Annotated in this window: 94 protein-coding genes, 13 tRNA genes, 1 rRNA gene, 1 other RNA gene, 2 pseudogenes and 1 riboswitch (2 of these 112 cut by a window edge); of the genes and pseudogenes, 58 read left to right on the forward strand and 53 right to left on the reverse strand. The window is 72.5% G+C overall.

Annotated features, from left to right (window positions below; genetic code table 11):
• Both DDJ31_RS18540 and DDJ31_RS18545 read right to left on the reverse strand, forming a co-directional pair.
• A 16S ribosomal RNA gene (locus DDJ31_RS18540) occupies positions 1-164 on the reverse strand; it reaches 1,361 nt to the left of the window's first position.
• Between the two features lie 653 nt (positions 165-817).
• On the reverse strand, positions 818-1,372 hold the full coding sequence (locus DDJ31_RS18545; protein WP_127179174.1) for a MarR family winged helix-turn-helix transcriptional regulator: 555 nt from the start codon (positions 1,370-1,372) through the stop codon (positions 818-820).
• A 152-nt stretch (positions 1,373-1,524) separates the two neighbouring features.
• Here DDJ31_RS18545 and DDJ31_RS18550 point away from each other — a divergent pair, with 152 nt between their 5' ends.
• The gene (locus DDJ31_RS18550; RefSeq protein ID WP_171480844.1) at positions 1,525-2,787 is read left to right on the forward strand and encodes an MFS transporter; all 1,263 of its coding nucleotides are present in this window, start codon (positions 1,525-1,527) and stop codon (positions 2,785-2,787) included.
• Position 2,788: 1 nt separating this feature from the next.
• On the opposite strand, the gene DDJ31_RS18555 is transcribed toward DDJ31_RS18550, so the two are convergent.
• Positions 2,789-4,441: an ATP-binding SpoIIE family protein phosphatase gene (locus DDJ31_RS18555; protein ID WP_127179173.1), complete on the reverse strand. Its 1,653-nt coding sequence runs from the start codon at positions 4,439-4,441 to the stop codon at positions 2,789-2,791.
• Positions 4,442-4,655: 214 nt separating this feature from the next.
• Positions 4,656-6,020, reverse strand: a complete 1,365-nt coding sequence (locus DDJ31_RS18560) for an NAD(P)/FAD-dependent oxidoreductase (RefSeq protein ID WP_127179172.1) — start codon at positions 6,018-6,020, stop codon at positions 4,656-4,658.
• 371 nt (positions 6,021-6,391) lie between these two features.
• Here DDJ31_RS18560 and DDJ31_RS18565 point away from each other — a divergent pair, with 371 nt between their 5' ends.
• The gene (locus DDJ31_RS18565) at positions 6,392-7,165 is read left to right on the forward strand and encodes a TetR/AcrR family transcriptional regulator (RefSeq protein ID WP_127179171.1); all 774 of its coding nucleotides are present in this window, start codon (positions 6,392-6,394) and stop codon (positions 7,163-7,165) included.
• Between the two features lie 422 nt (positions 7,166-7,587).
• A complete protein-coding gene (locus DDJ31_RS18570) occupies positions 7,588-9,780 on the forward strand; it encodes a sigma-70 family RNA polymerase sigma factor (RefSeq protein WP_431027759.1) in 2,193 nt (730 codons plus the stop codon).
• A gap of 285 nt (positions 9,781-10,065) precedes the next feature.
• Here DDJ31_RS18570 and DDJ31_RS18575 read toward each other — a convergent pair whose 3' ends face one another.
• The gene (locus tag DDJ31_RS18575; RefSeq protein WP_127179168.1) at positions 10,066-12,165 is read right to left on the reverse strand and encodes an asparagine synthase-related protein; all 2,100 of its coding nucleotides are present in this window, start codon (positions 12,163-12,165) and stop codon (positions 10,066-10,068) included.
• Positions 12,166-12,869: 704 nt separating this feature from the next.
• Between DDJ31_RS18575 and DDJ31_RS18580 the strand changes: the two genes are divergently transcribed.
• The 4 genes from DDJ31_RS18580 to DDJ31_RS18595 all read left to right on the forward strand — a co-directional run bounded on the left by DDJ31_RS18580 (position 12,870) and on the right by DDJ31_RS18595 (position 18,250).
• The gene (locus DDJ31_RS18580) at positions 12,870-14,294 is read left to right on the forward strand and encodes an MFS transporter (protein WP_127179167.1); all 1,425 of its coding nucleotides are present in this window, start codon (positions 12,870-12,872) and stop codon (positions 14,292-14,294) included.
• Positions 14,295-14,381: 87 nt separating this feature from the next.
• Positions 14,382-15,602, forward strand: a complete 1,221-nt coding sequence (gene lhgO / locus DDJ31_RS18585) for an L-2-hydroxyglutarate oxidase (RefSeq protein ID WP_127179166.1) — start codon at positions 14,382-14,384, stop codon at positions 15,600-15,602.
• A gap of 389 nt (positions 15,603-15,991) precedes the next feature.
• Complete coding sequence (gene trmB, locus DDJ31_RS18590) at positions 15,992-16,837, forward strand: tRNA (guanosine(46)-N7)-methyltransferase TrmB (RefSeq protein WP_171480996.1); 846 nt, start codon at positions 15,992-15,994, stop codon at positions 16,835-16,837.
• Positions 16,838-16,858: 21 nt separating this feature from the next.
• The gene (locus tag DDJ31_RS18595; protein ID WP_127179164.1) at positions 16,859-18,250 is read left to right on the forward strand and encodes a PrsW family intramembrane metalloprotease; all 1,392 of its coding nucleotides are present in this window, start codon (positions 16,859-16,861) and stop codon (positions 18,248-18,250) included.
• 28 nt (positions 18,251-18,278) lie between these two features.
• On the opposite strand, the gene DDJ31_RS18600 is transcribed toward DDJ31_RS18595, so the two are convergent.
• The 6 genes from DDJ31_RS18600 to DDJ31_RS18625 form a co-directional block, all read right to left on the reverse strand.
• Complete coding sequence (locus DDJ31_RS18600) at positions 18,279-19,226, reverse strand: aldo/keto reductase (protein ID WP_127179163.1); 948 nt, start codon at positions 19,224-19,226, stop codon at positions 18,279-18,281.
• A 90-nt stretch (positions 19,227-19,316) separates the two neighbouring features.
• Entirely contained in the window at positions 19,317-20,378 is a 1,062-nt protein-coding gene (locus tag DDJ31_RS18605; RefSeq protein WP_127179162.1) for a M23 family metallopeptidase, read from the reverse strand.
• Positions 20,379-20,385: 7 nt separating this feature from the next.
• Positions 20,386-20,543, reverse strand: a riboswitch (cyclic di-AMP (ydaO/yuaA leader).
• Positions 20,544-20,773: 230 nt separating this feature from the next.
• Entirely contained in the window at positions 20,774-21,832 is a 1,059-nt protein-coding gene (locus DDJ31_RS18610) for a PP2C family protein-serine/threonine phosphatase (protein WP_240678155.1), read from the reverse strand.
• Between the two features lie 316 nt (positions 21,833-22,148).
• Positions 22,149-22,222: transfer RNA gene (locus DDJ31_RS18615), tRNA-Met, on the reverse strand.
• 74 nt (positions 22,223-22,296) lie between these two features.
• Entirely contained in the window at positions 22,297-23,532 is a 1,236-nt protein-coding gene (locus DDJ31_RS18620) for an alginate lyase family protein (protein ID WP_431027755.1), read from the reverse strand.
• A 119-nt stretch (positions 23,533-23,651) separates the two neighbouring features.
• Positions 23,652-24,782 (reverse strand): dihydrofolate reductase family protein, encoded by a 1,131-nt coding sequence (locus tag DDJ31_RS18625; protein WP_127179160.1) that lies wholly within the window; start codon positions 24,780-24,782, stop codon positions 23,652-23,654.
• A gap of 100 nt (positions 24,783-24,882) precedes the next feature.
• On the opposite strand from DDJ31_RS18625, the gene DDJ31_RS18630 reads away from it, so the two are divergent.
• Together DDJ31_RS18630 and DDJ31_RS18635 are read left to right on the forward strand one after the other, a co-directional pair.
• Complete coding sequence (locus tag DDJ31_RS18630) at positions 24,883-25,401, forward strand: MarR family winged helix-turn-helix transcriptional regulator (protein WP_127179159.1); 519 nt, start codon at positions 24,883-24,885, stop codon at positions 25,399-25,401.
• A 314-nt stretch (positions 25,402-25,715) separates the two neighbouring features.
• Complete coding sequence (locus DDJ31_RS18635) at positions 25,716-26,474, forward strand: GTP cyclohydrolase II (protein ID WP_127179158.1); 759 nt, start codon at positions 25,716-25,718, stop codon at positions 26,472-26,474.
• Positions 26,475-26,551: 77 nt separating this feature from the next.
• Here the strand turns inward: DDJ31_RS18635 and DDJ31_RS18640 are convergent, their stop codons facing one another.
• On the reverse strand, positions 26,552-27,706 hold the full coding sequence (locus DDJ31_RS18640; protein ID WP_127179157.1) for a sensor histidine kinase: 1,155 nt from the start codon (positions 27,704-27,706) through the stop codon (positions 26,552-26,554).
• A 323-nt stretch (positions 27,707-28,029) separates the two neighbouring features.
• On the opposite strand from DDJ31_RS18640, the gene DDJ31_RS18645 reads away from it, so the two are divergent.
• Positions 28,030-28,755, forward strand: a complete 726-nt coding sequence (locus DDJ31_RS18645) for a hypothetical protein (RefSeq protein WP_127179156.1) — start codon at positions 28,030-28,032, stop codon at positions 28,753-28,755.
• 151 nt (positions 28,756-28,906) lie between these two features.
• Here DDJ31_RS18645 and gcvH read toward each other — a convergent pair whose 3' ends face one another.
• Positions 28,907-29,302: a glycine cleavage system protein GcvH gene (gene gcvH / locus DDJ31_RS18650; protein ID WP_127179155.1), complete on the reverse strand. Its 396-nt coding sequence runs from the start codon at positions 29,300-29,302 to the stop codon at positions 28,907-28,909.
• Between the two features lie 236 nt (positions 29,303-29,538).
• Complete coding sequence (locus DDJ31_RS18655) at positions 29,539-30,789, reverse strand: helix-turn-helix domain-containing protein (RefSeq protein WP_127179154.1); 1,251 nt, start codon at positions 30,787-30,789, stop codon at positions 29,539-29,541.
• A 145-nt stretch (positions 30,790-30,934) separates the two neighbouring features.
• On the opposite strand from DDJ31_RS18655, the gene DDJ31_RS18660 reads away from it, so the two are divergent.
• Positions 30,935-31,144 carry a hypothetical protein gene (locus tag DDJ31_RS18660; RefSeq protein ID WP_240678154.1) on the forward strand — a complete coding sequence of 70 codons (210 nt, stop codon included), beginning with the start codon at positions 30,935-30,937 and terminating at the stop codon, positions 31,142-31,144.
• Positions 31,141-31,542, forward strand: a complete 402-nt coding sequence (locus DDJ31_RS18665) for a DUF6415 family natural product biosynthesis protein (RefSeq protein ID WP_127179153.1) — start codon at positions 31,141-31,143, stop codon at positions 31,540-31,542. The genes DDJ31_RS18660 and DDJ31_RS18665 overlap by 4 nt, the downstream gene beginning before the upstream one ends.
• Before the next feature lie 12 nt (positions 31,543-31,554).
• Here DDJ31_RS18665 and DDJ31_RS18670 read toward each other — a convergent pair.
• From DDJ31_RS18670 to DDJ31_RS18690, 5 genes are all read right to left on the reverse strand, one after another.
• Positions 31,555-31,630: transfer RNA gene (locus tag DDJ31_RS18670), tRNA-Lys, on the reverse strand.
• Positions 31,631-31,732: 102 nt separating this feature from the next.
• Entirely contained in the window at positions 31,733-33,268 is a 1,536-nt protein-coding gene (locus DDJ31_RS18675; RefSeq protein WP_127179152.1) for an amino acid permease, read from the reverse strand.
• A gap of 185 nt (positions 33,269-33,453) precedes the next feature.
• Positions 33,454-35,676, reverse strand: a complete 2,223-nt coding sequence (locus tag DDJ31_RS18680; protein ID WP_127179151.1) for a DEAD/DEAH box helicase — start codon at positions 35,674-35,676, stop codon at positions 33,454-33,456.
• A gap of 342 nt (positions 35,677-36,018) precedes the next feature.
• On the reverse strand, positions 36,019-36,468 hold the full coding sequence (locus DDJ31_RS18685) for a hypothetical protein (protein ID WP_346656282.1): 450 nt from the start codon (positions 36,466-36,468) through the stop codon (positions 36,019-36,021).
• 153 nt (positions 36,469-36,621) lie between these two features.
• Positions 36,622-36,972 carry a metallopeptidase family protein gene (locus DDJ31_RS18690; RefSeq protein ID WP_206280682.1) on the reverse strand — a complete coding sequence of 117 codons (351 nt, stop codon included), beginning with the start codon at positions 36,970-36,972 and terminating at the stop codon, positions 36,622-36,624.
• 216 nt (positions 36,973-37,188) lie between these two features.
• Between DDJ31_RS18690 and DDJ31_RS18695 the strand changes: the two genes are divergently transcribed.
• From DDJ31_RS18695 to DDJ31_RS18710, 4 genes are all read left to right on the forward strand, one after another.
• Complete coding sequence (locus DDJ31_RS18695) at positions 37,189-38,886, forward strand: metallophosphoesterase family protein (RefSeq protein ID WP_127179149.1); 1,698 nt, start codon at positions 37,189-37,191, stop codon at positions 38,884-38,886.
• A gap of 103 nt (positions 38,887-38,989) precedes the next feature.
• Positions 38,990-39,062, forward strand: a tRNA-Glu gene (locus tag DDJ31_RS18700).
• Positions 39,063-39,098: 36 nt separating this feature from the next.
• Positions 39,099-39,173 (forward strand) — tRNA-Asp (locus DDJ31_RS18705).
• A gap of 23 nt (positions 39,174-39,196) precedes the next feature.
• Positions 39,197-39,273 (forward strand) — tRNA-Phe (locus DDJ31_RS18710).
• A 40-nt stretch (positions 39,274-39,313) separates the two neighbouring features.
• Here the strand turns inward: DDJ31_RS18710 and DDJ31_RS18715 are convergent.
• Positions 39,314-40,399, reverse strand: coding sequence for an ABC transporter permease (locus tag DDJ31_RS18715; RefSeq protein ID WP_127179148.1), 1,086 nt, complete (start codon positions 40,397-40,399; stop codon positions 39,314-39,316).
• Positions 40,400-40,536: 137 nt separating this feature from the next.
• On the opposite strand from DDJ31_RS18715, the gene hrpA reads away from it, so the two are divergent.
• From hrpA to DDJ31_RS18730, 3 genes are all read left to right on the forward strand, one after another.
• A complete protein-coding gene (hrpA, locus tag DDJ31_RS18720; protein WP_127179147.1) occupies positions 40,537-44,523 on the forward strand; it encodes an ATP-dependent RNA helicase HrpA in 3,987 nt (1,328 codons plus the stop codon).
• A gap of 94 nt (positions 44,524-44,617) precedes the next feature.
• A tRNA-Asp gene (locus DDJ31_RS18725) sits at positions 44,618-44,692 on the forward strand.
• A 185-nt stretch (positions 44,693-44,877) separates the two neighbouring features.
• Complete coding sequence (locus tag DDJ31_RS18730; RefSeq protein ID WP_127179146.1) at positions 44,878-45,087, forward strand: DUF6274 family protein; 210 nt, start codon at positions 44,878-44,880, stop codon at positions 45,085-45,087.
• Positions 45,088-45,539: 452 nt separating this feature from the next.
• Here DDJ31_RS18730 and bldC read toward each other — a convergent pair whose 3' ends face one another.
• Together bldC and DDJ31_RS18740 are read right to left on the reverse strand one after the other, a co-directional pair.
• Entirely contained in the window at positions 45,540-45,746 is a 207-nt protein-coding gene (gene bldC / locus DDJ31_RS18735) for a developmental transcriptional regulator BldC (protein WP_033321412.1), read from the reverse strand.
• A 531-nt stretch (positions 45,747-46,277) separates the two neighbouring features.
• Positions 46,278-47,120 carry a hypothetical protein gene (locus DDJ31_RS18740; protein WP_127179145.1) on the reverse strand — a complete coding sequence of 281 codons (843 nt, stop codon included), beginning with the start codon at positions 47,118-47,120 and terminating at the stop codon, positions 46,278-46,280.
• A 220-nt stretch (positions 47,121-47,340) separates the two neighbouring features.
• On the opposite strand from DDJ31_RS18740, the gene DDJ31_RS18745 reads away from it, so the two are divergent.
• Both DDJ31_RS18745 and DDJ31_RS18750 read left to right on the forward strand, forming a co-directional pair.
• A complete protein-coding gene (locus DDJ31_RS18745) occupies positions 47,341-48,438 on the forward strand; it encodes a Leu/Phe/Val dehydrogenase (protein ID WP_127179144.1) in 1,098 nt (365 codons plus the stop codon).
• Between the two features lie 306 nt (positions 48,439-48,744).
• Entirely contained in the window at positions 48,745-49,008 is a 264-nt protein-coding gene (locus DDJ31_RS18750; RefSeq protein ID WP_127179143.1) for a DUF3073 domain-containing protein, read from the forward strand.
• Between the two features lie 100 nt (positions 49,009-49,108).
• Here DDJ31_RS18750 and purM read toward each other — a convergent pair whose 3' ends face one another.
• The 5 genes from purM to DDJ31_RS18775 are packed head-to-tail and all read right to left on the reverse strand — an operon-like array spanning position 49,109 to position 54,158.
• The gene (purM, locus tag DDJ31_RS18755; protein WP_127179142.1) at positions 49,109-50,200 is read right to left on the reverse strand and encodes a phosphoribosylformylglycinamidine cyclo-ligase; all 1,092 of its coding nucleotides are present in this window, start codon (positions 50,198-50,200) and stop codon (positions 49,109-49,111) included.
• Positions 50,201-50,233: 33 nt separating this feature from the next.
• Positions 50,234-51,763 (reverse strand): amidophosphoribosyltransferase, encoded by a 1,530-nt coding sequence (gene purF, locus DDJ31_RS18760; protein ID WP_127179141.1) that lies wholly within the window; start codon positions 51,761-51,763, stop codon positions 50,234-50,236.
• A gap of 53 nt (positions 51,764-51,816) precedes the next feature.
• Positions 51,817-52,614, reverse strand: coding sequence for an META domain-containing protein (locus DDJ31_RS18765; protein ID WP_127179140.1), 798 nt, complete (start codon positions 52,612-52,614; stop codon positions 51,817-51,819).
• A gap of 45 nt (positions 52,615-52,659) precedes the next feature.
• Positions 52,660-53,466 (reverse strand): maleylpyruvate isomerase family mycothiol-dependent enzyme, encoded by an 807-nt coding sequence (locus DDJ31_RS18770; RefSeq protein ID WP_127179139.1) that lies wholly within the window; start codon positions 53,464-53,466, stop codon positions 52,660-52,662.
• A 47-nt stretch (positions 53,467-53,513) separates the two neighbouring features.
• A complete protein-coding gene (locus DDJ31_RS18775; protein ID WP_127179138.1) occupies positions 53,514-54,158 on the reverse strand; it encodes a TetR/AcrR family transcriptional regulator in 645 nt (214 codons plus the stop codon).
• A 97-nt stretch (positions 54,159-54,255) separates the two neighbouring features.
• On the opposite strand from DDJ31_RS18775, the gene DDJ31_RS18780 reads away from it, so the two are divergent.
• Complete coding sequence (locus DDJ31_RS18780; protein ID WP_127179137.1) at positions 54,256-55,734, forward strand: MFS transporter; 1,479 nt, start codon at positions 54,256-54,258, stop codon at positions 55,732-55,734.
• A 47-nt stretch (positions 55,735-55,781) separates the two neighbouring features.
• Here DDJ31_RS18780 and purL read toward each other — a convergent pair whose 3' ends face one another.
• The 3 genes from purL to purS are packed head-to-tail and all read right to left on the reverse strand — an operon-like array spanning position 55,782 to position 58,986.
• Positions 55,782-58,040: a phosphoribosylformylglycinamidine synthase subunit PurL gene (purL, locus tag DDJ31_RS18785; protein ID WP_127179136.1), complete on the reverse strand. Its 2,259-nt coding sequence runs from the start codon at positions 58,038-58,040 to the stop codon at positions 55,782-55,784.
• Positions 58,037-58,717: a phosphoribosylformylglycinamidine synthase subunit PurQ gene (gene purQ / locus DDJ31_RS18790; RefSeq protein WP_127179135.1), complete on the reverse strand. Its 681-nt coding sequence runs from the start codon at positions 58,715-58,717 to the stop codon at positions 58,037-58,039. Before purQ ends, purL begins: the two co-directional genes overlap by 4 nt.
• Positions 58,714-58,986, reverse strand: coding sequence for a phosphoribosylformylglycinamidine synthase subunit PurS (gene purS / locus DDJ31_RS18795; protein WP_067056252.1), 273 nt, complete (start codon positions 58,984-58,986; stop codon positions 58,714-58,716). Before purS ends, purQ begins: the two co-directional genes overlap by 4 nt.
• Before the next feature lie 280 nt (positions 58,987-59,266).
• Between purS and DDJ31_RS18800 the strand changes: the two genes are divergently transcribed.
• The 8 genes from DDJ31_RS18800 to DDJ31_RS18835 all read left to right on the forward strand — a co-directional run bounded on the left by DDJ31_RS18800 (position 59,267) and on the right by DDJ31_RS18835 (position 64,138).
• On the forward strand, positions 59,267-59,584 hold the full coding sequence (locus DDJ31_RS18800) for a histone-like nucleoid-structuring protein Lsr2 (protein WP_127179134.1): 318 nt from the start codon (positions 59,267-59,269) through the stop codon (positions 59,582-59,584).
• Positions 59,585-59,720: 136 nt separating this feature from the next.
• Positions 59,721-59,792 (forward strand) — tRNA-Gly (locus tag DDJ31_RS18805).
• 81 nt (positions 59,793-59,873) lie between these two features.
• Positions 59,874-59,946: transfer RNA gene (locus DDJ31_RS18810), tRNA-Gly, on the forward strand.
• A gap of 202 nt (positions 59,947-60,148) precedes the next feature.
• Positions 60,149-61,138 carry an ABC transporter ATP-binding protein gene (locus DDJ31_RS18815; protein ID WP_127179133.1) on the forward strand — a complete coding sequence of 330 codons (990 nt, stop codon included), beginning with the start codon at positions 60,149-60,151 and terminating at the stop codon, positions 61,136-61,138.
• Complete coding sequence (locus tag DDJ31_RS18820) at positions 61,135-62,010, forward strand: ABC transporter permease (protein WP_127179132.1); 876 nt, start codon at positions 61,135-61,137, stop codon at positions 62,008-62,010. The genes DDJ31_RS18815 and DDJ31_RS18820 overlap by 4 nt, the downstream gene beginning before the upstream one ends.
• A gap of 212 nt (positions 62,011-62,222) precedes the next feature.
• Complete coding sequence (locus DDJ31_RS18825; protein ID WP_127182714.1) at positions 62,223-63,437, forward strand: sensor histidine kinase; 1,215 nt, start codon at positions 62,223-62,225, stop codon at positions 63,435-63,437.
• A gap of 2 nt (positions 63,438-63,439) precedes the next feature.
• The gene (locus tag DDJ31_RS18830; RefSeq protein ID WP_127182713.1) at positions 63,440-64,042 is read left to right on the forward strand and encodes a response regulator transcription factor; all 603 of its coding nucleotides are present in this window, start codon (positions 63,440-63,442) and stop codon (positions 64,040-64,042) included.
• 23 nt (positions 64,043-64,065) lie between these two features.
• Positions 64,066-64,138: transfer RNA gene (locus DDJ31_RS18835), tRNA-Gly, on the forward strand.
• A gap of 184 nt (positions 64,139-64,322) precedes the next feature.
• Here DDJ31_RS18835 and DDJ31_RS18840 read toward each other — a convergent pair.
• From DDJ31_RS18840 to ffs, 6 genes are all read right to left on the reverse strand, one after another.
• Positions 64,323-65,222: a phosphoribosylaminoimidazolesuccinocarboxamide synthase gene (locus tag DDJ31_RS18840; RefSeq protein ID WP_127179131.1), complete on the reverse strand. Its 900-nt coding sequence runs from the start codon at positions 65,220-65,222 to the stop codon at positions 64,323-64,325.
• Positions 65,223-65,357: 135 nt separating this feature from the next.
• Positions 65,358-66,998: a N,N-dimethylformamidase beta subunit family domain-containing protein gene (locus DDJ31_RS18845; RefSeq protein ID WP_240678153.1), complete on the reverse strand. Its 1,641-nt coding sequence runs from the start codon at positions 66,996-66,998 to the stop codon at positions 65,358-65,360.
• A gap of 162 nt (positions 66,999-67,160) precedes the next feature.
• Positions 67,161-69,428 carry a hypothetical protein gene (locus DDJ31_RS18850; RefSeq protein WP_127179128.1) on the reverse strand — a complete coding sequence of 756 codons (2,268 nt, stop codon included), beginning with the start codon at positions 69,426-69,428 and terminating at the stop codon, positions 67,161-67,163.
• Positions 69,429-69,813: 385 nt separating this feature from the next.
• Entirely contained in the window at positions 69,814-71,067 is a 1,254-nt protein-coding gene (gene purD, locus DDJ31_RS18855) for a phosphoribosylamine--glycine ligase (protein WP_127179127.1), read from the reverse strand.
• 149 nt (positions 71,068-71,216) lie between these two features.
• Entirely contained in the window at positions 71,217-73,634 is a 2,418-nt protein-coding gene (locus tag DDJ31_RS18860) for a DNA polymerase III subunit gamma and tau (RefSeq protein WP_171480845.1), read from the reverse strand.
• 59 nt (positions 73,635-73,693) lie between these two features.
• Positions 73,694-73,788, reverse strand: an RNA gene (gene ffs / locus DDJ31_RS18865) — signal recognition particle sRNA small type.
• Positions 73,789-73,861: 73 nt separating this feature from the next.
• Here ffs and DDJ31_RS18870 point away from each other — a divergent pair.
• Together DDJ31_RS18870 and DDJ31_RS18875 are read left to right on the forward strand one after the other, a co-directional pair.
• A tRNA-Ser gene (locus tag DDJ31_RS18870) sits at positions 73,862-73,949 on the forward strand.
• A gap of 87 nt (positions 73,950-74,036) precedes the next feature.
• Positions 74,037-74,987 carry a phosphorothioated DNA-binding restriction endonuclease gene (locus DDJ31_RS18875; protein ID WP_127179126.1) on the forward strand — a complete coding sequence of 317 codons (951 nt, stop codon included), beginning with the start codon at positions 74,037-74,039 and terminating at the stop codon, positions 74,985-74,987.
• Position 74,988: 1 nt separating this feature from the next.
• Here DDJ31_RS18875 and DDJ31_RS18880 read toward each other — a convergent pair whose 3' ends face one another.
• From DDJ31_RS18880 to DDJ31_RS18895, 4 genes are all read right to left on the reverse strand, one after another.
• Positions 74,989-76,713: a copper resistance CopC/CopD family protein gene (locus DDJ31_RS18880; RefSeq protein WP_127179125.1), complete on the reverse strand. Its 1,725-nt coding sequence runs from the start codon at positions 76,711-76,713 to the stop codon at positions 74,989-74,991.
• On the reverse strand, positions 76,710-76,943 hold the full coding sequence (locus DDJ31_RS18885; protein ID WP_171480846.1) for a hypothetical protein: 234 nt from the start codon (positions 76,941-76,943) through the stop codon (positions 76,710-76,712). The genes DDJ31_RS18880 and DDJ31_RS18885 overlap by 4 nt, the downstream gene beginning before the upstream one ends.
• Before the next feature lie 104 nt (positions 76,944-77,047).
• Positions 77,048-77,656, reverse strand: a complete 609-nt coding sequence (locus DDJ31_RS18890) for a GNAT family N-acetyltransferase (protein ID WP_127179124.1) — start codon at positions 77,654-77,656, stop codon at positions 77,048-77,050.
• Positions 77,649-79,724: a penicillin acylase family protein gene (locus tag DDJ31_RS18895; RefSeq protein WP_127179123.1), complete on the reverse strand. Its 2,076-nt coding sequence runs from the start codon at positions 79,722-79,724 to the stop codon at positions 77,649-77,651. The genes DDJ31_RS18890 and DDJ31_RS18895 overlap by 8 nt, the downstream gene beginning before the upstream one ends.
• Before the next feature lie 78 nt (positions 79,725-79,802).
• Between DDJ31_RS18895 and DDJ31_RS18900 the strand changes: the two genes are divergently transcribed.
• The 5 genes from DDJ31_RS18900 to DDJ31_RS18920 all read left to right on the forward strand — a co-directional run bounded on the left by DDJ31_RS18900 (position 79,803) and on the right by DDJ31_RS18920 (position 82,820).
• Positions 79,803-80,513, forward strand: a complete 711-nt coding sequence (locus DDJ31_RS18900; protein WP_127179122.1) for a siderophore-interacting protein — start codon at positions 79,803-79,805, stop codon at positions 80,511-80,513.
• A 24-nt stretch (positions 80,514-80,537) separates the two neighbouring features.
• Positions 80,538-81,200 carry an HhH-GPD-type base excision DNA repair protein gene (locus DDJ31_RS18905; RefSeq protein WP_127179121.1) on the forward strand — a complete coding sequence of 221 codons (663 nt, stop codon included), beginning with the start codon at positions 80,538-80,540 and terminating at the stop codon, positions 81,198-81,200.
• A gap of 189 nt (positions 81,201-81,389) precedes the next feature.
• Positions 81,390-82,046, forward strand: a complete 657-nt coding sequence (locus tag DDJ31_RS18910) for an HdeD family acid-resistance protein (RefSeq protein ID WP_127179120.1) — start codon at positions 81,390-81,392, stop codon at positions 82,044-82,046.
• Between the two features lie 63 nt (positions 82,047-82,109).
• On the forward strand, positions 82,110-82,427 hold the full coding sequence (locus DDJ31_RS18915; RefSeq protein ID WP_127179119.1) for a hypothetical protein: 318 nt from the start codon (positions 82,110-82,112) through the stop codon (positions 82,425-82,427).
• A gap of 57 nt (positions 82,428-82,484) precedes the next feature.
• Positions 82,485-82,820: a hypothetical protein gene (locus DDJ31_RS18920; protein ID WP_127179118.1), complete on the forward strand. Its 336-nt coding sequence runs from the start codon at positions 82,485-82,487 to the stop codon at positions 82,818-82,820.
• A gap of 128 nt (positions 82,821-82,948) precedes the next feature.
• Here DDJ31_RS18920 and DDJ31_RS18925 read toward each other — a convergent pair whose 3' ends face one another.
• Entirely contained in the window at positions 82,949-84,523 is a 1,575-nt protein-coding gene (locus tag DDJ31_RS18925) for a helicase HerA-like domain-containing protein (RefSeq protein ID WP_127179117.1), read from the reverse strand.
• 105 nt (positions 84,524-84,628) lie between these two features.
• Here DDJ31_RS18925 and DDJ31_RS18930 point away from each other — a divergent pair, with 105 nt between their 5' ends.
• Entirely contained in the window at positions 84,629-84,925 is a 297-nt protein-coding gene (locus DDJ31_RS18930; protein ID WP_003999914.1) for a type II toxin-antitoxin system VapB family antitoxin, read from the forward strand.
• Between the two features lie 97 nt (positions 84,926-85,022).
• Complete coding sequence (locus DDJ31_RS18935; RefSeq protein ID WP_240678152.1) at positions 85,023-85,679, forward strand: LytR C-terminal domain-containing protein; 657 nt, start codon at positions 85,023-85,025, stop codon at positions 85,677-85,679.
• A 40-nt stretch (positions 85,680-85,719) separates the two neighbouring features.
• Here DDJ31_RS18935 and upp read toward each other — a convergent pair whose 3' ends face one another.
• On the reverse strand, positions 85,720-86,355 hold the full coding sequence (gene upp, locus DDJ31_RS18940) for a uracil phosphoribosyltransferase (RefSeq protein ID WP_127179116.1): 636 nt from the start codon (positions 86,353-86,355) through the stop codon (positions 85,720-85,722).
• Positions 86,356-86,450: 95 nt separating this feature from the next.
• Here upp and DDJ31_RS18945 point away from each other — a divergent pair, with 95 nt between their 5' ends.
• From DDJ31_RS18945 to DDJ31_RS39875, 9 genes are all read left to right on the forward strand, one after another.
• Complete coding sequence (locus DDJ31_RS18945; protein ID WP_240678151.1) at positions 86,451-86,711, forward strand: hypothetical protein; 261 nt, start codon at positions 86,451-86,453, stop codon at positions 86,709-86,711.
• A 291-nt stretch (positions 86,712-87,002) separates the two neighbouring features.
• Positions 87,003-87,518 (forward strand): tRNA adenosine deaminase-associated protein, encoded by a 516-nt coding sequence (locus DDJ31_RS18950; protein ID WP_127179115.1) that lies wholly within the window; start codon positions 87,003-87,005, stop codon positions 87,516-87,518.
• A 65-nt stretch (positions 87,519-87,583) separates the two neighbouring features.
• Positions 87,584-88,009: a tRNA adenosine(34) deaminase TadA gene (gene tadA, locus DDJ31_RS18955; RefSeq protein WP_171480847.1), complete on the forward strand. Its 426-nt coding sequence runs from the start codon at positions 87,584-87,586 to the stop codon at positions 88,007-88,009.
• A gap of 45 nt (positions 88,010-88,054) precedes the next feature.
• Positions 88,055-88,142: transfer RNA gene (locus tag DDJ31_RS18960), tRNA-Ser, on the forward strand.
• A 194-nt stretch (positions 88,143-88,336) separates the two neighbouring features.
• Positions 88,337-88,516 (forward strand): hypothetical protein, encoded by a 180-nt coding sequence (locus DDJ31_RS18965; RefSeq protein WP_127179113.1) that lies wholly within the window; start codon positions 88,337-88,339, stop codon positions 88,514-88,516.
• On the forward strand, positions 88,513-88,815 hold the full coding sequence (locus tag DDJ31_RS18970) for a Dabb family protein (RefSeq protein ID WP_127179112.1): 303 nt from the start codon (positions 88,513-88,515) through the stop codon (positions 88,813-88,815). The genes DDJ31_RS18965 and DDJ31_RS18970 overlap by 4 nt, the downstream gene beginning before the upstream one ends.
• Before the next feature lie 141 nt (positions 88,816-88,956).
• A complete protein-coding gene (locus tag DDJ31_RS18975) occupies positions 88,957-89,826 on the forward strand; it encodes an RNA polymerase sigma factor SigF (RefSeq protein WP_127179111.1) in 870 nt (289 codons plus the stop codon).
• A gap of 245 nt (positions 89,827-90,071) precedes the next feature.
• The gene (locus tag DDJ31_RS18980; RefSeq protein ID WP_127179110.1) at positions 90,072-90,962 is read left to right on the forward strand and encodes an RNA polymerase sigma factor SigF; all 891 of its coding nucleotides are present in this window, start codon (positions 90,072-90,074) and stop codon (positions 90,960-90,962) included.
• A 472-nt stretch (positions 90,963-91,434) separates the two neighbouring features.
• Positions 91,435-91,803, forward strand: a complete 369-nt coding sequence (locus DDJ31_RS39875) for a hypothetical protein (RefSeq protein WP_346656281.1) — start codon at positions 91,435-91,437, stop codon at positions 91,801-91,803.
• Positions 91,804-91,816: 13 nt separating this feature from the next.
• Here DDJ31_RS39875 and DDJ31_RS18990 read toward each other — a convergent pair whose 3' ends face one another.
• Positions 91,817-92,017: a hypothetical protein gene (locus tag DDJ31_RS18990; RefSeq protein ID WP_127179108.1), complete on the reverse strand. Its 201-nt coding sequence runs from the start codon at positions 92,015-92,017 to the stop codon at positions 91,817-91,819.
• A 196-nt stretch (positions 92,018-92,213) separates the two neighbouring features.
• On the opposite strand from DDJ31_RS18990, the gene DDJ31_RS18995 reads away from it, so the two are divergent.
• The 4 genes from DDJ31_RS18995 (at position 92,214) to DDJ31_RS19010 (ending at position 96,939) form a co-directional block, all read left to right on the forward strand.
• The gene (locus DDJ31_RS18995) at positions 92,214-92,705 is read left to right on the forward strand and encodes a MarR family winged helix-turn-helix transcriptional regulator (RefSeq protein ID WP_127179107.1); all 492 of its coding nucleotides are present in this window, start codon (positions 92,214-92,216) and stop codon (positions 92,703-92,705) included.
• Positions 92,706-92,718: 13 nt separating this feature from the next.
• The gene (locus tag DDJ31_RS19000; protein ID WP_127179106.1) at positions 92,719-95,256 is read left to right on the forward strand and encodes an MFS transporter; all 2,538 of its coding nucleotides are present in this window, start codon (positions 92,719-92,721) and stop codon (positions 95,254-95,256) included.
• Between the two features lie 176 nt (positions 95,257-95,432).
• Entirely contained in the window at positions 95,433-96,254 is an 822-nt protein-coding gene (locus tag DDJ31_RS19005; protein WP_127179105.1) for a YceI family protein, read from the forward strand.
• Positions 96,255-96,465: 211 nt separating this feature from the next.
• A complete protein-coding gene (locus DDJ31_RS19010; RefSeq protein WP_127179104.1) occupies positions 96,466-96,939 on the forward strand; it encodes a PPOX class F420-dependent oxidoreductase in 474 nt (157 codons plus the stop codon).
• A gap of 37 nt (positions 96,940-96,976) precedes the next feature.
• Here the strand turns inward: DDJ31_RS19010 and DDJ31_RS19015 are convergent, their stop codons facing one another.
• From DDJ31_RS19015 to DDJ31_RS19050, 8 genes and pseudogenes are all read right to left on the reverse strand, one after another.
• Positions 96,977-97,726, reverse strand: coding sequence for a TetR/AcrR family transcriptional regulator (locus DDJ31_RS19015; protein WP_171480848.1), 750 nt, complete (start codon positions 97,724-97,726; stop codon positions 96,977-96,979).
• A gap of 110 nt (positions 97,727-97,836) precedes the next feature.
• Positions 97,837-99,297, reverse strand: coding sequence for an MFS transporter (locus DDJ31_RS19020; RefSeq protein ID WP_171480849.1), 1,461 nt, complete (start codon positions 99,295-99,297; stop codon positions 97,837-97,839).
• A gap of 242 nt (positions 99,298-99,539) precedes the next feature.
• Entirely contained in the window at positions 99,540-101,825 is a 2,286-nt protein-coding gene (locus DDJ31_RS19025; protein ID WP_127179102.1) for an ArnT family glycosyltransferase, read from the reverse strand.
• Complete coding sequence (locus DDJ31_RS19030) at positions 101,822-103,342, reverse strand: bifunctional glycosyltransferase family 2/GtrA family protein (protein WP_127179101.1); 1,521 nt, start codon at positions 103,340-103,342, stop codon at positions 101,822-101,824. Before DDJ31_RS19030 ends, DDJ31_RS19025 begins: the two co-directional genes overlap by 4 nt.
• A 14-nt stretch (positions 103,343-103,356) precedes the next feature.
• Positions 103,357-104,991 (reverse strand): sensor histidine kinase, encoded by a 1,635-nt coding sequence (locus DDJ31_RS19035; protein ID WP_127179100.1) that lies wholly within the window; start codon positions 104,989-104,991, stop codon positions 103,357-103,359.
• Positions 104,988-105,728: a response regulator transcription factor gene (locus DDJ31_RS19040; RefSeq protein ID WP_171480850.1), complete on the reverse strand. Its 741-nt coding sequence runs from the start codon at positions 105,726-105,728 to the stop codon at positions 104,988-104,990. The genes DDJ31_RS19035 and DDJ31_RS19040 overlap by 4 nt, the downstream gene beginning before the upstream one ends.
• A gap of 132 nt (positions 105,729-105,860) precedes the next feature.
• On the reverse strand, positions 105,861-106,841 hold the full coding sequence (locus DDJ31_RS19045; protein ID WP_127179098.1) for an amidohydrolase family protein: 981 nt from the start codon (positions 106,839-106,841) through the stop codon (positions 105,861-105,863).
• A gap of 432 nt (positions 106,842-107,273) precedes the next feature.
• Positions 107,274-108,083, reverse strand: a pseudogene (locus DDJ31_RS19050) (DUF2797 domain-containing protein); the annotation flags it as partial.
• 214 nt (positions 108,084-108,297) lie between these two features.
• Between DDJ31_RS19050 and DDJ31_RS19055 the strand changes: the two are divergent.
• The 5 genes and pseudogenes from DDJ31_RS19055 to DDJ31_RS19070 all read left to right on the forward strand — a co-directional run bounded on the left by DDJ31_RS19055 (position 108,298) and on the right by DDJ31_RS19070 (position 112,244).
• Positions 108,298-108,813: a hypothetical protein gene (locus tag DDJ31_RS19055; RefSeq protein WP_127179097.1), complete on the forward strand. Its 516-nt coding sequence runs from the start codon at positions 108,298-108,300 to the stop codon at positions 108,811-108,813.
• Positions 108,814-108,983: 170 nt separating this feature from the next.
• On the forward strand, positions 108,984-109,292 hold the full coding sequence (locus tag DDJ31_RS19060; RefSeq protein WP_171480851.1) for a hypothetical protein: 309 nt from the start codon (positions 108,984-108,986) through the stop codon (positions 109,290-109,292).
• 284 nt (positions 109,293-109,576) lie between these two features.
• A pseudogene (locus DDJ31_RS40050) lies at positions 109,577-110,053 on the forward strand (amidohydrolase family protein); the annotation flags it as partial.
• Between the two features lie 86 nt (positions 110,054-110,139).
• The gene (locus tag DDJ31_RS40055; RefSeq protein ID WP_253302968.1) at positions 110,140-110,901 is read left to right on the forward strand and encodes a guanine deaminase; all 762 of its coding nucleotides are present in this window, start codon (positions 110,140-110,142) and stop codon (positions 110,899-110,901) included.
• A 17-nt stretch (positions 110,902-110,918) separates the two neighbouring features.
• Positions 110,919-112,244, forward strand: coding sequence for an MFS transporter (locus tag DDJ31_RS19070; RefSeq protein ID WP_127179096.1), 1,326 nt, complete (start codon positions 110,919-110,921; stop codon positions 112,242-112,244).
• A 128-nt stretch (positions 112,245-112,372) separates the two neighbouring features.
• On the opposite strand, the gene DDJ31_RS19075 is transcribed toward DDJ31_RS19070, so the two are convergent.
• Positions 112,373-112,445: transfer RNA gene (locus DDJ31_RS19075), tRNA-Arg, on the reverse strand.
• A 169-nt stretch (positions 112,446-112,614) separates the two neighbouring features.
• Positions 112,615-112,705: transfer RNA gene (locus DDJ31_RS19080), tRNA-Ser, on the reverse strand.
• Between the two features lie 184 nt (positions 112,706-112,889).
• Here DDJ31_RS19080 and DDJ31_RS19085 point away from each other — a divergent pair.
• Positions 112,890-113,011, forward strand: partial view of an SSI family serine proteinase inhibitor gene (locus tag DDJ31_RS19085; protein ID WP_127179095.1) — the start only. It continues 379 nt past the right edge of the window; only the first 122 of its 501 coding nucleotides appear in the window; it begins with the start codon at positions 112,890-112,892; its stop codon lies off the right edge, out of view.

The raw sequence follows: 113,011 nt of genomic DNA on the forward strand, positions 1-113,011 counted from the left end.
ATTAGACCCCGTTTCCAGGGCTTGTCCCAGAGTGCAGGGCAGATTGCCCACGTGTTACTCACCCGTTCGCCACTAATCCACCCCGAAGGGCTTCATCGTTCGACTTGCATGTGTTAAGCACGCCGCCAGCGTTCGTCCTGAGCCAGGATCAAACTCTCCGTGAATGTTTTCCCGTAATCGGGATGACACCACGAGAGCGGTGCGAGGAGAGGAATAATCCCCTCGCACACAGCGTCCTCGCTGTGTTTTCTTCAAAGGAACCTCGCCCCGGTCATGATGACCGGAGACGGGGTATCAACATATCTGGCGTTGACTTTTGGCACGCTGTTGAGTTCTCAAGGAACGGTCGCTTCCTTTGTACTCACCCTCTCGGGCTTTCCTCCGGGCTTCCCTTCGGTGTTGCGTTTCCGACTCTATCAGATCTTTCTGATCCGATTTCCTCGGTGCTTTCCGGGGTTTTCGCTTTCGCGCTTTCCCTTTCCGGCGGTTCCGACTCTATCAGATCCTTTCGGGCCTGATTCCCAGTCAGCGGGTTTCGCCTTCCGGGCTGTTGGGCCCTTCCGACGTCCCAAACCTTAGCGGATCCGTCCGGCGATTCCCAATCGGGCCGCCGAGCCCCTATTCGAATTGAATTCGGGCACGCCGAAATCAACCCGGTCGGGAGATCGTGCTGAAGGTGTGGAGTTGCCGCTGTGAGCGACTGAGGTGCTGCCGAGAACCGGTACGGCTCTGTGGCAACCCGAAGAACTTTACGGATCGGGGAGGGGCGTGTCAAGCAGCCCCTGTCAAGATCTTTTCGTGGGTCGGACGGGTGACGTCAGTCCAGATCGGTGAGGCGGCCGCCGGCGTCCGGCTGGGCGTGCTCCACCCGGCGGAGCAGGCGGGTGAGCACCTCGTCGAGGACCACGCGCTCCTCGGGGGCGAGGTCCTGGAGCAGTTCCTCCTCGAAGACCGAGGCGAGGCGCATGGCCTCCAGCCACTTCTCGCGGCCGTCCGTGGTCAGCTCCACGATCACCCGCACCCGGTTGGACTCGTCGCGCTCCCGGGTCACCAGGCCCTCCGCGACCATGCGGTCGATGCGGTGGGTCATCGCGGCCGGCGTCAGGCCGAGCCGCTTGGCCAGGTCGCTCGGGCCCAGCTGGTACGGCACCCCGGAGAGGACGAGGGCCTTGAGGACCTCCCACTCGGCGTTGCTTATGCCGAGGGCCGAGGTCTGGCGGCCGTAGGCGACGTTCATCCGGCGGTTCAGCCGGGACAGCGCCGAGACGATCTTCTCGACCTGGGGGTCCAGGTCCTGGAACTCGCGCTGGTACGCCGCGATCTGCTCGTCGAGGGTCGGTTCGCTGCCGAGGTTGCCGGGTGTGTCGCCCATCTCCGCAGTATGGCACGCAGCTGCTTGGCGTTGAAGTTCTTCTAGGTGTACCGTTTACCTTCGAACTTTAGCTTCGAAGTCTTCCGCGCTAAGTGCTGAAGGCCTTCAACTACCTGAGAGAGGTGACCGTGACCAGGGCGAGGGGCGCAGTGATGCGCCGGATCCATGTGGGTAACGCACTCAGCGCGTTCGGGCTCGGCTTCACCGTCCCCTACCTGTACGTCTATGTGGCGCAGGTGCGGGGCCTTGGAGCCATGACGGCGGGGCTCGTCCTCGCCGTCTTCGCCGTGGCCGCGCTGGTCGTGCTGCCGTTCGCCGGGCGGGCCATCGTCCGGCACGGGCCCCTGCCGGTCCTGCTCGCCGCCCTGGTCACCGCCGCTCTGGGCGCGCTGGGCCTCGGGCTCGCGGGGAACGCGACGGCGGTGCTGCTCGCGGCGACGGCGCTCGGCGCCGGGCAGGCCGTGACGCAGCCGGCGCTCGCCACGATGATCGTCGACTCGTCGACGACGGAGACCCGCTCGCGCGCCTTCGCCACCCAGTTCTTCCTGCAGAACCTCGGTCTCGGCGTCGGCGGGCTGATCGGCGGGCACCTGGTGGACACCACGCGGGTGTCGTCGTTCACGCTGCTGTTCGCGATCGAGGCGGCGATGTTCCTGGTGCTGGTCGCGGTGATGGCGACCGTGCGGCTGCCGCGCGCGCCGCGGGTCGAGAACGCGCCGTCCGGGTCGGGCGCCGGGAGCTGGAAGCGGCTGCTGGGGAACCGGGCGATGGTGCAGCTGTGCGTGCTGGGCTTCGTGCTGTTCTTCGCCTGCTACGGGCAGTTCGAGTCGGGGCTGAGCGCCTACGGGGTGGAGGCCGCCGGGATCTCGACGTCCACGCTCGGGACCGCGCTGGCCGCCAACACGCTGATGATCGTCGTCGCGCAGTTCGCGGTGCTCAAGTTCGTCGAGCGGCGCAGGCGGTCGCGGGTGATCGCGGCGGTGGGGCTGATCTGGGCCGTGGCGTGGGTCGCGGCCGGGTTCGCCGGGCTCGGGCACGGCAGCCAGGAGATGGCGACGGCCGCCTTCGTGTCGACGTACGCGCTGTTCGGGCTCGGGGAGGCGATGCTGTCGCCGACCGTGGCGCCGCTGGTCGCCGATCTGGCGCCGAGCGGTCTCGCCGGGCAGTACAACTCGGCGTTCGCCCTGGTGAAGCAGCTCGCGCTGGCCGTGGGTCCCGCGGTGGGCGGCCCGATGGGGGCCTCCCTGCACGCGCCCTACATCGTGACGTTCCTGCTGTTCTCCCTCGGGATCAGCGTGCTCGCCGTGCGGCTCGGGCGGCAGCTGACCGACGTCCAGGACCAGCCGTGGGCGGCGCGCAGCCGGGTCGTGGTGCGGGGCGGGGCGGCCGCAGAGCCCGTGGCCGCCGACGCCTGAGTCACGGCTTGGGGAGCACGAACTCGCACCACACCGCCTTGCCGCCGCCCGGGGTCCTGCGCGAGCCCCAGTTGGTGGCGATCGTCGCGACGATGGCGATGCCGCGGCCCGACTCGTCGGCGGGTTCCGCGCGGCGGCGGCGCGGCAGGTGGTCGTCGCCGTCCGTCACCTCGATGATCAGGCGGCGGTCGGTGCGGCGCAGCCGCAGCCGCATCGGCGGGATGCCGTGCTGGAGGGAGTTGGCGACGAGTTCGCTGGCCGCGAGGACGCCGAGGTCGTGCAGTTCGGCCGGGAAGCGCCAGCTGGTCAGGACGCCGGAGGCGAAGGCACGCGCGCGGGGTGCCGCCTCGATGCCGCCGAGGAGTTCCAGGGCGGCGTTGCGGAACAGGTCGCCCGTGGGGCCGGTGCGGGCCGGGTGCTGGAGGACGAGGACGGCGACGTCGTCGTCGTGGTCGGCGGTCACGCCCGCCGAGCGGACCAGGCGGTCGCAGACGACCTGCGGGGTGCCGGTGGCGCCCGCGAGGGCGCGTTCCAGGGCGGCGATGCCCTCGTCGAGGTCCTGGTCGCGGCGTTCGACCAGGCCGTCCGTGTAGAGGACGGCGGTGGAGCCGGGGCCGAGCGCGATCGAGCCCGAGGCGTGCATCCAGCCGCCGGTGCCCAGCGGCGGGCCGGTGGGTTCGTCGGCGCGCTGGACGACCCCGCTCTCGTCGCGCACGAGGATCGGCAGATGGCCGGCCGAGGCGTACACCAGCCGGCCCTCGTTCGGGTCGTGGATCGCGTACACGCAGGTGGCGATCTGGTTGGGGTCGATCTCGGCGGCGAGGCCGTCGAGGAGCTGGAGCACCTCGTGCGGGGGCAGGTCGAGGCGGGCGTAGGCGCGGACGGCGGTGCGCAGCTGGCCCATGACGGCCGCCGCGCGCACGCCTCTGCCCATGACGTCGCCGATGACCAGGGCGGTGCGGCCGCCGCCGAGGGTGATGACGTCGTACCAGTCGCCGCCGACGGCGGTCTCGGTGCCGCCGGGGTGGTAGGTGGCGGCGATGCGCAGGTCGTCGGGTTCCTCCAGTTCCTGCGGGAGCAGGGAGCGCTGGAGGGTGACGGCGGTCTCGCGCTGGCTGCGTTCGCTGGCGCGCAGGCGTTCGGCGGCCTCGGCGTGGTCGGTGACGTCGGTGGCGAAGAGGAGGATCGCGCCGCCGTCGTCGGCGTCCTCGGTGACCGGGGTGCAGGTGAACGTGTAGGAGCGGCCGTCGGGTGCCTTGCGGGACTTGAGGGTGCGGTCTCTGCCGCTGCGCCGGACCTGGTCGAGGAGCGGGAGCAGGCCCAGTTCGTCGAGTTCGGGCAGGGACTCGCGGACGGGTTCGCCGAGGGGGCGGACGCCGAAGGCGGCGACGTAGGCGTCGTTGACGTACGCGACCCGGTGGTCGGGGCCGTGGACGAGGGCGACGAGTGCGGGGACGCGGTCGAGGACGTCACGGACGGGGAGTTCGTCGACGGCGGGGATGTGCGGGTGCTCGTCGGTGAGGTGTTCGGCGCGGGCCGCGGGGACGGCGCCCGCGCTCTCCCCCCGCCGGTCGGGGGTGCCCGGGTGGTCGGTCCGCGCTGCCGCGCGGCGCTGCGTTCCGGGAAGCCGGGCGCTCCAGCGCGTGAAGTTCACGAATCCTTGCCTCGTGTCGTCGTCTTCGGCCGGCTCGGGACCCGGCCGTGGGTCCGGTGCTCGGCACCCCGGGGTGCGGCTCTGATGGGGACAGCCTGGTGGTGCGAGGGGCGAGCGTGCGCTCGTTGCTGGGGCGGGGGTCAGTCTGGCAGTGCGAGCGGCCGGGGCGACATCCGTCAGACGCCCCACATGCCGTGGGAGTTCCCCGGTCCGGTCAGGACGACCCCTTCGGGTCGGTGGAAGGCTCTCCACCGGCCGCGCGTTCGAACTCCGCTCGGGGATGTTCGAGGGAGCCGAGGGAGACGATCTCCCGCTTGAAGAGGCCGGAGAGCGTCCATTCGGCCAGGACCCGGGCCTTGCGGTTGAAGGTGGGGACCCGGCTGAGGTGGTAGGCGCGGTGCATGAACCAGGCAGGGTAGCCCGTCAGGGTGCGGCCGCGGAGCTGGGCGACGCCCTTGTGGAGGCCGAGGGAGGCGACCGCGCCGGTGTACGCGTGCGCGTACGTCTCGAGTTCCTCGCCGCGCAGGGCGTGGGCGATGTTGTCGCCGAGGACCTTGGCCTGGCGCAGCGCGTGCTGGGCGTTGGGCGCGGTGTGCGCGCCGGGTTCCGCGGTGACGTCGGGCACGGCGGCCGCGTCGCCGGCGGCCCACGCGTGCGGGACGCCGTCGACGGTGAGGTGGGCGGTGCATTTCAGCCGCCCCCGGTCGGTGCGCGGGAGGCCGGTCAGGGCGATCAGGGGGTGCGGTCGGACGCCCGCGGTCCACACGACGGTGCGGGTCGGGAAGCGGGAGCCGTCGCTGAGGACGGCCACCCGGTCGGCGCAGGACTCCAGGCGGGTGGTGAGGCGTACGTCGATGTTGCGGCGGCGCAGTGCGGTGACCGTGTAGCGGCCGAGTTCCTCGCCGACCTCGGGCAGGACGCGGTCGGACGCCTCGACGAGGATCCATTTCATGTCGTCGGGCTGGACGTTGTGGTAGGAGCGGGAGGCGTAGCGGGCCATGTCCTCCAGTTCGCCGAGCGCCTCCACGCCCGCGTAGCCGCCGCCGACGAAGACGAAGGTGAGGGCCGCGTCGCGGAGGGCGGGGTCGCGGGTGGAGGAGGCGATGTCCATCTGTTCGATGACGTGGTTGCGCAGTCCGATGGCCTCCTCGACGGTCTTGAAACCGATGCCGTGGTCGGCGAGGCCGGGAACGGGCAGGGTGCGGGCGACGGAGCCGGGGGCGAGGACGAGTTCGTCGTACTCCAGCTGGTCGGGGCCCGTGCCCTCCTCCTCGGTGGCGAGAGTGGTGAGGTGCGCGGTGCGTTTGGCGTGGTCGAGCGCGGTGACCTCGCCGACGACGACCCGGCAGTGGTCGAGGACCCGGCGCAGCGGCACGACGACGTGCCGGGGTGAGATGGATCCGGCCGCCGCCTCGGGAAGGAATGGCTGATACGTCATGTAGGGGTCGGGGGTGACGACGGTGATCTCCACCTGGCCCCCGCGCAGTTCGCTTCTCAGCTTCCGCTGGAGGCGCAGCGCCGTGTACATCCCGACGTAGCCGCCGCCGACAACGAGAATGCGCGCACGTTCCTTCACCATCCCATGACGCACCCGACGCTGGAGTTTGTCCACAGCCTCGACCATCTGTATGACTGCCGGCCGGGGACCTCCACAGTTGGCCGGATTGCCGGAGTACCCGTCAGATGCGCAGGTCAGCGGGGTGGGTGGGGGCGCGTTCCGGGGTGCAATCCGGGCGTATGCGACCCGTACTCCGATCGGGGGGCGCTCCGTGCGGAACCTGCCCCTTCTGAATTGACCCTCACTCAACTATGTTCGTCTGTCGACGGGGTGTAGGGGGTGCGCTCATCGGGTCCGCGACGGGCGGGCGCGAGAAACGGGCTTGTTCCTGAGCCTCGGCTTGCAATGGCGGGGAGTCTCCGGGGGGAGACGTCATTACCGGGGGATCATTCATGAGCATTCAGGAATCTCATTGGTCGACCGCAGCCGCTCTCGCAGCGAGCGGCATGGTGGGCGCGGCGGGCGGTGGACGCGGGGACGCCTCGCGGACGGCGCCGCTGCGTGTGGACGCACAGCGCAATCTGGAGCACGTACTGCGCGCGGCGCGCGAGGTCTTCGGCGAGCTGGGGTACGGCGCGCCGATGGAGGACGTGGCGCGGCGGGCGCGGGTGGGCGTGGGGACGGTGTACCGGCGCTTCCCGAGCAAGGACGTGCTGGTGCGTCGGATAGCCGAGGAGGAGACCTCCCGGCTGACCGACCAGGCCCGTACGGCGCTCGGCCAGGAGGACGAGCCGTGGTCGGCGCTCTCGCGCTTCCTGCGGACGTCGGTCGCCTCGGGTGCCGGGCGGCTGCTGCCGCCGCAGGTGCTGCGGGTGGGGGTCGCGGACGAGCGGGGCGGCGAGCACGGCGGCGCCGGTCCTGACGAGGCGCGGGTGCCGCAGCAGCGCAGTCAGCCAGGCGCGGGTGAGCTGCGGCTGGTGTCGGACAGCACGCCGGTGCCGGCGGCCGACGACGACACGGGCGCCGCGGCGCTCCTGGAGGTCGTGGGCAAGCTGGTCGACCGGGCGCGGGCCTCGGGTGCGCTGCGGCCCGACGTGTCGGTGTCGGACGTCCTGCTGGTGATCGCCACGGCGGCGCCCGCGCTGCCCGACGCGGCGCAGCAGGCGGCTGCCTCGGCGCGGCTGCTGGACATCCTGCTGGAGGGGCTGCGTTCGCGCCCGATGTGAGGCGTCAGGCGTCAGTCTCCGTTGACGGCGGGTGACTCGAAGGGGTGATGGTGGGGGCGTGGGCGGCGGTCCGCCCGCGCGCCCGGCGTGAGCCGGGAACACACCGGACAATTCGGGCCACTCGCCGAACGGGGCTGGCCGGGAAGCCGCTGGTTCCTTCCCCGAACGGGTGGCTCCTAGTACCACCGCACGGCAAGTCCCCACGGACGAGTGGACAGAGCACCCCGCGACCGTCCTGAACAAAAGCCAATATGGCACTCTGACCCGATGTTCGGGACTGGCAGGGCAGGCGGCGGGGGCTTTCCGCGATGAGCGTTGACGGGCGGGACGAGCCGCACGGCGCGTCGCGGGGCGATGACGACGGTGGGGTCCACGAAGTCGACGGCGTCCGCGAAGTCGACGGCGTCCACGGCGTCCGTGGCATGCATGACGCTGACGGTCGCGGTGACCGCGAGGATCTCGACGGCGGTGGCGGCCAGGGCGACCGTGACCCTGCCAGCGCCGGTCACGGCGACGGCCCTGCCGGACACGGCGGCCACCGCGGTCGGGACGGCGACGCCTTCGACGGGGCCCCGCAGGTGCCGAGCCAGGGGGGCCGCGGGGGCCAGCCGCGTGGAGATGGACCGCACGGCGATGTGCCGGACAGTGGTGCACCTGGCGGGGACGAGCCTGTCGGGGATGAGCCTGTCGGGTCGGCTTCCTTCGTCGAGGAGACCGTTCCCGCCCAGCGCGACCGGCGCGAGGACGGCAGTGTCCTGCCACCGCCCCGCGAACTGCCGCCCGCCGACGCCGAACTGATCGGACGGATGCGCGCGGGCGACGACAGCGCCTACGAGGAGCTGTACCGCCGGCACGCCGACGCCGTCCGCCGCTACGCCCGCACCTGCTGCCGGGACGCTGACACCGCCGACGACCTCACCGCCGAGGTCTTCGCCGCGATGCTCCAGGCGGTGCGCGGCGGCTCCGGACCCGAACAGGCCGTCCGCGCCTACCTGTTGACCTCCGTGCGCCGAGTGGCCGCGCGGTGGACCAAGTCCGCGCGACGCGAGCAACTCGTCGACGACTTCGCGGTCTTCGCCGACCAGGCCGCCGGTTCCGAGGCCGCCGACGACGACACTCTCGGCCTCGGCGCCGACGTGCGCGCGCTGCACGAGGCCGAACGGTCCATGGCCATGCGGGCGTTCAGGTCGCTGCCCGAGCGCTGGCAGGCGGTGCTCTGGCACACCGAGGTCGAGGACGAGTCGCCCAGCGAGGTCGCCCCCCTCTTCGGGCTCGACGCCAACGGCACCCGGGTGCTCGCCAGCCGCGCCCGCGAGGGCCTCAAACAGGCCTACCTCCAGGCGCACGTCAGCGCCACCCTGGCCGGCGACGCCGAGTGCGCCCGCTACGCCGACCGGCTCGGCGCCTACGCCCGCGGCGGACTGCGCACCCGGGCCGAACTCGGGCTGCGCAAGCACCTCGACGAGTGCGCCCGGTGCCAGCTGGCGGCCGGGGAGATCAAGGAAGTCGCGAGCGGCATCCCGGCGGTCGTGCCGGTCGCCGTCATCGGCTGGTTCGGCGCGGCCGGGTACGCCAAGGCCGCCGTGTTCCTCGCCGGCGGCGCGGGCGCCGGAGCGGCCGGGGCCGCGGGGGCCGCCGCTGCGGCGACGGGCAAAGCCTCGGGCGGAGCGGCGGCGGCGGGCAAGGCGGCGAGTGGAGCGGCTGCGACGGGCAAAGCGGCGAAGGGCGCGGCTACGGCGGGCAAAGCGGCGAAGGGCGCGGCCTCGGCAGGCAAAGCCGCGAAGGGCGCGGCTACTGCGGGCAAAGCCGCCGAGGGGCTCGGGACGCCCGCGAAGGTCGGGATCGCGGTCGGTGTGCTCGCCGTGACGGCCGCGGTGGCGTTCGCGCTGACCGGCGACGAGACCCCGGTCAGGAAGGCCGACGCCAAACCGCCGGCCTCCGCGCCGGTGGTGCGCGACACCCCTTCTCCGTCGGCGCCGAGGCCCACGCCGGCGCCTCCGACGAAGGGACCCGCTTCCGCGCCGCCGGTGATCGCGCCCTCGCCCGCGCCGAAGCCGAAGCCGAGGCCGACGCCTACCCCCACGCCCACCCCGTCGCCCTCACCCTCGCCGTCGCCCTCGTCGAGGCCCACCCCCACGCCCACGCCTTCCCCGACCCCGCCGCCTCTCCCGGCGCCCGCACCGGCCGTCTACCAGTGGAACGAGCTGTCCTACAACCTGACCGGGGACGGCAGCGCGCCCGAGATGCGGCGCGGGGAGAGCAGTTGGGTGTGGCAGCGGTACGGGGTGTCGATCGGGGGGCGGCGGTACGACCACGGGGTGACCGTGCGCGGCCTGTCGTCCGTCACCATCGACCTCAACCGGCCCTGTTCCGCCTATGACGCGCTGGTCGGGGTCGACGACCTCGCCCTGGGCGTCGGCCGGGTCACCTTCTCCGTCTACGCGGACGGTGAGCGGCTGTGGCGGTCGGGGGAGATCCGGGCGGGCGAGGCGGGGGTGGCGGTGCGGGTGGGGCTCTCGGGGCGGAAGACGGTACGGCTGGTGGTCGAACCCGGCGTTCCCTTCTCCGCGTTGACGCCGGTGGACTGGGCCGAGTCGAAGTTCACCTGTTCGTAGGGTGAGTGGGTGGGTGCATGGGTGAGTGGGTGAGTGGGTGGGGGTGGCGGGGCGCTTCCGGGCGGGCCGGGGAGTTCTTCGCCCCCGCCGCCCCTACCCGTCCCGTCCTCGGGGGCTGCCGCCCCCGAACCCCCGCTTCGGCCTGAACGGCCTCGTCCTCAAACGCCGGACGGGCTGACAGGGCGGGTGGGTAAACGGCCATCCCCCGTACTCCTCCCTTAACGCCGGACGGGCCGACAGGGGCGGGCAAGTGGCCAGGTAGGTCGGAAATGGCCAGCGTGATTCTCACGCCACCCCCGCGCCCCCTCCTGACGCCAGTGCTCCCCTGCGGGGGGCGATGCCCTCGGGGACCGCTCGTTGGCGGGCCGGGGTGCCGGTCCAGCAGGTGCCTCTGCGGGAGAGGAGGCGGCGGAGCCAGAGTTCCAGGGCGACGAGGTCGGCGAGGCCGTCGATCGGGAGGGGTTCGCCCTCCGCCGCCGCGCGCAGTGCCTTGCGGACCACCCGGGCCTCCACCAGGCCCGCCTCCGCCAGGAGAGGGGTGCCGAAGAGGGTGGTCAGGGAGGCCGCCGCGGCGCGCAGGCCGGCGTGGGCCGCCTGGGACGCCGGGCCGTGGGAGGGGGCGCCCCAGCCGGGCGGCAGTTCGCTGACGCCGGCGCCCTCCAGGACCGTCCTGAGGATGTCGGCGCGGGCGCCCGGCTGGACGCGCAGGGCTTCCGGCAGGGCGCGGCAGGCGCGGACGACCTGGTTGTCGAGGAACGGGGTGTGCAGGCGCTGGGAGCGGATCTCCGCCGCCTGTTCCAGGACGCGCAGTTCCGCGGCCTGGCGGGCCAGGGCGGCCCGCGCGCGGTAGTCGCCGGGACGCTGGTTGGGGGCGAGCGAGGCACGGCGCGCCGACGCCTGGAGGCGAACCGATACTTCGGCGAGCGCCTCCCCGGTCAGCCAGCGCGCGGCGGGACCGGGTCTGGCCCAGGTGAGCGCGGCGAGCGAGGCGCCGACCGCGCCGCCGGGCTCGTCGAAACGGCGTTGGAGGAGCCGTTCCGCGAGGAGTTCGAGGCCGTCGAGGTAGGGGGTGCGGGCCAGTCGGCGGGCCGCGCCGTACACGCGGGCGGGGACGAGGACCGAGCCGTCGGCCTTGGCGAGCGCGGCGACCGGGCGGACCAGGTGGCGGCGTTTGCGGTCCATCAGGAGGTCGGCGAGGCGGGCCGGGTGGGCGTCGAGGACCTGGCGGGCGCCGTAGCCGGTGAAGTGGTCGGCGCTGCCCGCAGCCAGCCGGGCCCGGTGCCTGGCGGCGCTCACCAGGCAGCGGCCCGGCTCGTCGGTGAGGGGCCCTTCGAGGTCGGCGTAGGGCAGGGTGTCCTCGTCGCCGGTCACCACCACGTGGTGCAGGCGCGGGTTGGCCGCGAGGGTGCCCGCCCGCTGCACCTCGGCCTCCCGGCCGCCGGTCACCAGGTCGTTGAAGGTGACCGCGAGGAGCCGTTCCCCGGCGCCGGTGCCGTGTCCGAGGACGGTGCCCGGCATGCCGGGCAGGCCGGCCGCGAGGAGCGCGAGGGTGCCCGAGGCGGGGCCGCCCGAGAGGTCGGCGCCGATGCCCGCGACCGGCATCCCGCGCGCGGCGCGCCGCTCGGCGGGGCCCATGCCGGGGACCGGTCCCTGGTCCATCTCTATGCCGGGGACGTGCCGGGGCGCCGACAGCCGCGCGCGGACCGCGTCGACGAGCGCGTCGCGCACGGCGTCGACGGCGCTGTCCGGGTCGGCGGAGGGTGCCGCGACGGCCAGGGAGGCGACGGGCTCGTAACCGGCGACCTCGCGCGCCCCCGCGCGCAGGATCAGCGCGTGCCCCGGCGGAACGCGCCTGACGCCCTCGTAGGGCGTGGAGTCCTGGAGGGCGGCCGGTACGTCGGGGGCGGCCAGCAGGGCGGCGAGGTGGCCGAAGTCGAGGTTGGCCTCGACGAGGTCGGCGAGCGGCAGCGCGGCCGTCGCGTACGCGGTGCCCTGTGCCCAGGGGGTGTGGAACACCGGTCGCGCGCCCGCCAGATCGCCGCAGACGGTGATCCGGCGGCCGGCCTGGACGACCGCCGTGTAGCTGCCCGCCCAGGCCGTCAGATGGCGCAGCGCGCCGCCGCGGGCGGCGAACAGGCCGACCCGCAGCTCCTCGTCGGAGGCGGCGCAGGTGCCGAGGACGGCGATCCGGTTCTCCGGGTCGGCCTTGACGACGCGGACCTCGTCGGGGCGCCAGTCGCCGACCGCCCAGAGCGGATCGGGGTCGCCCCACAGGAGTTGGGAGCCCACCGGGTGCACGGTCTCCCCGTCGGTCCCGGTCGCTCCCGCGGAGCCGATCCCGGCGCTCCGCGCGGCGGTGCTGCTCCATCCCACCAACCACCGCATGGACGCCTCCACAGCCTGTGGACAACCAGTGCACCGTACGAACGATTCACCATGCTGCCATGAAGAACGCGCCACAGAGAGGCGGTGACACCGCCGACGACCCGGGGGACGCGCCCCTGCGCCCACCCTGTCAGGAGACCGGACGCCGGTGGCGGGCGGGTGCGTTGCGACGCGAATGCGCCCCCGTCGCGCGCCCCGAGAACGCCCTTCGCGCCCTCAACTCCCGTGGTAGGAAGGGTGATCGGGCACCGAAGACAGGATCGATTTTCGGCCAATTCGGCTCAGCGGAAACGGAGTTGGGGATCCCGCGCACACGCTCCGTGTCCGGAGCCGGCCGTCCGAGCGGCCCTCGTACCGCGTCAGCCCGGGGGGCGGGACTCGCCCCCCGGGCCGGTTCCGCCGCCCGCGGGGATGAAGGCGGCGGCGTCCCCCAGCCCACTGGATCCAGTACAGCGGGCCGACCCACGCAAGGTCCATGGAAGCGCTCCCCCGGTGGCCGGAGTAGAGCGCACGGACAGGCGCACGGCCACACAGCGGGAGCACGCCGCGACTGCGCGTGTCGGCGCCGCACTCGCGTGCGGACCACAATCCCGCCATCCGGAACAATGCCTCTTAACGCTTGGGATGCGGCGAACTACGCTGGGTTTACGAATGCCGCGTGCTTATGCCAAGCGTCGGCAGCCGTCTGTGTCGAGGGGTGGCGCATGTCCAGGGAGCAACGCGGGCCGAACGAAAAGCTCGGCACCGTTCTCGCCCTCGCGGGAATCAGCAACGCAGGACTCGCGCGTCGCGTCAACGACCTTGGCGCCCAACGCGGGTTGACACTTCGCTACGACAAGACGTCGGTGGCGCGCTGGGTGTCGAAGGGCATGGTGCCGCAGGGTGCCGCCCCTCATCTCATCGCCGCCGCGATCGGCCAGAAGCTGGGCCGCCCTGTGCCGCTCCACGAGATCGGCCTGGCGGACGCCGACCCGGCACCGGAGGTGGGCCTCGCCTTCCCCCGGGACGTCGGGCAGGCGGTGCGCTCCGCGACGGAGCTGTACCGACTCGACCTCGCGGGCCGCAAAGCGGGTTCCGGTGGCATATGGCAGTCGCTGGCCGGCTCCTTCGCGGTCAGCGCGTACGCCACGCCCGCCTCACGCTGGCTGATAACCCCGGCCGACTCCTCGGTCGCGCGCGAGGTGGGGCCCGCCGAGGGCTCCGGCGCACCGCAGAAAGTCGGCCACAGTGATGTGCAGAAACTGCGCGAGGCCGCCGAGGACGCCCGCCGCTGGGACTCCAAGTACGGGGGCGGGGACTGGCGTTCGTCGATGGTCCCCGAGTGCTTACGGGTGGAGGCGGCACCGCTGCTGCTCGGCGCGTACTCGGACGAGGTCGGCCGGGCCCTGTTCGGGGCCAGCGCCGAACTCACCCGCCTCGCGGGCTGGATGGCGTTCGACACCGGCCAACAAGAGGCGGCGCAGCGCTACTACATCCAGTCCCTGCGGCTGGCCCGCGCCGCGGCCGACGTCCCCCTCGGGGGATACGTGCTGGCGTCCATGTCCCTCCAGGCGACCTACCGGGGCTTCGGCGACGAGGGCGTCGACCTCGCGCAGGCCGCGCTGGAACGCAACCGGGGCCTGGCCACCGCCCGCACCATGAGCTTCTTCCGTCTCGTCGAGGCACGCGCCCACGCCCGCGCGGGTGACGCGCAGGCCGCGGGCACCGCGCTGAAGGCCGCCGAGGGGTGGCTCGAGCGGGCCAGGGACGGCGACAACGACCCCTCGTGGCTGGGTTTCTACTCCTACGACCGGTTCGCCGCCGACGCGGCCGAGTGCTACCGCGACCTGAAGGCACCACGCCAGGTACGCCGGTTCACGGAGCACGCGCTGTCGAAGCCGACGGAGGAGTTCGTGCGCTCGCACGGGCTGCGGCTCGTGGTGTCCGCCGTGGCGGAACTGGAGTCCGGGAACCTGGACGCGGCGTGCGAGCAGGGGGTGCGGGCCGTGGAGGTGGCCGGGCGGATCTCGTCCGCGCGCACCACCGAGTACGTCAAGGACCTCCTGCACCGGCTGGAGCCCTACGGCGACGAACCCCAGGTCGTGGAGTTGCGGGAGCGGGCCAGGCCGCTGCTGATGGCGCCGGCGTGAGAACGGCCTGGTGATCTCCGTCTCGACGGTGCGCTGCCTCGCGTTTGAAGTGAGTGTCAGTGGCGCAGTGCACTATCGAGGTGGGAGGTGGTGCAGGTGCGGTCGGCGGTCGCCCATGACTGTGACGTGCTCGTGATCGGTGGGGGGATCGTCGGGCTCTCCACCGCCTACGCGATCACCCGTGCCGCGCCGGGCACCAGGGTGATCGTCCTGGAGAAGGAGCCGGGCCCGGCCAGACACCAGACCGGGCGCAACAGCGGGGTGATCCACAGCGGGATCTACTACCGCCCCGGCTCGCTCAAGGCCGCCTACGCGGTCCGGGGCGCGGCCGAGATGGTCAAGTTCTGCGCCGAGTACGGCATCGCGCACGCGGTCACCGGCAAGCTGATCGTGGCGACCGAGCGGGCCGAGCTGCCCCGGCTGCACGCGCTCGTGCAGCGCGGCCGGGAGAACGGCATCCCGGTCCGTGAGCTGGGCGGCGCGCAGATCGCCGAGTACGAGCCCGAGGTGCGGGGGCTCGCCGCCATACACGTCGGCACGACCGGCGTCTGCGACTTCGTCGGGGTCGCCCGCCGGCTCGCCGACGCCTCGGGCGCGGAGATTCGCTACGGGTCCCGGGTGGTCCAGGTCGACCGCCGTCCGGAGCGGGGCGTCGCGGTGCGGACGGCCCGCGGTGACGTGGTGCGCGGCCGCGCCCTGGTCAACTGCGCCGGGCTGCACTGCGACGAGGTGGCCCGCCTCACCGGGGACGACCCGGAGATGCGGATCGTGCCCTTCAGGGGCGAGTACTACACCCTGGACCGGCCGGAGCTGGTGCGGGGCCTGGTCTACCCGGTGCCCGACCCGGCGTTCCCCTTCCTCGGCGTCCACCTCACCCGCGGGATCGACGGCGGCGTCCACATCGGCCCGAACGCGGTGCCCGCGCTCGCCCGCGAGGGCTACGGCTGGGGCGTCGTGCGCCCCCGCGAGCTGGCCGGGACGCTCGCCTGGCCGGGCACCTGGCGCATGGCGGCCAGGCACTGGCGCTACGGCGCGGGCGAGCTGCGCCGCTCCCTGTCCAGACGGGCGTTCACGGAGGCGGTACGGCGGCTGCTGCCTGCGGTGCGCGAGGACGACCTGATCCGCACGGCGGCCGGGGTGCGCGCCCAGGCGGTCCTGCGCGACGGCACCCTCGCGGACGACTTCCTGATCAAGGAGTCCCCCCGCGCGATCCACATCCTGAACGCCCCGTCCCCGGCGGCGACGGCCTCCCTCCCGATCGGCCGCGAGATGGCCCGCCGGGTCCTGGCCCTGCTGGAGGAGGGGTGAGGCCGAAGCCCGACCTCGCCGACCCCGCCGACCTCGCCGAACCCACCCCCGCACCCTCTGCCGAACCCGCCGACCTCGCCGAACCCACCCCCGCACACCCCACCGAACCCATTCACCCCGCACACCCCGCACACCCCGCGCCGGAAGCCCGGTACCAGGAGCCCCGCGCCCCAGCCCCGCACAGAAGCCCCGTACCGCACACCCCGCGCCGAAGCCCCGTGCCGAAAGCTCCCCGCGGGGCCGCCGTGCCCGGCCGCGGCCGAAGCCGCCGTTCCCGGCCACGTAAAATCGGCCCCACTGTGTCTGACTCCCCTCGCACCCCCGAACCCCCCGCGGAGCACCCCGGCTCCCCGCGGCCCCGCCACGCCGTCCAGCCCACGGGTGAGGCCCTGGGCGGGCCCGAGCGGCCCGCCCGGCCGGAGCGCGAGCCGCACCACCCCGCCAGGCCCAAGGGCGAGCCGCGCTTCCCCGACGGGCCCCAGCCCGATCCCGCCGGTTCGCACTTCGAGCGGCGGATCCGCAGTTTCCAGCCCCGGCGCAGCCGGGTCACCTCGGGGCAGGCCGACGCCCTCCAGCGGCTGTGGCCCGCGTGGGGCCTGGACATCGACGGGCAGCGGGTCGTCGACCTCGCCGAGCTGTTCGGGAACGAGAATCCCGTCGTCCTGGAGATCGGCTTCGGCATGGGCGAGGCCACCGCGCGGATGGCGGCGGCCGACCCGGCGACCGACATCCTCGCCGTGGACGTGCACACGCCGGGCCAGGGCCACCTCCTGCACCTGGCCGAGCAGCACGGCCTGACCAACGTCCGGGTCGGCAACGGCGACGCGATCATCCTGCTCCGCGAGATGCTCGCCCCGGACAGCCTCGACGGCCTGCGCGTCTACTTCCCCGACCCGTGGCCCAAGAAGCGGCACCACAAGCGGCGGCTGATCCAGCCGGAGTTCCTCGACCTGGTCGCGACCCGCGTCCGCCCCGGTGGCACCGTGCACTGCGCCACCGACTGGGAGCCGTACGCGGAGCAGATGCTCGACGTGCTGAGCGCGCACCCGGCGTTCGAGAACACCCGGCCCGAGGGCGGTTTCACGCCGCGTCCCGGGTTCCGGCCGCTGACCCGTTTCGAGGGACAGGGACTGGAGAAGGGTCATGTCGTGAACGACCTGCTCTTTCGCCGCGTTCCGCATCACGACCCGTCGTGCCGCGAACCGCGTCACGACCAGTCGCCCACCGGCGGCTGACCGCTCGTTAGGGTCGATGCCGTGGCCGCCTTCCCCCCGTACCCGACGCATCCGCCGCACCCGGGTGGTGCGCCCGGCGGAGTGCTCGGGCACGCGCACTGGTGGCAGCGCCGATGGGTGCGCTACGGCGCGCTCGTCACCCTGCTCGCGCTCTCGGGGCTGGTCATCCTGGGCCTGGTGCGCAGGCAGACCGGCAGCGAGGGGTTCCTGGTCGGGCTGGGGCTCGCGGTGCTGCCCGTCCCGCTGCTGATCGCCGCGTTCCGCTGGCTCGACCGGGTCGCCCCGGGCCCCTGGCGCAATCTGCTGTTCGCGTTCGCGTGGGGCGCCTGCGCGGCGGCGCTGATAGCGATCGTCGCCAACAGTTTCGCGACCCGCTGGATCGCGACGGCCACCGCGGACCCGTCGGGCGCCGACACCCTCGGGGCGACGGTGATAGCTCCCGTCGTCGAGGAGTCCGCGAAGGCCGCGGCGGTCCTGCTGGTCTTCCTGTTCAGGCGCCGGGACTTCACCGGGATCGTCGACGGCGTGGTGATAGCGGGCGTCACGGCGACCGGGTTCGCCTTCACCGAGAACATCCTCTACCTCGGCAACGCGTTCGGCACCGACCAGCTCACCGGCGGCAGCGGCTTCGTGTCGGTGACGGCGGCGACGTTCTTCGTGCGGGTCGTGATGTCGCCGTTCGCGCACCCCCTCTTCACCGTCCTGACCGGCATCGGCTTCGGTGTCGCCGCGATGAGCGCCGACCATCAGCGGGTGCGGCGGACGCTGCTGCCGCCGGCCGGGCTGCTGCTCGCGATGGGCATGCACGCGCTGTGGAACGGCTCCTCGACGTTCGGCACGTACGGGTTCTTCGCCGTGTACGCCGCGTTCATGGTGCCCGCGTTCGGGCTGCTGACCTGGCTGGTGATCTGGACCAGGCAGCGGGAGCTGCGCACGGTGCGCGAGGAGCTGCCCGCGTACGCGGCGGCCGGCTGGCTCAGCGCGCCCGAGCCGTACGCGCTCGGCTCGATGCGGGCCCGCCGGACGGCCCGTGACGCCGCCGCCCGCCACCTGGGCAAGGAGGCGGGCCGCACGGTCGCCGAGTACGAGGCGTACGCGACGTCCCTGGCGTTCCTGCGGCACCGGGGCCGCATGGGCAGGGCGGGCGCCGACTTCGTCGTCAGGGAGCGGGAGTTGCTGCACGAGCTGTGGCACCGCCGCGACACCGCGCGCCCCGCCCTGGAGCACGCGGCCCGTGTGACGGCCCCCGCGGGCCCGGCCCAGCCGCCCGCCTACGGACACGGCTACGGGTACGGGTACGGGTACGGGTATCAGCCATATGCGGGGCCGCCGTACCCGGGCCAGCCGTACGCGCCCCCGTCCCCCGCCCACCCGACGGCGGCGTACGACCCGTACCGGCCGTACCGGCCCTGAGCCGGGGGCGGGCGGGCTCAGGCCGGGGTCAGAGCGACGACGCCTGGGTCAGACGGTCCAGCTCCGGCCGCGTCAGGGTCAGATCGGCCACCGCGAGGAGCGCGGGAAGCTGCTCCGGTGTGCGGGCCGAGGCGATCGGGGCCGCCACCGTGGGCTGGGCGGCGAGCCAGGCCAGGGCCACCGTGGGGATCTCGGCGTCATGGGCGGCGGCGATCTCGTCGAGCGCGGTCAGGACGCTGCGGCCCCGCTCGGTCTCCAGGTGGGCCGCGGCCTTGCCGGCGCGGGCGCTGTCCACCGTCGCGCCGGGCCTGTACTTGCCGGTGAGGAAGCCGGACGCGAGCGCGAAGTAGGGGACGGCGGCGAGGCCGGCGCGCGCGGCGACGTCCTGGAGGCCGCCCTCGTAGGTGTCGCGGGAGACGAGGTTGTAGTGCGGTTGGAGCGCCACGTACCGGGCGAGTCCCTCGCGGTCGGAGTGGTCGAGGGACTCCTGGAGCCGCTCGGCGCTGATGTTGGAGGCCCCGATCTGCCGGACCTTGCCCGCCCGCACCAGTTCGTCGAGCGCGCCGATGATCTCCGCGACCGGCACCTCGGGCTTGTCGAAGTGGGGGTAGTAGAGGTCGATGCGGTCGGTGCCCAGACGGCGCAGCGACGCGTCGGCCGCGGCCTTGATGTTGGCGGCCGACAGGCCCGGGTAGTCGGGGTGCTCGCTGACCTTCGTGGCGATGACGACGTCGTCGCGGTTGCCGCGGGCGGCGATCCACTTGCCGATGATGGTCTCGGACTCGCCGCCTGAGTTGCCGTCGATCCAGGCCGTGTACGAGTCGGCGGTGTCGAGGAAGTTGCCGCCGGCCGCCGTGTAGGCGTCGAGGACGGCGAACGAGGTCGCCTCGTCGGCCGTCCAGCCGAAGACGTTGCCGCCGAGGGCGAGCGGGAAGACCGCGAGGTCGGATGAGCCGAGCGTGCGCAGAGAAGTCATGTCTGGTTCAACGGTCACGGCGGTGCCCGCCATTCCGCCGCAATCCGGACACGCCCGCAAAGATCACGCAAAGCCCTCGGCCGGGCGGGGTCAGGGGGTGAGGCCCTTGCCGCGCAGCCACGCCGCCGGGTCGATGCCCTCGGCCTGGCCGCCGGGGTGGACCTCCAGGTGGAGGTGGGGTCCGGTGACGTTGCCCGTCGCGCCGACGCGTCCGATGACGTCACCGGTGGCGACCTTCTGGCCGACGCTGACGTTGATCGAGGACTGGTGGCAGAACCACAGCTCGGTGCCGTCGTCGAGGGTCAGGATCGTGCGGTAGCCGTAGGAGCCGGCCCAGCCCGCCTCGGTGACCGTGCCGCTGTGGACGGCCTTGATGAGGGTGCCGGTGGGCGCGGCGAAGTCGAGTCCCGTGTGGTAGCCGGACGACCACATGGAGCCGGCCTGCCCGAAGGTGCCGGTGATCGTGTAGGAGGAGGTCGGCAGCGTGTACTGCTTGGCCAGTGCGGCGAGCCGCTCGGCCTCGGCCTTCTTCGCGGCCTGGGCCTCGGCCTTCTCCTTCGCGGCGGCGGCCTTGGCGGCGGCTTCCTTCTCCGCCTTGGCGGAGGCGTCGGCGATCTGCCGCGCGGCGGCCTCCTGGGCGGTGACCTGGGCCTTGGTGTCGATCTGGACCTGCTGGCTCTCGGCCTGCGCCATGATCCGGTCGCGCAGCAGGTCGCCCGCGTCCCTGGCGCCCTCGGTGGTCTCCTGGGTGGCCACGCCGAGGGAGCTGAGCGCGGTGGCCGAGCCCTCGGACACGGGTTCCGCGTCGGAGTCGTCGCCGAAGACGGCGCCCACGGAGGGCAGGTCGGGTATCGAGATGGAGACCGGCGGCTTGCCGGTGTTGGCGCTGGCCATGCCGCCCGCGCCCATCGCGGCGATGACCCCGACGCCGAGGACCGTGGAGCTGCGGGCGAGTCCGCCGCCGCGCTGCTTGGCGACCCGGTGCCTGCCGCGTACCGGCGGGAGGGCCTCGGCGGTGGGGTTCCACTCCTGCCAGGGGCCCTCGTCGGTGCGGTAGTCGCCGTAGCCGAAGGTGTCGGCGGCGGGCCGGCCGGGAACGGCCTGGTTCACCGGGACCGTCGGCACAGTCGGAGCAGGCCTGTTGGACGCCACGTAGGCGCACTCCTTCCTTCTCGCCTACCGGGTTAGCTGACGGGTTCGGAGCAGGAAGGTCTCCTACGCGCGTATACCTGTCGTGCGGGCACGACGGACAGACGCGTGATTCACCCCAAGGTGGTGGTTCCCCGGTTCCCTCGCGGGATTCGGCGCGTGCGCGCGGAGCCGCCTTGTGACGGCTGGGACGACCGCGCTGCGTTATCGAACGTTAATAGACACGGGGTGGGGATTCCAAGCCGTTCCCCTTGATCATTAACGAATTCGGCCTGGACGTACGGGCCATGAGCACCGAAAGACGGGCGAGTCGACCTCGCCGCCGAAACCCCCTGGATTTTGACCGTGTGTCAGTTGTTATCGGAGGGAGGTCGCCCGCTCACCCCCGGTGACAACGATCAAGGGCGGCGGACGGCGAGCAGCGCCATGTCGTCCGTGGTGCCGCCGCCGGTGTACTGGCGCACCTCCTGGGCGAGGGTGGCGAGCAGGGTGCCCGGGTCGGCGAAGACCCGCCCCGCGAGCCTGGCCTCCGGGTCGAAGAACTCCCCGCGCTCGTCCCGCGCCTCGGACAGCCCGTCGGTGTACAGCAGCAGGATCGCGCCGCTCGGGAACTCGCTCTCCTCGACCCGGTCGGGCCAGGTGCCGAGATCGCCCATGCCGAACGGCAGGGCGTGGTCGTGGGGGGAGAGCGGACGGATTGTGCCGTCCTGGCCGAGCAGCAGCGGCGGCGGATGGCCCCGGGTGACGATCCGGACGACGCCGTCGCCGTGCGGGAGTTCGGCGAGGACGGCGGTGGTGAACCCCTCGGAGGCCTCCAGCCCCTCGCGTCTGATGCCCTCCCGGGCGAACGCCCGCTCCAGCCGCTGCGCCACCGCCTCCAGGGTGGTCTCCTGCTCCGCCGCCTCCCGGAACGCCCCGATCAGGACGGCGACGGCGCCCACCGCGCCCATCCCCTTGCCGCGCACGTCCCCGACGACCAGGCGGACGCCGTGCGGGGTGTCCTGGACGGCGTAGAGGTCGCCGCCGATGGAGGCGTCGGCCTGCGCGGCCTCGTAGCGGGCGGCGATGTCGAATCCGCCGATCCGCTGGGCCGGCTCGGGCAGCACGGCCCGCTGGGCGGCCTCGGCGATCTCGCGCTGGGAGGCGAGCCTGGCGTTGCTGCGGCGCACCAGGACGTTGATGAAGACGGCCAGCACGACGACGGTCGCGACGGTCGCCAGCTCGGTCAGGGAGTCGGCGTGCAGGGCGCCGCCGATCCGCAGGTGGATGACGAACACCGCGAGCACGGAGGCGGTGCCGGTCAGGATCGTGCCGCGCAGCGAGTAGAGGGGGGCGGCGACCAGGGGCGCGGCGGCGAACAGCGGGGAGGCGGTGAACTGCTGCGGGGTGAAGTAGTCGTAGACGAACCCGACGACGATCAGCAGGATCGGGAGCAGCCGGGCCGAGCCGCCCACCACGGAGGCCCGCGTCCCTTGATCCGCCGGTCCCTTCTTGTCAGCAGGCCCCACTGCTCGTCTCCCAGGTCTCCGGTGTGAGTACCAGGTTTCCCGCCCGGGGCGCGGACGGCGAGCGGGGTGGGCCGAGCGGATGAGGGGCCGGCGCGGGGAGAGGGAGAGAGAGAAGAAAAAAGCGCTGCCGAGGGGAGAGGGGAGAAGAGACGAGGACGAGACGGGAGAGAGAGGGGAGAGCAGGAGGGAGAAGAGAGGGGATGCCACGGTGCCCGAACGCACCGATGGCCGGAACCCTTGAAGGATTCCGGCCATCGGCCTTGAGTAGCGGGGACAGGATTTGAACCTGCGACCTCTGGGTTATGAGCCCAGCGAGCTACCGAGCTGCTCCACCCCGCGTCGGTGTTCCTTAACCATACGCCATCCGCGGGGCCGAACGCACACGCGTCCTCCGCTGCCGCTCCCGGCGGCGGTCAGTCGGCGGGGTTGCGGGCGTGGGTGAGGGTCTCCCAGGAGACGAAGAGGTCGTCGGTGCCGGAGGGGCGGTCGCGCTCGGCGAGCTTGCGGGCCTCCGGCACGGGCAGGTCGAGCCGGTCCTCCAGGTGGTTGAGGGCGACCTCCAGGTCCGCGCCCATGCTGCGGTCGATCCTCCCGCCGCAGAGCCAGCCGGGGGCGGGCTCGCCGAGCTGGTAGCGGGCGTGCAGGGCAAGCGCGGCCCGCAGCCGGTCCTTGACGTCGTCGTAGAGGTCGACGCCCTGGTGCCAGGCGGTCTCGGCGATGTGGCCGGTGGCGGCGAGCGAGTAGCCGACGTGCTTGAAGTTGCGGCAGGTCTCCTGCGCCAGGCCGTCCTTGAACGTCGTCTGCTTGAACCAGTACGACGTGAGTCGCTGCGGGGTGGTCATCGTGGAGCCGGGCGGGGTGAGCGGGACCTTGCCGTCCTTCTCCAGGTAGAAGTAGGCGGGCACCCGGTCGCGGAACCGGCTCACGGCGGTGTCGAAGCCCTTGTGGTCGTCGGTGAAGACGGCGATGCCGATGGCCGCGTCCGTCATCGCGAGGTCCCAGTTGCCGTTGTAGTCGGGCACCCGGCGGGTGACGTTCGGGAGGTAGGCGGTGCGCAGCATCGTCTCGAACCGTCTGACCCGGTCGGCGGGCCAGCCGGCGCCGGGCGCGTACCGGACGATCTCGGCGGCCCGCGCCCAGGTGGAGCCGGCCCACGCGGTCTGGAGGCCGGCGTCCTCCTCGGTGTGCCGCTTGATCTTCGCCGACCAGGCGTCCATGATCTCCCGCGCCTTGGCCGCGTGCTGCTGCTTGCCCGTGACGGTGTAGAGCAGGGCCTGGGTGTAGGCGGCGATGGCGTCCTGGCGTTCCTCGAGGCAGCCGTGCGCGGGCTCGGCCGCCTTGTCGCCGCCGGGGCAGTCGACGCTCTCGTAGGGCTGCGGCCGGTACTTGTACGACCCGTACTTGCTGTCCCGCATGTCGAGGAACGCCCCGAGCCACGGCTGCTTGCCCGCGTTGACGTGCTCGCGGACGGCGTCGAGCTGGCCCTTGCTGACCAGCACGCCGGGGTGGGTGAACGCGGCGTCCGGCGGAAGGGCGCGGGCCATGGTGCGGTTGCCGCCGCCCGTGACGCCGCAGGAGGCGACGGCAGCCGTGAGCAGCGCCACCGCCCCGAGCGCCGCCGCTCGCCTTCGTACTGACCTCACTGCCACCTCCACGTCGTCAGGACCGGGTCACTCGCAGAGTGACCCGGCGGGCGGCGGCGCGCAGGATCTGTTGGGCCGATCGGCCGCCGCCGGTCCGCGGCGGCGGGCGTCCCGGCAGGCGCGGGTCAGGGCCGCAGATGGGCGTTGGGCTCCTGGGCGTGGCGGGCGTGCTCGGGCAGGACCAGGACCTCGACGCCCCGGGCGGTGAGGAGGCCGGTGCCGTCGGCGTCCGTCACGAAGGTGTCCGGCTCCCGCCACGCCGTGACGACCCGCCGCACCCCGGCGTCGAGGATCAGGCGGGCGCACGGCCGGGGGCGGGAGGCGCGGTGGGCGCAGGGTTCGAGGCTGGAGTAGACGGTCGCGCCCGCCAGCCGCGGGTCGGCCGGGTCGAGTTTGCCGAGGGCGGCCTCCTCGGCGTGCACGACCGGGTCGCCGCCCTCCCGGGAGTGGCCGCGCGCCAGCTCCGTCCCGTCGGCCGCGACGACCACCGCGCCGACGCTGAACGCGGTGCCGGACGGCGGGCAGAGCGCGGCCAGCTCGCAGGCGAGCCGCAGCCAGTGGTGGTCGGCGGCGGCCGGCAGCGGTCCGGTGCCGGGGGCGGTGGGCTCGTAGCGGGTCAGGACGACGTCCTCGATGCGCCGGGTCTCCAGCAGGCGCAGCCGCCCTGCCTGGTAGCCGCCCGGCCCGAAGAGGCGGGGGGCGTGCGGCTGCCCGACGAAGAGGGGCGCGACGACGAGCTGGAGCTCGTCGGCGAGGCCCTGCTGGAGGAGCTGGGTGTGGACGCGGCCGCCGCCCTCGACCATCAGCCGTTCGACGCCGTAGCCGGCGCGCAGGTGGGTGAGCAGGGCGCGCCAGTCGAGATCGGGGCCGAGCGGGACGACGTCGGCGGCGAGGCCGAGTCCGCGGGCGCGGTCGGCGCCCTTGTCGGTGGTGTAGACGACCTTCGCGCCGCCGGTGTGCCAGAAGTTCGCGGCCGGGTCGAGGTCGCCCGAGCCGCTGACGGTCACCTTGAGGGGGTAGGCGGGCCGGCCCTCGGCGACCCGGGCGGCCCGCCGGTCGGGCGAGTTGACCAGCAGGCGCGGGTTGTCGGCGCGGAGGGTGCCGGCGCCGACCAGGATCGCGTCGGAGGCGGCGCGGACCTCGTCGACCCGGTCGAAGTCCGCGGGGCTGGAGAGCAGCAGGCGTTCCGGTCCTGTGTCGTCGAGGTAGCCGTCGAGGGAGACGGCGGCGGACAGCAGGACGTAGGGGTGGGGCATCGACGTACTCCCCGGTCGGGTCGGTGGTGGAATGGGGCGGCTGTGCGGGAGGGCTCGCGGCATGCTTGGTTCAAGTTTGAAACAAACCTACACTGGTGGCATGACGACTCGCTGGCTCACCCCGAAGGAGCAGCGCGCCTGGCGCGCGTACATCGCCGCGACGCACCTCGTCGAGGACGCGCTCGACCGGCAGCTCCAGCAGGACGCCGGCATGCCGCACCTCTACTACTCCATCCTGGCCAACCTCTCCGAGTCCCCCGGCCGGCAGCTGCGGATGACCGACCTGGCCGAGCGCACGAAGATCACCCGCAGCCGGCTGACGTACGCGGTGACCCGGCTGGCGAAGGACGGCCTGGTCCGGCGGGAGGACTGCAGGTGGGACAAGCGGGGCAGCGTCGCCGCCCTCACCGACGAGGGCATGGCGGTGCTGGAGCGGACGGCACCCGGGCACGTCGGCCGGGTGCGGGCGGCCCTGTTCGACCATCTCACCGAGGAGCAGGTCGGGCAGTTGGAGGAGATCTGCGCGGGGATCACCCGGGCGATGGAGACGGAAGGCTCCCGGCCCGCGACGGACGACGTGCCGTGGCGCCGACGGTCGGCACCGCCGCCCTGCGGGTGAATGGCGGGGGTGGAGTCGCGGGGGGCCGCGGGGGGGTGTGGGGGCCGCGGGGTGGGCGCCCGTCGCCATGCGCGTGGCCGGGCCGCGAGGCGCCGGTGCCCCGTGCCGCCCCGCGAATGACCCCTGTGCACGGCTCGTGGCCTGCGTCGCGAAGTGATTGCTTCAACTTTAAAGCATGGGGTAGGGTCGGCGCATCGCGACGCTTGCTTCAAATCTGAAGCAAGCGCCACGGTCGACATCCGCCGCACGAGCGCCCGCCGCCGAGACCCACGGGCGCCGTCCCACACCCACCCCACCGGACCGGGAGAACCCGCATGCCCGACACCCCCGCCGCCACCTCGCGCGCCCGCGTCCGGGTACCGCTGCGCTTCCAGGACGGCTACGGCGTCGACGCCGAACTCGTCACCTTCCACGGCCTGGCCGACGGCGCCGAACACGTGGCCGTCGTCCTCGGCGACCCGGCCCCCGGCACCGTCCCGCTGGTCAGGCTGCACTCCGAGTGCCTGACCGGCGACGTCTTCGGCTCCGCCCGCTGCGACTGCGGCCCGCAACTGCGCGAGGCCGTCGAGCGCATCGCCGAGCGCGGCGGCGTCCTGCTCTACCTGCGCCAGGAGGGCCGGGGCATAGGTCTGTACAACAAGCTGGACGCCTACGCCCTCCAGGACCAGGGCCTCGACACCTACGAGGCGAACGCCGCGCTCGGCCTGCCGGAGGACGACCGCGACTACACGGCCGCCGCCCAGATGCTGCGGGCCCTCGGCATCACCGCACTCGACCTGCTCTCCAACAACCCCGACAAGGCCGCCCAACTCCGCTACCTGGGCATCTCGGTGCGGGACCGGGTCCCGACCGGCGTCTTCACCACCGCGCACAACGTCCGCTACCTGCACGCGAAGGTGGTCAAGACCCAGCACACGCTGCCGCTGGCGAACCTCCCCGACATCACGGCCGTCACGGACGTCACGGCCCTCACGGACGTCACCGACCTCACGGACGTCACCGGCCTCACGGCGCACCCGGAACGGGCCGGGCGCGCGGGCGTCACGGGGCTGGCGGAGCGCGACGCGGGCTGATCACGGCCCGGTGGCGGCGCCGGTGTGGTCCGCGCACCAGCCCCGCACCGCGACGGGACCGGCCGCCCGCCCGCAGCTCACCACACGCAGGGCAGCCGGGCCTCGACCACGGTGGGGCCGCCCGGCGGGCTGGAGATCTCCACGGTCCCGTCGAGCGCGGCCACCCGGCGCCTGATGCCGACCAGACCCGAACCCGCCGTCTCGTCGGCGCCCCCGCCGCCCTCGTCGGCGACCCGCACCAGCAGCCCGCGCCTGACCCGCTCCAGCCGGACCGCCGCCCCGGGCGCACCGCTGTACTTGGCCGCGTTGGTCAGCGCCTCCGCGATCACGAAGTAGGCGGCGGCCTCCACCGCGGCCGGCGCCCGCACCCCGTCGTCCTCAAGGCCCGCCACCTCGACGCCGACCCGCAGTCCGCTCACGGCGGCCAGCGCGCGCACCGCGCCCACCAGGCCCCGGTCGGTGAGGATCGGCGGGTGGATGCCGCGCACCACGTGCCGCAGCTCGGTGAGCGCCTGCTCGGCCTGCGCCTGCGCCTCGTCGAGCAGCCTGCGCGCGGTGTCCGGGTCGCGGTCGTAGGCGCGTTTGGCGAGGCCGATCCGCATCGAGAGGGCGACCAGGTTGGCCTGCGCGCCGTCGTGCAGGTCCCGTTCGATCCGGCGCAGCTCGGCGCCGTGCGCGGCGATGGCGTCGGCCCGGGTGGCCGCCAACTCCTCTACCCGGGCCGAGAGTTGAGCCGCGGGGGACGGTTTGAGGAGGGCGGTCGACCAGTCGGCCTCCAGGTCGGCGAGCCTGACGATCAGCGGCAGCACGAGGGGCCTCGCGCGCGGCAGCCCGGCCCGGACGCCGTCCACGACCAGGGCGACCGGCCACAGCGGGACGGCGACGACGACGAGGACGCCGTAGACGTAGGCGGCGAACATCCAGCGCAGGTCGGTGCGGGTACCGGGGTCGCGCACGGCCGTGCGGACGCGTTCCCTGACGGTTCCGGTGAGCGGCAGATACGCCTCCGGGATGCGCTGCCCGGTCCAGCGGGCGGTCAGCTGCCGCTTGGCCCCGGCGATCCGCCGCACCAGCAGCACGGCCTCCGGCAGCAGCCACGCCCCGACCACCAGGAGCGTGCCGAAGACGGCGATGAGCAGCACGGTCGTGAAGAGCCACAGACCGAACGTCATCGCCGCGGCCACCGCGAGATGCCTGGTGGCCCGCCCGGCGTCCCGCACGCTCTTCCCCATACGGCAACGCTAGACGGGACGGGGGCGCGGGGCGGTGTAGCGGGCTCCACCTTCGCGGGGTCGGCGCAGCGGGACCCGGCCGAGCGCACCAGGTGATGGGGCGCGGGGGGCGATCCAGGTTCTCTCTTTCCCTCCCCCGCTGACGGCCGGGCGGCGTGTCACGGGCCCGTGACCGCTTGTTACCAAGCGCGGACAGAACCGGATGAACAACGGCGGCCGGAGTGCCGTCTCACGGGGTGCAACTGACCACAGGGCCGGACGGGCGCACCGCGAGAGCGGGCGGACCCGCCGGGCCCGCTCCAGATCGCCACGGGGACAACGCCATGACCAAGCGCCACGTTCGCCACACCGCCCGCACCCTCCGCGCCACCCGGACCGCCCGCTCCGCCGGCCTGCTGGCCGTCGCCGCCGTCGCCGCGCTGTCGCTGACGGCCTGCCAGACGGGCGGCGACGACGGGGCCGCGGGCGCGAGGACGAAGGTGTCCGCGTCGGCGCCCGCGTCCGAGGCCGGCGGCAACGGGGCGAGCGCGCAGACCGTCGCCCGGAGCGAGGCGCCGACCGGCGACCGGACGACGGCACCGGCCGCCGCGGGCGGCACGACCACCACGAGCGGCACGACGAGCAAGGCGGTCGCGGCCCCGATCCGGACGGTCACACTCGTCGACGGCAGCAAGGCCGAGGTCTACCGGGTCGGCACGCAGCGCTACCAGGCGAAGATCGTCAACAACGGCGATCTCCTGGCGACGCTCGACACGAAGAAGGGCGACGACGGGCTCGACGCCAACGGCATGTACGTCGTGCTCACGATGGGCGGCGAGGTCCGCTCCTGGATGGGCGGCGAGCACCAGGGTCCCGGCACGTTCACCCTCGCGGGCGGCTGGAAGGCCAAGGTCACGAAGGTCGGTGAACTCCACTACCGGGCGCAGATCATCGGCCGCGAGGGCGCGGTGGAGGCCACGATGGACGCGAACCAGCACGACACCGGCCTCGACGCCAACGCGGTGTACATCGTGCTGAGCGCGGGCGGCGTGATCAGCTCGCACGCGTAGGGGGTGGGGACGGCCCTCGCGGGCGCTCGGTCGGTGGGGCGGGCTGGTGACGACCCGCGCGGACCGTCCGCCGGTGGGGCGGGCTGGTGTCGGCCCGCGCGGCCCCTCGGCCCCGGGGACGGCGCGAGTACGGGACCCGGCCCGGCGCCGGTCAGTCGCCCTGGCTCCGCAGGTACTCCTCGTAGCCGGCGGCGTCGAGCAGTTCGTCGGTCTCGGCGCCGGGGGTCGGCCGCCCCCGGAACAGCCACCCGTCGCCGTACGGCTCGGTGTTGACGGCTTCGGGCTCGCTGGAGAGCAGAGCGTTCCCGTCGACGACCTCGCAGGCCACCGGCGTGTACATCTCGCTGGCCGCCTTCACCGACTCCACCGTCGCGACGGCCTCACCGAGCCCGCACTGCCGCCCCGCCTCCGGGATCTCGACGAAGACGATGTCACCCAGGGCGCGCTGGGCGTGATCGGTGATACCCACTTCCACGTTCCCGTCGGGCAGGTGACGCACCCACTCATGGGTCCGGGTGTACTTCAGATCGGAGGGGACGTTCGACATGCCGGGGCTCCTGGAAAAGGGCGGGACGGTAAGCGGGGCCTTCCGACCACGGACCCGAGTCCGCCGCCACGAGCCCCCGAGATCCCAACGACCGACGGGGGCGGGGGCAACGGAGGGGCGCAGCCGGAGACCTCGTGTCGACGAGGCCTGGCCCTCCCGCCTCCCCTGCGGCCTAGCCAAGCACGGTGCTGAAGCGGCCCGCTCCCCTTCGGGAGGCTGGGGCCACATTTGTACGGTCAAACGAGCAGCAAGTGCCCGTGCCCGGCCAGAACGTCGCGCACCTCGGGAACGTCGTCGTACTCCGTCAGCCGCTCGAGCACGGCCCGGACTCTGGCCGCCGTCCGGGTCGACGACAGTTCCCGGGACAGCTCGACGACCCGCAGCGCCTCGGCCGCAGCCTGCTCAGGCTCGTTCGCGTCCGCGAGGGCGACCGCCAGCCACGACCGGTACAGCGCCAACTCCCGGGCGCGCGTCGCGTCGTACCGGGTCAGCACATCCGTCAGCAGAGGGACCGCGCGCAGCGGCCGGTGGAGCTCCGTGAAGACGCGGGCGTCCATCACCTCCAGCTCCTCCCGCGACACCCAGTACGCCCACAGCGGCGCCTCGTCGTCGGCCCCGTCGTCGAGGGCGTCGTGCGCCTCGCCCAGGGCGCGGACGGCCTGTTGCGCGTGCGGGCGTCCGAGCCGGGTGTGCGCCCACGCGACCCGGTCGTGGAACAGCGCGCGCGTCTGCCCAGGGGCGTCGACACCGGCCTCGGCGAGCGCGGCCGTCGCGAGATCCACACCGTCCCGCTCTCGCCCCGTGTTCGACCACTGGTAGGCCAGCGACCCGGCGAGATGTGCGACGAGCGGCCCGTCACCAGCCTGTTTCGCTGCGGAGATCCCGAGCCGGTACGCGCGCTCCGCATCATCCACACGGCCGGCATCCGAGGCGACCCATCCGGTGATCTGCGCCAACTCGCCGATCTGCACGAGGAGTCCGCGGCCGGTGTCGCTGCTGTACGAAGCACCCCGGTACAGGGTGATCGCCTTCGTCAGCTCACGGAACGCGGGCGCGATCAGGTCACCGCCGGACAGGACATCGTCGGCAAGGCGCAACGCGTGTACGCGGCCGGCGAGGCCGGTCACCGCGTCGGCGCCCACCCGCTGCCCCGTGCGGGCTCGTAACGGCTCCAGCGGATCGCCCGGGGGCAGAAGATGCGCGAGCATGGCAGTGGCCCCCGGGAGCTGCGCGAGGCTGTCGCCGCGGGCGTAGGCGACGGCCTGACGCAGTTGCGTCTCGGGCGTCGCGAGGGCGGCCGCGAGGTAGGGCAGCCATACGTCCGGGATCCGGCCGCCTCTCTCCCAGCGCGACACCTCGGTGCGGGTGACGGACTGAGTGCCCGACAGCGAGCACAGCACCGCGGCCAGCTGTCGCTGCGACTTGCCCGTGGCTCGACGCAGCCCGGCTAGGTACTGGCCGAACTGTTGTCGCCGGTCATCACCCATGCGGCCCCCTTCCGTCGCCAGTGTGGCCCCTCCCTGGCCCCCTGTGCGGCTCCTTCCCTCCGTTGTCACCCGCGATTCGATGGCAGACAGCACCCCGGCGAGGCGGCAAGACCTCCCGGGGCTTGGCCGACTGACTGGAGTCGACATGCAGGAGATTACGCAGCCCGCGTCCGTTCCCGACACCCCCGTTCCGGTCCCCGCCGGGCACGGCTGGTGCAGCTGGCACCACGGCCCCGGCGAGGGCCTGCTCCTTGTCACCGCCGTGGAGCAGGGCAGCGGACCCGGGGCCAACCACCGGGCATGCGCCCACTGCCGACGGACGTACCGGCTCGTCCCCTTCGGGGAGCAGCGGTGACCGACCGGCCGGCCGTGACCGTCGAGCCGCCGCCGGACCTGGTCGTGATGCGGGAGACCGCCGCCATCGCCCTCGCCGAGGACACCCACCCCGAGGACCATGCCGCGCTCGCCGCGATGCTCCGCGGACATCTGCACGAACTGGTCCCGCGGGTCGAGGAACTGATCCCCGGACGGCCGACCGTCGTCGACCAGTACTGCGCGCTCGCCTGCCTGGGCGAGGCCCGCCGCAAGCTGTCCCAGGAGGCGGCCCGGGTCGCGGGCGGCCAGACGGCGCACGCACGCCGCCTCGCCCGCGTCCTGGACGCCCTCGTCACTCACTGGGAGCAGCTGGCCGGGGCGATTCCGGCCGCCCGCGCCCCTGGAAACGACTACGGCCCCCAGCCAGACCAGGTCTGACCAGGGGCCGAGTGGTAGGCCCTGTGGGACTCGAACCCACAACCAATGGATTAAAAGTCCACTGCTCTGCCAATTGAGCTAAGGGCCCAGGCGATGTTGCCCCCACGAGCATAGCCGGACCCGGCCGGGTCTCCGATCGGGTATCGGGTGGTCGGCCGGGTCGGGGGCGAAACCCGGGGGGCGAGGGTGGTCAGGGAGTTGTCCGCTCCGAGTGTGTGGCGGGCGTCTGGTCCTGGGGCGTGTTGCGGGCGTGGTCCGGGTTCAGGAACCAGTGGCGGGCCGACGCCAGCCACCAGGTCGCCGCGAAGCCGAGGACGACCAGGACCGCGACCGGCGCGTAGTTGAAGGTGTCCGTGGTGACCGGCGAGACCTGCGGCAGCATGAACAGGACCGTGATGACGCCGACCCAGACCACCGCCACCACGCCGATCGCCCGTGACCAGCGGCCCAGGTGCCAGGGGCCGCGGGCGAAGTCGTCGCCCTTGCGCAGCCGCAGCAGGGTCGGGATGACGTAGGCGATGTAGAGGCCGATCACCGCGATGGACGTCACGGCCGCGTACGCGGTCACGTTGATGAGGTAGGGCAGGCCGAGGACGAGGGCTCCGACGGCCGCGAGCCACACCGCGGCGACCGGGGTGCGGGTGCGCGGGCTGACCGTGTGCCAGACGCGGGAGAAGGGCAGCGCGCCGTCCCGCGAGAACGCGTAGATCATGCGGCTGTTGGCCGTGACGGACGCCATCCCGCAGAACAGCTGCGCCCCGATGACGACGAGCAGCAGCAGCTTGCCCGCGGTGGCGCCGAGCGCGTCGAGGAGGATCTGCGCGGGCGGCGCCCCGGTCGGGGAGGCCAGTTCCCTGTCGTAGTTCTGGATGGCGTACGTGAAGCCGAGCAGCAGGACGAAGCCGGCGATCCAGGAGGTCCAGATGGAGCGGACGATGCCCTTGGGGCCCGCCGTGGAGGCGTCGTGGGTCTCCTCGGTCATGTGCGCGGAGGCGTCGTACCCGGTGAAGGTGTACTGGGCCATCAGGAGCCCCAGCAGCACCACGTACACCCCGCTGCCCCAGCCGGTGTTGTTGACGAAGTGGGTGAAGACGAAGGACGTCGACTGATGCCGGTCAGGCACGAGGGCGAGCGCGCCGACGATGACGGCGACCCCGACCACGTGCCACCAGACGCTCACGCTGTTGAGGAGGGCGACGATCCGTACGCCGAACGTGTTCAGCAGGCCGTGCAGCAGCAGGATCGCGGCGAACAGCAGGACCGTGCGGCCCGGTGTCACCTCGAAGTCGAACTGGAGGTTCAGGTAGGCGCCGAGGAAGGACGCGGCCCCGAAGTCGATGCCGGCGGTCACCGCGACCTGGCCGAGCACGTTGAACCAGCCGGTGAACCAGGCCCAGGCGGCGGCCGTGCGGGGCGGCGCGAGCCGGTGGGCCCAGAAGTAGAGGCCCGCGGAGGTCGGGTAGGCCGAACAGATCTCGGCCATCGCCAGGCCGACGAAGAGGGTCATCAGGCCGACGCCTATCCAGCCCCAGGTGATCACGGCGGGACCGCCGGTGTTCATCCCGAACAGGTACAGCGTCAGACAGCCGGAGAGGACCGAGATGATCGTGAAGGAGACCGCGTAGTTGGAGAACGCCGACATCCGGCGCGCGAGTACCTGGGTGTAGCCGAGCTGGGCCAGCCGTTCTTCGTCCGACGGCCCCTGCGCCCTGGCGTCATCTGTCATGTCCCCAGCGATTCCCCAGGGACGCTCGTGACATGCGTCACAGGATGGCTCGAAATCAACCCGTGCCCCACCCGCACTCGCACTCGCACCCGCGCCCCGGATGCCTGGGCCGCACACCGGGGCCGGACGCACCGGGGCCCGTACGACATCGTCGTACGGGCCCCGGAAGGTCACTTCACCCGGCGTCAGCCGTTGCGCTTCCAGCGCGGCTTGTCGTCCCGGCGCCCGAAGGAGCCGGTGCCCGTGCCGGTGCCGGTGCCGCGGTGGTCGTCGCGGCGGCCGGTGGGACGGTCGTGGCCGCCGGAGCGGAAGCCCGGACGGTCGCCCTGCCGGTCACGGTTGAACGGACGGTCGCCGCCGGTCTGCCGGTCGCGGTTGAAGGGGCGGTCGCTGCCCCGGTGGCCGGACGGGCGGTCGTCGCGGCGGAAGCCGCCACGGTCGCCGCCGCCGTCACGGCGGTCGTCACGGCGGAAGCCGCCGGACGGACGGTCGTCACGACGCTCGAAGGAACGGCCACCACGGTCACCGTCACGACGGTCGTCGCGGCGGTCGTCGCGACGGAAGCCGCCCGAGGGACGGTCGTCACGGCGGTCGAAGGAACGGCCACCACGGTCGTCACGGCGGTCGTCCCGGCGGAAACCGCCCGACGGACGGTCGTCACGACGCTCGAAGGAACGGCCACCACGGTCATCGCGGCGGTCGTCCCGGCGGAAACCGCCCGACGGACGGTCGTCACGACGCTCGAAGGAACGGCCACCACGGTCATCGCGGCGGTCGTCCCGGCGGAAACCGCCCGACGGACGGTCGTCACGACGGTCACGGCGCTCGTAGTTGCCGCGCTCGTCACGCTGCTGGCGCGGACGCTCGTACGCGGGGGCCGACGGAGCCGAAGCCGTCGCGGACTCCTCGCGGGCCGGGGCGTCGGCGGCCGGCTGCTGCTCCGTCGCCTGGGCGGCGTCGGTGGCACCCTCGGCCGCGACCGCCGTCTCGGCGACCGCCGTCTCCGGGTCCTCGCCGCGCTCGCGGGCGGCGCGGGCGGACAGCCGGTCGGCCTCCTCGCGCAGCTCGGACGCGCGCCGCGTGGCCCGCTCCAGCTCCTTGGTGAGCTGGGAGACCTCGCGCTCGGCCTGGTGCGCCGCGTTGCCGGCCGACTCGGCCTGCACCTCGGTCATCGAACGGGCGCCGGTGATCTCGGCGACCTCGGGCTCGAAGGCGGTGCCGGAGTTGATGATGTGACGCCCGGCGTCGACGCCCGCGTCCTCCATCAGCCGGAAGATCTGCCGGCGCTGGTGCGGCAGCGACAGCGAGACGACGGTGCCGGTGCGGCCCGCGCGAGCGGTACGGCCGGCCCGGTGCAGGTAGTCCTTGTGGTCGCCGGCCGGGTCCACGTTCAGGACCAGGTCGATGCCGTCCACGTGGATGCCGCGCGCGGCGACGTCGGTGGCGACCAGGACGTTGACGTAGCCGTCCTTGAAGTCGGCCAGCGTCCGGGTGCGGGCGCCCTGCGTCATGCCGCCGTGCAGCGCGTCGGCCTTGGCGCCGGCGTCGCGCAGCTGCTCGGCGACCCGGTCCGCGCCCAGCTGGGTGCGGACGAAGATGATGGTGCGGCCCTTGCGGGAGGCGATGGCCGCGGTGACCGGCGCCTTGTCCTTGGGCTTCACGATCAGGATGTGGTGCGACATGGTCGTCACCGCGCCCTGGGCGGCGTCGACCTCGTGCGAGACCGGGTCCTTCAGGTAGCGGTCGACGAGCGTCTTGATCTCGTTCTCCATGGTGGCGGAGAAGAGCATGCGCTGGCCGCCGGCCGGCACCTGGTCGAGCAGCTCCGTCACCTCGGGCATGAAGCCCAGGTCGGACATCTGGTCGGCCTCGTCGAGGACGGCGATCTGCACGTCCGCGAGGGAGCAGGCGCCGCGGTTGATGATGTCGCGCAGCCGGCCCGGGGTGGCGACCAGGACGTCGACGCCGCGCTCCAGGGCGTAGATCTGGTTGCCCATCGACGTACCGCCGCAGACGACCTTCATCTTCAGGCCGAGGACGTCGCCGTAGGGCTGGAGGGCGTCGGCGACCTGCATCGCCAGCTCACGGGTCGGCGTGAGGATGACGGCGCGGGGCTTGTGCTTCTCGGTGCGGCCGCCGGCCAGCGTGGCCAGGGCGGGCAGACCGAAGGAGAGGGTCTTGCCCGAGCCGGTGCGGCCCCGGCCGAGGATGTCCTTGCCGGCCAGGGCGTCCGGGATGGTCGCGGCCTGGATCGGGAAGGGGACCGTCACGCCGTTCTGTGCGAGCTTGCGCACCACGCCCTCGGGGAGGCCGAGGTCGGCGAAGGAGAGCGTCTGCGTCTCCTCCACGGCCTCGACAGCCTCGCCGTTCTCGGGCACGACGGCGTGATCAGTACTGGAAATGGACATGCGTATGCGAAACCTTCCGGAGTCTCGTCGGCACGCGCCCGTCAACTCCGTGATTCGCTCTACGACCGCCTCTATGCGGTCCGCCACGGCAAAGGAGAGTACGCGCCACACGGCGCGCTCTGCGTTGGCGCCGGGCAAATGGGATCAAACGATCTACCACCATACGCACCCACCCACCCCGAAGGCAAACCGACGGCATCACCACAGGCCAGAGGGGGTACGCAAGGGCCCGTCCCGCCTCCCGGGCGACCCCTCGGACGGACCCCGGCCCCACCCCACCGGCGGCCCGTCGGGCGGACCCCGGTTCCCACCCCACCGCGACCCCGCCCGGACGCAGGCCCCCTACACCGGTGACCCCGCCTCGGGCGCCGGCTCCCGCTGCACCAGCTGCGGTCCCGGCTCCTCGTGCGCCGACGACGACGGCTCCGCGACCGTCGGCGACGGATCGCCCGACGGCGGCTGGACCGGCGGGGTCGGCGGCTGTTCGACGGTCCTGGTCGGCGTCGGCTCCGCGGTCCGCGTCGGGGTGGGGCGCGCCGTCTGCCCCGGCTTCCCCGGCTCGGGCGCCGACTCGCTCGCGCCGTCCGACGGCGAGGTCGACGGGGACGCCGACCCCGTGCCGTCCGCGCCCTCGCCCGCGTGCTCCCCGTGCCCGCGCTTGCCGTCCCCCGCCCCGCCGTGCCCCGAGCCCCAGGCGGAGCCCGCCGCACCGCCGTCCGACGCCGCGCCGCCCGGCAGACCGGCGGAGTGCGACGGCTTCGCGCCGCCTCCGCCGCCGTCACTCACGCTCATGCATCCTGCGGCTGCGGCGACGACCACGACCGTGGCGGCCAGACGGAGAGAAACGTTCTTGGGGCGCACGGGAGCAACCTCCGAGGCGGGGAGAGGAGTTGCCCTGCCCAACTCCCGCCGCCCCGAAGAGGACACGCGCCCCGCACGCGAGGCTCAGCCGTAGCCGAGGGCGTGCAGCCTGGCGTCGTCGATCCCGAAGTGGTGCGCGATCTCGTGGACGACGGTGATCTCGGTCTCCGCGACGACCTCCTCGCGCGTCGCGCACATGCGCAGCGTCGGCCCCCTGAACACCGTGATCCGGTCAGGCAGCACCCCCGCGTACCACTCGCCCCGGTCGGTCAGCGGCGTCCCCTCGTAGAGCCCGAGCAGCTCGGGGTCGTCGGCGGGCGGTTCGTCCTCGACGAACACCGCGACGTTGTCCATCAGCCGCGTCAGCTCGGCCGGAATCCGGTCGAGCGACTCGGCCACCAGTTCCTCGAACTCCTCACGCGTCATCTCCAGCACGCACCCATTGTCGGCCACGGGGGCGCGCGACGGGCGGGGGACGACGAGCCCGACGGCCCGGCGGATCGCCGGGGCGGCGGATCGACCCGGAGTTCCGGCGGGCCCCGCGCCCGGTCGGGGCGGTGGACGGGACCGCCGGTGTCCGTGCCGATCCCGGGGCGAGGTCCGGTGGGTGCTGGTCGCATAGGGGGGCGGGGGCATGGGCAGGCGGCACCAATGGCTCGTGTCCCCGCCCGCATGTCCCGGATTCCCGGCGTCCGCAAGGTTTCCCGTCCCGGCCGCACCGCGCGGTCCGGCGGGGGCCGCAGGCCGCCGGGCGGTCTTCCGCGTCTCGAACTCGCCTCCCGGCCGCGGCCCTGGTCGCGCGCCCTGGGGCTGACCGTCGTCGTGCTGTCCGGTGCCTGGCTGGGGCTGCTGGCCGTCGGTGACGTCCGGGTCCCGGTCGGGCCGATGGACACGACGATGACCCTGCGCCCGTCCCTCACCGGCGGCACGAAGATCAACGTGTCGCCGCTCGGCGCGCTCAGCCTCGACAGCCACCACGGCCCGGTCCGCCTCGACGTCAACGTCGACCAGCTCGACCCGGCCCGCTCCGCCGCGCTCGTCGACCACCCCGAGCGGCTCTCCGGGCTCCAGGACGAGGTGGCGCGGGACGTCGAGCACGGCACCCTCGACCTCGCCGTCCGCTCCGGAGTGGCGGTCGTCGCGGGCGCGACCGCGCTCGGGCTCGCCGTCTACCGCCGTCCGCGGACCGCGCTCACCGCGGGCGGCCTCGCGCTCACCCTGCTCACGGCGTCCGGGGCGTCGGCGTACGCGACCTGGAACCCGGAGTCGGTCCTCGAGCCGAAGTACTCGGGGCTGCTCTCCTCGGCGCCCTCACTGGTCGGCAACGCGCGCAGCATCGTCACCGAATTCGACGTGTACCAGAAGGAGTTGGCCCGTCTGGTGACGAACGTGACGAAGCTCTACGACGTCACCTCGACGCTCCCCGCCTACCGGCCCGACCCGACCACCCTGCGCGTCCTGCACGTCTCCGACATCCACCTCAACCCGGCGAGCTGGAAGATCATCGCGTCGCTGGTCGACCAGTACAAGGTGAACGTGATCGTCGACTCGGGCGACACCATGGACCACGGGACGGCGGCCGAGAACGGCTTCCTCGACCCGATCGCCGACCTCGGCGCCCCCTACGTGTGGGTCAGGGGCAACCACGACTCGCGGGCCACCCAGCGCTATCTGGAGCGCATGAGGAACGTGCGGGTCCTGGACGACGGCCGGGCCGTCTCCGTCGCCGGGCTGCGCTTCGCGGGCATCGGCGACCCGCAGTTCACGCCCGACCGCTCCGAGGGCGCGGGCGCGGACGCCTCCGAGGAGATCGCGGGCGCCCGGCTGGCGTCGGCCCTGCGCGACCAGAGGGCGGCGGGCACCCCCGTCGACGTGGCGGTCGCGCACGAGCCGTCGGCCGCGCGGCTGGTGGACGGCGAGGTGCCGCTGGTGCTGGCCGGGCACATCCACCACGAGAAGACGGAGGTCATGCGGTACGGCACCCGGCTGCGCGTGGAGGGCTCCACCGGCGGCAGCGGACTGCGCGCGGTGGAGGGCACCCACCCCGACCCGATCGAGGCGTCGATCCTCTACTTCGACCGGGACAGCAAGCGGCTGCAGGCGTGGGACGAGATCAAGCTGGGGGGCCTCGGCCTGACGACGGCGGAGGTCAGCCGCCACCTCCCGAAGGAGAACCAGCCGGGCGCCGCCCCCGCCACGGGCACCCCGACCGCGTCGGCGTCGGCGTCGTCGTCATCGTCGCCGTCATCGGCGTCGGCGTCGTCATCGTCGCCGTCCGCGTCGGTCTCGGGCAGCCCCTCCGGGCCGGCCGGCGGCACCCGGTCGGCCCCGCGTCCGCCGTCCCCGTGAACCGTTTCTCCCCGTCCCCGGAAACCGTTTTGGCGATACCTCCCGGCATCCCATATGCTTCTCACGTCCCCGAGGCGCCGCAAGGCGCCCAGGCGGGCCGATAGCCCTCATCGTCTAGCGGCCTAGGACGCCGCCCTTTCAAGGCGGTAGCACGGGTTCGAATCCCGTTGGGGGCACGTAAGACCGTGTGCAACACTGTTGCGCGCACGCTTGGTCCTGTGGAGCAGTTTGGAGTGCTCGCCACCCTGTCAAGGTGGAGGCCGCGGGTTCAAATCCCGTCAGGACCGCTGAGGTTTCTTCGGAACCTCGTGGCTGGGTAGCTCAGTTGGTACGAGCGATCGCCTGAAAAGCGATAGGTCGCCGGTTCGACCCCGGCCCCAGCCACCACCCTCTCAGGGCCCCGTTCTCGGACGGGGCCCTGAGTCGTTCACACGGGTGCCGCGTGCAGCGGCCGGGTGCCGCGACCGCCCGGATGCCGGTGGCGCCAGAACCAGAACAGACCGCACGACAGCAGCGCCCAGGCGGCCAGCACCAGGAACGGGAACGCGTGCTGCGCCCCCTGGAAGTAGACCGCCGAGTGCTGCGCGTTGACCGAGGCGCCCGGCGGCAGCCACTGACCGATCCGGCCGATCACCGTCGGCAGCAGCGGGGGCGCCACCGCGCCGCCCGACGCCGGGTTGCCGAGCAGCACCAGCAGGCCCCAGGTCGGGATCATCGCCCAGCGGTGGAAGAACGTGTTGAACATCGTGAAGACCATGCCGCAGGTGAACATGGTCAGCGCGAGGATCAGCCAGGACTCGACGAACGGCAGATCGACCGCGCCGAGCCACCAGTCCGCGACCGCCGCCACCGCGAACCCGCCGAGCAGCGCGTAGGCGAGCGTGAAGGCGATCCGTTCGGCCGGGTTCAGGGCGCGCGCGTGCACGCTCAGCTGGATCGCCCCGACGAACCCGATGATCACGGCCGCGAGCGAGATGTAGAAGATCGTCAGGCCCCGCGGGTCCCCGCTCTGCAACGGGTTGAGGTCCCTGACGGTGACCGGGATGCCGGTCGCCCTGCTGACCGCGGGCCCCGCCTCCGTGAACACCTGGGCGACGGTGAACCCGGACGCCCCCGAGACGTCGAGGCCGACCCGCGCGCCGCCGTCGCGCACGTCGAGGACCGCGTAGATCCGCTGCTGCTCGACGGCCTCATGGGCGGCCGCCGCCGAGTCGTAGGGCTTCAGGTCCAACTGGGCGTCGAGCGCCTTCTCCATCCCGGCGAGGAACTCCTTGCCGCGCGCGCTCTGGTACTGCCCGGTCACCCCGGTGGGGATGTGGTGCGGGGTCGGGTTGGCCATGGAGTACGTGTACGCCGCCGCGAACAGCGCGGCAGCCGCCGCCAGGATGAACACGAGCACGGTCGCCGGCAGGAAGGGCGACCCGGTGAAGGAGGCCCAGCGCTCGGACGCGCTCGGCGGCCGGCCGTGCTCTCCGTGCCGGGACTGAGGGGTTCCCTCGGGCAAATGCGACATAGCTGAACGCTAGGCCAGGAGGACCGCCCACACATCAGGACGAACGCCGCGCACCCCTCCCCCGCACCCGGGCCGCGCGGTCCGCCGGGCAAAAGCGTTCGCCATGGATTTCCCCGGGATGAGATCCTGGGACGCGTATGTCTACGCACCCAGCCCCCGCCCTCGGCGCCCTCGCCCCCCGCCTGACCGAGCTGTCCCTGCGCGACGCGCACCGGCTCGGGCGCAGGCTCGAAGGCGCGCGCAAGATCCGCAAGCCCGAGGCGCGCGCCGCCGTGCTCGCCGAGATCGGGGCGGAGGTCGAGAAAGCCGAGGAGCGGATGGGCCGCAGGCGCGGCCGGGTGCCCGCCGTCAGCTATCCCGAGCAGCTGCCGGTCAGCCAGAAGAAGGACGTGATCGCCGAGGCGATCCGCGACCACCAGGTCGTGATCGTGGCCGGTGAGACCGGCTCGGGCAAGACCACCCAGATCCCGAAGATCTGCATGGAGCTGGGGCGCGGGGTCCGGGGCATGATCGGGCACACCCAGCCGCGCAGGATCGCCGCCCGCACCGTCGCCGAGCGGGTGGCCGAGGAGCTGGACACCCCGCTCGGGCAGGCCGTCGGCTGGAAGGTGCGGTTCACCGACCAGGTCGACCCGGACGCCACCTTCGTCAAGCTGATGACGGACGGCATCCTGCTCGCCGAGATCCAGACCGACCGCGAGCTGCGCGCCTACGACACGATCATCATCGACGAGGCCCACGAGCGGTCCCTGAACATCGACTTCCTGCTCGGCTACCTCGCCCAGCTGCTGCCCAGACGCCCCGACCTGAAGGTCGTCATCACCTCGGCGACGATCGACCCCGAGCGGTTCTCCCGGCACTTCGGCGAGGCCCCGATCATCGAGGTCAGCGGGCGGACGTACCCGGTGGAGGTGCGCTACCGGCCGCTCCTGGAGGACGTCACCGAGGAGTCCGCGGACTCCGACCGGGACCAGATCACCGCGATCTGCGACGCCGTCGAGGAGCTCCAGGGCGAGGGGAAGGGCGACATCCTGGTCTTCCTCTCCGGGGAGCGGGAGATCCGCGACACCGCCGACGCGCTGGAGAAGAAGAAGTACCGGTTCACCGAGGTGCTGCCGCTGTACGCCCGGCTCTCGCACGCCGAGCAGCACCGGGTCTTCCAGCCGCACACCGGCCGCCGGATCGTGCTCGCGACGAACGTCGCCGAGACCTCCCTGACCGTCCCCGGCATCAAGTACGTCATCGACCCGGGCTTCGCCAGGATCAGCCGCTACAGCCACCGCACCAAGGTGCAGCGGCTGCCCATCGAGCCGGTCTCGCAGGCCAGCGCCAACCAGCGCAAGGGCCGCTGCGGCCGGACCAGCGACGGCATCTGCGTCCGGCTCTACAGCGAGGACGACTTCAACGCGCGCCCGGAGTTCACCGACGCCGAGATCCTGCGCACCAACCTCGCCTCCGTCATCCTCCAGATGACCGCGGCCGGCCTCGGCGACATCGAGAAGTTCCCCTTCATCGACCCGCCCGACCACCGCAACATCCGCGACGGCGTGCAGCTCCTCCAGGAGCTGGGGGCGCTCGACCCGGCGCAGCAGGACGTCCGCAAGCGGCTCACCGACACCGGCCGCAAGCTGGCCCAGCTGCCGGTCGACCCGCGCCTGGCCCGGATGGTCCTGGAGGCCGACCGCAACGGCTGCGCCCGTGAGGTCATGGTCATAGCCGCCGCGCTCTCCATCCAGGACCCGCGCGAGCGCCCCGCCGACAAGCAGGCCCAGGCCGACCAGCAGCACGCCCGCTTCAAGGACGAGACGAGCGACTTCCTCGCCTACCTCAACCTGTGGCGGTACGTGCGCGAGCAGCAGCGCGAGCGGGGTTCGTCGTCGTTCCGGCGGATGTGCAAGCAGGAGTACCTGAACTTCCTGCGGATCCGCGAGTGGCAGGACATCTACACCCAGCTGCGCACGGTCGCCAAGCAGATGGACATCCGGGTCGAGGAGGCCGCCGAGAGCGACGCGCCCGCCGACCGCATCCATGTCTCGCTGCTCGCCGGTCTCCTCTCGCACATCGGCATGAAGGACGTGAAGGACGCCGGGGCGGAGAGCGGCAGGGGCTCGGGCAAGAACGAGTACCTGGGCGCCAGGAGCGCCAAGTTCGCGATCTTCCCCGGCTCCGCGCTGTTCAAGAAGCCGCCGCGGTTCGTGATGTCGGCGGAGCTGGTGGAGACCTCGCGGCTGTGGGCGCGGGTCAACGCGCGCATCGAGCCGGAGTGGGTGGAGCCGCTCGCCGGGCACCTGGTGAAGCGGACGTACAGCGAACCGCACTGGGAGAAGGACCAGGCGGCCGTGGTGGCGTACGAGAAGGTCACGCTGTACGGCGTCCCGATCGTCGCCCAGCGGAAGGTGAACTACGGCCGGATCGACCCCGAGGTCTCCCGCGAGCTGTTCATCCGCAACGCCCTGGTGGAGGGCGACTGGCGCACCCACCACAAGTTCTTCGCCGACAACCGCAGGCTGCTGAGCGAGGTCGAGGAGCTGGAGCACCGGGCCAGGCGCCGGGACATCGTCGTGGACGACGAGACCCTCTACGACTTCTACGAGCAGCGGGTGCCCGAACACGTGGTGTCCGGCGCCCACTTCGACTCCTGGTGGAAGCACAAGCGGCAGGAGCAGCCGGAGTTCCTCGACTTCGAGCGGGCGATGCTGATCCGTGAGTCGGCCGAGGCGGTCACCAAGGCCGACTATCCGGACTCCTGGCGGCAGGGGCAGCTGAAGTTCCGGGTGACGTACCAGTTCGAGCCGGGCGCGGACGCCGACGGTGTGACCGTGCACGTGCCGCTCCAGGTCCTCAACCAGATCACCGACGAGGGCTTCGACTGGCAGATCCCGGGGCTGCGGGAGGAGGTCGTCACCGAGCTGATCCGCTCCCTGCCCAAGCCGATCCGCCGCAACTACGTGCCCGCGCCGAACTTCGCGAAGCGCTTCCTGGACAGCGCCGTGCCGCTCCAGGAGCCGCTGACGACGACCATGGCGCGGGAGCTGAAGCGGATGGTCGGGGTGCCTTTCGAGGCGGACGACTTCGACTGGGCGAAGGTCCCCGACCACCTGAAGATCACGTTCCGGATCGTCGACGAGCGGCGCCGGAAGCTGGCCGAGGACAAGGACCTGGAGGCGCTGCGGCTGCGGCTGCGGCCGAAGGCGCGGCAGGCGCTGTCCCAGGCGGCGGCCGCGACCGCCGAGCGCGAGGGCGGCGAGTCCCTGGAGCGCACAGGGCTCACGGACTGGACGATCGGCGCCCTCACCCGCGTCTTCGAGACCCGCAGGGCGGGACAGCCGGTGAAGGCGTACCCGGCGCTGGTCGACGACGGCGACACGGTCTCGGTGCGGCTGTTCGACACCGAGGCGGAGCAGGCCGAGGCGATGTGGCGGGGCACCCGCCGGCTGATCCTGCGCAACATCCCGGTCAATCCGGCGAAGTTCGCGTCCGAGAAGCTGACCAACGCGCAGAAGCTGGCGCTGTCGTCGAATCCGCACGGTTCGATCCAGGCGCTGTTCGACGACTGCGCGACGGCGGCGGCGGACCGGCTGATCGCGGACTTCGGGGGTCCCGCGTGGGACGAGGAGTCGTACCGGAAGCTGTTCGACAAGGTGCGCGCGGAGATCGTCGACGCGACCGTACGGACGGTCGGGCAGGTGCAGCAGGTGCTGGCCGCCTGGCAGGCCTGTGAGCGCCGTCTGAAGGGCGTACGGAGCCCCGCGCTGCTGGCCAACCTCCAGGACGTGCGCGGGCAGTTGGACGGCCTGGTGCGGCCGGGCTTCGTGACGGCTGCCGGGCTGCGGCGGCTGCCCGACCTGATGCGCTACCTGGTGGCGGTGGACCGGCGGCTGCAGCAGATGCCGACCAACGTCCAGCGGGACACCACCCGCATGGAGAAGGTGCGGGAGATGCGCGACGAGTACGCGTGGCTGCTCGAACAGCTGCCGCGGGGCCGTCCGGTGCCGTCCGCGGTGACGGACGTCCGCTGGATGATCGAGGAGCTGCGGGTCAGCTACTTCGCGCACGCGCTGGGCACCGCGTACCCGGTCTCGGACAAGCGGATCGTGAAGGCGATCGACGCCCTCGCCCCGTGACCGGCCGCCCACCCTGGGTGAGTTTTACCAGGAGGCGCAGGCTCCTGTAGAGTCCTGTCTCGCAGCGCAACGCACGAATCGCACTGCGAAACCTGGTCCTGTGGAGCAGTTTGGAGTGCTCGCCACCCTGTCAAGGTGGAGGCCGCGGGTTCAAATCCCGTCAGGACCGCAGTAAAGAGAGAGCCCGGACATCGTCCGGGCTCTCTCGCGTTGTCCGCGCGCGCCTCGGCCGCCGGATTCCCGTCCGTCGGGGGCCCGTTCACCGGAGTGCCGCCCTCCGTCCTTGACGGTGCCCGGGTCCGCCGGTAACCAGATGTCAGGACCCGTCGCGGGCGCGGGTGCTGGAGGTGGCGCATGGCGGCTCCGGTGAGGCACGAGACGCGGGCGCTGCTGCGCGCGCATCTGTCGGCCGCGCTGCCCTACCGCCACCGGACCCGGCACTGCCCGATCTGCCATCGCCTGCTGCGACTCGCGATGGACTCGGGGCCGCCGCCGGCCCCAACTCCCGCCCCGCGCAAGGACGCTGGAATCGAGGGCTCCTCTAGCGCAGCCGCGTCCGGGTGACAAGGACTCCGGCATGTGACGGGTGTCACCGCATAAAAACCGCACGTGCCGGTTCTTACTCACCTCCTACAACCGGTCAATTTAATATGTGCAATTGCACTCCCCCCGGGACTCCCCGTACGGGCCTCTCAGGAGCCCCCGCGGAGACGGTGTGACAGCACCCCCACAGGAGATCCGACAGGCCTCCCCAGAGTCCGACAAGGCCGCTCACAGAGCCTCCGCCGGCGCCCCCGGGGCGAACAAAGTCGCCCGGAAGGCACCGGACACAAAAAAGATCGCGCTGGACCCGGCGGAGTCCAGCGCGATCGACGACGCACCCATGTCACGTTCTTGGGAGGCTCCGAGGAGCCGGGGCGTGGGGTCCGTTGGGGCGGACTCCGCGTCGTATGGAGCTAGTTTTCGGGCGTTTCGGCACGTTGGGGGACGTGTCGCACCACCCTGCTATGAAGTTGTCAGGCCTCGGTGCGCTGCTGCGGAATACCCGCGAGCAGTGCGCGCACCTCGGCCTCGCGGTAACGGCGGTGTCCGCCGAGCGTGCGGATGGACGTGAGCTTTCCGGCCTTCGCCCACCGCGTGACCGTCTTGGGGTCGACACGGAACATGGTGGCGACCTCAGCCGGGGTCAGCAGCGGCTCGGCATCAGGGGTGCGAGCGGTCATGAGCGGCCTCCTCGGGAGAACCGAACCTTCTCGGTTCTTTCCTCTAAATTCTGCACCTTGACCCGCGTTGCCCGAAATGGCGGACGCGGGTCGAGTCGGTTATAGGACGAACGGCTTGTCCTCGGCACTACAACTACACCATCCGTCCAGCCGCGTCGGCCAAACCGATGGAATTGCCCTCCCAGGTAGTCATCAGCCGCGGAAGCCGATGGACCATGCCATAGCGGACAGTCACGCCTCTGTGACGATCAGTCACATGGCGATCAGGAGTCACCAGACCCCCCAAAGCAAGCAAAGCTGAGATTCCGCCCACAGTGGTACGTACTGGAACGGATAGAGCCCTCCCCGGACTCCTTGTCCTATTTTGGCATGAGGAGGGGCAAGCGGCGCAAGGGCCGCGTACGTGCGGTCCGTCACGCTTGACACAAAAGCCCGGATCGGGACGTAGGTCCCGACGTGCCGGGATCCCCTGGTGGAACCCCGAGACCCCAGGGGCAGGACGAAACCCCAAAACGGGCGTCCCGTCAAACGTCAGTTCGCCGAGCGCCGGTCCCTGACCGCCCGCCAGCGCTCCGCGAGCCGGGCGTACGCCAGCCCCGCCGCCGCCCCGTCGCCCTGCCGCAGCGCCTCGATGCCGGCCGCCACGTCGGCCGCCGACCGGTCGTCCTCCAGCTCGCCCGCCGACAGGATGTGCACGAGACCGCCGTAGTCCAGCTCCACCAGCGAGCGCGGGTGGAACTCCTCCAGCCAGCGCCCCACGTCCAGCAGGCCCTCGACCATCGGCCCCTCGCCGATGGAGTCCTTGAGGGTCCGCAGACCGCGCGCCACCCGACGCCTGGCCTGGACCATCGGCGTGCGGTAGCGCAGCATCGGCGGCACCTCGCCGCACCCCGCGTCGTAGCGCCGCTCCTCGTCGCCCACCAGCACGAACCAGTGCAGCGGCACCTGCCAGGTCCCGGTGCGGATCCACGGCCTGGCGTCCGGGTTGCGGGTCAGCCAGCGCTCGTAGTCCTGCGCGGCCTGCATCCGCACCAGCGGCGGCAGCACCGCGTCGAGCACCGGCGCGGGCAGCTCCTCGGGCAGCTCGGCCAGCGCCTGCCAGCCGCGCAGCCGGGTCCGCCACGGGCAGACGCACACCACGCCGTCGCTCTCCAGCACGAACGCGTCGGCGCTCTCGTGCACCGGCACCGGGATCGGCGGGGTGGGCAGCAGATCGGCCAGCGAGCGGCGCAGCTCGTCCTGGTAGGAGGGGCGTTCGGAGCGGCGCGCGTACCGCGCCCAGTGGTCGCGCTCCGGCTCGGGGAAGGCGGCCAGCGGCTCGTAGACACGCAGGTACGCCGCGTACGGGACGGTCACCGAGGACACCTTGGGCACGCCTGCTCCCTCCCCCGCCCACCACCGGGGAAAACTGCCGGACCCGCCGACAAACGCGCGGGAAATCTATGCAAATCGTCGCACGGCCGTAACCCGGTGGTGGGTGATCCTGAGCACTGCGCGGTGGCGGGGCCCCGCAGGCCCTAATCTCGTCCTCACAGCCCCGCCACCCGCACGGGAGCTGGTCTCCACCCGCCGCTATTTACTAGGAGTCACTACCGTGACCGACGTAACCGGCGCACCTGCTGACGTACTGCACACCCTGTTCCACTCGGACCAGGGCGGCCACGAGCAGGTCGTGCTCTGCCAGGACCGCGCCACCGGACTGAAGGCCGTGATCGCCCTTCACTCCACCGCCCTGGGCCCCGCCCTCGGCGGTACGCGCTTCTACCCGTACCCGAGCGAGGCGGCGGCCGTCGCCGACGCGCTGAACCTCGCCCGTGGGATGTCGTACAAGAACGCCATGGCCGGGCTCGACCACGGCGGCGGCAAGGCCGTCATCATCGGCGACCCCGACCAGCACAAGACCGAGGAACTGCTGCTCGCCTACGGGCGGTTCGTGGCCTCCCTGGGCGGCCGCTACGTGACCGCGTGCGATGTCGGCACCTACGTCGCCGACATGGACGTCGTCGCCCGCGAGTGCCGCTGGACGACCGGGCGTTCACCGGAGAACGGCGGCGCGGGCGACTCCTCGGTGCTCACCGCGTTCGGCGTCTACCAGGGCATGCGGGCCAGCGCCCAGCACCTCTGGGGCGACCCCTCGCTGCGCGGCCGGCGGATCGGGGTCGCGGGCGTCGGCAAGGTCGGCCACCACCTCGTCACCCACCTCCTGGCGGAGGGCGCCGAGGTCGTCGTCACGGATGTCCGCGAGGACGCCGTCCAGCGGATCCTGGAGCAGCACCCGGCGGGCGTGACGGCCGTCGCCGACACCGAGGCGCTGATCCGCGTCGAGGGCCTGGACGTGTACGCGCCGTGCGCGCTCGGCGGGGCGCTCGACGACGCCTCCGTGCCGGTGCTGACCGCCAAGGTGGTCTGCGGCGCCGCCAACAACCAGCTCGCCCACCCGGGCGTCGAGAAGGACCTCGCCGACCGCGGGATCCTCTACGCGCCGGACTACGTGGTGAACGCGGGCGGGGTCATCCAGGTCGCCGACGAGCTGCACGGGTTCGATTTCGAGCGGTGCAGGGCGAAGGCCGCGAAGATCTTCGACACCACGCTGGCCATCTTCGCACGTGCGAAGGAAGACGGGATTCCGCCGGCCGCGGCGGCCGACAGGATCGCCGAGCAGCGGATCGCCGAGGCGCGCGCCGCACGCTGAACCAGGTCACGCCCCCTGTTCTCGGGCGTCGGGCGGTACCCGCCGGCGGGCAGTTGGAGAGAACTCTCACGTTCGTCGGCGGGTCGCTCGCCAAGAAGTGGTTAAAATCGCGGTTGACCAGCGGGGACGACGCGCCCCGCGGGTCCTGGGGTCGGGCCCGAAGTGCGGGCGACGTACCGTATGGGCGCGGGCTCAGGTACCGTGGATGCCCTACGGACCGGTCTTTCTGCGGAGAGCCCGTTCCAGATCATGAACGCGTGTCAAGACTCTGGGGCCGTCGAGCCCCGTCACCGAGGGGGTCGAGCCATGGGGCGCGGCCGGGCCAAGGCCAAGCAGACGAAGGTCGCCCGCCAGCTGAAGTACAACAGCGGCGGGACTGACCTGTCGCGTCTGGCCAACGAGCTGGGCGCTTCGACTTCGAGCCAACCGCCGAACGGCGAGCCGTTCGAGGACGACGACGAAGACGATGACGACCCGTACGCCCAGTACGCGGATCTCTATAACGACGACGATGACGACGACGACGGAGACCAGTCCGGTCCCGCGTCGCGACATCGTCGCGGTGCTTGACCCGACGGTCTCAGCAGTTCACCGGTCCGTCCGGCTGTTCTTGCGACTGCACCTCACCCGGTCCGGGGCCTCAGCGCCGGACCGGGTTTCGTGCTGACCGTCAGGAGTAGTCGCCAACCAGCTCGGCGCCGGTCGCCCTGGTGCCGCGCTCGGTGATCTCACCGGCGACCCAGGCTTCGACGCCCCGGTCGGCGAGGGTCGCGAGGGCGACGTCCGCGGACTCCTCGGGGACGATCGCGATCATGCCGACGCCCATGTTGAGGGTCTTCTCCAGCTCCAGGCGCTCGACCTGGCCGGTCCTGCCGACGAGGTCGAAGACCGGGGCAGGCGTCCAGGTGGAGCGGTCCACGACGGCGTGCAGCTCGTCGGGGACGACCCGGGCCAGGTTGGCGGCGAGGCCGCCGCCCGTGATGTGCGAGAAGGCGTGCACCTCGGCGGTCCTGGTGAGCGCCAGGCAGTCAAGGGAGTAGATCTTGGTGGGCTCCAGCAGCTCCTCGCCGAGCGTGCGGCCGAACTCCTCGATCCGCGTGTCGAGGGCGAGCCCGGCCTGCTCCAGCAGGACGTGCCGGACCAGCGAGTACCCGTTCGAGTGAAGCCCGGAGGCGGCCATGGCGATGACCGCGTCCCCCGTACGGATGCGGTCGGGGCCGAGCAGCCGGTCGGCCTCCACGACGCCCGTACCGGCGCCGGCGACGTCGAAGTCGTCCGCGCCGAGCAGCCCCGGGTGTTCGGCCGTCTCGCCGCCCACCAGGGCGCAGCCGGCCAGCACACAGCCTTCGGCGATGCCCTTGACGATGGCGGCGACCCGCTCGGGGTGGACCTTGCCGACGCAGATGTAGTCGGTCATGAAGAGCGGCTCGGCGCCGCAGACGACGATGTCGTCCATGACCATGGCGACCAGGTCGTGGCCGATGGTGTCGTACACGCCGAGCCGGCGGGCGATGTCGACCTTGGTGCCGACGCCGTCCGTGGCGGAGGCCAGCAGGGGCCGCTCGTAGCGCTTGAGGGCGGAGGCGTCGAAGAGGCCGGCGAAGCCGCCGAGGCCGCCGAGGACCTCGGGGCGCTGCGTCTTCTTCACCCACTCCTTCATCAGCTCGACGGCGCGGTCGCCCGCCTCGATGTCGACGCCCGCGCTCGCGTAGCTGGCACCGGCGCCCGGAAGCGGAGCGCGCTGATCAAACTCAGCAGACATGGGGTGAGAACTTTCGTGTCGTCCTGCGGGGGCTTACGGGCGACGGATCGCGTCGGCCGCTGCCGTGCCGGCCGGACCGGCCGCCAGCTCGGTCTCCAGGAGCTGCTTGCCGAGCAGCTCGGGGTCCGGGAGCTCCATCGGGTACTCGCCGTCGAAGCAGGCGCGGCAGAGGTTCGGCTTGGCGATCGTGGTCGCCTCGATCATGCCGTCGATGGAGATGTACGAGAGGGAGTCGGCGCCCAGCGAGGTGCCGATCTCCTCGATCGTCATGCCGTTGGCGATCAGCTCGGCGCGGGTGGCGAAGTCGATGCCGAAGAAGCACGGCCACTTGACCGGCGGCGAGGAGATCCGGATGTGGACCTCGGCGGCGCCCGCCTCGCGGAGCATGCGGACCAGGGCGCGCTGGGTGTTGCCGCGCACGATCGAGTCGTCGACGACGACCAGGCGCTTGCCCTTGATGACTTCCTTGAGCGGGTTCAGCTTCAGGCGGATGCCGAGCTGCCTGATGGTCTGCGAGGGCTGGATGAAGGTCCGGCCGACGTAGGCGTTCTTGACGAGGCCGTTGCCGAACGGGATGCCGGAGGCCTCCGCGTAGCCGACCGCGGCCGGCGTGCCGGACTCCGGGGTCGCTATCACCAGGTCGGCCTCGACCGGGGCCTCCTTGGCGAGGCGGCGGCCCATCTCGACGCGGGAGAGATAGACGTTGCGTCCGGCGATGTCGGTGTCGGGGCGGGCCAGGTAGACGTACTCGAAGACACAGCCCTTGGGCTTCGCGTCCGCGAATCGTGAGCTGCGCAGGCCGTTCTCGTCGATCGCGATGAACTCGCCCGGCTCGATCTCGCGGACGTAGCTTGCGCCGCAGATGTCGAGGGCGGCGGACTCGGAGGCGACGACCCAGCCGCGCTCCAGGCGGCCGAGGACCAGCGGGCGGATGCCCTGCGGGTCGCGGGCCGCGTAGAGGGTGTGCTCGTCCATGAAGACGAGGCTGAAGGCGCCGCGCACCTTCGGGAGCACCGCGTGCGCGGCCTCCTCGATGGTCAGGGGCTTGCCGTCCTCGTCGGCCTGGGCGGCGAGGAGCGCGGTCAGCAGGTCGGTGTCGTTGGTCGCCGCGACGCGCGGGGTCCGGCCGCCCTCCTGCTTGGGCAGGTCGGCGACCATCTCGGCGAGCTGCGCCGTGTTGACGAGGTTGCCGTTGTGGCCGAGCGCGATGGAGCCGTGCGCTGTGGCACGGAACGTCGGCTGGGCGTTCTCCCACACGGAGGCGCCGGTGGTCGAGTAGCGGGCGTGTCCGACCGCGATGTGACCCTGGAGCGATCCGAGCGAGGTCTCGTCGAAGACCTGGGAGACCAGGCCCATGTCCTTGAAGACGAGGATCTGGGAGCCGTTGCTGACCGCGATTCCCGCGGATTCCTGGCCCCGATGCTGGAGGGCGTAGAGCCCGAAGTACGTGAGCTTGGCGACCTCTTCGCCCGGAGCCCAGACACCGAAGACGCCGCAAGCGTCCTGGGGGCCCTTCTCGCCGGGGAGCAGGTCGTGGTTGAGTCGTCCGTCACCACGTGGCACGGCACCGAGTGTAGGCGAGATCGACCACTGGTCCGAATTGGGGATACTCGCGCCTAGTGGATCTCCGATGCCGCGACGGCGTCGACGGTTTCGCCGTTCTTGCTGGTCAGCGTGAGGGTGCGGTGGTCGATCCGGTAGTCGACCCGGCCGTCGAAGAGGCGCAGGAGGGCCTTCTCGGTCTTCATGAGTGAGGTGTCGCACATCATGCGGGTGGTGGACGGCCTGCCGAGGGTGATATGCCCGTCGCGGACCGTGGCGCCGGCGGTGACCTTGTTGCAGCCGAGACTGCCGCTGACCTTGGCGGCCTTGGTGTCGAAGGTCAGCCGGGCGCCGGTTTTCGCGGGGACGGCGGTGGCGGTGCCGTCGGCACCCAGTGCCGTGACCGTCCAGGCGGTGCCGCGCAGCGGGGCGTCCGGCTCCTTGGTGAGGTGGACGCGGTCGCCGTCGTCGGTGGTGAGGGTCAGCCGGTCGCCGGTGCCCTTCAGGGCGAGCGGGCCCGCGCCGAGGGTCGCGGAGAGCCGGCGCTCGAAGTCCGTCGGGGTGTCGTCGCAGGCCATGCCGGTCGACTCCAGCCGGCCGAAGGAGACGCGGTCGCCGGTGACGGACGCCTCGCCGCCGAAGGTGTTGCAGCCGAGGTCGCCGCTGGTCCTGCCGTTGTCGTCGATGCGGAGGTAGGCGCCCGCCGGTGCCTCGCTGGTCCGGCCGTCGGCGGTGAGGCTGTCGACGCTCCAGTGCACGCCCTTGACGGAGGGGCCCGCGCCGACCGAGGAACTGTCCGCTTTCTGCGCACCGCACGCGACGACGAGCGGGAGCACGGTGAGGGCCGCCAGGGTCAGTCGGTGTGTGTTCATGACGATGGGACGGGAGAGACCCGGTACCGGTTCCGCCGGGCGGGTTCAGCCCAGCAGCGGCAGCAGCCCGCCCAGGTCGGCCCGTTCGCCGCTCGCGCTGACCTTCGCGTCGTCGAGCGCGTCCCGCCAGGAGAGCCGTCCGGTGGCGAGCCTGATCCAGGTGAGCGGGTCGGTCTCGACGACGTTGGGCGGGGTGCCGCGGGTGTGCCGGGGCCCCTCGACGCACTGCACGACGGCGAACGGCGGGACGCGCACCTCGGTGGAGCCTCCGGGCGCCTTCGCGGCGAGGGCGTCGGCGAGCAGCCGGGTGCAGGCGGCCAGGGCCTGCCGGTCGTAGGGCACGTCGAGCCCCGGCACGGCGGCGTTCAGGTCGTCGGTGTGGACGACGAGTTCGACGGTGCGGGTGACCAGGAGGTCCGCGAGGGAGAGGGCGCCGGTGCGGGTGGCGACCAGGCGGTGGTCGGGGGCGGCGGCGAGCGCGTCGGTCAGGCGCTGGGCCGCGCCGTCGTAGAGGGCGTCGAGGCCGCCGGGTCCCGCGTGGGCCGCGGCCAGTCGACGGGTGTCGTCCGCGATGGCGTCGGCGCGCCCGGCGGTGGCGGACGGCCACTCCAGGAGCGTCAGTCCTGCCTTCGGCGGCTCGGGGCTCGCGAGGCCGCGGCCGACGGCGTCCACGGCCATCGTCAGATGCGCGGCCACCTCGCCGACGGTCCAGTCGCCGAGCCGGGTCGGCGCGGCCGACTGCGCGGGCGTCAGGGTGCGGACGGCGTCCCGCACGTGCCCGAACTGGGCGAGGACGGCGGCACGGGTCCTGGCGGGGTCGTAGCTGCGGGGGCGCTTCTTGGCCGGGGGCATGGGGTGAGCCTATTGCGGGCCCGGGGCGGCCCTGGCGGGGGACCGGGTCAGGCCGGGCGGCGGGCGTAGTCGCCGAGGCCGTGCTCCACCAGGGCGAAGGCGTGCGCGGCGCGGGCGGCGGCGTCGGCGGCGACCGTGTCGACGCTCTCGCCCGCGTCGATCCGCCGGTGGTGCTCCTCGACGAGGGCGTTGCGGGCCGCGGTGAGGGTGGCGGCGGCGATCAGGGCCTGGACGGCGTCGCCGGTCTCCCCGGTGAGCAGGTCGGCGAGTTCCCGCGCGCCCTTCTCGGAGGACGCGTAGGCGCGTTCCCTGAGCGCGGGGGTGGTCATCATGACGCGGCGGATGCGGCGGCCGAACGGTTCGGCGTGCAGGCCGATCGAGGGGTCGCGGGCCGTGACCATCTCCAGGAAGTCGCGGCGCACCGCCTCCAGCGCGGACTCGCCGGGGAGCCGGTCGCGGACGGCGCGGACGGCGTCCTGGAAGTGCTCCTCCATCGGCCGGAAGATCAGATCCTCCTTGGAGCCGTAGTAGTTGAAGACGGTCATCTTGGAGACCTCGGCGGCGTCCGCGATCTCCTGCACGGAGACCTCGTCGAAGCCGCGCTCGTCGAACAGGGCGAGGGCGGTGCGGTGGATCCGCAGTGCCGTCTCGGCCTTCTTGCGTTCGCGCAGCCCCGGCGCCCCGTCAGCCATGACGGCACCGTACCAAGACCGGTCCGGCCCCCCGGAGCATTCATGTACCGAGAATAAATATTGACTCGGTACACAAATATCGGGCACAGTGCCGCTCATGACCGAGACTCAGCGGAAAATCGGCCTCCTCGTCTGCCTCGTGACGATCGTCCTGGCCATCCTCGACCTCCAGATCGTGTCCGCGGCCACCGTCCCGATCGCCCGCGACCTCGACCCGGGCCACGGCATCGACTCGATCCCCTGGCTGGTCAGCGCCTACGCGCTGGCCTCGGCGGCGATGCTGCCGCTCTACGGCAAGCTCTGCGACGTCGTCGGCCCGAAACGCGTCTTCACCGGCGCCATCGCCGTCTTCCTGGCCGGCTCCGCGCTCTGCGGCGCCGCCCAGTCCATGGGCCAGCTCATCGCCGCCCGCGCGGTGCAGGGACTCGGCGGCGGCGGACTGATGAGCGTGACCATGGTGGTCATCGCCCACCTCCGCGGCCCCGGCGACCAGGACAGCGGCAAGGGCGCCACCGCGGGCGGGCTCGTCTCCGGCGCCGCGATGGCCGTCGGACCCTGGGTCGGCGGCCTGCTCGCCGACCACGCGAGCTGGCGGTGGATCTTCTACGTCAACCTGCCGGTCGGCCTCGCCGTCCTGGTCGGCTCCGCCGTCGCCCTGAGACTCCCCGAGCGGCACGTCAGGCGCCCGCTCGACTGGGCGGGCGCCGCGCTCGCCGCCGTCTTCTCCAGCTCGCTGCTGCTGGTGACCGACTGGGGCGGCGGCCGGTACGCCTGGTCGTCACCCGTCGTCCTCGCCCTGATCGCCACCACCGCGCTCGCCCTCGCCCTGTTCGTGCGCCGGCAGCTCTCGGCGCCCGACCCGGTGCTCCCGCTCTCCCTGTTCCGCGTCCGCGAACTGCGCCTCGGCTTCGGCGTGCAGGCCGTCCTCGGCGCCTCGATGACCGGCGCCATCTACTACGTGCTCGTCTACCTCCAGGTGGTGCGCGGCATCGCCAGCTCCGCCGCCGCCCTCTACCTGGTCCCGATGGCGTTCGGCCTCGCCGCCGGCGGACTGCTGACCGGGCCGCTCGCCGCCCGCGGCTGGACCGCCAGGACCTCCGCGATCGCCGGCACCGCCACCTCGTCCGTCGCCTTCGCGCTGCTCGCCGCCACCACAGGGCCCGACACCTCGCTCTGGCTGATCCGCGCCGAACTCCTGCTGATCGGGGCCGGGTTCGGGCAACTGCTCGGCCAACTGGTGGTGCTCGTCCAGAACGCGGCCCCGGCCGGGCGGCTCGGCGTCGCCACCACCTCCGTGCGCTACTTCCAGACCCTCGGCAACGCCCTGGGCACCGCCCTGTTCGGCACCGTCCTGACCCGGCTGTACGCCGACCGGGGGCCGGGCGGCGACGTGACGGCGCTGGCCGGGCTGACCGGCGCCGCCCGCGCGAGCGGCCTGCGGGCCTTCGTCGACGCGACGGGCGTGGTGTTCTGGAGCGGCGCCGCGCTGATGGCGCTGGCCACCGTGCTGGCGCTGCGGCTGCCCAGGACACCGGAGCGCGCTCCCGCACAGGACGGCGACCGGGTCGCCGCGTGACGAGGGCCCCGCCGGTCGACCGGCGGGGCCCTCGTCAGCGGTGCGGGTCAGGCGAGCAGCGCCGGGATGGTGCCCTCGTGCGCCGCGCGCAGCTCGTCGAGCGGCAGCTCGAACTCGCCCTGCAGCTCGACCGACGTGCCGTCCACGACACCGACGCGGGTCGCGGGCAGACCCCGCGCGCCGCACATGTCGGTGAACCGCAGCTCCTCCGAGCGCGGTACGGCGACGAGCGCGCGGCCCGCCGACTCCGAGAACAGCAGCGTGAACGCGTCGAGACCGTCCGGGACGATCAGCCGGGCGCCCTTGCCGCCGAGCAGCGCCGACTCCACGACCGCCTGGATCAGACCGCCGTCGGAGAGGTCGTGCGCCGCGTCGACCATGCCGTCGCGGGAGGCCGAGATCAGGATCTCGCCGAGCAGCCGCTCCCGCTCCAGGTCGACCTTCGGGGGCAGTCCGCCGAGGTGCTCGTGGACCACCTGCGACCAGGCGGAGCCGTCGAACTCCTCGCGGGTGTCGCCGAGGAGGTAGAGCAGCTGCCCGTCCTCCTGGAAGGCGACCGGGGTGCGCCGGGCCACGTCGTCGATGACGCCGAGCACCGCGACGACCGGCGTCGGGTGGATGGCGACCTCGCCGGTCTGGTTGTAGAGGGAGACGTTGCCGCCGGTCACCGGGGTGCCCAACTGGAGGCAGCCGTCGGCGAGTCCGCGCACGGCCTCCGCGAACTGCCACATCACCGCGGGGTCCTCGGGGGAGCCGAAGTTGAGGCAGTCGGAGACGGCGAGCGGCTTGGCGCCGGTCGTCGCCACGTTGCGGTAGGCCTCCGCCAGCGCCAACTGGGCGCCGGTGTACGGGTCGAGCTTCGCGAACCGCCCGTTGCCGTCGGTGGCGATGGCGACGCCGAGGCCGCTCTCCTCGTCGATCCGGATCATCCCGGAGTCCTCGGGCTGGGCGAGCACCGTGTTGCCCTGCACGAAGTGGTCGTACTGCGAGGTGATCCAGGACTTGGACGCCTGGTTCGGCGAACCGACCAACTGGAGGACCTGCGCCCGCAGTTCGGCGCCGTCGGCGGGCCTGGCCAGCGTGGCGGCGGTGTCGGCCTGGAGCGCGTCCTGCCAGTCGGGGCGGGCGTAGGGGCGCTCGTATACCGGGCCGTCGTGGGCGACCGTGCGCGGGTCGACGTCGACGATCTTGCCGCCGTACCAGAAGATCTCCAGCCGGTCGCCGTCGGTGACCTCGCCGATGACCGTGGCGATGACGTCCCACTTCTCGCAGATCGCGAGGAACCGGTCGACCTTCTCCGGCTCGACGACCGCGCACATCCTCTCCTGCGACTCGCTCATGAGGATCTCCTCGGGCGAGAGCGTGGAGTCGCGCAGCGGGACGTCGTCCAGGACGACCCGCATGCCGCCGGAGCCGTTGGACGCCAACTCGCTGGTGGCGCAGGAGAGTCCGGCCGCGCCGAGGTCCTGGATGCCGACGACCAGCTTCTCGGCGAACGCCTCCAGGGTGCACTCGATGAGGAGCTTCTCCTGGAACGGGTCGCCGACCTGCACGGCCGGGCGCTTGGACGGCTTGGCGTCGTCGAAGGTCTCGGAGGCGAGGATGGAGGCGCCGCCGATGCCGTCGCCGCCGGTCCTCGCCCCGTACAGGATGACCTTGTTGCCTGCGCCCGACGCCTTCGCGAGGTGGATGTCCTCGTGCCGCATCACACCGATGGCGCCGGCGTTGACCAGCGGGTTGCCCTGGTAGCAGGCGTCGAAGACGACCTCGCCGCCGATGTTGGGCAGGCCCAGGCAGTTGCCGTAGCCGCCGATGCCCGCGACCACGCCGGGCAGCACCCGCTTGGTGTCGGGGTGGTCGGCGGCGCCGAACCGCAGCGGGTCGACGACCGCGACCGGGCGGGCGCCCATCGCGATGATGTCCCGCACGATGCCGCCGACGCCGGTGGCCGCGCCCTGGTAGGGCTCGACGTAGGACGGGTGGTTGTGCGACTCGACCTTGAAGGTGACCGCGTAGCCCTGGCCGACGTCCACCACACCGGCGTTCTCGCCGATGCCGACGAGGAGCGCGTCGGAGTGCGGGGCCTTCTCGCCGAACTGGCGCAGATGGACCTTGGAGGACTTGTACGAGCAGTGCTCGGACCACATCACCGAGTACATGGCCAGCTCGGCGCCGGTCGGGCGGCGGCCGAGGATCTCCACGACCCGCTCGTACTCGTCCTTCTTCAGGCCGAGTTCGGCCCAGGGCAGCGCGACGTCAGGGGTTTCGGCCGCGTGCTCGACCGTGTCCAGAGGCGTCCGGCTCATGCGTTGACCAGCTTCTTGAGGATCGAGGTGAAGAACGGCAGGCCGTCGGTACGACCGGTACCGATCAGCGACTCGACGGCGTGCTCGGGGTGCGGCATGAGACCGACGACGTTGCCGGCCGCGTTGGTGATGCCCGCGATGTCGCGCAGCGAGCCGTTGGGGTTCATCCCGAGGTAGCGGAAGACGACCCGCCCCTCGGCCTCCAGCTCGTCGAGCGTGCGCTCGTCGGCGACGTACCGGCCGTCCATGTTCTTCAGCGGGATGTGGATCTCCTGGCCGGCCTCGTAGTCGCCGGTCCAGGCGGTGTCCGCGTTCTCCACCCGCAGCTTCTGGTCGCGGCAGATGAAGTGCAGGTGGTTGTTGCCGAGCATGGCGCCCGGCAGCAGGTGGGCCTCGGTGAGGACCTGGAAGCCGTTGCAGATGCCGAGCACCGGCAGCCCGGCCCTCGCCTGCTCGATGACGGTCTCCATCACCGGTGAGAAACGCGAGATGGCGCCGGCCCGCAGATAGTCGCCGTAGGAGAACCCGCCGGGCAGCACCACGGCGTCGACCTGGTGGAGGTCCTTGTCCTTGTGCCACAGGGCGACCGGTTCGGCGCCCGCGAGACGGATCGCCCGCTGGGTGTCCCGGTCGTCGAGACTGCCGGGGAAAGTGACGACGCCAATACGAGCGGTCACTTGGCGGCCTCCGCGACTTCCGCCGCCTCTTCGACCTTGACGGTGAAGTCCTCGATCACCGTGTTGGCGAGGAAGGATTCCGCAAGATCGTGGATGCGGGCGAGCGCGGCCTCGTCGACCGGCCCGTCAACTTCCAGTTCGAATCGCTTTCCCTGACGTACATCGGAGATGCCTTCGAAACCCAGCCGCGGCAGTGCGCGCTGCACCGCCTGGCCCTGGGGGTCGAGGATCTCCGGCTTGAGCATGACGTCGACTACGACGCGTGCCACTGGCACTCCCGGTGTTGTGGTGCTGAGCAGGTTCCTACAAGTGACTTCAGACTACCCGCACAAAATTTCTACGCGGGTAGCGTTGGAGGAAGCTACGTGACGGCCGTCACGGACGCGTGGAAGGGTGTCCGTGGTCGAAAAGTTCCGGGAAAGATCCGAGATCGACACCCGATACCTATTGCGCTCGGACACGCGGGAGGATTTAGTCGAGCTTCACATTGCAATGCAAGGCACTGTACAAATGAATTTGGCAACGTGCCGTACGGAGGGACCGATATTCGTGGCGCAGAAGGTCGTGGTCACGCTCTCTGACGACATCGACGGCTCGGAAGCGGCGGAAACGATCGCCTTCGGACTCGACGGCAAGTCGTACGAGATCGACCTGAATCAAACCAATGCCAGGAAACTGCGTAAGGCGCTGGCGCCGTACGTGGAAGCCGGCCGCAAGCGGTCGCGCTCCGGCAAGACCTACCGGCAGACGGAGGTCGCCCCCGACCCCGCCGCCGTCCGCGCCTGGGCCCAGGCCAACAAGATGGACGTACCGGCCCGCGGGCGCATCCCCAAGAAGGTGTACGAGGCTTTCAGCGCGGCCCAGTGAACGGCGGGCCGCCGAGGGGCCGACGACCGGTCATCGGCCCCTCGGGAGAACCGACTTGCGTTGCACCCCTCTGGGTCGGCTAGAGTCTGGAGCACGCCGAGGGGCGAGGCCGAAAGGCCCGGTCCGAGGAGTACATGCGGGTGTAGTTCAGTAGTAGAACATCCCCCTTCCAGGGGGAAGGCGCAGTGTGCAATTCCTGTCACCCGCTCTGCACCGCCGGTCCTGACCAGTCCTCTGGCTCAGGTACGCTGGTGCCCGCGCCGATCGGTGGGAGCCGGTCGGAAGCAATGCGGACGTAGCTCAGTTGGTAGAGCGCAACCTTGCCAAGGTTGAGGTCGCGAGTTCGAGCCTCGTCGTCCGCTCGTGACGAAGACCCCGGTCCATCGGACCGGGGTCTTCGCGTTGTCCCGACGACACCGTTCGGCTTCCGCCTTCCGTGTTCAGCTTGCCGTCTTCCGGCTTCCGGCTTCCTTCCGGCCTCCCCGCTGTTCTTCTGACATTTGTCATGGCGGGCGATGACACCGCGCACTGCCGACGGGACCCGTCCGGCGGAACGCTGAGGACATGGCAACCCACGACATCCACGAACACGAACACGTGATTGAGGTCACCGACCTCCACCGCGTCTACGGGGGCGGGTTCGAGGCCGTACGCGGAATCGGCTTCCAGGTCGGCCGCGGTGAGGTCTTCGCGCTGCTCGGCACCAACGGCGCGGGCAAGACCTCCACCGTCGAAGTACTCGAAGGACTCGCCCCGGCCAGCTCGGGCCGGGTGCGGGTGCTCGGCCACGACCCGTACACCGAACGCGGTGCCGTCCGCCCGCGCACCGGCGTCATGCTCCAGGAGGGCGGCTTCCCCTCCGAACTGACCGTCACCGAGACCGCCAGGATGTGGGCGGGCTGCGTGAGCGGGGCGCGGCCCGAGGCCGAGGTCCTCGACCAGGTCGGGCTCGGCGGGCGCGGCGACGTCCGGGTCAAGCAGCTCTCCGGCGGCGAACGGCGCCGCCTCGACCTCGCGCTCGCCCTGCTCGGCGACCCCGAGGTGCTGTTCCTCGACGAGCCGACGACCGGACTCGACGCCGAAGGGCGCCGCGCCACCTGGGAGTTGGTGCGCCAACTGCGCGCCACCGGCACCACGGTGCTGCTGACCACGCACTACCTGGAGGAGGCCGAGAACCTCGCCGACCGGCTCGCGATCATGCGGGAGGGACGGATCGCCGTCACCGGAACCCCCGCCGAGGTCACCGCCGCCCAGCCCGCCCGCATCTCCTTCCGACTGCCCGACGGCTACCACCTCGGCGACCTGCCGCCGCTCGGCGCGCTCGGCGTCTCGGGGCACGAGCTCGACGGGAACGTCGTCCGGCTGCGCACCCGGGAACTGCAACGGGCCGCCACCGGACTGCTGACCTGGGCCGAAGGCGCCCGGGTCGAACTGCGCGGACTCGACGTGCGGTCCGCGTCCCTCGAGGAAGCGTTCCTCGGGATCGCCCAGCAGCAGGCCGGAGCGCGGCAGAACCCGGCCGCCCAGGACGCGAAGCCGGAGGCCCTCGCATGAACGACGTCATGGACGACGCCGCGAACAGCGGCACGGACAGCACCGCGACCACCGGCGCGGGCCGCACCGCTCGCGGCGCCGCGCACGCCACCGTGCCGCCCGCAGGACGGGCCACCCCGGGCCGCAGGCTGCGCGCCCTGGCCCGCGCCGAACTGACCCTGCTCGGGCGCAACCGCACCGCCGTCTTCACCGCGCTGCTGGTGCCGCTGGCGCTGCCGTTCAGCGTCCGGCCCGCCCTCGACCAGCTCGACCTCAAGGGCCAGGGGCTCAGCGTCGGCACGGTCCTGCTGACCGCCGCGATCGGCTTCGCCTTCCTCTTCGCCGTCTACACCTCCCTGGTCAGCGCCTATGTCTCGCGCCGCGAGGAACTCGTCCTCAAGCGGCTGCGCACCGGGGAGATCGGCGACACCGAGATCCTGATCGGCACCGCGCTGCCCTCCCTGTGCGTCGGCCTCGCGCAGTGCGTGATCGTCGCCGTCGGCTGCGGGCTGCTCCTGGGGACCGGGGCGCCCGAGGAGCCGTTGCTCGCGGTGCTGGGGGTGGTGCTCGGGCTCGTGCTGAGCGCGGCGCTCGCGGCGGTCACCGCCGGCATCACCAGGACCGTGGAGAGCGCCCAGGTCACCGCGTTGCCGCTGATGTTCCTCTCGATGCTCGGCTCCGGGATGGCCGTGCCGCTGGAGACGCTGCCCGACCGGCTCGCCGACATCTGCCGGTTCCTGCCGCTCTCCCCCGCCGTCCGGCTGGTGCAGGGCGGCTGGACCGGCCGGCTGAGCGGCCAGGAGACGCTGGTCACCCTGGTGATCGCGCTGGCCTGGACCGCGCTGGCCGTGTTTGCTGTACAGCGGTGGTTCCGCTGGGAGCCGAGGCGCTGAGCCGGGCACAGGTCCGCGCCCCGGCCGTCGTCCGCGCCCCGGAACGGAGACCGGTGCCGGCCGGGACACCGGTGACGGCGAGGAGACCGATGACGGCCGGGACGACGGGTGCGGCGACGACGGCGACAGCGGCGACAGCGGCGACAGCGACGACAGGGGCCGCGGTGGGAGCGGACACGGTGACGGGAACGGGAACGGGAGCGACGGGGATGATGCGCGGTCCTGGGGGCTGGTGGCACCGCAAGAGCACGCCCGCGAAGTTCGAGACGTACACCCGGTGGTCGTTCCACTTCCTCGCCGCGGTGGAGGTCCCGAGCATCGGCCTGCCGGCCTTCGGCGCGCTCGGAGCGGCCCTCGGTACCCTGCTGCTGGGGCTGACGGCGGTGCACGCGACGGTGTCCATGGTCACGGTGTCACAGGGCCTCGACTGGACCCGGGGCAGGCGCCCGCAGCCCGTGCGGCTGCTGTGGACGCTGGCCGCCGTCACCGCGGCCGCCGGGCTCACCGCGCTCCTCGTCGCCCGCTCGGAGCCGGACAGCGACCGCCTCGCGAGCGCCACCGGCATGGTCTTCGGGATCGTCGTGGTCGTCGGCGCCGGGATCTCCGCCCTCGGCATGCGCGGAGGGCGCCGGATCGCCGCCCTGGTGGCCGGGTACGGCCTCACCTCCTGCGCGCTCGCCTTCGCCCTCGGGGTGCCGTGGTTCGCGGCGCTGATCACCGGGGGCGGCGTGCTGGTCGGCGGCGGCTTCATCGCCTTCACCGCCTTCTTCTCCATCTGGCTGCTCGACGCGGTCTACGCCCTCGACGAGGCCCGCGAGACCCGGGCCAGGCTCGCCGTCGCCGAGGAGCGGCTGCGGTTCGGGCGCGACCTGCACGACGTGATGGGCCGCAACCTCGCCGTCGTCGCCCTCAAGAGCGAACTCGCCGTCCAGCTCGCCCGGCGCGGGCGGCCCGAGGCCGTGGAGCAGATGGTCGAGGTGCAGCGGATCGCGCGCGAGACGCAACGGGAGGTCAGGGACGTCGTTCGGGGCTACCGCGAGGCCGACCTCGGGGTCGAACTCGCCGGTGCGCGCGGGGTGTTGGCGGCGGCCGGGATCACCTGCGAGGTGCGGGGCGAGCCGTCAGGGCTGCCCGACCAGGTGCAGTCGGCGCTCGGCTGGGTGGTCAGGGAGGCCACCACGAACGTGCTGCGGCACGGCAACGCCGGACGGTGCGCGGTCCGTCTGGAGACCAGGGAGGGTCGAGTGGTGTTGACGGTGGAGAACGACGGCGCCGGTGACGTGCGCGGCAGCGGCGGCTCCGGGCTCGCCGGGCTGCGCGAGCGGCTGGCCGAGGTGGGCGGCACCCTGGAGGCGGGCCCCGCGGACGGCGACCTGTTCCGGCTGGTCGCCGAGGTCCCGCTGGCCGTACAGGAGGTACCGGCGTGAGTGTGCGGGTGCTGCTCGCCGACGACGAGCATCTGATCCGGGGCGCGCTGGCCGCGCTGCTGGGCCTCGAGGACGACCTCGTCGTGGTCGCCGAGGCCGCGTCGGGGCCCGAGGCCCTGGCCATGGCGCGGGCCCACGAACCGGACGTCGCGGTCCTCGATCTCCAGATGCCCGGCGCGGACGGTGTGAAGGTCGCCACATCCCTGCGCGGCGAACTGCCCGGCTGCCGGGTCCTCATCGTCACCAGCCACGGCCGCCCGGGACATCTGAAACGGGCCCTCGCCGCCGGTGTGCGGGGATTCGTCCCGAAGACGGTGAGCGCCCAGCGGCTCGCCGAGATCATCCGCACGGTGCACGCCGGAAACCGGTACGTCGACCCGGAGTTGGCCGCCGACGCGATCGCCTCCGGCGACTCGCCGCTGACCGCGCGGGAGGCCGAGGTGCTGGAACTCGCCGCCGACGGCGCACCCGTGGCGGAGATCGCCGAGCGGGCCGCGCTGTCCCAGGGGACCGTGCGCAACTACCTGTCGTCCGCCGCCACCAAACTGGGCGCGGAGAACCGGCACACGGCGGTGCGGCTCGCGCGGGAGCGAGGTTGGGTATAGTTGCTCTCGCGCCACGGCGCAGTGCGGACGTAGCTCAGTTGGTAGAGCGCAACCTTGCCAAGGTTGAGGTCGCGAGTTCGAATCTCGTCGTCCGCTCCGTACAGAAGGCCCCCGGGAGACCGGGGGCCTTCTGCGTTGCGGGAGCCTTCTGGGCGGCATGAGCCTTCTCTGCCGCGGGGGCTCCGTCTGCGGACGCCTTCTCTGCCGCGAGGGTCGCCGTTGCGGACGCCCTCTCTGCCGCGGCGGGGCCGGCGCCGGTCGGCGTCGGCCCCGGGTGTCGCTACGACCAGCTCAGGCCGGTCAGGAGTTCGTACGCCTCCAGGTACTTGGCGCGCGTCGCGTCGACGACCTGCTGCGGCAGCGCGGGCGGCGGGCGCTCGCCGGTGCGGTCCCAGCCGGAGGCGGGCGAGGTCAGCCAGTCCCGCACGAACTGCTTGTCGTACGACGGCTGCGCGCGCCCCGGCTGCCACCGGTCGGCCGGCCAGAACCGGGACGAGTCCGGGGTGAGGACCTCGTCGGCGACGACCAGCGTGTCGCCGTCGAAGCCGAACTCGAACTTGGTGTCCGCGAGGATGATCCCGCGCTCCCTCGCGATGTCGCGGGCCCGCGCGTAGACGGCCAGGGTCGTCTGCCGCAGCTCGGCCGCGGTGTCGGCGCCGACCTGGCGGGCGACCTCCTCGTACGACACGTTCTCGTCGTGCTCGCCGACGGCGGCCTTGGTCGCCGGGGTGAAGATCGGGGCGGGCAGCTCCGAGCCGTCGACCAGGCCCTCGGGCAGGGCGAGACCGCAGACGGTGCGGGAGGCGTCGTACTCGACGAGGCCCGAGCCGGTGAGGTAGCCGCGGGCCACGCACTCGACCGGGACCATCTCCAGGGACTTGCACACCAGGGTCCTACCGGCCCAGTCGGCGGGGGCGCCCGGCGGCAGCTCGGTGCTCAGGACGTGGTTCGGGACCAGGTCGGCGAGCTGGTCGAACCACCACAGCGACAGCCGCGTCAGCACCCGGCCCTTGTCGGGGATCTCGGTGGGCAGCACCCAGTCGTAGGCGGACATGCGGTCACTGGCGACCATCACGAGGTCACCGGCGTCGTTGCGGTACAGCTCGCGCACCTTGCCGGTGTGCAGGTGCACCAGGCCCGGAACCTGGAGCGGCTCGGGCTTTTCGACGAATCCGGACACGTTGCCTCCTGTGGTTCTGTCCAACTGGCTCGATTCTCCCGTACCCGGGGTGGGCGAGGGGCGTGGGGTGGGCCGCGGCGGGCCGGTGGCCGGCCCTGGGAGCCGTCGCGAGGCGGCGGTGGCGGGCCCCGGCGGTCAGTCGCGTTTGCAGATACGGTCCAGCAGGTTGGCGGTGGCGCGCTGCACACGGGCGTCCACATGGCCGGGGCGGTCGAGGAACGGCGTCCAGGCGAAGGTGCCCGACGCGAAGACGAGCGCGCCGGACGGGGCCCGGTACAGGGACGTCTCCTGGTGGCGCAGGACGCCGTCCGTGTCGGTGTACGGGGAGTGCGCGAGCAGCATGCGGTCGTCGTGCTCGGGCAGCGCGGTGCGCGGGAAGTAGCGGTCGGCCTCGCCCGCGACCAGTCCCTCGATCGGGTCGCCCTCGTGCGCGCCGGTCGCCTCCCACAGCCAGTGGTCGGCGTTGCGGACGATCAGCGGGCTCGGCTCGGGCACCCGGCCCGCGTACTGGATGCCCATCACCTGCTGCTCGGGGCGGTCGATCTCGCGCCACAGCACGGGCCTGCCGGGGCCCCGGCGTTTGCGGCAGGTCAGCAGCCGCTCCGGGGCGCCGGACGGCGAAGGACCCAACTCCACCTGCCAGTAGAGGGTGTTGGCGGAGAGGAAGACCAGGGAGGTGCCGTGGTCGCGGGCCTGCTCCACGGTGCGACGCATGGCGGCCGACCAGTACTCGTCGTGGCCGGGGAAGACCAGTCCCCGGTAGCGGGTGGGGTCGACATGGCCCGCGTGCAGATCGCGGGCGTCGGCGTAGGCGAGGTCGTAGCCGTACCGCTCGGCCCAGCGGATGAAGTCGTAGGCGTGGCCGACGTGCAGCGGCAGCCCCGCGCCCGCGTAGGGGCGGTCGAAGGAGACGGTCGTCGCCGCGTCCGCCTCGCCGAGCAGCCGGCCCCGCTCGTCCCAGGCGTGGTAGAAGCTGGCGCCGGTACGGCCGTCCTCCGGGTACAGGTTGTACGCCTGCCAGGTCACGTCAGGCAGCACCAGCAGCAGATCGGCCGGGTGCTGGTCGCGGACCGTGAACGGGATGTGGGAGCGGTAGCCGTCGACGGTGGTGAGGACGGCGACATAGGCGCCGATGCTCCAGTACGACGGGATCTGCAACCGCCAGGACAGCCACCAGTGGTGGCAGGAGACGGTGCGGTCCGCGGTGAGCGGCGCGGGCTGGACGATGCCGGAGAGCCGCGGGCTGGTGGTGATCTTCGCGGCGCCGTCGCCGCCGTAGTGGCCGATGCGGTAGATGTCGACGGCGAACTCCTGGGGCGGGTCGACCGTGATGTGGAAGTCGACGGCCTCGCCCGGGGTGATCACGCTGGTGGAGATGAAGCCCTTGATCTGCCGGCCCACGTCGTCGGCGGCCCGGGGCCCCGGGAAGCGGGCCTTCTCGCCGGCCCGCGGGCCGGGGGCGCGGGAGGGAGCGCCGGGGCGCGGGCCGGTGGTGCGGAGGTGGTGCTCGCCGGGGCGGTGGCCTGGGGCGCGGGAGTTCCCGTCGCCGGGGGCCGTGGACCGCTGGTCGGCGGCGTCCACGTACCAGGCGACGACGCGGCCGGTGTCGCCGAAGTAGGTCTCGCCGCCGCGGAGCCAGGGGACCGGGCCCTGGCCGAAGGGGTCGTTGACGGCGTGTGCGAGCGCCCCGGACTCCCAGCGGCGCACGTGCGCCGACGACTCCGCCGATTTCGACGACTCCGACGACTCCGACGACTCCGACGACTCCGACGACATGGTGGATCCCCTCCCTCATGCCCCCGTTGTCCCGTGCCTGGTACGTGTGGCCTGTCGTGTGGCCGGTCCCAGCACATCACATACCGCACGCGGCCGGTCACAGCTCGTCGCTAATCGGCGGAAAGTGGAAGCGGCTGTTCCCGTCTGGTTCCGGGGTGGGCGTCAGACCAGTCGGACCGGCTTCTCCGCGCGTATGCCGGAGGCGGCCAGCCAGGCCCGCAGCGGTGCCGGGTCGCCGTCCTCCACGAGGCTGAGGACGCGGGGGGCCAGGTCCTTCGTCCGCTCGCCGCCGAACAGCAGGGAAGGCCCGTCGAGCCAGTCGAGCCCCGGGGCGGCGCCGGCCGTGTCCATGGCGGCGCAGCACACCATCGCGGTGACGTGGTCGGCGAGCAGCTCTCTGGCCGTGCGGGGCGGCTGGAGCGGGAAGAGGGGGAGGCCGCCGTCGTCCCACAGGGCGGCGTCGGGGGTGGCCTCGGGCCGACCGGTGGCGGAACCCGCGCCGCCACCGGCGGTGGCCTCCTCACGGGCCAACTCGGTGGTGAGCCGAGCGGCGAGCACGGCCCCGCGCTCGTTGCGGGGAACGGCCTCCTCTTCGGGGAAGAGGTTGCTCTCGGCGGGGTCGTGGGGGGTGTGGGGGTCGTGGGGGGTGGGTTCGTGAGGGGAGTGGGGGGGCTGGGGGTGTTCGTGGGGGGTGGGGGCTGTCTCGCCGTGGGCTGTCTCGCTGTGGGGTGTCCCGCCGTGGGGTGTCCCGCCGTGGGCGGTGTCCGTGGGGCGGTTCGCCGTGGGGGCGCTGTCCGTGCGGGCGGTGCCCGTAGGAACGTTCTCCGTGGGGCCGTTCGCCGTGCGGGCCGTGTCCGTGGGGCCGTTCGTCGCGGGGGCGCTGTCCGTACGGGTGCTCTCCGTCCGGGTGGTCTCCGTGCCGGTGCTCTCCGTGCCAGTGGTCTCGCCGGGGGGCGGGCCGCCCGAGGCCGTTCCGTCGGCGGGGTCCGTGTTCTCCGGTATGGGGGTGCGGGGCGTCGGCTGGGGCAACGTCAGGTGTTCCAGGACGCGGGACAGGGTCGGGCCCTGGGCGGGGCGGGAGGCGATGGGGGCGGGGGCGGCGGCGTCGTCGTGCCCGGCGAAGGTGTCGTGCGGCGTCGGGGCACCGTGCGGGGTCGGGCGGTCATGTGAGGTCAGGGCGTCGTGCGAGGTCGGAGTCTCCGGCGGGGCGAAGGTGTCGTGCGTGGCCAGGGTGTCCAGGACGCGGTGCAGGCGGGCCGCGTCGGTGCGCCACTTGCGGTCGACGACCTCCTCCGGGTACTCCTCCCAGTCCACCGGGGCCCAGTCGGGGCCGGACTCGGCGGGGCCGCCGTGGAAGAGGCGGGCGGCGAGCAGGGACGTGGCCTCGTCGATGACGCCGGGTTCGTCGAGCAGATCGCAGGCCGGGCGTTCGCCGAGGCGGGAGGCGAAACCCTCCGCCAGCCGGTCGCGCCGGGACAGCTCGGTGAGGGCGGCGACGACACCCGCGTCGAGCCGGGACGGCCAGCGCCCCATCCGCCAGGCAGGCAGCGCGACCCGGGTGAGCAGCCGGTCCCAGCCCGCGTACGCGAGCCCGACCTGTTCCTGCGCGACGATCCGCAGCCCGTAGTCCACGGCCTGGGCGCGCTCGGCCGCCGCCGCGGCAACCCCGCGCTCCATCTGCGCCGCGTGCTCGCGGCAGGCCCGCAGCAGCAGCCGGGCGCTCCAGCCCACACCGGCCCTGACCGGCCGTGTCAGGGTGCGGCGACCGGGCGTCGCGGCGACCGCGACGGCGGCGTCGAGGCCCCGCACGAAGCGGCGGGCTGCGGCTATGTCCGGGTGCGCGGACGGTCCCGTACCGGCGACCACCGGGGCGAGCACCGCGCGCAGTTCACCGACCCGCATCCACCACAGGAAGGGCGAGCCGATGACGAGGACCGGCGCGGCGGCGGTGCGTCGGTGCGCGGCGCGCGCGCCCGCTATCTCGTCCCGCTCCTCGGTCGGGGGCGTGCCGTGCGACGGGTGGGTGCGGTCCTCGAGCCAGCTGTCGCAGTCGGGGGTGAGGGCTATCGCGGACGGTGCCGGGACGTCGAGCCGGTCGGCGAGGTCACGCACCATCCGGTAGAGGTCGGGCGCGCTCTCCTCGGGGATCGCGACGGTGGGGCTCACGGCGGGGCGGGCCCTGGCGACCACCAGGCCGACGGCGCCCGCGGCGAGCAGCACGAGGACGGCGAGCGGGGTCATGACCCAGCGTGCCGTGTGCCAGAACGGCCCCACCAGATGCTCCGTCCAACCGCCGGCCAGCAGCACCACGGCGACCGCCGCGGGCAGCAGGGCCACCGCAAGCGCGCGGCTGCGGACCCGCAGCACCGCGAGAGCCCTGGCACGCGCGCCGCGTGCGCCCGCTTCCTCACCGATCCCGTTACCGGTCACGACCCGACCTCACCCCCTCCCTGGAACCCTGGCCGCCCCGACAGCCCTGGCCGACCTGACGGTCCTGGCTGCCGTGCCGGTCCTGGCTGTCGTGGCCTTCGTTGCTGTCGTGGCCTTTGTTGCCGTCGTCGCGTTGCTCACTCCCCCACTGTGGCAGCCGCCACTGACATCGCAATGCCGGTGGGCCAAGTGCCGGAACGCTTGCGCCGCACCCTAGTTGGGGCCCCGGCCGGAGTCAGCCGGATGGGCCATCGGTCACTCGATGGAATGGCTTTGGGGAGAGGTGGATGACAGAGGGCAAGGATCAGGCCCCGAATCCAGAGACGGATTCGGGGCCTGCGAGGTTGGTGCGGACCGGGGCTCGGTGCCCGGGTTCTCCTGATCCTCAGGCTTCGGACGCCGCTTTCGCCGCGATGTCCGTGCGGTGCTGGGAGCCGTCGAGCCGGACCCGGGCGAGGGCCCGGTAGGCGCGGTCCCTGGCCTCGGTGAGGTCGGCGCCCGCCGCCGTGACCGACAGCACCCGGCCGCCGGCGCTGACGACGGCGTCACCGTCGTGCCGGGTGCCGGCGTGCAGCACGTACGCGTGCGGGGCGTCCTCGGCGGCCACCGCGTCGAGGCCGGTGATCGGGTCGCCGGTGCGCGGGGTGCCGGGGTAGTTGTGCGAGGCGATGACGACGGTGACGGCGGCGTCGTCGCTCCAGCGCAGCGGCGGGAGGTCGGCGAGGGTGCCGTTGGCGGCGGCGAGCAGGACACCGGCCAGCGGCGTCTTCAGGCGGGCCAGCACGACCTGGGTCTCCGGGTCGCCGAACCGGGCGTTGAACTCGATGACCCGCACGCCCCTGCCGGTGATGGCGAGCCCGGCGTAGAGCAGCCCCGAGAACGGGGTGCCGCGGCGCCGCATCTCGTCGACCGTCGGCTGGAGAACCGTTTCGAGGACCTCGTCGACGAGCTTGGCGTCGGCCCACGGGAGCGGCGAGTAGGCGCCCATGCCGCCGGTGTTGGGGCCCTCGTCGCCGTCCAGCGCGCGCTTGAAGTCCTGGGCGGGCTGGAGCGGGAGGACCGTCACGCCGTCGGTGATGGCGAAGAGGGAGACCTCGGGGCCGTCGAGGAACTCCTCGATGACGACCCGCTCGCAGGCGTTGGCGTGCGCGCGGGCGGCGTCGAGATCGCCGGTGACGACGACGCCCTTGCCGGCCGCGAGCCCGTCGTCCTTGACGACGTAGGGCGCCCCGAAGGCGTCGAGCGCCTCCTCGACCTCGGCGGGTGTCGTGCAGACGTACGAGCGGGCGGTGGGGACGCCCGCGCCCGCCATGACGTCCTTGGCGAAGGCCTTGGACCCCTCGATTTGCGCGGCCTCCCCGGAGGGTCCGAACACCGGGATGCCCGCCGCGCGCACGGCGTCGGCGACCCCGGCGACCAGCGGCGCCTCCGGGCCGACGACGACGAGGTCGGCGTCCAGCTCAGTGGCGAGCGCGGCGACGGCGGCGCCGTCGAGGGCGTCGACCTGGCGCAGCTCGGCGACCTCGGCGATTCCGGCGTTGCCGGGCGCGCAGTGCAGCGCGGTGACCGCGGGGTCGAGGGACAGGGAACGGCACAGGGCGTGTTCGCGGGCGCCGCCACCGATGACAAGGACCTTCACGGGGTCAGCCTAACGGCCTGGGGGTGCCGTCCTTCGTGCGGGCGTCCGAGAACCAGGGCGAGCCCGCCCTGTGTGTTCGTACGACGGAGTCGGGGTTCGGCGCGGGAGCCGAGGTGCGGGTCAGTGTCGGCGTCGGCGTCGGCGTCGGCTCACTCGTTCGTGAACTCGTCGACGACCGTGGCGCCCAGCTCCCTGACGATCAGGTCGTGCCCGGAGAGGGCGGAGTCGACGAGGTCGGGATCGTCGTCCTCGGGGGTGTCGTCCTCGGGGGAGATCGGGTGCGGTTCGGGTGCGGCGGAGGGCTGGGGGGCGGGTCTGGACGGCGCGGACGGGGCGTAGGAAGAGGAGGCGGTGGCGCCGGTGGCGCCGGTGGGCGAGGAGCCGCCGGGGCCCTGCCCACCGGGGCCGGAACCGGAACCGGAGCCGTACCCACCGCCGCCGCTGTTGGCTGCGTTGCCGCCGTGACCGCCGTGGCCGCCCGCAGGGGCGCCGCCACCGCCGCCCGCGCCACCGCCGTAGCCGCCGCCGTATCCGCCGTTGAAGCCGGGCCCGCCGGGGGGCGGAGGTGCCGAGCCGCCACCGCCGCCGCCTCCGGAGGGGTCGACGACGGTCTCGATCTTCCACTGCACGCTGAACTGCTCGGCGAGCGACTGCCGCAGGACGTCCTCGCTGCCGCTGCTGGCGAAGTTGTCACGGGCACCCGCGCTGGCGAAGCCGAGCTGGAGGGTGGTGCCGTCGAAGCCCGCGACGTGGGCGTTCTGGCTGAGCAGGATCCAGGTGAAGCGGCGCCGGTTCTTGACGGCCTCCAGGATGTTCGGCCAGAGCATGCGGGGGTCGATGCCGCCGCTGGGGGGCGCGTAGGCGGCGGGGGCGGCGGCGGGCGGCCCGCTCGGCGGGGCGGAGGGCGCCTGTCCGGCGGGGGCCTGCCCCGAGGGCGCCTGCCCGGAGGGGGCACCGGTGGGCGCGGCGGTGGGCCAGCCACCGGGACGCCGCCCGCCACCGACGGGCGCGGCGGTGGGCCAGGCACCGGGGGCGGCGGGGGCCGGGGAGGCGGGCGGGGGGGCCTGGTGGCTCTGCTGGGGGGCCTGCTGCGGGGCCGGCTGCTCCTGGGGGACGGGCGGAACGGCCGCGGGAGGGGCACCGGCCCCACCGCGCACGGCGGCCCGAGCGGCGGCGACACCGCCACCGGGAGCCGGGGCCGGGGCGTGTGCGTCGGGTCCGGGCACGTATCCGACGGGAGGCATGGCGGGCATCCCGGCCGGACCGGAAGGACCGGATGCGGCCGGAGGACCGGATGCGGCCGGAGGACCGGATGCGGCGGGAGGCCCGGCCGCGTACCCGCCGACGGGCACGGGGGCAGCTCCGCCCGCGCCGCCCGCACCGGCCGTACCGCCCCCGCCGCCGAAGTGCGCGCCGCGTTCGAGGCGGTCGAGGCGGGCCATGACGGCGCGGTCGTCGCCGTAGGCGGCGGGGAGCAGGACGCGGGCGCAGATCAGCTCGAGCTGGAGGCGCGGGGAGTGGGCGCCGCGCATCTCGGTGAGGCCCTCGTTGACGAGGTCGGCGGACCGGCTCAGCTCGGCCGCGCCGAAGGTACCGGCCTGGGCCAGCATCCGCTCGATGACGTCGGCGGGGGCGTCGATGAGGCCCTTCTCGGCGGCGTCGGGGACGGCGGCGAGGATCACCAGGTCACGCAGCCGCTCCAGCAGGTCGGCGACGAACCGGCGGGGGTCGTTGCCGGCCTCGATGACGTGGTCGACGACATCGAAGGCGGCGGCGCCGTCACCGGTGGCGAAGGCCTCGACGACGGAGTCCAGGAGCGAGCCGTCGGTGTAGCCGAGGAGGGAGGTGGCCATGGCGTACGTCACACCGTCGGCGGCGGCGCCGGCGAGCAGCTGGTCCATGACGGACATCGAGTCACGCACCGAACCGGCGCCCGCGCGCACGACGAGCGGCAGCACGCCGTCGTCGACCGGGATGCCCTCCTTCTGGCAGACCTCGCCGAGGTACTCGCGCAGGGTGCCGGGCGGGACGAGCCGGAACGGGTAGTGGTGGGTGCGGGACCTGATGGTCCCGATGACCTTCTCGGGCTCGGTCGTGGCGAAGATGAACTTGAGGTGCTCGGGGGGCTCCTCGACGACCTTGAGGAGCGCGTTGAAACCGGCCGACGTGACCATGTGGGCCTCGTCGATGATGTAGATCTTGTAGCGGCTGCCCGCGGGCCCGAAGAACGCCTTCTCGCGCAGCTCGCGGGCGTCGTCCACACCACCGTGGGAGGCGGCGTCGATCTCGATGACGTCGATGGAGCCGGGGCCGTTGCGCGCCAGGTCACGGCACGACTGGCACTCCCCGCAGGGGGTGGGCGTCGGGCCCTTCTCGCAGTTCAGACAGCGGGCGAGGATGCGGGCGCTGGTCGTCTTGCCGCAACCGCGCGGCCCGCTGAACAGGTACGCGTGATTGACCCGGTTGTTGCGCAGCGCCTGCTGCAACGGGTCGGTTACATGCTCCTGCCCGATGACCTCGGCGAACGACTCCGGGCGATAGCGGCGATACAGCGCAAGAGACGACACACGTACGAGGTTATAGGCGCCCACTGACAGCGAGGGTCCCGACGACCTCCCGGGGGCACGAAGACGCCCCCCACGCACCCGCCAGAGCCGACCTACCCTTGCTGCCTTCCGGCCCTGGGGGAGTTCAGTCAGATAGCGCCGCGTGAGGGGCTACCCAGAGAGTACCCGACGTCAGCGCCTGCGAACGAGTTCGCAAGCACCCTCCTCGGTCATGTAATGTTCCCGGCGGAGGATTCGCCTAGAGGCCTAGGGCGCACGCTTGGAAAGCGTGTTGGGGGCAACCCCTCACGAGTTCGAATCTCGTATCCTCCGCCAGTGCCTCACCGGGCACTAACGTCGAAGGGCCCCACCGCGAGGTGGGGCCCTTCGACGTTGTCCGCCCCCTCACTACACTCCCCCCGCATGGACTGGCTCGATCGTGTCGCGCGTCTTCGGCAGTGGAGCAGGGACGGGGTCCGTGCCCCGCACAAGCCGTTGCTGTTGCTGTACGCGCTCGGCCGGTATCAACGTGACCCCGGCGGCGCGGAGTTGCTGTACAGCGCCGTGGAAGGTGATCTGAAGCGGCTGTTGGCCGAGTACGGGCCCGTCCGCGCGACCACGCCCGCCTATCCGTTCCACCATCTCGTCAGTGACGGCGTCTGGGAGGTGCGCACGGATCGGGGGCCCGGCAGTCCCGGCAGCGTCGTGCGGGAGCTTCGCGCCAGTGGGGCCGTGGGGCGGCTCGTCCCCGAGCTGCGGGACGCCCTGCGCCGGGAGCCCTCGCTCCTCGGGCGGATCGCGCGGACACTGCTCGACTCCCACTTCCCGCCCTCCCTGCACGCCGACCTCTGTGACGCCGTCGGGCTCGAACTCGACGACGCGGCGGGGGCCCCGGTCCCCGGCGGGCGCCGTCGGCGGGGCTCCCGGATGCGGGAGTCGGTGCTGACCGCGTACGAGTACCGCTGCGCCTTCTGCGGTTACGACGGCATGATCGGGACCCTGCCCGTCGGGCTGGAGGCCGCGCACGTGCGGTGGTGGGCGTACGGCGGTCCCGACGACGTCGAGAACGGGCTCTGCCTGTGCTCGCTGCACCACAAGCTCCTCGACCAGGGCGTCCTCGGGGTCGGCGAAGGGCACCGGGTGCTCGTGTCGCAGCGGTTCGTGGGGCGCGGGAGTGCCGCCCGTGAGCAGGTCCTTGCGCTCGCCGGGCGGCCGCTGCTCGGTCCGCAGCCCGGCCTCAGCCCCGTCGCGGACGCCCACCGGCTCTGGCACGCGCGGCAGGTGTTCCAGGGGGAGGCTCGGCCAGCACTCCAACACCAGCCTCAGCCCCAACCTGAACTCGGATCCGAACCCCGGGCCGCCCCCGCCCCTTGAGCTACCCCGTGATCCGTACCCGCGCGCTCGCGCTCACCTGGTCCAGCTCCGACACCCGCACCGTCACCTTCATCGTCCAGGTCCCGGCCAGTGGAACCGTGAGGTCGCTGGTCGTCCAGTAGCCGCCCGCGTCGCGGATCCTGGCGTCGAGGGGGCCGATCCTCTGGGACGGCAGGGTGAGGGAGAGGCGCAGTTCGGGGACGGTCGACAGGCCGCCGTCCGGGCCGTAGACGACCGCCTGCACGGCGTTGTCGCCGACCCGGCCCGGGTCGAGGGTGATCTGCACCTTGCCCTTGCCGTTCGGGGTGCCGACGTCGAACGGGATCGTCGTCACGGACGCTACGGGCAGGCCGCCCGCCGTCGCGGGACCCTCCGCCGCCTCGGCCGCCGCCCGGCCGGGCAACGTCCCGCTGAGCACCGTGCTGATCACCAACACCACCACCGCGACCGCGACTTCGGCCAGCACGGAGCGCCGCAGCGCACGGCGGTGCGGGAGGGGGGAGGGGGCGGATTCGGGTACAGATTCGGGGGCGGGGTCCGGATCGGGGGCGGCGGCCAGTCTGCCCGTCCAGCTGCGGGAGAGCGCCGCCGCCGTCAGCAGCACCACCACCGCCGCCAGTTTGGCCGTGAGCAGCGCGCCGTACGTCGTGCCGGTGAGGGCGTCCCAGGAGCCGAGGCCGCGCCAGGACTGGTAGACGCCGGTGACGACCAGGACCGTCACCGAGGCGAAGGCGAGCCGGGAGAACCGGGTCACCGTGGCCGGGTCCAGGTCGGCAGCGCGGTACAGGGAGAGCAGCAGCGCGGTGAGGCCGCCGAGCCAGACGGCCATCGCCAGCAGGTGCAGCACCGCCGATGTCATCGCCACCGGCACCTGGATGCCCGCCGAGGCGTGTTCGGCCGTCGCCCAGGTGAGAGCGAGACCGACGGCGAGGGCGCCGCCCACCACACGCACCAGCCTCTCCCGCCCGCCGACCCGGCCGGCGGGGTCGGCGTGCTCGCGCAGCCGTGCGTGGCAGAAGGCCGCCGCGAGCAGCAGGGCGAGGCGGGCCAGCAAGGCGATTCCGGGGCGGCCGGTGAGGGTGCGGCTGAGTGCGGCGGGATCGAACGCCGTGCCGGGGCCCGTCCCCGTCTCGTACGGGGCGCGCAGCACCAGCAGGACGAGGGTGGAGCCGAGCAGCGTCCACCAGCCGATGAGCAGGGGGGCGCGCAGCGGGGCGGGGTCGGCCGGGCGGCACAGGGCGATGAAGGCGGCGGTGCCGATCAGCAGGGCCGCCGCGAGGTAGGCGAGGTAGCGGCCGATGTCGTAGAGGCTCGCGGTGGCCGGGTCCTCGGTGGGGCCTGCCGTGGTCACGGCGAGGGTGGGGGACGCCTTGCCGACGGAGAAGGTGAACGCGCCCGAGACGGGGTGGCTGTCCGCCGACACCACCCGCCAGACCACCACGTAGGTGCCCTGCGCCAGCTTCGGCGGCAGGCTCACCCGCGCGGTCCTGGCGCCGCCAGGACCGTGTCCCGCCTCGCCCGTGTCCACCCGCCGGTTCTCCGGGTCGAGGACCCGGAAGGAGTCGTCGAGGAGGGCGACGGACTCGGTGAAGGTCAGCGTGAGCCGGCTGGGGGCGGTGGCGACGACGGCTCCGTCGCCGGGGTCGGTGGAGCGCAGGGCGGCGTGGGCGGACGCGGTGCCCGCGCCACCGAGGACGAGCAGGACCAGGACGGACGCCAGCGTCACCAGCCCTTGAAGCCGCCTTCGCCCGCGCCCGTACCGGGGCCGGGGCTGGGGCCAGGGCTGGGGCCACCGTCCGTACCCGTGCCGGCGCCAGCACCTTGGCCCACGCCCGCGCCCGCCTCCTGGCCCACGCCCGCGCCCGCCTCCTGGCCCACGCCCGCCGCGCCCGCCGTCTCCGCCGTGCGCGCCGTCAACGTCGCCGCCGCCGCCGTCGCCGTCTCCGCCGCCGTCACACCCCACGTCACTCTCCGTCGTACGTCTGTCCGTCTTGTGCAGGGGTACGGGCGGCGGGGGCGGAACGCTCACCGGGGCATGGTGCGTGACGTGGGCGCCGATGTCACCCGGGGAAGGCGGTGGCCCGGTCGAGGAACGCCAACTGGGCCTTCTTCTCGGGCAGATACACGTCCGGGAGGTCGATCTCGGGCAGGACGACGGTCTCGCCCGCCGTGAAGCCCTGCTTGAGGAAGCGGGCGACGGCCTTCTCGTTGCGGACGTCCGGGTCGACGACCACCCGGTCGCGGTCGAGCACCCCGAGGACGTACCGCGCGACGACGCCGAGCAGCGCCGTCGACCAGCCGGCCGTGGCGCCGTCCGGGCCCGGGGGCGCGAGCAGCAGGTGGACGCCGATGTCGCCGGGGCGCACCGGGTAGCACTCGCCGACCCGGTCGGCCGCCGGCTCGTAGGTCTGGAGCAGCGCGGCGGGTTCGCCGTCCTTGACGACGAGGTGGGCGTGGTGGGTGTCGAGGGTGGCCATGTGGGCGTAGATCTCGGTGACTTGGGCGGCGGTGAGGCCGTTCATGCCCCAGAACGCGGCGCGTTCCTCGCGGACCCAGGAGTGCAGTACGGGCGCGTCGGCGTCGGGGTCGAGGGCCAGGACGCGGACGGTGCCGAAGCCGTCGACCGTCTGCTCGTGCAGCGCGGCGCGGTGGGCGTACGGCTCAGACATCGTCGTTCTCCTGGGTGAGCTGGTCGAAGTCGGTGATGACGGGGGCGAGTCGGCCCGCGTGCCACAGCGGGAGCTGGTCGCGGTGGTGGGGGCTGCCCGGCACGCCGGACGCGCCGAGCGGGACCACCCAGCGGCTGTCGTCGCGGCGGGCCAGGTCCCAGACGTAGCGGGCCGAGGGGCCGCGTCCGCTGAGGTCGGTGAGGCCGGGCACGGACGACGTGGCGAGCACGCAGTCGTGGTCGCCCGACAGTCCGGGTTCGTCGTACGCGGTGGTGGTGAACGCCCGCCAGGGGGCGAGGCGGTGGGTGTCGCCCCAGGTGCCCTCAGGCGGCCTTGCGGCGACCTCCTCGACGGCCGCGCGGACCACGGCGGCCCGGTCGATGCCGTACAACTCCCGGGCGCACAGCAGGTGTTCGAGGGCGTGGGCGACGCGCGGCACGAGGGCGAGCCAGGGGTGGAAGACGTCGGGGTAGGCGGGCGGTACGGCGAGCGCGGCGAACTCGGGCCGTGCGGCGAGGAGTCGGACGACGGCGCCGCGGACGGCCGCGTAGCAGGCGGCGTCTGCGCTGTCGGCGTCCATGTGGCGGTCCCAGCGCAGCAGCCGGTCGCGGAGCGCGGCGGCCTCGGGGGTGAGGCCGTCGAGGGCGGCGAGGTGGTCCAACAGGGGTGCGGCGGAGGCGAGTCGGGTGTCGAGGTGGATACGGGGGAGGTCGCCGGGGGCCCAGCGGTCCCGTTCGGCGAGCAGGGCGGCGATGCGGTCGGCGCGGTGCGGCGGCGCGAACTCGACGCCGAGCGGGGTGGCGAGGCCGCGCTGGTTGGCCATCACGGCGACGCCGTCGGTGAGCCGGCCGCGGGGGGTGTCGTGCCAGCCGTGCCACTCGTGGCCGGGTTCCCAGGCGGGCACGAGGCGGACGGAGTTGGCGTCGGCGCGCACCGGCACCCGGCCCGCGACCCGGTGCAGCACCCCGCCCTCGGTGTCGGCGGCCTGCACGACGTTGACCGGCTCGGCCCAGCCGTCGAAGGCCCGGTCGACGTCGTCGACCCGGCGGGCGCGCAGCAGCGGCAGCAGGGCGCCGAAGCCGAGGTCGCCGGTGACGCGCGGCGGGTAGCGCAGGCTGACGGCGACCGGTTGGCTGCCGGGGACGCCCTCGTCGAGCCCTTCGGGGCCGCCGATGATCACCGGGCCGCGGTCGGTCTCGACGATCTCGACCTCGACCGGGTCCTCGCCCGCGACCTCGACGGTCTCGGTGTGCCGGACGGCGCGGTGCCAACTCCCGTCGGGGCCGAGGGCCTCGACGCCGGCGCCGGTGCGGCGCAGCCGTTCGCGGTAGAGGTCGTGGTAGTCGGCCATGGCGTTGGTGATGGCCCAGGCGACCGTGCCGGTGTGGCCGAAGTGGGCGATGCCGGGGACGCCGGGCACGGCGAGGCCGACGACGTCGAACTCCGGGCAGGAGAGGTGGATCTGCTGGTAGACGCCGGGGTCCTCGATGAAGCGGTGCGGGTCGCCCGCGATCGCCGCGTGGCCGGTGGTGGTGCGGGCGCCGCCGACCAGCCAGCCGTTGCTGCCCGAGGTGCCGGGTCCGTCGGTGGCGAAGAGGCCGACGGCGTCGTCGCCGAGGTGTCTGACGGCCTCCTCGCGCCACAGCTTGGCCGGGAATCCGGCGAACAGGATGTGGACGGCGAGCCAGACGCCGAGCGGGGTCCAGGGCTCCCAGCGGCCTGGGGCGAGCCCGGTCGCCTCGAACTCCGGTCCAGGGGTGAGCCCTTCGTTGACGCCGTCGACGTAGGCCAGGACCCAGTCGGCGGTGGCGGGGTCGGTGGCCCGCAGCCGGTCCAAGCAGCGGCGGGCGGTGTCGTCGAGGCGGGCGCGGCGGGCCAGGACGTCCCAGGAGACGGCGTCGTGGCCGAGGAAGGCCGCCGAGGTGCCCTGCGCCCTGTGCCGTTCGACCTCCAGTTGCCAGGAGCGGTCGCGGGCCGTCACCCGGCCCTGGGCGCGGGCCAGTTCGAGGGCGTCGTCGGCGCGCAGATGCGGGATGCCCCACGCATCGCGGTAGATCTCGGTGGCCACGCTGGGACCGTCCTGTCTTTTAGGTTAGCCTTACCTAAGTAATCGGTGGAGGAATCGTACGCGAGGGGTGGAGACGGCATGGCGCAGGGGCGGGGCTGGGAGGGCACGGTCCTCCGGCTGATGCGGGCGAAGGACTTCACCTTCACCGTCACCGGGGTCGAGGACGTCACACCGGAGTACCGGCGGCTGCGCCTCTCCGACGGCGGGCTGCTCGCCGCGGCCGGGGTCCACCCCACCATGTGGGTCAGGCTCTGGTTCGGCAACGCGGGCAAGCCGCACCAGCGGGCCTACACCCTGGTCGACCCGGACCCCGCGGCCGGCACCTTCTCCTTCGAGTTCGCCCTGCACGAGGGCGCCGCCAGCGACTGGGCGCGCGCCGCCGCGCCCGGCGACACCATCGAGGCGACCGTCCAGGGCACCGGCTTCGAACCGCCCGAGCCCGCCCCCGGCCGGATCCTCGCCGTCGGCGACCCCGCGTCGCTGCCCGCGATCAACTCCCTGCTCGGCTCGTTCACCACCGCACCGGCCACCGTCTGGTTCGAGGGCGGCGGCGACGGCCTGCCCTTCCGCACCGACCCCGCCCGGCACGAGGTGCGCCGGGTGCGACGCGGTGACCTCGTCGCCCAGGTGCGCGCCGAACTGCCCGCGGCGCTCGCGGCCGACCCGGCGCCCTACGTCTGGATCGCCTGCGACACCCGCACCACCCGGGCCCTGTCCGGGTACGTCCGCAAGGAGCTCGGCCTCGCGAGGGAACGCACCCACGCGCTCGGGTACTGGCGCGCGACCTGACGCCCGGCGCGCGATCATCGAACCATGGACGTCACCCTGCACCTCGCCCAGGACCCCGAGGCCGACGCGCTCCTCGGGCGGTCCCCGCTCGCCGCGCTGACCGGCATGCTGCTCGACCAGCAGGTGCCGATGGAGTGGGCGTTCAAGGGGCCGCGCACCATCGCCGACCGGCTGGCGGCCACCGATCTCGACGCGCACGCCATCGCCGTCCAGGACCCGGACGCGTTCGCCGCGCTGCTCGCCGAGAAACCGGCCGTGCACCGCTACCCCGGCTCGATGGCGGGCCGCGTCCAGCAGCTCTGCCAGTACCTCGTGGAGCACTACGACGGCAACGCCGAACTGGTCTGGAAGGGCGTCGACGACGGCGCCGAACTGCTGCGCCGCCTCCAGGAGCTGCCCGGCTTCGGCAGGCAGAAGGCGCAGATCTTCCTGGCCCTGCTCGGCAAGCAGCTCGGGGTGCGCCCGCGGGGCTGGCGGGAGGCGGCCGGCGCGTACGGCGAACCCGACTCCTTCCGCTCGGTGGCCGACATCACCGGCCCCGACTCCCTGGCCAGGGTCCGCGCCCACAAACAGGAGATGAAGGCGGCGGCAAAAGCCGAGAAAGCTGCGGAAGCCGAGAAAGCCCAGAAGGCCCAGCAGTCCGGGAAGACGGCGGGGTCCGCGAAGTCGGGGAGGACGGCGAAGTAGCCGCCCCCCGCCGACCAGGCGGCCGCCCAGCGCCTCCCGTCTGCCGCCTCCCGCCTGCCGTCAGCCGCTCGCCGCGAGCCGTCAGCCACCCGCCGTTCAGCCATACGGCAGGCCCCCGTCAGCCAGGCCCCGTCAGCCAGGTGGACGTCAGCGGTGGCGGGGCCGTCGGGGCGGTTCCCACCATGGACCATGACGCAGCCATCGCCCGGCTCCTGGAGCCGCGACCACCACGACCAGGCCGCCGGCAGCCCCTCCTCCCCGTACGGCCATGACGAGCCGCCGTTCGAGGGTCCCCTGCACGCCCTCTCCCGGGCCGCCTGGCAGGTCGTCCTGCTGACCGGCGTCGCCTCGCTGGTCCTCGGCGTGCTGATCCTGGTCTGGCCCGACGCCTCGCTGCGCGTCGCCGGCATCCTCTTCGGCCTGTACCTAGTGGTCAGCGGCGTCTTCCAACTGGTCGCCGCGTTCGGCACGCACCGCAGGACGGCGCTGCGGGTGCTGGCGTTCATCAGCGGCACCGTGTCGATCCTGCTCGGCCTGTTCTGCTTCCGTGGCGCGATGCAGTCGATCCTGCTGCTCGCCCTGTGGATCGGCATCGGCTGGCTGATCCGCGGGGTCACCCAGACCCTGGCCGCCGCCTCCGACCGGACCATGCCCGCCCGCGGCTGGCAGATCCTCCTCGGGATCGTCACCTTCGTGGCCGGCGTGGTGCTGATCGACTCCCCGTTCGAGTCGGTGGCCGTGCTCACCGTCGTCGGCGGGATCTGGCTGGTCGCGGTCGGTGTCGTCGAGATCGTCACCGCGGTCCGGATCCGCGGCCGGGCGGAGCGGATTCCAGCCACTGTGTGACAAATAGTCATTGCGGGCGAATTTCACGTCCAAAGTGATGAAAGCCGTACGCCAGGTGGGGAAATGGGAGTCGTGAGCATCGCGCGACGTCTCCCCCGCCGGCAGTGGCTGCGGACCTTCGTCCTGCTGCTCGCCCTGCTGGTGCCGACGGAGACGTACACGGCTCCGGCCCTGACCGCGTCCGCGGAGAACGTCGAGTACGGCGTCACGGACGCCGCGACCCGGCCCGTCGCGCACGCCGCCCAGCGGATCGCCGTCCCGCCGCGCCCCGCGCCCCTGCCCGACCGGACGCCCGCCACGGCCGGCCACCGGCCGCCGCCCGGACCGCCGGGTCCCGCGCGCGCCCCGCGTCTGCTGCGTTCCGTGGTCCTGCGCTGCTGACAGACCCCGCTTCCGGCCGGTCGTCAGCACCTCGCACGAATCACGAGGAACACCGTCATGCCCAGAGACCCGTACGCGGTCCTGCGCGCCCTGCTGCGCGCGGAGGCCGTCCGCAACACGGCACCGAAACGCGACCCGAAACCCCACACGAGCCCGACGAACTCGTCGACCACGACGCCCCCGACGCCTCAGACGGCCTCGGCGCCCCCGACAACCCTGACGGCCGCGACAGCCGCGACAGCCGCGACAGCCGCGACAGCCGCGACGACCCCGAACCCCCCGAACCCCGCGCAGACAACCAAGGCCGCCAAGACCGCCAAGGCCGCCAAGACCCCGCCGAAGGGCGAGCGGCAGGCCGCGCAGGAAGCGGAGCCGTTGACCCGGGCCCACTGACCCGGTGTCCGGCGGGCGGTCGGGACGGCGGAGGCGCCGGGCCACCGAGGTCCGGCGCCTCCGCCACCCGCCACCCGCTGCCCGCTGCCCCCGCATCCGCCGGGCCTCCCCGGCCCCTCCCCTCCATCTCACCTGCGGCGCTTGGCCGTTCCGAAGAGGGAGCGGGTGATCTCGCGGCCGACCTGGGTGCCGATCGAGCGGGCCAGGGACTTGAACATCCCGCTGCCGACGACCTGTTCGACCATCGACGGCTCCGCCTTCGGCCCGGTCGCCGGGGCCCGCGGCGCCGTGGGCGCGGTCGCGCGGGCCGCCGTCAGCTTCTCGTACGCCGACTCCCGGTCCACGGCCTGGGCGTACCGCGCGTACCCGGGGGACGTCGAGACCGCCCGGTCGAGGGCCGCCGCGTCGAGCGGGCCCATCAAGGACTCGGGCGCCCGCAGCCGGGTCGCCGCGACCGGCGTCGGCGCGCCCCTCTCGCTGAGCACGGTGACGACCGCCTCACCCGTGCCGAGCCCGGTCAGCACCTCCTCCAGGTCGTACGGGGAGTCGGGGAACGTCTTCACCGTCGCCCTGAGCGCCTTCTGGTCGTCGGGCGTGAAGGCGCGCAGCGCGTGCTGGACGCGGTTGCCGAGCTGGCCGAGGACGTCGGACGGCACGTCCTTCGGGCTCTGCGTGACGAAGAAGACGCCGACCCCCTTCGAGCGGATGAGCCGGACGGTCTGCGTGATCGAGTCGAGGAACGCCTTGGAGGCGCCGTCGAACAGCAGATGCGCCTCGTCGAAGAAGAACACCAGCTTCGGCCGGTCCAGGTCGCCGACCTCGGGCAGGTCGTGGAAGAGGTCGGCGAGCAGCCACATCAGGAACGTCGAGAACAGCGCGGGACGGTCCTGGACGGCGGGCAGTTCGAGGACGGAGACCAGGCCGCGCCCGTCGGAGGCGGTGCGCAGCAGCTCGGCCGTGTCGAACTCGGGCTCCCCGAAGAAACCGGCCGTGCCCTGCGCCTCGAACGCGGTCAGGGAGCGCAGGATCACCCCGGCGGTGGCCGTGGACAGGCCGCCGATCTCCTTCAGTTCGGCGCGGCCCTCGTCCGAGGTGAGGAACGCGACGACGGCCCTGAGGTCCTTGAGGTCGAACAGTTCGAGGCCCTTGGTGTCGGCGTAGTGGAAGATCAGGCCGAGCGACTGCTCCTGGGTCCGGTTGAGCTGGAGCACCTTGGCGAGCAGCACCGGCCCGAAACTGGTGACGGTGGCCCGCACCGGGATGCCGGTGCCGATGCCGCCGAGCGCGTAGAACTCGGCCGGGAATCCGGTCGCCGTCCACCGCTGGCGCACCTCGTCGGCCCGCGCCCGCACCTGGTCGCCCGGTGCGCCGGGCGCCGAGATCCCCGACAGGTCGCCCTTGACGTCCGCGAGGAAGACCGGGACGCCCTGCGCGGAGAGCTGCTCGGCGATCAGCTGGAGGGTCTTGGTCTTCCCGGTGCCGGTGGCGCCCGCGACCAGACCGTGCCGGTTCAAAGCGGCCAGCGGGACGCGGATCCGCGCGTCCGGCAGGCATCGGCCGTCCCACAGCAGGGCGCCCAGGTCGAGGGCGGGGCCGGTGGCGGCGTAGCCGAGCGCGATGGCGGCGGCCTCGGGCGGCAGGGCGGAAGCGCTCCGTCCGGCGCCGGGAGTGGTGGCCGCGGGCGCGCTCTCGCTGTCGCTCATGTCAGACCCCTGTTCCCGGTTTGCCCTGGTTGGAGACGTCTTTTCCAGCCTCGCACTCCGCCGCCATGGCTGCGCCCGGAACGTCTGGGCCGGTAGGCTTTCCGTGTGATCTTCAAGCGCATCGGAAACGGCCGGCCGTACCCCGACCACGGCCGGGAGAGCACCCGGCAGTGGGCGGACGTCGCGCCACGCCCGGTCCGCCTCGATCAGCTCGTGACGACCAAGGGGCAGCTCGACCTGGAGACCCTCCTGGCCGAGGACTCGACGTTCTACGGTGACCTGTTCGCCCACGTCGTGAAGTGGCAGGGCGACCTCTATCTGGAGGACGGCCTGCACCGCGCGGTCCGTGCCGCGCTCCAGCAGCGCCAGGTGCTACACGCCCGCGTCCTGGAGCTGGACTGAGCCGTTCCGCCCACCGGTTGACCCTTTCGGGTTCTCCTGTAGGCCGACCGATGATCATCTAGTAGGAATCACCGCCCGGTCGCACTACGCTGCGTTCATGAGCATGCTGACTCCCCCGGGTATGGGCGGCAAGTACCGGATCAGCGGGGACGTGTACCCGCGGATGCGGCAGCGCCGGCGCCGCGGCAGGCTCGCGTTCCTGGCGGTCGCCTCCGTCGCCGTGCTCGGCCTGGTCGGCTGGGGGACCCTTCAGCTCATCGACGTCTTCACCGGCGGCGGCAAGGCCTCGGCCGCCGGTTCCGCGACCGACTGCCCGTCCCCGCGGGCGAGCGCCTCATCGGTCGCCGTCACCCGCTCGGGACCGCTGCCCGAGCCCGGCCGGATCACCGTCAACGTGCTCAACGCGACGCCCCGCAGCGGCCTCGCCAAGGAGACCGCCGACGAGCTGAAGAAGCGCGGCTTCAAGATCGGCGAGGTGGGCAACGCCACCAAGGAGTACGACAAGAAGGTGCCCGGCAGCGGTCTGCTGCTCGGCCCCGCGTCCGCCCTCGACACCTCGCTGCCCGTGCTCGGCACCCAGCTCGGCGGCGCCGAGCGGCGCACCGACGCGGCCCGCAAGGGCACCGACGTCGATCTGATCCTGGGCACCGGCTTCAAGAACCTCACGGCGAAGGCGGTCGCCGACAAGGCGCTGGCCGAGCTGGCCGCGCCGGAGCCGACGCCCACCGCGTCGTCGAAGAAGAAGACCTGCTGAGCGGGCGCACCCGCGCGGCGGCCCGCCCGGCGCGGACGGGCTACTCGGCCGCGCCGTACAGGCGGTCGCCCGCGTCGCCGAGGCCGGGGACGATGTAGCCCAGTTCGTTGAGGTGGTCGTCGACCGCGGCCGTCACGACCGTCACCGGGCTGCCGGCCAGCTCGCGTTCCATGATCTCGACGCCCTCGGGGGCCGCGAGCAGCACCACCGCGGTCACGTCGTCGGCGCCGCGCCGCATCAGCTCCTGGATGGCGGCGACCAGCGTGCCGCCGGTGGCCAGCATCGGGTCGAGGACGTACACCTGGCGGCCGGAGAGGTCCTCGGGCATGCGGCTCGCGTACGTGGACGCCTGGAGCGTCTCCTCGTTGCGGATCATGCCGAGGAAGCCCACCTCGGCGGTCGGCAGCAGCCGGACCATGCCGTCCAGCATGCCGAGACCGGCCCGCAGGATCGGCACCACCAGGGGGCGCGGGTAGGAGAGCTTCACGCCCGTCGTCGAGGCGACCGGCGTCCTGATGTCGACCTGTTCGGTCCGCACGTCACGCGTGGCCTCGTAGGCGAGCAGGGTGACCAGCTCGTCGGCGAGACGGCGGAAGGTCGCGGAGTCGGTGCGCTGGTCGCGCAGCGTGGTGAGCTTGTGGGCGACCAGAGGGTGGTCGACGACGTGGAGACGCATGTCCACAACAGTAACCGGGCCCCCGGCCCGGCTCGCCCTGGCATCAAACCGGCCGTCCGGGGGAAGGTGCACGGACGGACTGGGGTGATGAGCCGATGCCTGACCTGCCTGACCGCGATTCCGAGCGCGACCTGCCGTCGACGCGGCCACGGTCGTCGATACCGCTGTCGTCGCCGCTGAGTCCCCCCGGGCGCGACCTCTCCGCCCACGAGAGCGACTCCGAGCGCCGGCGGCGCCGCGCCCGATTCCTGCGCGACCTGGCCGAGGCCCGCGAACTGCGCGACCGGGTCCAGCCCCGCCGCGCCAAGGTGGCCAGACTGCGCCACGCGATGCGCATGCGGACCTTCCGCTGGTAGCGCGGCCACCGGCAAAAGATCGCCGGTAGTACGGGCGTTGACCGGGTGGCCGTGCGTGGGCGGGTGGGAAACCCGCGTACGATCCGCTCGTGGCGGCAACGAGTGCGCTGGTGGGTCCTCCACCGGTGCCCGGTCAAAACTGCCGGACACAGGGTGCGGAAGACGTCCCCTGAACGCCTTGTTTCTGCCACGATTCCGAGTGGGTGGGGCTCGGAGCACCGCTCTCCCCGCCCGTAACCTCCGCCGGGGGGACCCCCAACCGGCACGCCTCAGACCAGTGGGAGAGTCACGGTGTACTTCGCCGCACTGCTCGCGCGCACCGAAGACGGGTGGGAAGCGAGCGACACGGAGCTCGACGATGTGGAGACCCTGGCCGACCTGGCCGATCTGGCCCGGGAGTCCGCCGGTGAAGACGACGACACCGTCCTCGTCTTCATCGAGCAGGAGGAGTCCTGGTTCGGCATCGTCCGGGTGGACGGTGAGGAGGACCCGCGCGTCTATGTCTCGAACGCCGCCGCCGCCGCCCGCAGCTCGTACGGTGAACTGCTGCTCACGGACGAACTGCTCGGCAAGGACGGTTCCATCGACCTCGACGACCTCGACCTCGACGGCACGGAGGACGGTGAGCCGGACGACGAAGGGGACGACGACTCCGCCGACTCGGTGCCGTCAGGGCCGGTGGGCGACGTCTCGATCCTCGCGGACCTCGGGGTCGGCGAGAAGGAGCTGAGCGCCCTCGACGACGACGCGCTCGGCGACATCGCCGAGGCCCTGGGCGCCTCGGAGGTACTGGAGACCGTGCGCTGACCCCGCCCCCCGACCCCGAACCCCACTCCGTCCCCGACCCGGTCCGCGACCGCTGGCGGGCCGCGATGCGGCTCGCCCTGGCCGAGGCCGGGCGGGCCGGTGACGACGTCCCCGTCGGCGCCGTCGTCCTCGGCCCCGACGGCACCACGGTCCTCGCGGCCGGGCACAACGAGCGCGAGGCGACCGGCGATCCGACGGCCCACGCGGAGGTCCTGGCGATCCGCGGGGCCGCCGCGCGGACCGGCGACTGGCGGCTGTCCGGCTGCACCCTCGTGGTCACCCTCGAACCCTGCACGATGTGCGCGGGCGCGCTCGTGCAGTCCCGGGTCGACCGCGTGGTCTACGGCGCCCGCGACGAGAAGGCGGGCGCGGCCGGCTCCCTGTGGGACGTCGTCCGCGACCGCCGCCTCAACCACCGTCCCGAGGTGGTCGAGGGCGTCCTCGCGGACGACTGCGCCCGGCTGCTGACCGCCTTCTTCCGCACCCCCTGAACACCGATTTCGGAGCACGGCCCCCGGTGTTGTAAGGTCTCTCTCGGTAGCGTGTCCGAGCGGCCGAAGGAGCTCGCCTCGAAAGCGAGTGTGGCGTAACCCGTCACCGAGGGTTCAAATCCCTCCGCTACCGCTTCAGAAGGGCCCCGTCGTCAGACGGGGCCCTTCGCGCGTCCCCCGGACCGGCCCGCGGCCCTGCCCGACGGCGGTGCCGAACGCCTTTCGCGCACGGGTGGTTGGCCCCGCGAGCGGGCACGGAGGTTACACTCGCCGCCGACCTGATCCACAGGGCAGGCACCAGGCGCAGCAGTCACAGGGGAGGCCGCGGTGGCGGTGAACATCAAGAAGATCGCCGTCTACGTGATCGTGGTCTTCGTCTTCTACGTGATCATCACGGATCCGAAGGGGGCCGCGGGGTACGTCCAGATAGGCTTCGAGGGCATATCGGACGCCGCGAAGGCCATCGGCGACTTCATGACCTGGGCCGCCAAGGGAGGGAACTCATGATCCGCCACCTGGTGCTGTTCAAGCTCGCCGAGGGCGTCGAGCGGGACGACCCCCGGGTCGTCGAGGGTGTCGCGGCCTTCCGTTCGCTCGAGGGCTCGATCCCCGAGATCCGGTACTGGGAGCTGGGCTGGAACATCAGCGACCGCCCCATCGCCTACGACTTCGCCATCAACTCCGGCTTCGACGACGCCGACGCGCTGCGCCGCTACGTCGAGCACCCCGAGCACCAGGCCGGCGTCGCGCTCTGGAAAGAGTTCGCCACCTGGGTGATCGCCGACTACCCGTACGAGGCTCATTGAGCCTGCCCGAGGCGCACTGAGCCTCGCCCTCCCGGGCCCTCCGCCGTGACGGCGGAGGGCTTTTTTGTGCTTTATATCCCAACTGACCCACAACACGGTGTTATGGGGTGCTTGCACACAGTGCACATGTCTTGTGATGCTATGACCGCTTTTGACGGATGGACCGAAGAAGAGGTGGCGTTGACCGTGTCGGCCAGTACAGCGCCTCCCCAGGAGGCCCAGGAAGTCACGGAGACCCCCCAGCGCAGCCGAGGCGCCGACACCCGGGCCCTCACCCAGGTGCTGTTCGCCGAACTGAAGGACCTCCACCCGGGCACGCCGGAGCACAACCGGGTGCGCGCGGCGCTCATCGAGGCGAACCTCCCGCTCGTGCGCTACGCGGCGGCCCGCTTCCGCTCCCGCAACGAGCCGATGGAGGACGTGATCCAGGTCGGCACGATCGGGCTGATCAACGCGATCGACCGGTTCGACCCGGAGCGGGGCGTGCAGTTCCCGACCTTCGCGATGCCGACCGTCGTCGGCGAGATCAAGCGGTACTTCCGCGACAACGTCCGCACGGTCCATGTCCCGCGCCGGCTGCACGAGCTGTGGGTGCAGGTCAACGGCGCGACCGAGGACCTCACGACGGCGTTCGGGCGGACCCCGACCACCGCCGAGATCGCCGAGCGGCTGCGCATCGGCGAGGACGAGGTGCTCTCCTGCATCGAGGCGGGACGCTCGTACCACGCGACCTCCCTGGAGGCCGCCCAGGAGGGCGACGGGCTGCCGGGGCTGCTCGACCGGCTCGGCTACGAGGACCCGGCCCTGGACGGCGTGGAACACCGCGACCTGGTCCGCCATCTCCTCGTCCAACTCCCCGAGCGGGAGCAGCGGATCCTGCTGCTGCGGTACTACAGCAATCTCACCCAGTCGCAGATCAGCGCCGAACTCGGCGTCTCCCAGATGCATGTGTCGCGGCTACTGGCGCGTAGCTTCCAGCGGCTGCGATCCGCAAACAGGATCGAGGCGTAACCGTCACGAGCGAATCGCTCACCAGGGCGGTTCCCGGTTGTTTTGGCCCGATTGACCGTCAGACCCCTTTCTTCCAGGGCCTTTTCGCGTTTCACATGTCGACATGTCACTACAGCGTGTTGCCGACATGTGACATTCTGCCGGAGACGCGTTTGCCGTGGCCTCGGCTCCGGTATTCAGGTGAAGGCTGGCGTTCCTCGTCCGGAGCGTTCGCCACGACCGTCCCGCGACCCAAAGGGGGTGGCATGTCCGCAGACCAGGGCAGCTCGAAGGTGCTCACGCTCGTCAAGAGCGAGTCCGCGCCCGACGCCGCGCTTGACGATGTACAGGTGATCGAGGTCCCCGCGGCCCCGGCTCCTCCCACGGCCTCGGAAGCCATCGACACCCGCACCCTGTCCCGCTCCCTGTTCCTGCGGCTCGCCGCGCTCGCCGAGGACAGCCCCGAGCGCGCCTACGTCCGGGACACCCTGATCGAGCTGAACCTCCCGCTCGTGCGCTACGCGGCGGCCCGCTTCCGCTCGCGCAACGAGCCGATGGAGGACATCGTCCAGGTCGGCACCATCGGCCTGATCAAGGCGATCGACCGCTTCGACTGCGAACGGGGCGTGGAGTTCCCCACGTTCGCGATGCCGACGGTGGTCGGCGAGATCAAGCGGTTCTTCCGCGACACCTCCTGGTCGGTGCGGGTCCCGCGCCGCCTCCAGGAGCTGCGGCTGGCGCTCACCAAGGCGAGCGACGAGCTGTCCCAGAAGCTGGACCGCTCGCCCACCGTCGCCGAACTCGCCACCGTGCTCGGGGTGTCCGAGGAGGACGTCGTCGACGGCCTCGCGGTCGGCAACGCCTACACGGCCTCCTCGCTCGACTCCCCGGCCCCGGAGGACGACGGCGGCGAGGGCTCCCTCGCGGACCGCCTCGGCTACGAGGACACCGCCCTCGAAGGCGTCGAGTACCGCGAGTCGCTCAAGCCGCTGCTGGCCAAGCTGCCGCCCCGGGAGCGCCGGATCATCATGCTGCGCTTCTTCGCCAACATGACCCAGTCGCAGATCGGCGAGGAGGTCGGCATCTCCCAGATGCACGTCTCCCGGCTGCTCACCCGCACCCTCGCCCAGCTCCGCGAGGGCCTCATCTCGGACTGACCGCGGCGGTGGCCGGTTCCGGCTCCGGGACCGGCGCCGCGGGGTTCCTATTTGACGGAGCGTCAGTCACCATGGCGCGATGCTTCGAGCGAACTCCGGGACGCGCGGCATCCTGACCCGTGGCCGTCGAGGCGCCCTGATCGGCGCGTCGGCGGCCGTCCTGTGTCTGGGCGGGGCGCTGGCCGCCTGCGGCGGGGGCGGACGCGACGGCTATCTCGCGACGGACGGGGTCACCGGCGCCTCGGCGGCGCCGCCACGCCCGACGGAGGCCGTCACGCTCGTCCCGCTGGACGGGCCGACGGCGACGGAATCCGCCAGAAGCCCTTCGGCGGGCGGGAGTTCGGGGCCGCCGACGGCCGCGAGGGGATCGGCGTCGGGGACAGGCCCGGGGTCCGCGTCCGGTGGGGGCGCGGGGGACGCCGACTCGGGGGTTCCAGGCGCTCCAGGCGCTCCAGGCGCTAAGTCGCCCTCCGTGGGCGGGAGTTCCCCGGTCGGCGGGGGCTCTTCGGGTTCCGCGGCGCCGACGGAGGCCGCGCCCGCCGCGTTGCGCTGGGGCGAGCCCGTGCGGGCGGTCGGCGAGGTGCGGTGGTGCGAGGACGTGACCGTCGGTTTCCGCAACTCGGGCGGGAGCGCGGTGCGTTCGGGGACCGTCACGTTCGGGACGCACGTCATCGGCGCGCTGGGCGTCGACTGGGCGACGGTCATGTCGACCGAGGACCTGCCGACGCCGATCGGGGCCGGAGCGCGCGTTGCGAAGACCTGGACGGTGTGCGTGGACGCCTGGCGGGTGCCGTGGGGCATGCACGTCGAGACGCGGGACGTGACCGTCCGGTGGAAGTAGCCCGCGCGGTCGGTTACTTGAGCGCGAGCCAGGCGACGGCGGCGACGACGAGGACAGCGACGACGACGCCGACGATCAGGCCGACGCGCGGACCGGAGGAGACCGGCTGCTGCGCCTGCTGACGGCCCTGCGGGCCCTCGTCGACGAACGCGCGGAACATCTGGGTGCTGCCGGCCGGGTCGGGGTTGCCCTGGGGGTTCTGGGGGTTAGCCATGGCACGAGACCCTAGCGAATCCGCGGTGCCGACCCAAGTGCGGGGCCTCCGGTGCCCCTGACTGCCCTCACCTGCGCGTTTACTATCGCAATACTTGACTTTGCCAAGTTTTTGTCCCGTGTGCCCCCTTTTTGTTTGCCTGTGGCAACCAACAACTTCTATGGTTGCCCCAAGCAACAAACGTGGGAGGTCGGGGATGGCCGAGCGGGCCCAGTACGAGGAACTGCTCCGTCAGTTCAGCGCCTTCGGGGCCGTGAAAAGGGAGTTGGGGCGGATCCTGCCGTCCGACTGCCCGAGCGGAAGCGCAGCCGTACTGACCCTCCTCGGGCGCCACGGCGCCATGCGCATGAGCAAGCTCTCCGAGCTGCTCTCGGTGGACATGTCGGTCACCAGCAGGCACGCGGCGCACCTCGCCGAGCGCGGCTGGATCGACCGCTCCCCCGACCCGGCGGACAAGCGGTCCCGGATCCTGCACCTCACACCGGAGGGCGTCGCCCTCCTGGAGGAGCTGTCCGAGCGGACCGCCCAACTGCTCGCCGACCGCCTCGGCGACTGGAGCGACGACGAAGTCGCCCAGCTCATCGTCCTGATGACCCGGCTGCGGGCGAGTTTCGACGACTGCCGTGCGCCGGCCAGGCTCCCGCCACCCGCACTCGCACCGACCACCCGTACACCCGCGAACACGTGAGATAAGGAAGTCCATGGCAACGACCACACCAGCCGGTGTGCGGGCTCATGCCAAGCACGGGGGAGGATCCACCGGTCCCTCCGGCGACGTCCCCATGACGCACCGGCAGATCATGGAAGCACTCTCCGGCCTGCTGCTCGGCATGTTCGTGGCGATCCTGTCGTCCACGATCGTCTCGAACGCCCTCCCGGAGATCATCGGCGACCTCGGCGGCGGCCAGTCCGCCTACACCTGGGTCGTCACCTCGACGCTGCTGGCCATGACGGCCGCCACCCCGCTGTGGGGCAAGCTCGCCGACCTGTACAACAAGAAGGCGCTCGTCCAGATAGCCCTGGTCATCTATGTGCTGGGCTCGGCGGCCGCCGGCCTGTCGCAGAACCCGGCGATGCTCATCGCCTGCCGGGTGGTGCAGGGCATCGGCGTCGGCGGTCTCTCCGCCCTCGCGCAGATCGTGATGGCCGCGATGATCTCGCCCCGCGAGCGCGGCCGCTACTCCGGCTACCTCGGCGCGACCTTCGCCGTCGCCACCGTCGGCGGCCCGCTGCTCGGCGGTGTCATCACCGACACCAGCTGGCTGGGCTGGCGCTGGTGCTTCTACGTCGGTGTGCCGTTCGCGGTCATCGCGCTGATCGTGCTCCAGAAGACGCTGCACCTGCCCGTCGTGAAGCGGGACGTGAAGGTCGACTGGGCCGGCGCGTTCTTCATCTCGGCCGCCGTCTCGCTGCTGCTGGTCTGGGTCACCTTCGCCGGTGACAAGTACGACTGGCTGTCCTGGCAGACCGCCGTGATGGTCGCGGGTTCCCTCCTGCTCGGCCTGATCTTCGTCTACGTCGAGTCGAGGGCCAAGGAACCGATCATCCCGCTGCGGCTGTTCCGCAACCGGACGATCACGCTGTCCTCGCTCGCCTCGATGTTCGTCGGTGTCGCGATGTTCTCCGGCACCGTCTTCTTCGCCCAGTACTTCCAGCTGGCCCGGGACAAGTCGCCGACCATGTCGGGCGTCATGACCATCCCGATGATCGGCGGTCTGTTCGTCTCGTCCACGGTCTCCGGGCAGTTCATCACCCGCACGGGCAAGTGGAAGGCGTGGCTGGTCAGCGGTGGCGTGCTCATCACGGCGGGCCTCGGCCTGCTGGGCACCATCCGCTACGACACGGACTACTGGAAGACGGCCGTCTTCATGGCCCTGCTGGGTCTCGGCGTCGGCATGATGATGCAGAACCTGGTGCTCTCCACGCAGAACCAGGTCGACCCCGCCGACCTCGGCTCGGCCAGCTCCACGGTCACCTTCTTCCGGTCCCTCGGTGGCGCCATGGGCGTCTCGGCGCTCGGCGCCGTGATGGCCAGCCGCATCACCGACTACGCCCAGGACGGCATCGCCGACCTCGGACCCAAGTACGCCTCGCTGGCCGGTTCGGGCTCCTCGGGCGCGATCCCGGACATGGACAAGCTGCCCGCGCCGCTGCGCACCGTCATGGAGAGCGCGTACGGCCACGGCATCGCGGACGTCTTCATGATCGCCGCCGTGATGGCGCTGCTGGCCCTCCTGGTCACGCTGTTCATCAAGGAGGTCCCGCTGCGCACCAGGGGCGCGCTGGCCCAGACCGCGGGCGACGAGGAGCCCGCCACCGCCGAGATACCGGCCCAGGCGTCCGCGCCGGGCCAGGTCACGGCCACCGCCGCCGACGGCGTCGCGACCGCCGACGGTCTCGGGACGGCGCCCGAGGACACCCGGCGGCTCGCCGCGCTCGCCACGGCGGACCGGCCCGAACAGCAGTTCGCGGACGCCGGGGGAATCCCGGTGCACGGGTTCGTGCGGGGCGCCGAGAGCGCGCCGGTGCCGCAGGCCGCCGTCACCCTGATCTCGCTCGCGGGACGGCAGCTCGGCCGCTCGGTCGCCCAGGCCGACGGGTCCTACACGCTGGACGCGCCGGGCACCGGCTCCTACGTGCTGATCGCCTCAGCCGACGGCTTCCAGCCGCAGGCCTCCACGATCGTCGTGAACGGCGACGCGGTGGCCTACGACATCCTGCTCAGCGGCACCAGCGGGCTGAACGGCCTGGTCAGGGCCGCGCAGACCGGACTGGCCGTCAAGGACGCGATGGTCATCGTCACCGATGTGCGCGGCGACCTGCTGGCCACCGGCACCACCGGGGAGAACGGCGAGTTCGGGTTCGCCGAGCTGGTGCCGGGCGCCGTCACCGTCGCGGTGAACGCCGCCGGGTTCCGGCCGCGGGCGCTGCCCGTCGAGGTGGGCGGCGCCGGGGTCACCCGGATCGAGGTCGACCTCGACGCGGGCGCCCAGCTCCAGGGCGTCGTCCGGGCACCGCACGGGCCGCTGGCCGACGCGCGGGTCACCCTGGTCGACGCGGCGGGCAACGTCGTCGGCACCGCCACCACCGGGATCGACGGGGCGTACGCCTTCGCCGACCTCGACGGCGGCGAGTACACGGTCATCGCCACCGGCTACCCGCCGGCCGCCACCGCGCTGACGGTGACCGGTCCGGGCGTCGACGGCCACGACATCGAACTCGCCCACCCGGGCGAGTAGTTCACACCCGGCCCGTGGTGGGCACGCCTCCGACCGAGGCGTCCCCACCACGGGCCGGCCTGCTCCCCCACCGCACTCGCCCCTCACCCCCACTCCCCCCACGCACCGACCCGACACATCGGCCACGCCCCGCGACCCCACGCAGCACCGGCACGGCCCGCAAGGAGAAACACGGGATGGCACTGACCGCGAAGATCCGTACCAGGGACGGATGGGCCGTGTCGCACGCGGTCGTCACGGTGACCGACATGACCGGCACCCAGGTGGTGCGCGCCGAGGCCGACCCCGAAGGCGCCGTACGGCACCCGACCGCGCTCGCGCCGGGCGCCTACACCGTGATCGTCACGGCGATCGGGTACGCGCCCGTCGCCTCCAGCGCGCTCGTCACCGCGAGCGGACGCGCCGACCTGGGCAACGTGACGCTGGCCAGGCAGGGCGGCACCGAACTCCCGCCGCCCGGCCCGTGGACCGTCGACCCCGCGCACTCCTCGGTCGGCGCGGTCGCCCAGCACCTGGGGATCTCCAGCGTGCGCGGCCGGTTCACCGACTTCGGCGCGCGGATCGAGATCGCCCCCGACGAGGTCGAGAAGTCCCGCGTCGAGGCCGTCATCCGGGCCTCCTCCATCGACACCGGCAACGCCATGCGCGACGACCATCTGCGCTCCCCCGACTTCCTGGACGTCGAACGGTTCCCGGAGATCACGTTCCGCTCCACGGGCATCGCCCCGGCGGGCCCCGACCGCTGGACCGTCCACGGCGACCTGACCCTGCACGGCGTGGTCCGCGCGGTCGACCTCGACCTCGCCTACCTCGGCACCGGCGCCGACCCGTGGGGCGGCACCCGCGCCGCGTTCCGCGCCACGACGGAACTGCGCCGCGACGACTTCGCCATGAACTACAACCAGGTCGTCCAGGCGGGCATCGCGGCGATCGGCACGACCCTCCGCGTGGAACTGGACGTCCAGGCGGTCCAGGGGGAGTCACTGCCGGAGGGGTGAGCGGGGGTGGGGGCGGGGCCACCCGGACGGGCGGAAGTTCGAACCGGACGGCGGGCAGAAGTCCGACCTGGACGGTGGACAGGAGTCCGACCTGGACGGCGGGCACGGGGACTCTCCGCGCCCGCCGTCCGGCGCGGGCGGTTCCCGCCCCGCGCCCAGCGTGTCGGGGACGGCTACGCGGGATCGGCCGAGTGCGGCCTAGGGTGGCCGTATGGCACCGAACATCGCTACCAACACCCGCGTCTCCCTCGACGAGTTGCTGGACTTCGTGCGGCCCAGGCATCGGGCGCTGCTGCTGACCCGGCGTGGTGACGGGGGGCCGCAGGCCTCGCCGCTCACCTGCGGGGTCGACGACTCCGGGCGGATCGTCATGTCCACGTACCCCGAGCGGGCCAAGACGCGCAACGCCAAGCGTGACCCGCAGGTCAGCCTTGTCGTGCTGAGCGACGAGTGGAACGGGCCGTGGGTGCAGATCGACGGGACCGCCGAGGTCATCGACGCCCCCGACTCCGTCGAGCCGCTCGTCGAGTACTACCGCAACATCGCGGGTGAGCACCCGGACTGGGACGAGTACCGGGCGGCCATGGCGAAGCAGGGCAAGTCGATCATCCGGATCACGCCCCGGAAGTGGGGCCCGGTGGCCACCGGCGGGTTCCCGGCGCGGCTGGCGACTCCGGAGGCGTGACCCGGGGCCCGGGAGGGGACGCGGCCGGGCCCGCGGCTCACTCCTCGCGGGTCAGCATCGCCTCGATGCCCGCCACCAGGAGGTCGAGGCCGAAGGTGAAGTCGCGTTCCCACATCTCCTGCGGGGTGTCGCCGCCGCGCGCTTCCATGATGTCGGCGGACTCCTCGATCATCGCGGCGGCGCCCGGGTCCTGGCTCGCGGCGCTCACCGAGTGCCGGAAGTACTCGTCGTGGGTCATGCCGGCGGCCGCGACACGCGCCCCGAAGTGGCCCTCGATGGTGCCGAACCCGTACACGAACTGGAGGACGGCGGAGATCGCGCCGGTCAGCCTGGACGCCGGGAGGCCGGTCCCGCGCAGGGTCCGCTGCACGACCCGGGCGAAGGCCAGCGCGTTCGGGCCGATGTTGAGGTACGTGCCGACCAGCGGCGACAGCCAGGGGTGCCGGACCAGCAGGGCCCGGTACTGGCCCGCCAGCGCGCGGAGCCGGTCGCGCCACTCCCGTGGCTCGGCCGGGTCGGGCAGCAGCAGCTCGCCGTAGACGGCGTCCAGGGCGAGTTCAAGGAGGTCGTCCTTGGTGTCGACGTACCAGTAGACGGACATCGCGGTGACGTTCAGTTCGGCGGCGAGCCTGCGCATCGAGAACCGGGCGAGCCCCTCCGCGTCCAGCAGCCGGACGGTGGCCGCGGTGATCCGCTCCCGGTCGAGCCCCGACGGCTGCCCGCCGCGTCCGCCCCGCCGGGCCTTGCCCTCCAGCCACACGCTGGACCGACCGGCCGCATTCGTCATGCGCACACCTTCCTCGCCTCCGCACACCGGCCGCCCCCGAGTCTCCGGGCGGACCGTGCGACCAGCCCGAACGAACCCGCAGCCGCACGTCTACCCAAGCACCCGGGTGCCTAGGCGGTCACCACGTCCGACTCCGCGCGTTCGGCCCTGCGCAGCAGGACCGCCGCCAGCAGCCCGCCCAGCAGCACCGCGCACGCGCCGACCAGCAGGCTCGTCTCGAGCCCCGCCGAGAAGGAGTCCGTCACCCGCCGCCGTTCGGCCGCGGAGCCGGCCGCGGCCAGCGCCACCGGCAACGACACCGCCAGGAAACGGGAGTTGAGGACCGCGCCGAGGACGGCGACGCCGAGCCCGTTGCCGAACTCGGCCAGCGTGCCGTTGATCCCGGCGCCGACACCGGCCTTGGCGGGCGGTATCGCGCTCATGATGGCGTGCGCCATCGCGGGGCTGGCGACGGCGCCGCCCGCGCCGATGAGCAGCAGCCCGAGCAGCGTCCCGGGGTAACCGCCGGACGCCAGCAGCGCGATGACGACCAGACCGCCCGACATCAGCACCATGCCGATCGCGATGGCCAGCGGTGTGCCGAGCCGGGTCATCCACTTCGCGGCGACACCGGTGAAGTTGAGCGCGACGATGGTCAGCGCGAGCGGCGCGGTGCGCAGTCCGGCCTCCAACGGGCCGTAGCCGAGCACGAATTGCAGGTGCTGGGTGAGCAGGAACAGCGAGCCGCCCATGCCGAACGCGATCAGCACCGCGCCCGCGACCGCCCCCGTGAACCGGCGGTTGCGGAAGAAGTGCAGGTCGAGCATCGGGTACGGGATGCGGCTCTCCCAGTACCCGAACAGCGCGAGGACGACGACGGCGACGGCCGCGCTGGTCAGCACCCTGCCGGAGGTCCAGCCGTGCGCAGGGCCCGAGATGATCGCGAAGACCAGGGCGCTCATGCCGACCGTGGAGAGCAGCGCACCCAGCAGGTCGGGGCGGTCGCCCTGCGGGTTCTTCGACTCGGGGACCAGGGCGACGACCGCGACCAGGCCGAGCGCGGCGACCGGCAGGTTGATCAGGAAGATCGCGCCCCACCAGAAGTGGTTCAGCATGAAGCCGCCGATCAGCGGCCCGGTCGCGAAGCCGAGCGAGTTGACGGCGGCCCAGATGCCGATCGCCTTCGGCTGCTCCCCCGGGGTGAAGATCTGCATCGCCACGGCGAGCGTGGTCGTCATCAGCAGCGCGCCGCCGATGCCCATGCCGGCCCGCGCGGCGATCAACTGGGCGGTGGTGGAGGCGAGTCCGGCGGTGAGGGAGCCGACGCCGAACAGGGCGAGGCCGGCGATCAGCATCTTCTTGCGGCCGTAGCGGTCGGCCGCGCTGCCCGCGGTGAGCAGCAGCCCCGACTGGACGAGCGAGTACGCGTTGATCATCCACTGGATGTCGGAGGTGGTGGCGTTTAACTCCGTGGTCAGGGAGGGGATCGCCACGTTCAGGACGGTGTTGTCCAGCAGCACGGTCAGCTGCGCGAGACAGATGACACCGAGGATGAGCCAGCGCTGCGGGTGGCCCTGGGGGGTCGTCGTCATGCCGTACACCGTAGAACAGTTTCTTATACGTCGTACAACGACTTGTGGCGCGCGGCGGCTGCTCCTGTGCGCGGCGGCTGCTTCTGGCACGGCGGCTGCTCCTGGCGCGACGGCTACTCCTGGCACGGCGGCTGTTTCCGGCTTGGCGGCTGCTCCTGGCACGGCGACGGCTGCCGTGCGGCACGGCGAAGGGCGGTGACCTGGGTCACCGCCCTTGTGCCCGGGGCCCGTCGGGCCCGTGGTCAGTCGCTCGCCTTCTGGGTGAGGTCGTAGAAGGTGGCCGAACCGACCGTCACCTTCTGGTAGGTCTTCTCGACCCACGAGGTGATCTGCGTGGACGTGCCGGTGCTGTCGCTCCCGCCCGCCATTCCGCCGCCCGAGCCGCTGGAGATGAAGTAGTGGATCTTCCCCGCGGCCACGTACTTCTTGAACTGGGCCAGCGTCGGGGACGGGTCGGTGCCGTTGAAGCCGCCGATCGCCATCACCGGGTCGCCGGTGGAGAGCTGGTAACTCGCCGCGTTCTGGGCGCCGATGGCCGCCGCGACCCAGGTGTAGTCGCCGGAGTCGGCGGTGAGCAGCTTCTTCGCGGCGGAGCTGACGGTCGCGCCGTTGAGCAGCCCGCCCGCGCCGCCGCCCATGCCGCCGCCGTCCATGCCGCCGCCGTCGCCGGTCCGGCCGCCGGGAGCGCCACCACCCTGCTGGCCCTGGCCCTGGCCTTGTCCCTGGGTGTTGCCGTTGCCGTTCTGGCCCGGCATCCCGCCGCCGAAGCCGCCGTTGCCCCCGCCCGGGAAGCCGTTGCCGTTCTGCTGGTTCTGGGTGCCGCCACCGGGGCCGCCGCCCGGCATGCCCCCGCCCGTGCCGCCTCGGCCACCGCCGGGGCCGCCGCCCATGCCTCCGAAGCCCATGCCGGACGGGCCCGCCGTCGGGATCGATCCGGTGTGCGCGGAGCCGACCGTGCTGAGGGTGTACGCGGTCGGGCCGCCGAGCGCGGCGACGATGCTCACCGCGACCGCGGCCAGGGCGAGTTGGCGCCTGACGTGGCTCGCGAAGATCAGACCGAGCGCGCCGGCCAGACCGCCGACCAGGACCAGCCACTTCAGCCAAGGCAGGTAGCTGGAGGTCCGGTTGAGCAGCACATAGCCCCACGCCGAGGCCGCCACCACGGAGGCCGCGAGAGCGAGGGACGCCCAGATCTGAGCGCGCTTCTCCCAGAGGATGCCCGCGCCCATGCCGACCACGGCCGCGAGGTAGGGGGCCAGCGCCACCGTGTAGTACTGGTGGAAGATGCCCGCCATGTAGCTGAAGACGATCCACGTCATCAGCAGCGAGCCGCCCCACACCAGGAACGAGCCGCGGGTCACGGACGTCCGCCCGAGCCTGCGGGTGGCGACCAGGCCCGCCGCGAGCAGGATCAGGGAGGCGGGCAGCAGCCACGAGATCTGGCCGCCGATCTCGGAGTTGAACATCCGGTCCCAGCCGGTCTCGCCCCACATCCCGGTGCCGCCCGCGCCGCCCCCGCCGCCGACGCTGCCGGTCTCCTCGCCGTTGAGCCGGCCAAGTCCGTTGTAGCCGAAGGTGAGTTCCAGGAAGGAGTTGTTCTGGGAGCCGCCGATGTAGGGGCGCGAGGAGGCGGGCCACAGTTCGACGATCGCCACCCACCAGCCGCCCGCCACGATCAACGCGCCGGTCGCCGCCGCCAGTTGGCCGATCCGCTTCTTCACCGACACCGGCGCGCAGACCGCGTAGACGATCGCGAGCGGCGGCAGGACCAGGAACGCCTGGAGGGTCTTGGCGAGGAACGCGAAGCCGATCGCGACCCCGGCCCACACCAGCCACCTGGTCCGGCCGTCCTCCAGCGCGCGCACCACGAAGTGGCAGGCGAGCGCCATCAGCAGGGCCAGCATCGCGTCCGGGTTGTTGAACCGGAACATCAGCGCCGCGACCGGGGTGAGCGCGAGCACCGCGCCCGCGAGCAGCCCGGCACCGGGGCCGAACCGGCGGCGCACCGAGGCGTGGACGACGGCGACCGTGCCGACGCCCATCAGGACCTCGGGGGCCAGGATCGCCCAGGAGTTCAGGCCGAAGACCCGTACCGCCAGCTCCATCGGCCACAGGAACGCCGACGGCTTGTCCACGGTGATCGCGTTGGCCGCGTCCAGCGAGCCGAAGAACATCGCCTTCCAGGACGTGCTGCCCGCCTGGACGGCCGCCGAGTAGAAGGAGTTGGCCCAGCCTGAGGCGCTCAGGTTGTAGAGGTAGAGCAGGGCGGTGGCGAGCAGCAGGCCGAGGAGGGCGGGGCGGGCCCAGCGCGGGTCGTCCGGCCTGCCGCGCCACGCTCTCCTGAGGAGCGGCTGCCGCGGCTCGCCGCCCGCGGGGGCCGGCACGTCCGGCACATCCGGGGCGGACGGCGGCGGGGAGGCGCCCTGCGGGTCGGCGTCCCGCGGGTCGGCGTTCCGCAGGTCGGCGTCCCGCGGGTCGGCGGGTGCGGCGCCCCCCGGACGCGTCGTCTCGTCGTGCTGGGTGGTCATCGCTTGTCCCCCGGTTCGGTGGAGTCGTAGGGGCGCGCCGGCCGGAGCCCCTGCGCCGGGGCGGCCTGGCGACGCGGCAGCGGGGGCTGCTCCGGGTGTCCGGGGTGCGCGGCGTACTCGGGCACGGCGCCGGTCGGATGCGGCGGGGCGGGGGAGGTGCCGAGGGGGGTGCCGGGGGCAGGGGTGTGGGAGGCGACAACCGTCGAGCGGCCGACGGGGTGGCCGGTGGGACGGCCGGTCGGACCGTCGGTGGCCGCGGGCCCGTCGACGGCGCCGTCCCTGCGGTCGGGGAAGACCCAGGCGCGGAAGAGGAGGAAGCGCAGCACGGTCGCGGCGAGGTTGGCGGCGATCAGGACCGCCAGCTCGGTGGAGTGCGCGGGTTCGCTGCTCGCCGCGTTCAGGGCGGCGAGCGAGCCGCTGGTCAGGGCGAGCCCGATGCCGAAGACGACCAGGCCCTGCGCCTGGTGGCGGACGGCGCCGCCGCGGCCCCGTACCCCGAAGGTGAGGCGCCGGTTGGCCGCGGTGTTGGCGACCGCGGAGACCAGCAGGGCCAGCGCGTTGGCGATCTGCGAACCGGAGAACTGCCGGAAGGCGCTGTAGAGCAGCAGGTAGAAGAGGGTCGAGAGACCGCCGACCACGCAGAACCCGACCAGTTGGCGGGCCAGACCCTTGGGGACGTCCTTGATGTCGCGGTCGCGCGGGTCGTCACCGAACGGCCGGGCGAGCCGGTCGAGCGAGAGCGAGCCCGACGCCAGCGCCTTCCCCACCCGCCACACGCCCTTGAGGTCCTCGGTCGCCGTCCTCACGATGTGCACCGTCGAGTCCGGGTCGTCGACCCAGTCCACCGGCACCTCGTGGATGCGCAGCCCGGCCCGCTCGGCGAGGACCAGCATCTCGGTGTCGAAGAACCAGCCGGTGTCCTCGACCAGCGGCAGCAGCACCTGGGCGACATCGCGCCTGATCGCCTTGAAGCCGCACTGCGCGTCCGAGAACCGGGCCTGGAGCGAACCGCGCAGGATGAGGTTGTAGGCCCGGCTGATGAACTCCCGCTTCGGCCCACGCACCACGCGCGAGGAGCGGGCGAGCCGGGAGCCGATCGCCAGGTCGGAGTGGCCCGAGATGAGCGGCGCGACCAGCGGCAGCAGCGCGTTCAGGTCGGTCGACAGGTCCACGTCCATGTAGGCGAGGATCGGCGCCTCCGAGGCGGACCACACCGCCCGCAGGGCGCGTCCCCGGCCCTTCTGTTCCAGCCGGAAGTGCGAGACCTCGGCGATCTCCGCCCCGAGCCGTGCCGCCACCGCCGGGGTGGCGTCCGTCGACGCGTTGTCCGCGACCGTGATGCGGAAGGCGTAGGGGAAGGTGCGCCTGAGGTGGTCGTGGAGTCTCAGCACACACGGTTCGAGGTCCTTCTCCTCGTTGTAGACGGGGATCACTACGTCCAGGACAGGCGTACCGGCGTCGCCGGCCGGGAGGTGCTCCCGCGCCGGCAGGGTGCCGGAAGAAGAGTCGGTTCGCATGGGAACGACTCTTGTCAAGCGCCCTGTTGCACCCATGTGGTGGCACTGTGCTGCGCCTGTGAGTGCGATTGCCAGTTCGTTTCGGCGTCCGGCCGGGGGCCCTGCGGGACGAGCGCGGGCAGATGCACGGTGAACACCGTGCGTCCCGGAACGCTGTCGACGGTCACCGCGCCGCCGTGCGCGGCCGCCACGGCCTGCACGATCGCGAGGCCGAGCCCGGTCGAGCCGGTCGCGCGGGAGCGCGCGGAGTCGCCGCGGGCGAACCGTTCGAAGACGTGCGGGAGCAGCTCGGCGGGGATGCCCTGGCCGTCGTCCTCGACGTCCACGCACATCCACGGGCCGCGCCGCTGCACACGGGCGGTGACCGTGGTGCCGGGCGGGGTGTGTTTGCGGGCGTTGCCGAGGAGGTTGACGAGGACCTGTTGCAGGCGGGCCGCGTCGGCGGAGACCTGGGCCGGTTCGTCGGGCAGGTCGAGGCGCCAGTTGTGGTCCATGCCGGCCGCGCGGGAGTCGCTGACGGTGTCGACGACGAGCGGGATCAGGTCCGTCTGCTCGAACTGGAGCGGCCGTCCGGCGTCCAGGCGGGCGAGCAGCAGCAGATCCTCGACGAGCAGGGTCATCCGGCCCGCCTCGGACTCGATCCGGCCGAGGGCGTGCCGGGTGTCGGGGCCGACCTGTTCCCGGCCGCGCCGGGTCAGTTCGGCGTACCCGCGGATGGAGGCGAGCGGGGTGCGCAGCTCGTGGCTGGCGTCCGCGACGAACTGGCGGACCCGCATCTCGCTCTGCTGGCGGGCGTGCAGGGCGCCGTGCACGTGGTCCAGCATGCGGTTGAGCGCGGCGCCGACCTGGCCGACCTCGGTGTGCGGGTCGGTCTCGGACTCGGGGACGCGCTCGCTGAGGTTGACCTCGCCGGTGTGCAGGGGCAGTTCGGAGACCCGGGTGGCGGTCGCGGCGACCCGGCGCAGCGGCCGGGTGGCGACGCCGACGAGCACATATCCGGCGATGACGGCGGCGCCGAGCCCCGCGGCCGTGACGCTGACCTCGACGATGATCAGGGTGTTGAGGGTGCTGACGGTGTCCTTGGTGGGGATCGCGACGTAGTAGGTGCCCTTGGTGCCGTCGACGTACGTGACGCGGTAGCCGCCGAGCCCGGGAAGATCGACGCTGTGCGGCTTGTCGTCGTGCGGGACGCTCGCGAGGGTCCGCTCCTGCGCGGTGGTCAGGTCACCGGGCTTCATCGGGTTGTCGTCGGCGCTGTTGGCGTCCTTCTCACCGATCTTGGAGTCGGTGATGGACCCGTTCTGGACCTTCGCGATGAGCGTGCCGACCACCAGCGGGCCCCGGGTGACGAAGTCCTCCAGGTTGACGGCGGTGGAGACGACCGAGTTGACGGAGCCGTCGTGCCCCGGCTGCCCGTCCTTGGGGACGCCCGGCGGTACGGCCATGCCGCCCGCGCGCGCCGCCGCGTCCTTGAGGTTGCCGTCGAGCTGTTCGTAGAGGTGCGAGCGCAGGGCGAGGGTGGTCACGGTGCCGATCACCGCGCAGACGACGGCGATCAGGACGACGGACGCGACGACGAGCCGCGCCCGCAGGGTGCGCGGCTGTCCCGCGCGTCGCTTCCGGGGGCGCGACTGCCGCCGCCCGCTCATGACACGGCGGGCTTGATCAGGTAACCGGCCCCGCGCCTGGTGTGGATCATCGGCTCCCGGCCGGCGTCGATCTTGCGCCGCAGGTAGGAGATGTACAGCTCGACGACGTTGGCCTGGCCGCCGAAGTCGTAGGACCACACCCGGTCCAGGATCTGCGCCTTGCTGAGCACCCGGCGCGGGTTGCGCATCAGGAAGCGCAGCAGCTCGAACTCGGTCGCGGTGAGGTGGATGTTGGCGCCGCCGCGCGAGACCTCGTGGCTGTCCTCGTCGAGGGTGAGGTCGCCGACCACCAGCACGGAGTCCGAACGCCGGTCGGCGGCACCGGAACGCCGAATCAGCCCGCGCAGCCTGGCCACGACCTCCTCCAGGCTGAACGGCTTGGTGACGTAGTCGTCGCCGCCCGCCGTCAGACCCGCGATCCGGTCCTCGACGGCGTCCTTGGCGGTGAGGAACAGCACCGGCACGTCAGGCAGTTCACGACGGAGCCGGCCGAGCACCGTGAGGCCGTCCATGTCGGGCAGCATCATGTCGAGGACGACGGCGTCGGGACGGAACTCCCGGGCGGTCTGGATGGCGCCGGTGCCGTCACCGGCGCTGCGGATCTGCCACCCCTCGTAACGCAGGGCCATGGACAGCAGCTCGGTGATCGACAACTCGTCGTCCACCACAAGCACGCGGACGGGGCTCCCGTCCGGCCTCAGCAGTTCGGTGCGCCCCTGGGGCGAGGTCGTGGTCATGATGGACACCTTGTCGGCGCCCTCTGAGAGCACCCTTTCCCTCACCTGTGAATTCTCTGAGAAACACACAGGGGGCTCTCAGGCGGGGCATGGGAAGGGGCCGGCGGGGGTCCCCGCAGTCCCACCGGTCGCCTACCGGGCGAACAGCCGCTTTCCGTTGTCGTGGCAGACGGCCCTCAGCCAGTCGTCGCCGAGGCCGAGCCGCTCCAAAGCCTGGAGCTGGTGGAGGTAGGGGTAGGGGATGTTCGGGAAGTCGCTGCCGAGCAGGACGCGGTCACCGAGGGCGGCGAGCCGGGGCAGCGCCCGCGCGGGGAAGGGCGCCAGCCGCTCACTGAAGTCGGTGAACGTCATCGTCGTGTCGAGCCGGACCTCCCCGTACCGCTCGGCGAGGCCGAGGAAGTCCTCGTACTCGGGCATCCCCAGATGCGCGACGACCAGGCGGAGTTGGGGGTGGCGGGCGAGCACCCGGGCGATCGGCTCGGGTCCGGTGTGCCGACCGGGCGCGGGCCCTGACCCGCAGTGGATCACCACCGGGACCCCGGCCTCGGCGAGCAGCCCCCAGACGGGGGCGAGCAGCGCGTCGGCGGGGTCGTAGGCGCCGACCTGCACATGCGCCTTGAAGACCCGGGCGCCGCGCTCGACGGCTTCCCTGACGTACCGCTCGACGCCCGGCTCGGGGAAGAGGGTGGAGGTGTGCAGGCAGTCGGGCGTCCTGCGGGCGAACTCCACGGCCCAGCCGTTGAGCCACTCGGCCATGCCGGGCTTGTGCGGGTAGAGCATGGCGGTGAAGGCCAGCACACCGAACTCCCGCAGCACCGCGAGCCGTTCGTCCTCCTCGTGCCGGTAGGTGATGGGCCAGTCGAGGTCACCGCCGAGCGCCCCGACGGAGTCGAAGTAGGCCCAGACCTTGCGGAGGACGCGCTCGGGCATGAAGTGGGTGTGGACGTCGACCAGCCCGGGAATGCCCAACCGCTCGGTGAACCGGCGGATCTGGAGGGCTTCAGCGGGGAGGGAAAGGGTCCCCGCGGTGAGTGGGGAGGCTTCGGCGGGGAGGGGAAGGCTCTCGTCGGCTCGGGAAGGAATCTCCTCGCCCGACTCCCGTGTCTCGTGCATGTGCCTGCCCTCCGCGCGACGCGACGCCCACTGCTGTCCCTCTCGTTTCTACCCCGGCGGGGTGGTGGACGGTCGAGGCGGTGGCCTGTTGGGGGGGCGGCGGCACCGCTGGTGGCACAGCCGGGGGTGGTACGGCAGGGGTGGCATGGCAGGGGGTGGTACGGCAGGGGGTGGCTTGCCGTACGGTCGAAGCCGTCCTCAGAACAGCCCGTCCTGGACGGCAGACCCGTCGTCGGGTGGGCGGAACTCCCTGATCGGGAAGCCGATTTCGCGGCCTGGACCGCCGTACGGACCGCTTGGACCGGACCCGCCGCCCGGACCCCCGGGACCGGAAGGCCCCCGGGAACCACTCCGGGACTGCCCGCCGGGTCGGTCGTCGAGTCGGTCGTCGAGTCGACCCCCGGACAGGCCGTCGAGTCGGCCGCCGGATCGGTCGCTGGGCCCCAGCTCCCACCCCCGCAGGAGTCGGGTGTCGAGGACGACGACCCCGCGGCCGTCGGCGAGGTCGAGGTGCAGGTCGGGACCGGCCGCCGCGACCAGCTCCCCGCTCAGGGCGCCGCCGGCGACGAGCCCGCTGACCTCTCCGAGGGCCGGTGGCAGATCGGCGAGGCCGAAGACGCCGAAGTGGTCGACGGTCAGGCAGGGTTCACGGGCGAGCGACTCCGGCCAGCCGTCGAGGGCGACCGCGCGAGCGTGCAGCGCCCGCACCTCGGCGGCCCGCTCGGCCTCCGTGCCGGGCAGCGCGGAACGGACGGCCCGCTTGTCGGCGTACGGAATGCGGTCGGGCACCTTGAGGGCGGCCCGCAGCAGCTCCTCGGAACGCCGGGCGGCCATCAGAGGGCCGGTGCCGAGCCAGCTGAAACAGACGGCGCCCTGCTCCAACAGCCGGACGGATCCCCGTTCCACGCGGGTGATGCCGACCTTGACCAGGCCGGGCCCGAACCACGCGAGATAGACGCGGTAGGGGCGGGGGTCGTCGGCGAGGGTGTCGGCGGCGACGGAGTGCGCCCGGTCCAACCGCGCGCACTCCTCGCACCGCGCCCCCGTGCTCCGCGCCGAGACGACGGCGCGCATCGGGCAGAGGTGCCCCCGAGCCCCCACACAGGTCCGCACACCCCCGTCCGCGACCTTGAAGGCCACCCGTTTCCCCCAGGTCAACGCGGAGCGCCGACCGCCGTCCCACACCAGCTCGGGCACGCCGTCCACCCACCGCAGCCCCGAGCACTTCCATGCCTGTGCCATTGCTTCGAGAGTAGGGCCGACCACTGACAACGGGACGGCGAACAGGACGGCGAACAGGACGGAGGGCGGGGCCGAGGGGAGGGCCGAAGGCAGGGTCGAGGACAGGGTCGAGGACAGGGGATGTCACAGATTGGACACCTCCCGCACACATCTCCCACACATCACTCTCCCGGGCACTACGGTCACTCCACGCAACGCTCCCAGGGGGGAAGAGATGACCAACCCGTACACCGCTCCGATACCGCCGGCACCGCGACCGCCCGACGCCCGCCCGCTCCGCAAGCGTGCCCTCGTCTGGCTCGGCGGATCGGCGCTGTTCCTGACGGGTGTGCTCATCGGCTCCACCGGGGACGCCGAGCAGCAGCCCGTCGAGGCCAAGGTGCGGCCCGCGACGACGGTGACGGCGACCGCCACGACCACCGCGACGCCTGAACCGGCCCCGACCGTCACGGAGACCGTGAAGGTGAAGGCGAAGCCGGCCCCGACGGTCACCGTCACGAGGACCGCGGCGGCGAGGGTCGCCGGCGCGGGCGGCGGAAGCGGCAGCACCGGCGGAAGCGGCACCACCAGCCGCACCGGCACCTGCTCGATCGTCTCGAACGCGGGGAACTGCTACTCGGCGGGCCAGTTCTGCCGCAACAGCGACCACGGAGCGGTCACCAGCACGGCGAGCGGGACGACGATCAAGTGCGTGTACAGCGCGAACGCGTGGCGGTGGACGGCGGCCTGAGAGCCCCCGACCGAGCCCACCGCGAAAGGCCCCGGGACCGGAACGCTCCCCCGGGGCCTCCACCGGACCGTGCGTCCCATGTGCCCCGCAGCCCCGCAGCCCCGCAGCCCCGCAGCCATGATCGAGGACCGGATCTTGCGTCCCCCGCGCCCCGCACGCAGGATCGAGGAATGTCCCGCAGCGTAGGCCGACACACCGCCGATCCCTGTCCCCGGTGCCGCGTCGAGGCGGTCCGCCTGGGCCGTCCGACGACCGTCGAGGGACGCGAGGTGGTCGCCTACTCCTGCGAGCGCTGCGCGCACGAGTGGAACCGGCCGGTCGAGGATGACGTGGAGATCGACGACACGGTCAGGGTGGACCTCCCCGAGGCCACGCTCTACGGCTCCGTCCAGCAGCGGGAAGGCGACCGCGTCCAGGTACGCGGACCGGCAGGCGCCTGGCTGCTGTGGGTCGAACGCTGGAGAGTCATCGTCTACTGAGGCCGCATACGTAGGGCTGAGCCACTGCCTGCGGACGGGATCGAGGGGACGCCGGCGCGCGGAGGGCGCCTGACCCGAAGACCACGGCAGCGACACAACTCGGCTCGGCGCACGGCCCGTTGGCGCGGGTCTCCGAGACGGCCGCGCCGAGGCCGAGGCCCCCGGGGAGCGGGGTCCGCCTCCCGTGCGAGGGTCACCCGTACGGGTCAACCTGGCGTGCGGAGATCACCCGGGCGGGTGTGCATAGAGGGAAGTGCCTGCGTCCCGTCGCCCGGAGGTGGCCCATGCCCGCGCACGTCACAGCTGTCCGCGGACCGCTCATATGGTTCCGGGACGATCCGTTCCTGGTCGGCCGTGACGACGCCTTCGTGTACGAGAGCGACGGGCTGCTGATCTGCGAAGGCGGTGTCATCACCGCGGCCGGCGACTACGGCGCCCTGCGCGAGCGACTGCCCCGGGGCACCACGGTGGACCACTACCCGGACCACGTGATCACGGCCGGGTTCATCGACAGCCACATCCACTACGTGCAGACCGGCATCATCGCCGCGTTCGGCTCCCAGCTCATCGACTGGCTCAACCACTACACCTTCGTCGAGGAGCAGCGCTTCTCCGACGCCGACTACGCCCGCCGGATCGCGTCGTTCTTCTGCGACGAACTCCTGCGCAACGGCACCACGACGGCCCTGACGTTCTGCGCGGTGTACCCGCAGTCGGTGGACGCGCTGTTCGAGGAGTCCTCCCGGCGCGGCATGCGGATGGCCGCGGGCAAGGTCCTGATGGACCGCAACGCCCCGACGCCCTGCTCGACACCGCTCAGTCGGGCTACGAGGACTCCAAGGCGCTGCTGGAACGTTGGCACGGCAAGGACCGCAACCTCTACGCCATCACGCCCCGCTTCGCCCCGACGAGCACGCCGGAGCAGCTGGAGGCGGCCGGCACGTTGTGGCGCGAGCACCCCGAAGCGCTGGTGCACACGCACATCTCCGAGAACACCGGAGAGGTCTCCTGGGTACGGTCCCTCTTCCCTGACCGGCGGGGCTACCTCGACGTCTACGACCACTTCGGGCTCCTCGGGCGCGGCGCCGTGCTGGCCCACGGAGTGCACCTGACCGGCCGCGAACGCGCCCGATGCGCCGAGACCGGCACGGCCGTCGCGCACTGCCCCACCTCGAACCTCTTCCTCGGCAGCGGTCTCTTCCACGTCCACGACGCCAAGGACGCCAGACGCCCCATGCGGGTGGGGCTGGGCACCGACATCGGCGCGGGCACCTCGTTCTCGCTGCTCGCCACGGTGAACGAGGCCTACAAGGTCGCCGAGCTGAGCAACTACCCGCTCGACTCCGTCAAGGCGTTCTACCTCGCCACCCTCGGCGGTGCCCAGGCGATGGGCATCGACGACAAGGTCGGCTCGCTCGAACCCGGACACGAGGCCGACTTCGTCGTCCTGGATCCCAGGGCCACCCCGCTGCTCGCCCGGCGCACCTCTCGCGTGAGCGACATCGACGAGCTGCTGTTCGTCCTCGCCGTCATGGGTGACGACCGCACCGTGCGCGCGACGTACGTCAACGGCGCCCTGGCGCACGACCGCGACCGTGGGTCCGCCTGAGCCGACAGGAGAACGACATGGCGAGCACCGCCCCCGCCCCCACCTCCGGTACCGGCGACGAACCCGAGTACAAGAAGCACCCCGGCGCCCGCATGCTGCACGGCCCGCACCGAACCATCGGCGGCGTCGAGGCGTGGCTCATCTGGGGCCTGTGCACCGCCTTCGTGGTCTGGCTGTTCTCCATCCAGACCGGCTACGCCGTGGTCTCCCCCGAGATCCAGAAGTCCGCCTCGCTCACCGTCGCGCAGATCGGCCTCGCCGGCTCCATCTACACGTGGGCCTTCGCGCTGTGCCAGTTCTTCTCGGGCGCCCTGCTCGACCGCTTCGGCTCCCGCCCGCTGCTCGCCATCGCCGTCGCCTTCGTCACCGCGGGCGCCTTCCTGTACGCGCAGACCACCGGCATGGCCACCCTGATCGCCGCGCAGATCGTCCTCGCCGTGGGTTCCTTCTTCGGATTCGTCGGTGCCGGATACATCGGCGGCCAGTGGTTCCCGGCGGCCCGCTACGGCCTGATGTTCGGCCTCGTGCAGTCGCTCGCCTCACTGGGGTCCGCCTTCGGCCAGCCCGCGATCTCCTGGCAGCTCCAGCGAGTCAGCTGGCAGCAGCTCCTCAACGGCTTCGGCGCGGGCGGCCTCCTGCTGATCGTGCTCTTCGCCCTCCTCGTACGGAACCCCACGGCCGGCCCCGCACAGCTGGCCCAGGCCACGGGGGCGGCCCGGCCACCGCTCGTCCCCGGCATCTTCCGCGACCTCGGTACCTGCTTCCGCAACCGCAATGTGGTGCTCTCCGCGCTGCTGGCCGGTGTCTCCTTCGGCTCGATGCTCGCGATGGGCGTGCTCTGGGGCCCGCGCGTCATGGAGGCCCGCGGCGCCGGCACCTCGCTCGCCGCGGTCCTGACCGCCATGTCCTGGCTCGGCCTCGCCGTCGGCGCGCCCCTGTTCAACCTGCTCTCCGACCACTGGAACAACCGCCGCGTCCCCGCCGTCGTGGGCGTCCTCCTCCAGGCGGTCGCGGTAGGTCTGCTCGTCTACCTGCCCAGGGAGACCAACTCCGTCTCCGTGGTCACCATGTTCTGCGTGGGCCTCTTCGCCGGCGCCCACATGCTCGCCTTCACCGTGGCCGGCGAGTCCGTCCCCGGCAAACTCGTCGGCAGCTCGGCGGCCATCGTCAACGGCGTCTGCTTCATCATCGGCGGACTGCTCCAGGCCGTCCCCAACAAACTCCTGCCCGGCTCACCGACACTCACCGACTACGGCCACGCGCTCCTCATGATGCCGATCCTGCTGGTCCTGGGAGCACTCGCGGGCCTCTTCATCAAGGAAACGGCGACACCGCGCTCGTAGCGGATGCGCGGTAACGAGACGGAGCCGACGCCCTCCTCGACGTCCAGTCCAGCAGCCTGCTGTACTTCGCCGCCGGCCGCCACCACAACGCGAAAGGCCCCGGATCTCTCCGGGGCCTCTCATCTATGTGCACTCGGCAGGATTCGAACCTGCAACCTTCTGATCCGTAGTCAGATGCTCTATCCGTTAAGCTACGAGTGCTTGTTCTGTTGTTGTCTTGGCTTCTGGTCCGGGGTTTTCCGGGCCGTTGCGGCGACAGGAAGAACATTACATGACTGCCGCCGCCATGTGAAATCCGTTCGGGTTACCCCTTGTGAGCTGCGGAAACGACGAAGCCCCGGTCCTGGGACCGGGGCTTCGTGATCTTGCGCGGAGGCGGAGGGATTTGAACCCTCGATGGGCTTTAAGGCCCAAACCGCATTAGCAGTGCGGCGCCATAGACCGGACTAGGCGACGCCTCCAGCACAACCCCCCGCGCGAGCGCGAGTGGTGCGTGCAGATGATGACACAGATGAGCGCGCTGTCACCAATCGGCTCCCACGGTACTAGGCGGGCGGGCCGCAGGGCAAAGGGCTTCCCCGCCGCCGCGGAACGAGGTGTCGCGGCTCGGCGCATCGTCCTGGGGCGTGCCGCGTTAGGCAGGTCATGTCTCGTCTTCTTCCCCTCCCCGCCCTCCCCGCCCGCTCACCCAGCGCCGCCCACCCCCGTCCCCTCATCGTTCTCGCCGCCCTCGGCGTCTCCCTCCTCTCGTCCCTCTCCTCGCTCTC

The organism is Streptomyces griseoviridis, from assembly GCF_005222485.1.
Classification (GTDB): Bacteria; Actinomycetota; Actinomycetes; order Streptomycetales; family Streptomycetaceae; genus Streptomyces; species Streptomyces hintoniae.

Excerpts from the sequence above, each read along its gene's own strand:
- DDJ31_RS18580 (WP_127179167.1), top strand. The coding sequence starts at position 12,870 with ATGTCCAGGGAGCAACGCGGGCCGAACGAAAAGCTCGGCACCGTTCTC.
- DDJ31_RS18990 (WP_127179108.1), bottom strand. The coding sequence starts at position 92,017 with ATGGCTAACCCCCAGAACCCCCAGGGCAACCCCGACCCGGCCGGCAGC.
- DDJ31_RS18910 (WP_127179120.1), top strand. The coding sequence starts at position 81,390 with ATGACGCAGCCATCGCCCGGCTCCTGGAGCCGCGACCACCACGACCAG.
- DDJ31_RS18685 (WP_346656282.1), bottom strand. The coding sequence starts at position 36,468 with ATGAGCGTGAGTGACGGCGGCGGAGGCGGCGCGAAGCCGTCGCACTCC.
- DDJ31_RS18640 (WP_127179157.1), bottom strand. The coding sequence starts at position 27,706 with ATGGGGAAGAGCGTGCGGGACGCCGGGCGGGCCACCAGGCATCTCGCG.
- DDJ31_RS19000 (WP_127179106.1), top strand. The coding sequence starts at position 92,719 with ATGGCAACGACCACACCAGCCGGTGTGCGGGCTCATGCCAAGCACGGG.
- DDJ31_RS18900 (WP_127179122.1), top strand. The coding sequence starts at position 79,803 with ATGGCGCAGGGGCGGGGCTGGGAGGGCACGGTCCTCCGGCTGATGCGG.
- DDJ31_RS18655 (WP_127179154.1), bottom strand. The coding sequence starts at position 30,789 with ATGGGTGATGACCGGCGACAACAGTTCGGCCAGTACCTAGCCGGGCTG.
- DDJ31_RS18625 (WP_127179160.1), bottom strand. The coding sequence starts at position 24,782 with ATGCCCCACCCCTACGTCCTGCTGTCCGCCGCCGTCTCCCTCGACGGC.
- DDJ31_RS18750 (WP_127179143.1), top strand. The coding sequence starts at position 48,745 with ATGGGGCGCGGCCGGGCCAAGGCCAAGCAGACGAAGGTCGCCCGCCAG.
- DDJ31_RS18570 (WP_431027759.1), top strand. The coding sequence starts at position 7,588 with ATGCATGACGCTGACGGTCGCGGTGACCGCGAGGATCTCGACGGCGGT.
- DDJ31_RS18630 (WP_127179159.1), top strand. The coding sequence starts at position 24,883 with ATGACGACTCGCTGGCTCACCCCGAAGGAGCAGCGCGCCTGGCGCGCG.
- DDJ31_RS18635 (WP_127179158.1), top strand. The coding sequence starts at position 25,716 with ATGCCCGACACCCCCGCCGCCACCTCGCGCGCCCGCGTCCGGGTACCG.
- purL (WP_127179136.1), bottom strand. The coding sequence starts at position 58,040 with ATGAGCCGGACGCCTCTGGACACGGTCGAGCACGCGGCCGAAACCCCT.
- DDJ31_RS19030 (WP_127179101.1), bottom strand. The coding sequence starts at position 103,342 with ATGCGAACCGACTCTTCTTCCGGCACCCTGCCGGCGCGGGAGCACCTC.
- DDJ31_RS19035 (WP_127179100.1), bottom strand. The coding sequence starts at position 104,991 with ATGAGCGGGCGGCGGCAGTCGCGCCCCCGGAAGCGACGCGCGGGACAG.
- DDJ31_RS18715 (WP_127179148.1), bottom strand. The coding sequence starts at position 40,399 with ATGTCGCATTTGCCCGAGGGAACCCCTCAGTCCCGGCACGGAGAGCAC.
- DDJ31_RS18680 (WP_127179151.1), bottom strand. The coding sequence starts at position 35,676 with ATGTCCATTTCCAGTACTGATCACGCCGTCGTGCCCGAGAACGGCGAG.
- purM (WP_127179142.1), bottom strand. The coding sequence starts at position 50,200 with ATGTCTGCTGAGTTTGATCAGCGCGCTCCGCTTCCGGGCGCCGGTGCC.
- DDJ31_RS19045 (WP_127179098.1), bottom strand. The coding sequence starts at position 106,841 with ATGCACGAGACACGGGAGTCGGGCGAGGAGATTCCTTCCCGAGCCGAC.
- DDJ31_RS18575 (WP_127179168.1), bottom strand. The coding sequence starts at position 12,165 with ATGCGGTGGTTGGTGGGATGGAGCAGCACCGCCGCGCGGAGCGCCGGG.
- DDJ31_RS19040 (WP_171480850.1), bottom strand. The coding sequence starts at position 105,728 with ATGACCACGACCTCGCCCCAGGGGCGCACCGAACTGCTGAGGCCGGAC.
- DDJ31_RS18765 (WP_127179140.1), bottom strand. The coding sequence starts at position 52,614 with ATGAACACACACCGACTGACCCTGGCGGCCCTCACCGTGCTCCCGCTC.
- DDJ31_RS19060 (WP_171480851.1), top strand. The coding sequence starts at position 108,984 with ATGTCCCGCAGCGTAGGCCGACACACCGCCGATCCCTGTCCCCGGTGC.
- DDJ31_RS18545 (WP_127179174.1), bottom strand. The coding sequence starts at position 1,372 with ATGGGCGACACACCCGGCAACCTCGGCAGCGAACCGACCCTCGACGAG.
- DDJ31_RS18660 (WP_240678154.1), top strand. The coding sequence starts at position 30,935 with ATGCAGGAGATTACGCAGCCCGCGTCCGTTCCCGACACCCCCGTTCCG.
- DDJ31_RS18565 (WP_127179171.1), top strand. The coding sequence starts at position 6,392 with ATGAGCATTCAGGAATCTCATTGGTCGACCGCAGCCGCTCTCGCAGCG.
- DDJ31_RS18820 (WP_127179132.1), top strand. The coding sequence starts at position 61,135 with ATGAACGACGTCATGGACGACGCCGCGAACAGCGGCACGGACAGCACC.
- DDJ31_RS18980 (WP_127179110.1), top strand. The coding sequence starts at position 90,072 with ATGTCCGCAGACCAGGGCAGCTCGAAGGTGCTCACGCTCGTCAAGAGC.
- DDJ31_RS18970 (WP_127179112.1), top strand. The coding sequence starts at position 88,513 with ATGATCCGCCACCTGGTGCTGTTCAAGCTCGCCGAGGGCGTCGAGCGG.
- upp (WP_127179116.1), bottom strand. The coding sequence starts at position 86,355 with ATGCGTCTCCACGTCGTCGACCACCCTCTGGTCGCCCACAAGCTCACC.
- DDJ31_RS18645 (WP_127179156.1), top strand. The coding sequence starts at position 28,030 with ATGACCAAGCGCCACGTTCGCCACACCGCCCGCACCCTCCGCGCCACC.
- DDJ31_RS18920 (WP_127179118.1), top strand. The coding sequence starts at position 82,485 with ATGCCCAGAGACCCGTACGCGGTCCTGCGCGCCCTGCTGCGCGCGGAG.
- DDJ31_RS19010 (WP_127179104.1), top strand. The coding sequence starts at position 96,466 with ATGGCACCGAACATCGCTACCAACACCCGCGTCTCCCTCGACGAGTTG.
- DDJ31_RS19055 (WP_127179097.1), top strand. The coding sequence starts at position 108,298 with ATGACCAACCCGTACACCGCTCCGATACCGCCGGCACCGCGACCGCCC.
- DDJ31_RS18675 (WP_127179152.1), bottom strand. The coding sequence starts at position 33,268 with ATGACAGATGACGCCAGGGCGCAGGGGCCGTCGGACGAAGAACGGCTG.
- hrpA (WP_127179147.1), top strand. The coding sequence starts at position 40,537 with ATGTCTACGCACCCAGCCCCCGCCCTCGGCGCCCTCGCCCCCCGCCTG.
- DDJ31_RS18775 (WP_127179138.1), bottom strand. The coding sequence starts at position 54,158 with ATGGCTGACGGGGCGCCGGGGCTGCGCGAACGCAAGAAGGCCGAGACG.
- DDJ31_RS19020 (WP_171480849.1), bottom strand. The coding sequence starts at position 99,297 with ATGACGACGACCCCCCAGGGCCACCCGCAGCGCTGGCTCATCCTCGGT.
- DDJ31_RS18550 (WP_171480844.1), top strand. The coding sequence starts at position 1,525 with ATGCGCCGGATCCATGTGGGTAACGCACTCAGCGCGTTCGGGCTCGGC.
- bldC (WP_033321412.1), bottom strand. The coding sequence starts at position 45,746 with ATGACCGCTCGCACCCCTGATGCCGAGCCGCTGCTGACCCCGGCTGAG.
- DDJ31_RS19025 (WP_127179102.1), bottom strand. The coding sequence starts at position 101,825 with ATGACCACCCAGCACGACGAGACGACGCGTCCGGGGGGCGCCGCACCC.
- DDJ31_RS19070 (WP_127179096.1), top strand. The coding sequence starts at position 110,919 with ATGGCGAGCACCGCCCCCGCCCCCACCTCCGGTACCGGCGACGAACCC.
- DDJ31_RS18875 (WP_127179126.1), top strand. The coding sequence starts at position 74,037 with ATGGACTGGCTCGATCGTGTCGCGCGTCTTCGGCAGTGGAGCAGGGAC.
- DDJ31_RS18890 (WP_127179124.1), bottom strand. The coding sequence starts at position 77,656 with ATGTCTGAGCCGTACGCCCACCGCGCCGCGCTGCACGAGCAGACGGTC.
- DDJ31_RS18815 (WP_127179133.1), top strand. The coding sequence starts at position 60,149 with ATGGCAACCCACGACATCCACGAACACGAACACGTGATTGAGGTCACC.
- DDJ31_RS18600 (WP_127179163.1), bottom strand. The coding sequence starts at position 19,226 with ATGACTTCTCTGCGCACGCTCGGCTCATCCGACCTCGCGGTCTTCCCG.
- DDJ31_RS18560 (WP_127179172.1), bottom strand. The coding sequence starts at position 6,020 with ATGGTGAAGGAACGTGCGCGCATTCTCGTTGTCGGCGGCGGCTACGTC.
- DDJ31_RS18995 (WP_127179107.1), top strand. The coding sequence starts at position 92,214 with ATGGCCGAGCGGGCCCAGTACGAGGAACTGCTCCGTCAGTTCAGCGCC.
- DDJ31_RS19015 (WP_171480848.1), bottom strand. The coding sequence starts at position 97,726 with ATGACGAATGCGGCCGGTCGGTCCAGCGTGTGGCTGGAGGGCAAGGCC.
- DDJ31_RS18770 (WP_127179139.1), bottom strand. The coding sequence starts at position 53,466 with ATGCCCCCGGCCAAGAAGCGCCCCCGCAGCTACGACCCCGCCAGGACC.
- DDJ31_RS18975 (WP_127179111.1), top strand. The coding sequence starts at position 88,957 with ATGACCGCTTTTGACGGATGGACCGAAGAAGAGGTGGCGTTGACCGTG.
- DDJ31_RS18905 (WP_127179121.1), top strand. The coding sequence starts at position 80,538 with ATGGACGTCACCCTGCACCTCGCCCAGGACCCCGAGGCCGACGCGCTC.
- DDJ31_RS18935 (WP_240678152.1), top strand. The coding sequence starts at position 85,023 with ATGAGCATGCTGACTCCCCCGGGTATGGGCGGCAAGTACCGGATCAGC.
- DDJ31_RS18825 (WP_127182714.1), top strand. The coding sequence starts at position 62,223 with ATGCGCGGTCCTGGGGGCTGGTGGCACCGCAAGAGCACGCCCGCGAAG.
- tadA (WP_171480847.1), top strand. The coding sequence starts at position 87,584 with ATGCGGCTCGCCCTGGCCGAGGCCGGGCGGGCCGGTGACGACGTCCCC.
- DDJ31_RS18945 (WP_240678151.1), top strand. The coding sequence starts at position 86,451 with ATGCCTGACCTGCCTGACCGCGATTCCGAGCGCGACCTGCCGTCGACG.
- DDJ31_RS19005 (WP_127179105.1), top strand. The coding sequence starts at position 95,433 with ATGGCACTGACCGCGAAGATCCGTACCAGGGACGGATGGGCCGTGTCG.
- DDJ31_RS18925 (WP_127179117.1), bottom strand. The coding sequence starts at position 84,523 with ATGAGCGACAGCGAGAGCGCGCCCGCGGCCACCACTCCCGGCGCCGGA.
- DDJ31_RS18780 (WP_127179137.1), top strand. The coding sequence starts at position 54,256 with ATGACCGAGACTCAGCGGAAAATCGGCCTCCTCGTCTGCCTCGTGACG.
- gcvH (WP_127179155.1), bottom strand. The coding sequence starts at position 29,302 with ATGTCGAACGTCCCCTCCGATCTGAAGTACACCCGGACCCATGAGTGG.
- DDJ31_RS18730 (WP_127179146.1), top strand. The coding sequence starts at position 44,878 with ATGGCGGCTCCGGTGAGGCACGAGACGCGGGCGCTGCTGCGCGCGCAT.
- DDJ31_RS18915 (WP_127179119.1), top strand. The coding sequence starts at position 82,110 with ATGGGAGTCGTGAGCATCGCGCGACGTCTCCCCCGCCGGCAGTGGCTG.
- DDJ31_RS18845 (WP_240678153.1), bottom strand. The coding sequence starts at position 66,998 with ATGTCGTCGGAGTCGTCGGAGTCGTCGGAGTCGTCGGAGTCGTCGAAA.
- DDJ31_RS18695 (WP_127179149.1), top strand. The coding sequence starts at position 37,189 with ATGGCTCGTGTCCCCGCCCGCATGTCCCGGATTCCCGGCGTCCGCAAG.